The following is a 108947-nucleotide window of genomic DNA, read 5'->3' on the forward strand; positions in this document are numbered from 1 at the left end:
GTCTCCTCTTTTGCCATGGCGGCCTATACCGGCCCGCAAGAGCAGAACAAGGTTTCCGTTGCTCAACTGAAAGATCTGGCCGATGACAGCTGGGCCACCCTGGAAGGGAAACTGGTCAAGCACTTGGGCGGCGAGAACTATCTGTTCCGTGATGCCAGCGGTGAGGTGGAGGTCGAAGTGGATCAGGATGTGTGGCATGGCACCGAAGTGGGCCCGGATGATCAGATCCGTATCCGTGGTGAAGTGGACCACAGCTGGAACAAGACCGAAGTGGAAGTGAAAACACTGGAGAAAGTGGGCGCGGCCCCGCAGACCAAGGGCGGCTTTATCGCCAAATAAGGCCACTTCAACGACGAATTGGCCAGACGTTAAAAGGGCGCTTGATATCAAGCGCCCTTTTGCATGGTTAACCCAGCGTCACCGCTTAACCGGCCCGACTGGCAAAGGCTCTCTTGAACCCCTTCTCGGCCTGATTGACCTTGTAGAGGTAACGGCGCGCCTCCTCTTTGGGATGTTGCTCGGTCAACACCTGATAGACCGCCTCGGGGGAGAGCCGGTTGATCCGGCCCGGCGCCGCCTTGCGATCGCTGGAGAAGGTATTGAGCACCCCGCCTGCACCACCGTTATAGGCGGAGATCACCGCATAGCGACGGGAGCGCGGATCCTGAATATCCGCCAGATAGACGGTCTGCAACAGGTGCAGATAGGCGGTACCGACATCGATGTTGTAGGCCGGGTTGAACAGCTCCTCCCGGGTTGGCTGGCCATTCTTGCCCTTGACCCGCACATAGACGTCACGACCGGCAGTAGCCGGGATCACCTGCATCAGGCCATAAGCGTTGGCATGGCTCACAGCATAGGGGTTGAAGCTGCTCTCGGTCTTGATCACCGCATAGATCAGGCTCTCCGGCACGCCGTATTTGCGCGACGCTTCCCGGATGATCCCCGCATACTTGTAGCCCCGTCGATCTTCATGGTTGGCCACCATGGGTATATCGACGAAGAAGATGGTGCGAATCCCCAGAGTGCGCTTCTTCATCGCCGTGTTGAGCAGGTAATCGGCATAACGCTCGGCGCGCCAGGAGGCGCGGATTGGCTGGCGCTGATTGTCCAGCACCTGACCGTAGAGGAAGGGCTCGCCGCCGGTCAGAATTTCCCGGTCGGAGTAAAGATCCACTTCCGCCGGATCATCCGGCGTCAGCAGGGTCTCGATAATGGCGCGACGCAGGTGAGCGCGGGGATCTATGCCAGAGACCGTCTCCACCATGATGTGGCCGCTGGAGAAGTCGATGTGGGCCCGGCTCTTGTACTGATCCGTGTATTTTACGTAGTCAAACTTGCCCGCAAACAGCGCCTCCCGCCCCCATATCTCGTTCACGTTATGGGAGAGCGCGCTGATCATGTGTTCAAAACCGCGGATGTCCTTGCCGTTGACCAGATCGTCATCCTCACTCCCGCTGGGCTTGGGGGAGGATGAGCAGGCAGAGAGAAACAGCAGGGTGCACAGCAGCCAAAAAATTCGGCCCATAGGATCCTCAAACCGGGCAGCAGAGCTGCCCATCATTCATTTGCTGCGACTTCAGGAGCGGTCACGCTAGTGTGGCGCCATTCCCGCACCTGTTCACACGTACAACAGCCGGAGAGCTTACTGAGCAGGCGGGGTGTAACCTTCGATCTGCACTTCACCTGCATCAAACAGGTAGCTGACCATCTCTTTTTCCAGCAGTTGGCGATGCTCAAGATTCATCATGTTGAGCTTTTTCTCGTTGATCAGCATCACCTGCTTCTTCTGCCACTCGGCCCAGGCTTCCTTGCTGATGTTGTCAAAAATCCGCTTGCCGAGCTCACCGGGATAGAGTTGGAAATCCAGACCCGGGCCCTCTTTTTTCAGGCGTTGGCAAAATACAGTACGGCTCATGTTGACCTCTATGGTTGTAACTCTGGATAGGCGAGCAGGCGGGCCGTGGCGGCCGCCAGCCCCACCTCGGCAGGATAGCGTAAGTTATACCAGAGTCGGTTATCTGCTTCCATGAGCCGCAGCGGCTGCGCCTCATCAATGTCAATCAGCAGCGGCTGAATATCGAGATGGAAGTGGCTGAAGGTATGGCGAAAACCGGCCAGTTCACGATAACCGTGATGGCTCAGGCCGAGGGATGCCAGCAGACCATCCACCTCCGCCAGCGAGGCCACCTGCGGGAAGCAGTAGAGCCCGCCCCAGATCCCCTGTGGCGGCCGCTTCTCCAGCAATAACTCGTCACCATGGCGGATCAACAACATGACGCCATCGCGGGCCGGAATGCTCTTCTTGGGCTTGCTGTTGGGATAAGCGGTAGGCTTGCCTTGCGACAGCCCCTGGCAATCGGCCCGCACCGGACAGCGATCACAGGCAGGCTTGCTGCGGGTGCAGATAGTGGCCCCGATATCCATCATTGCCTGATTGTATTGCGCCACCCCCAGCTTGGGGGTGAGCCGGATGGCGATCTCCCACAGCTCGTTCTCCACCTGTTTTTGGCCGGGCCAGCCCGGCAGCGCCAGCCAGCGGGTGAGTACCCGCTTCACGTTGCCATCAAGGATGGCGTGAGGCTGACCAAGAGAGAGCGACAGTACTGCCCCGGCGGTAGAACGGCCAATGCCCGGCAGCGCCATCACCTCGTCAAAGCGCTCGGGAAAGAGACCATGGTGATGATCGCGGATCTGCTGGGCCGCCTTGTGCAGGTTGCGGGCCCGGGCGTAGTAGCCAAGCCCGGTCCAGTGGTGCAGCACCTCGTCGACAGGGGCATCGGCCAGCGCCACCACATCGGGGAAGCGCGCCATAAAACGCTGGTAATAGGGGATCACGGTAGCGACTTGGGTCTGCTGCAGCATGATCTCCGAGACCCAGACCCGGTAAGGGGTCTTCTCCTGCTGCCAGGGCAGGGTTTTGCGGCCATGAAGCTCATACCACTCCAGAACCCGGCTTGCGAAGGTTGATTGATTCACGTTGTTCTCATGTCGTTGATATATGGGGAACTCTGTGGTTCCTTCAGCTCATCTAGCCTGCGCGGGCATAAAGTCATCCCGCAGCACAGCGCCAGCTGTCTGGTGCGGCAGCGTAAGGCCTCGTCACGCCCAAGTCAAAGCCGCGCTGACTGGCGCTGCGGGCAGGTGGTGGTCAGGCAGCAAAGCGGTAACAAAGACGATATACTCGGCCCCACGATTGATGACGGGAGAGACGGTTTGCAGACTTATCTGGTTGGGGGCGCAGTGCGGGATCGCCTGCTGGGATTACCGCAGGGCGACAGGGATCATCTGGTGGTCGGCGCCACCGTGGAGCAGATGCTGGCGCTGGGTTTTACCCAGGTCGGTCGCGACTTTCCGGTGTTTCTTCACCCCAAAACCCAGCAGGAATATGCCCTCGCCCGTACCGAGCGCAAACAGGGTCAGGGCTACACCGGCTTTGTCTGCCACGCCGCCCCCGATGTGACGCTCGAGCAGGATCTGCTGCGCCGGGACCTCACCATCAACGCCATCGCCGAAGATGATCAGGGCCAGCTTCACGATCCCTACGGTGGCATCGAGGATTTGGAAAAACGGCTGCTGCGCCACGTCTCCCCCGCCTTTGCCGAAGATCCGTTGCGCATCCTGCGGGTTGCCCGCTTCGCCGCCCGCTTCCACGCTCAGGGCTTTACCATAGCGCCGGAAACTCTCGCCCTGATGAGCGAGATGACGGCCGCTGGCGAGCTAACCCACCTCACGCCGGAGCGAGTCTGGAAGGAGCTGGAAAAAGTGCTGCTGGGGCCGACCCCGCAGATCTTTATCGAGGTGCTGCGCCAGTGCGGCGCCCTGAAGGCGCTGTTCCCCGAGATTGATGCGCTGTTTGGCGTCCCCGCCCCGGCCAAGTGGCACCCGGAGATCGACACCGGCATCCACACCCTGATGGTGCTGGAGCAGGCGTGCCGGATCTCCCCCGAGCTGACCGTCCGCTTTGCTGCCCTCTGCCATGACCTTGGCAAGGGAGTGACCCCCAAGGAGTTCTGGCCAAGCCATCACGGTCATGGCCAGAAGGGGCTGCCGCTTATTCGCGCCCTATGCGAGCGGTTCCGGGTACCCAACGAGTGCCGGGATCTGGCGCTGCTGGTGAGCGATCTGCACACCCACATCCATATCGCCTTTGAGCTCAAGCCCGCCACCCTGCTCAAGGTGTTTGACAAGGCAGATGCCTGGCGCCGCCCCGAGCGCTTTGCCCAGCTGCTGGATGCCTGCCGCGCCGACTTCCACGGCCGCACCGGTTTCGAGGAGAGGGTCTACGCCGAGCCAGACTACGTGGCCGAAGCGTTGGCAGCCGCCCAGGCGGTGCCGGTGAAAGAGATAGTGGCGGCCGGTTACAAGGGAGAAGAGATCAAGGAACAGCTGGCAAGGAAACGGACTGATGCCATCAGCCGGGTCAAGGATGAGTGGACCTTTATCGAGGAGTAACCTCGGCCCCATAACAGACGGCCGCCCTGATGATGAGCTCCGCAAGGAGAGCATCGCCAGGGCGGCCGTTTTGCATCCAGGTTTATATGTGAAGGGGCGCTAACCCCTGCTGGTGCAGTTATGCCGGACCAATTCGCTCCATCAGGCTCATATGGGATGAGCCATCGTGGCGCTTGAGATTCTGGCGATATTCGAACTGGCGCTGGCTCTCCTGCTTGAGCCCCAGCATCAGCGAATAGCACATCGCCAGCATGATCACCGAGAACGGCAGCGCGGCTATGATGCTGGCCGCCTGCAAGGCCGCCAGGCCACCGGAAACCAACAGGATGGCGGCAACCAACCCCTGCCCCAGACCCCATACGGCGCGGTGCAGTACCGGCGGCTCCTGATCACCGATGGAGAGCAGGGTGGTGATGACCAGCGTGCCCGAATCACTGGAGGTGATGAAGTAGGTGCAGATGAGCAGGGTCAGCACAGCCTTGGCGATCCAGCCGAAGGTATCCCAGTGCAGCAGCTCGACCGTCTTGTAGAGCGCCAGCGTCACATCCTGATTGACCGCAGCGACCACGCCGCCACCGCCAAACAGCTCCAGATTCATCGCCGTACCGCCAAACACGGTGAGCCAGAACATGCCGAGCAGCGAGGGTACCAGCAGCACACCGAGCACAAACTCGCGAATGGTACGCCCCTTGGAGATACGGGCGATAAACATGCCGACAAACGGCGCCCAGGCAATCCACCAGCCCCAGTAAAACGCCGTCCAGCTCGACTGCCAGGCCGAGGTGCCGTTGGCCTCGGTGTTGGTCCAGAAGCTCAGTTTGACGATGTTCTGCAGGTAATCACCGATGTTCTGCACATAGGCGTTGAGGATATAGGTGGTCGGCCCCAGCACCAGAAAGAGTGCGAGCACGAACACGCTCAACCAGATATTGAGCTCGGAGAGGATCTTCACTCCGCGCCCGACCCCGGAAACCGCCGACAGAGTGGCGATCAGGCTGATACCGCCAATCAGCCAGAGCTGGTTGGACTGCGACACCGCCATACCAAACATCTGGTTGAGGCCGGTATTCATCTGGGAGACCCCCAGACCAAGGGAGGTCGCCACCCCGAACACGGTGCCGAACACCGCCAGCACATCGGCCGCATGGCCCCAGAAACCGTAAATCCGCTCGCCGAGGATGGGGTAAAGCACGGAGCGAATAGCCAGCGGCAACTTGCGACGATAACTGAAAAAGGCCAGCGATAGGCCAACGATCACATAGATGGCCCAGGGGTGGAGGCCCCAATGGAAAAAGGTGAGGCGCATGGCGATCTGGGCCGCTTCCGGGGTCATCCCTTCGGTAATGAACGGATTGCCCTGCAGATGGTTCATCGGCTCGGCGATGCTCCAGAACACCAGACCGATACCCATGCCTGCGCTAAAGAGCATGGAGAACCAGGCGAAGTAGCCGAACTCCGGTACCTGGTCGTCGTCACCCAGCCGGATGCCGCCAAAACGGCTGAACATCAGGTAGACAGCGAAGAACAGGAACAGGGCGACCACCAGAATGTAGTACCACTTGAACCCGGCAATAATCTGATCCTTGGCACCGACAAACCAGGCGGCCGCGGTATCGGGAACAAATACGCCAAACAGCAAAAACAGGGTGATCACGGTGAGGGCCGTCATGGCCATGGTGGGGTTGAGGCCTTTCAATAGCCCTTTGCTTGCTCGCATCCAGCCTCCTTAGTCGTTGTTGAAAAAGTCTTCGCCCACATGATCACCGGCACCGCCGATGGCGCGATAGACCAGTTTGCCTGCCGCCTGTTCGCGGTGATCCACCAGCGAAACCGAGGGCTGGCCATTCACGGCGTGACGCTTGCCAAGGAAGATGGCCATGGGGACGCCCAGATTGGAGACACCGCTGGTGATCCAAAGGCGGTTGAAGTCGTAAGAGCCACCGATGAACTCCAGCTGGGCTAGGCCGGTATCGAGGCCGGTCAGATAGAAGTTCATGGCACTTTCGTCAGGAAAGAGGTGCACCAGCACATAGGCGTAGCGCAATTCGTTCACCAACTCCTTTAGGTTGAAAGTACCTGTCTCACTGCAAGAGAGGGGTAACTCACCATCATAGTGGTGTACCTTGAGGTTGTTGGGGTCTTCATCATAGGCAGGCTGATAGCGCACAAAAGCCGAGGTATCCGGCAGTTCATAGCGCACTCTGACCACACGTAACTCGGCCACCAGAGACTTGATATCCAGCTCATTATTCATCATTTCGCTCCTCAAATGTCAGGGTGAATTCCGTGAAATGCCCGTCAACCTAACATAAAATTGATTAGAGCAGAAATCATTACAACAAAAACTATATTGACCTTGTGACGAATTAGGCGGAAAATTTTGCGCCTCTCCATAGCCCTTCAATGACGCACACCCCATGGAAAAACATGATGAAGTGCTGGTCGCCCTGCGCCAGATTATTCGTGCCATCGACATGCACTCCAGGCGCTTGATCAAAGAAGCCGGGCTCACTTCCCCGCAACTCTTGCTGCTCAAAGGGATCGACGAGCTGGGACAGATCTCCATGCGCCAGCTGGCCGATCACACCAACATGAGTCAGGCCACCGCCACCACCATCATGGACCGATTGGAGAGCCGCCAACTGGTGCAGCGCGTTCGCAGCAATACCGACAAGCGCAAGGTTCACGCGACACTGACTGACGCAGGCCGCGCCCTGCTGGCCCAGGCCCCGACCCCGCTGCAAGAGCGCTTCATCCAGCGTTTTCAGGCGCTGGAAGCGTGGGAACAGACCCTGCTGCTCTCCTCCCTGCAACGCATCTCCTCCATGATGAATGCAGACGAAATCGACGCGGCCCCGGTGCTGAGCGTCAGACTCCTCACCGAAGAGCAGGCATAAACAGTTGAACAATTTCAGGCATAAAAAAAGCTCCCGAACGGGAGCTTTTTTCGATCAGGGGTCGTAGAGGATTACTCTTCCAGGCTGATCCCGATATTGGAGACGCCATCCTGAGAGGCGAATGCTCTGATGGCCAGGATACGATCGCTGTCGCGCTCATGAGCAACCCGCTTGAGCAGTTCAACCTGGAACTCCAGTTCGGCTTCCATGTACTCGTGCTCGTAGAGCTCCTCTTCGGTCAGATCCCGCTCTTCCAGCAGCTCGATAAACCCGGCCACGGTACCGACTGAGGCATGGCTGGCATCGTTGGCCTCTTCGCCAACCCGGCAGATCACCGAGTTATAGGCGCAGCCCAGCGCAACACAGGCATCAAGCGCCGGATAGGCACCGTAGGATTCAAACTTGCGGGGATCCGGAATGTGAGACTCGAACTCTTCGAGAATGGCCCCCAGATTGACCCGGGATCCCTTGACGGTGAGGTAGACCCACATCTGATCCAGCGCATGCCGGAAAGCGCCAGCATTGCCAAAGCCGGAGGCCTGACAGAACAGGGCATAGTTGGGGTACATGCGCTCTGCCAGCGCCAGGGTGTAGACGGTCTGTTGCCAAGGCTGTAGCTCGGCCAGTCGCTTATAAAACTTGTCACCAAACACTGGAGTCGGATCCTTTGCAAAATGTGGGGCAGATTGTAGCCCACGAGGGGCGCGGCGAAAACGAAAAAGCGCCCTGGTCGGCTATGTTGCGATATGAAGTCAGGTAAGATGGGTCGAGAGCGGCATCTTGTTGCGCCGCAAATTCTGATAAGGAACAAGAGTATGAGCCAACGTACCCTTCTTTTGCTCAGCCAGGATAATGCTCACTACGAACGGCTGCTCAAGGCCGCCAATCTCCCCCATCTGCGCATTCTGCGAGCCGATAACCAGAGCGATGCCGAGAAGCTGATCGGCGAAGCCCATATTCTGATGGCCGAACCGGCCCGTGCCAAACCGCTGCTGCCCAAAGCCAACAAGCTGAGCTGGTTCCAGTCCACCTATGCGGGGGTCGATGTGCTGCTCGACCCTGACAGCCGCCGCGACTACCAGCTCACCAATGTGCGCGGCATCTTCGGCCCGCTGATGAGCGAGTATGTCTTTGGTCATCTGCTCAGCCTGATGCGCCAAATTCCCCTTTATCGGGAACAGCAGAAACAGCGACTGTGGCAAAGCCACCCCTATCAGGGCCTCAAGGGGCGCACCATGCTGATCCTGGGTACCGGCAGCATTGGTCAGCATATTGCCCACACCGGCAAACATTTTGGCATGAAGGTGCTGGGCATCAGCCGCAGCGGTCGGGAGCGGGCCGGGTTTGATCAGGTTTATCAACTACCTGCGCTCAACAAGATGCTGGCGCAGGCCGATGTCATCGTCAGCGTGCTGCCAGCCACCCGCGATACCCGTCATCTGTTCAATGCCGCCCGCTTCGAACACTGCAAACCGGGCGCCATCCTGTTCAACGTCGGTCGCGGCAGCGCCGTACACTCTGGCGATCTGCTCACCGCACTGCGTACCGGCAAGCTGGCGATGGCGGTGCTGGATGTGTTCGAGCAGGAGCCGCTGCCCGCCGACAGTCCGCTATGGGGCCAACCCAACCTCATCGTCACCCCCCACAACAGCGCCTACAGCTTCCCGGATGATGTGGCCCAGATCTTTGTGCGCAACTACATCCGCTTTATCGATGGCCAGCCACTGGATGGCAAAATCGACTTCGACAAGGGTTATTGACCCTCACTGCGCATGTAAAAAGGCCCCGCCAATCTGGCGGGGCCTTTCATTTCAGGCTGTGACGACAGGAATCAACCCGCGGCCAGCTCCTTGCGATAGCTCTTCACCTTGGCAAGGAACTGACGACGCTCCTTGCCGCTGAGCGGTTCAGCCATAGGCAGCTTGGCTGTCATGGCATTGACCGGGCGGTTGTTGATCCGCAGTTCGTAGTGGAGGTGAGCACCGGTCGAGCGACCTGTGTTGCCGGAGAGGCCGATCTTGTCGCCCATCTTCACTCGCTGACCGGTTTTGACCAGCAGCTTGCTCAGGTGCAGATAACGGGTAGAGAGAGTACGGCCATGCTTGATGACGATATAGGTACCCGCCAGCGGGTGGCTGGTTGCCTTCTGGACGACACCATCGCCGGTCGCCAGCACTGGCGTGCCCACCGGCACCGCAAAGTCAGTGCCCTCGTGAGGACGCACCATACCGGTTACCGGATGTTTGCGCGCCGGGTTGAAGTTGGAGCTGATCCGATAGCGGCTGTGGGTCGGGTAGCGGCGGAATCCGCGCTCCAGACTGTTGCCATGACCGTCGTAGTAGTTGCCGTCATCGGAGAGCCAGGCCGACACCGTCTTGCCCTGGCTGGTCACTTCCACACCCAGCAGCTGGCTGTTGCCAGTGCTCTTGCCTTCCACCGTCTCCTGGCGTACCAGCACTTTGAACTTGTCGCCCTTCTGCAGATCCTTGGCGAAATTCATTCGCCACTGGAACAGGTTGGCAATTTTCTGGATATGGTTGGCCGGAATCCCCGCATTGCGGGCACTGACATAGAAGCTGCCGTTGATCACGCCGTTGTAACGCTGCGGTTGCCACTCGACCTTCTCATTGATCATGGAGGCGGTATAGGCATCATCGCTGCGTGCCATCACCAGCGTCTGCTTGATGTTCAGGCGGATTTTGAGTTGCTGCAGGATGTTGTCCTGATCGATCAGCAGCTCGATATTTTGGCCCGGCTTGAGGCGCGCCAGATAATTCTTGTTATCGGCGTCCAGCACCTTGTAGAGGGTGGTGGTGGATAGACCGAGATTGTTAAAAATAGCGGTCAGGTTTTCGCCGTTGCGGACCCGGTAATCCTGCCACTGGGGGGTGGTGTCGACCGGGATGTCGTCATCCGGCGCACTCTGATCAACCAGTTCGTGATCGGGAATTTCGTTAAAGTCGGTGTTGTTTTCGTTGGTTGCCGTACCGGCGGTATCAATGGGCAACTCAAGACGCAGCGGCCGCTCAAGGATGTCACCCGGAGCTGGCAATAATGCCACTGCTGACAGGGTCATGGCCGTCAGCATCAGCATGGCGTAAAAGTGTTTGCGGGGAACCGGTGGTTCCCAATTGGCAGCCTGTACTACCAAGGGACGGAGACGTTTCATCCGCTATCCTGTATTTAGATCTAAAGAGTGTGAGTTGCGATGTCAGTTGTGACAAAACCGTATAAAACTGTTTGTTGGACACAAATAGTTACAAATAGTTCATCACAATCTGCATGAACCTCACATTTTATGCATAACCCACCCGGATGGGCAGAAATGATCGTCTTTTTTAACCATTTTTTCCTATTTTTAAGAACCGGGTCGGATTCGATACTGAATAGAAACCTGAAATGTTGCGATAACTTTTCCATGGAGTGGATATGTCGTTAGCAAAACTGTTAATCAGAATAATTGTCGTCCTGTTCCTGATCGGTGCAGCGCTGCTGTTTGCACTGGAAGTCACGACGGTCCGCCAATCCATCCTCGACCAGATGTCAGCCAATCTGGAAACCGCCATCACCGCTCTCGGGCTGGTGCTGCAAGGAACCCTGCTCAATGACGACAATGTGCTGGCCGAAACCATCGTCAATGCCATGTTCGACGGCGGCTTCGTCAGCTCGGTCACCCTGATCGATCCTGATGGCCAGTTGCTGTTTCAGAAGGTATTCCACTCTACCCAGCAAAATGTCCCCGGCTGGCTTCCCTCGGTTATCGGCATGCCCCCCGTCAAAATTGAGCAAGAATTGACCGATGGCTGGCGCATGCTGGGCACTCTGACCCTTGAGGGACATAGCGGCTACGCCTATCAGCATCTGTGGAATGCCATCAGTCGCACCGGTCTGGCGCTGCTGGCGGGCCTAGTCGTATTTACCCTGATCATCTCTCTGGTCTGCAAACGCCTGCTGCAGCCCCTGGAGCAGATCAACCTGCAGCTGATCCGTATCCGCAAACACCAGTTCAACAGCACCCTGCCCACTCCCTGGTTGCAAGACCTCAAAGAAGTGGCACTTTCCATCAACCAATTGGTTTCCGAACGCAAACGGGATCTGCTGCAACAACGACTCAAGATCACCCAGCTGGGAAAACAGCTGCCACTGACGACCCCACAGCCGCTGCAAGGAGTGAGCCCGCTGCAGGAAGGCGGGCAACTGCAAAAATTTGTCTCCACACAAGGGGAGATCGCCCTCTATCAGCGTTTCTTGCCCAGTCAGCACCTCGGTGCTGACAGCGATCTCGCAACCATCCAGAGCGCCCTGCAACAGTGGCAGCACTCTCATATAGAGGGGATCTTGCTGCCCCTCTCCCTGCTCAATCACCCGCAATGGTCCGAGATCGCCCCTCTGCTAAGCCAGGACCGCGGCAAAACACTGGATTGGCGCTGGGATGTGGCCACATTCCCCGCCAACGGCCAGTCCACATTGGCCGCGCTACAGGAACAGGGGTGTGAGCTCGCCTTCAGCGCCATTCCCCTCAATGCGGATACCTTCAATCAACTTGACCCGCTCAATCCCATCTTTATCAGCTGTCAGCTGACCGATGCGCCGCTTTACTGGAATCTGCTCTCCCAAACCATGCATGCCGCCGGTTATACCCTGCTGGCAGAATCGGGAGAGTGTCGCGACATCGACAAACTGCGGACCTGGGGTATCGATGGTTATGCCAAGGAGGCGCAATCATGAAGAAGCTCGCCATGCTGTTGCCCCTGCTGTGGCAACCCGGCCTGATGGCTGAAACCGTCACTATCACCACCGGGGGTGAGCAGGGGATTTATCACCAGATAACCAAAGAGTTTTGCCGTCTGGCTCATGAGGTCGACGAGCAACTTGCGTGCACACTGCAGAGCTCATCGGGTTCAATAGAAAACCTGACGCGGCTGAAGAGTGGCGAGTCATCCTACGCCATGGTGCAGTCAGACTGGTTGTATCAGGCAAGCCAGGGCTTGGGCCCTTTTGCCACCCAGCCGCAACCTGAGCTGCGCGCCCTGTTTGCCACCCATGCCGAGCCCTTCACCATAGTGATCCGTGCCGATGGCGATATTACTTCACTGGAACAGCTCAAGCTCGCCCCCATCGACATGGGGTTGAAGAACTCGGGAACCCGCCAGACGGCGCTGACCCTGTTCAACATCTTGGGAGCGAAAGAGCAGGATCTCGATCTGAAAAGCATGGCCAACCTGCCGGATGCGCTCTGCAGCAAGCAGATCGACGCATTTGCATTGGTGATGGGGCATCCCAACCGGATTGTGCTCGACACCGCCAAACGTTGCGCGGTCAGTTTCCTCCCCATCGATGGGGCCACCCGTGATCAGCTACTCAAGGGGGTCAAATATTACCAACGTAGTCAGGTGCCCGCCCGCATCTACCCCGGCAATCTGAAGGCAACTCCCACCTTTGCCATTGCCGCCACCCTGGTCACCAATGCCACCATGCCGGAAGAGTCTGTCTATCGCCTGACCAAGGCCATGCTGACCCAGCAAACCAAGTTCAATGAGCAAACTTATGGCTACGCCAATATGTTTCACCGGGCACGCAATAAAACCGGCCCGGTGCTGAGTATTGAGCAGCATCCGGGCGCAGCGAAATATTTCGATGAGTTGAAGGCGGCGGGCAAGCTATAACTGACGACGAGGAGAGCGCAGTTGCTCGCTGGAGAAACGGGTCTTCATCGATGTCCACTGCGCCAACCGATCGGCACTCCCCGCCAGCGTCCCTTCCCGCCGTGACTTCATGATCCAGATGCTTTTGGCATCGAAACTGTAAACGGGAATGAGGTCGGTACGCTTGCTGCCTGGCAGGATCCGGCTGTTGATGTTGTCGAGCACCAGTGGGTCAGCTTTGGGTGTCGGGAAGTAGAGTGTCACCATGTGGAACTGGTTGTAACGCACCGCCTTGACGTAGGCCAGTCGCAGCTTCTTCTCATCCACCCCCAGCTCCATCAGGGTGTAGTACTTGGAGATGCTGTAATCCTCGCAATCCCCACCCCGGGCACCGATGAACTCCAGCGGATTGGCCCAGTAATCCTCATCACCCCACAGCTTGGGATCCTCGCTATAGGTGAGATTGTTGAAGTAGTTGTTCACCAGCTCGATCTTCTGCTGGTCGGTTGTACCCGCTCTGGGGGTGAGCAAGCGAGAAAATGCCTCGGCCCGCTGGATGGCCCGGCCACCATACACTTCCTGCAGCTTGGCCCGCAGGTCCGGACTGGCAATATATTCGGAAAGACGCGAAGCCTGCACGCTGGCGCAACATAGCGCCAACGTGCAGGCCGGGATCAGCAACCATTTCATACCGGACACTCCATGTCAGATGCTGGAGGTCAGTATAGTCCCTCCGGATGAGAGGCTCAGCTGCTAATCAGCGACACTGGGCGAATGCGTCTGCCAGTTGCTGCATGAATTGGGGATAACCATCTGGGCCAAGCGGTACCTGTTCACCCACCTCATCAAGCAACAGCACCTTGGCGCCGGTATTGCGTGCCACCGATTCGATCACAGCCGGTGAGAATTGCGGCTCGGCATAAATGCAGCTCGCCTGCTTCTCTTCCAGTGCCTTGCGAATATCCATTAGCGTCTTGGCGCCCGGGCGACGCTCAGGGCTCACGGTAAAGTGACCCTTTGAACTCATGCCGTAGTGGCGCTCCCAGTAGCCATAAGCCTCGTGGAAGACAAAGTACCCCTTCTCATTCACTGCCTTCATCTGGCCAGCAATCACCTTGTCCTTGGCATCAACTTTGGCATCAAATGCCGCGAGGTTGGCGTCATAGCGAGCTTGATTGGCCGGATCCAGCTTGCCCAATTCACTTGCGATCGCCTTGGCAATCATCTTGGCCTGCGTCGGGCCAAGCCAGATATGGGGATCGACCCCTTCATGATGATGTCCTTCATGCCCTTCATCATGATCATGGTTACCGTGCTCGTGGGCGGCATGATCGTGATCATCATGGTCATGGGAGTCATGACTATCCTGAGTCGCGTAGTTGAACAGCGGCATCCCCTCAACCTGAGTCAAGGCCAGAGCATGGGAATGATTGGCCAACGGCTTGGCCATAAACCCTTCCAGCTCGGGGCCAACCCACACCACCAGCCCAGCACCGTTGATGCTGCGAATATCGGAGGGGCGCAGGGAGAAATCGTGGGGAGAGGCACCGGTGGGCAGCAATACCTTGGGCTCGCTCACGCCGTCAGTGATCGCCGCGGCGATGAAGCCAAGGGGCTTGATGGTGGTCAGTACCTCAATGGCACGAACAGGCAAACTCACCGCCAGCAAGGCAGTGAAAAGCGCAATAATTCTCATTGGTGAATCTCGTCAGGGGGTGAGTATGTGATAATATAACAGCCGCTTTTTGTTATATTATAACTCTCACTGGCTGTAAACCCCGGAGTTGTCATGAGCCAACTGGTAGAGCTGAAAGAGGTCTCTCTCTCGTTTGATGGACACTCTGTGCTCGACAAGGTCTCCTTTACCCTCAATAAAGGCAAAATCACCACGCTAGTCGGCCCCAACGGGGCTGGCAAGAGCACCCTGAGCAAGCTGGTGCTGGGTCTGCTCACCCCGGACTCGGGCAAGATCACCCGCAGCCGCGATCTGAGAGTCGGCTATGTGCCCCAGCGCCTTTATCTGGATCCCACCCTGCCGCTGACGGTGCGCCGCTTCCTGCAGCTGGGCAAAAACAGCCGTCTCTCCATCGAGGAAGCTCTGGTCCGGGTGGGCGCAGAGGGATTGCTGGAAAACCGGATGCAAAAACTCTCCGGCGGTGAGATGCAGCGGGTGCTGCTGGCTCGCGCCCTGCTGGTCAAACCCGAGCTGCTGGTACTGGACGAGCCGGTTCAAGGCGTGGACATCACTGGCCAGATCGAGCTCTACGCCCTCATCGGTCAGCTCGCCGCCGAGTTCAATTGCGCCGTGCTGATGGTCTCCCACGACCTGCATCTGGTGATGGCCAGCACCCACGAGGTGATCTGCCTCAATCGCCACGTCTGCTGTCATGGCGAGCCGGAAAGCGTGGCGCGCCACCCCGAATTTGCCCGCCTGTTCGGGCGACCGGAGCAGGAGGTGCTGGCGGTCTATACCCACCATCACCACTGCGACGGCGAACACCATCATCATGAACCGCAGGCTCCCGTCATCCGCCTGCCCTCTCGCAACAACGCTCACAGCAAATAGCGCAAGCAACAGGACATTCAAGTGGACAGCTTTCTGTTATACGCCCTCGCGGCCGGTCTCGGCATCGCCCTGCTGGCCGGTCCCCTCGGTAGCTTCGTGGTATGGCGCAAGATGGCCTATTTTGGCGACACCCTCTCCCACGCCTGCCTGTTCGGCATCGCGCTGGGCATCCTGCTGCAGGTCGATCTCACCCTGGCGGTGGTGGTCTGCTGCCTCGCCATGGCGATGCTGCTGGTGATCATGAGTCGCAACCAGCAGGTGGCCACCGATACCCTGCTCGGCATTCTGGCCCACAGTGCCCTGTCCCTCGGTCTGGTTACCTTGAGTTTTATGGATAACGTGCGGGTGGATCTGATGGCCTACCTGTTCGGCGACCTGCTCTCGGTACAACCGATGGATCTGCTCTGGATCTACGGCGGTGGCGCGCTGGTACTGCTCACCCTGTGGCGACTGTGGGATCCCCTGCTCTCCATGACCATCTCGGAAGAGCTGGCACGGGTAGAGGGGATCCGGGTCGATTTGCTGCGCTGCGTATTGATGCTGCTCATCGGGCTGGTGATTGCCGTGGCGATGAAGTTTGTCGGGGCACTGATCATCACCTCCCTGCTGATCATCCCCGCCGCCACCGCCCGCCGTTTCAGCCAGACGCCGGAGCAGATGGCGGGCTTTGCCGCGCTGATTGGCTGCCTCGCCGTGCTGGGTGGATTGACCCTCTCCTGGTATCAAGATACTCCGGCAGGGCCTTCTGTCGTCGTCTGCGCCACCAGCCTGTTTGTGCTGAGCCAGTTCAAAAAAGCCTGATAACCCGGGCAATTACAAGGGCATGCTCTGGCGTGTCTCCATCACCAGCCACTGGCGCAATCGGCTGATGGCGGGCTCATGGGCCCGCGAGCGCTTGCAGGTAAAGTAGAAGGCATCCCCCGTCTCCAGCTGGTGTACCGGCAAGGCCACCAGCTGGGGATCATCGGGCCGCAGCATGTAGTCATTCACGAACGCCACCCCCTGATCCCAGGCCGCCGCCTCCATCGCCAGCAGCACATGGCTGAAATGGTGCATCCGCGCCTCGTCCGGGATCACCAGCCCGCCCGCCTTGGCCCAGCGCTGCCAATCCTCGCCCCGCGCCTTGTAAATGGACTGAACCGACAGCAATGGCAACTGCCAAATGGCCTCAGGCCACTCCCCGCTGACCTGCTGCAACAGGCGGCGACTGCAGACCGGAAAGAGCCGTTCCTGATAGATAAGATCGTGACAGTAGCCCCGCCCGTGGGGTGAGACTGTGATAAAACAGTCGGCCACCCGATCGGAGAGCTCGGGATCCTCCGCCACCATCTCCAGACTCAGATCAAGCTCGGGATAGAGCTGGCGCAATCCGGCCAACCGCGGGATCAACCACTTCACCGCAAACGAGCTGTAGACCGCGAGGCGCAACCGCATCTCGCCGCCCCCGCGCAGCTGTTCGCTGCTCTGGGCAATCTGGCCGAGTCCGGCAGCAATCCCCTCGAAATAGCTCTCCCCCTGGGTTGTCAGCGAGAGCAACCGTCCCTGACGCAGCAGCAACCGCTCCCCCAGAAAATCCTCCAGCAGACGGATCTGGTGGCTGACCGCACTCTGGCTGACGTTCAGTTCAAGGGCGGCGCGGGAGAAGCTGAGCAGCCGGGCCACCACCTCGAAATATTGCACCGCACGCAGGGGAGGAAGCTTCATTATCTAAATATCTCATGAGTGGTCATTTTTTATCATTTTACTGGATATCAACCGGCACGCTACCCTCCGCCCATCTGAAGTGGGAGGTGGTATGAATGCAGTAGGGATCGGCATCCTTTATCTGGTGCTGGGCAATATGGTAGCGGTTTTTTCCGATGCGCTGGTCAAGGTGCTGGAGCCGGATCAGCCCATCTTCCAGTTTGTCTTTTTCCGCCAGGTTTCTGCAGCCCTCCTGCTGATGCCCTGGCTGCTCTGGTCATGGCGCCGCAACCCGCCGGTGGCCATCAAGTGGCACCTGCTGCGGGCCCATATCTGGGCGGTCGGTGTCTGCCTGATGGTGGTCGCCCTCACCCGCTTGCCGCTCGCCACTGCCAATGCCCTCTTCTATGCCGCCCCCCTGATGATGGTGCCGCTGGCGGTGTGGATGGCAGGAGAAGCGATCTCGCGCCAGAAGGTGCTGACCGCAGTCATCGGATTTATCGGGGTACTGATCGTGCTGCGCCCGACTGAAGTGAACTGGGCCGCACTGGCGGCGCTCGGGGTAGCGCTGTCGATGGCGCTCAACAATCTGCTGATCAAGCGGATCCCGCTCAAGCAGCCCATCGCCCAGACCCTGTTTTTCACCAACGTGCTGAGCATGCCCTTTATTCTGGCGCTGGCATTGTGGGAAGGGGGCGACTGGCAGTGGCAGATGTGGTGGCCCGCCTTCGGTTCTTCGGCGCTGATCATGGTCTATGCAGGATTGTGCGTGGTGGCCTATCGCAAGGCGGAGGCGAGCAAGATCGCCTCGGCGGAGTACACCGGTCTGCTGATGGCGGTGGCCATCGGGGTATGGTTGTTTGACGAGCAGCCCGGCCTGCCGCTGCTGCTGGGCTGTATCTGCATCGTCCTGCCGCTCATCGCCATGGCGCGCAGCAAGCCAAAACCGCTGGCCGAGCCGGCGGTTTAAGCACTCAGGGTCGTGCCAGCAAAGGGGCGATCCTTTGCTGCAGATGGGGGACGATCTCCTGTTCGAACCAGGGATTCTTCCTCAGCCAGAGAGTATTGCGCGGGGAGGGATGCGGCAACGGCAGCCAGCCGGGACCATAGTCGGCCCAGCTGCGCACCGTGTCGGTGAGCGATCCCTTGGCCGCCCCCCGCAGGTAATGGGCTTGTGCATACTGGCCGATCAACAGGGTCAGTTCGATGTTGGGTAACAGCATCAGTACCTTGTCATGCCAGGTGGGCGCGCACTCGGGTCTGGGCGGCAGATCGCCCGACTTGCCCTTGCCGGGATAACAGAGCCCCATCGGCATAATCGCAATGCGTGATTCGTCGTAGAAGGTGGGTTTATCGACCCCGAGCCAGTGGCGCAAGCGATCGCCGGAGGGGTCATCCCACGGGATACCGCTGGCATGCACCCGGGTGCCAGGCGCCTGACCGATGATCAGCAGGCGGGCACTCTCGGCCCCGCGGATCACCGGACGAGGCCCCAGCGGCAGATGAGCCTCGCACAGACGGCAGGCCCTGATTTGCTCAAACAACTTATCGATTCGCTGCATGACGTTGATAGTACCAGCATTTCCCTGTTTTCCCTCTTGTGGAAACAGGGCGCGCCCCCTACTATCGCCATGGATGTTTAATTTAATAAACGGATAATAATGAAAAACTGGCTAGGTACCGGCACCGCGACCCTCTCCTTCATCCTGTGGGGGATGCTGCCGCTCTATTATCAATTCATGCCCGAGGTCAACATGTGGGAGCTGATCTCCCACCGGGTGCTCTGGTCTGTGGTGCTGCTGGGTGCCCTGTTTTTGCTGCTTGGCCACAAAGTGCCCTGGGCACAACTGCGCAGCGAGCCGCGCCAGCTCGGCCTCATTCTGCTGGCGGGTCCAGTGATGTCGATCAGCTGGTGCATGTTCACCTGGTGCCTCACCACCGGACAGGTACTGACCACCAGCCTCGCCTTCTTTATGACCCCGCTGTTCAATATCGTATTCGCCGTCATCTTCCTCAAAGAGCGGCTCACCCCGCAAAAGCATCTGGCAGTCGCTCTGGCACTGGCGGGTCTCGCCTACATGCTCTTCTGCTACGGCCAGCTCCCCTGGTTCTCCCTCATCATGGGGGCCAACTTCGCCTGCTATGGCCTTATCAAGAAGAAAATCCACTACGACACCGGCACCAGCCTCTATCTGGAAGCCATGGTGCAACTGCCCGTCGCGCTGATCATCATCGGCACGCTGGCATGGCACGGGGAAGGGGCATTCGTGAACGGAGATCTGGCTGACAAGCTGCTGCTGATGGGCAGTGCGCCCGCTACTCTGCTGCCGGTGGGGCTCTTCTGCTACGCGGTGGCGAGAACCCGGATGAGCACTGTGGGACTGCTGCAATATATCGAGCCCAGCCTCGCCTTCCTGCTCGCCATCTACTGGTTTGGTGAGGCGCCGGACCCCATCAAGGCAGTCGGTTTCGCCTTTGTCTGGGCAGGTCTGCTGGTGAGCCTGTTGCCACTGCATCGGCTCAAGCGCCGCCCTCAGGGCGTACCGCGATAGGACTCCAGCACTTTGTGCCAGCGGGGATCCCTGTCCATCTGCTCGGCGATCTCGTTGAGGGTGGCATGCAGCTCTGGGCGAGATTTGGGCAGCAGGATATGGCGGGTATAGCTGGATTGGGGGAAGGGCGAGATAAACAGCTTGCCCTGATAGTGCTGTGAGTCGATGAAAAAGCCCAGCGATGAACCACTTACCAGCGTCACATCGATGCGACCGCGCACCAGCAGCTCAAGATTGGTCTTCACCTTCTTGGCATCCTGACGCACCAGCTCCCCGCGGCCAGCCGCATCATCGATCCCCTGATAGCGGTAGCCCTCCACCCCGCCAAACACCAACCCCTTGAGGGAGTCAGGCCCGCGATAGGTGACCGGGTTGTCAATGTTCGAGACCAGCTCGTTGGTGTCGCGCATCACCGGGAAAGTCCAGAGATAGCGCTCGCGATGGGGATCCCCCACCCAGGCGGGATTGACCCAGACCACCAGACCGTCAAAGTCGGGATCCGCCATCTCCAGCGCCAGCCGGGCGCGATTGACCAGCCAAAGCTCGATTCTGGGTTCACCCCTCAGCTTTTCATTGAGATACTTGACCAGCTCGCGGCTCAGCCCTTCATCCACTCCGGTGTTGAAGGGGGGATGCTGATGGTAATCGTAGAGACGGATCGTCTCCCCCAGAGCCGGGACCGACAACAGTAACCACAACCAAAACCAGACTCTCATCGCACCTCCTTGAGCTGCCTCTGAGTTTGGCACAGAGAATTTGAATGAGAGAACCCGCGACCACCACACCGACACAGCAACCATCCGCCCCTTCCCGCTGGTCTGTCTATATGGTGCGTACAGCCACCGGCCTGCTCTATACCGGGATCAGCACGGATCCGCTGCGCCGTCTGCACCAGCACCAGAGTGGCAAGGGCGCTCGCGCCCTGCGCGGCAAGGGGCCACTGACGCTGGCGTGGCAACAGGAAGTCGGCGAGAAGGGGGCGGCCCTGCGCATCGAATATCGCCTCAAGCAGCAGCCGAAATCCTTCAAGGAGCAGCTGATCCACAGCCCGGCACTCTGGCAGAGCTGGAGCCCCCAGTGGTTACCCGCAGCCACCCAGCCTTGAGGACGACAGGCAAAAAAAGGCCACTCGATGAGTGGCCGGAAAGGGGAAATCAGGGAGCATCACACAACGTCTTGCACAACCTCAGGCGGGTTAGAGGTAGGTATTGGAACGCTTGCTGCGGTTACTGATCAGCCAGCAAACCGCCAGCACCAGCAGCAACCAGGGGGCCAGCTTGATGATCAGAGCAAGCATGCCACCCAGCGCCCCAAGCAGCACAAACAGGCCGCTCACCAGCAACATGGCTACCAGGGTAAAACCGGTCAGTGCCATGACCAGCAGCACCACCAGCAATATGAAAAATTCCAGCATAACTTGCTCCTTATCAGTACCTTGTCTGCCGGCTGCTCAACCCTTCGGTCAATCCAGCCAGCGCTTCAATTCATAACGGGGCGGCATCATCAGCACCGCCAGCAGATAGGCGGCCAGTGCCAGCGGCGGCATCAGGATCAGGGCGAGCAGTGCCACCACCCGCACCGTGACTCTGGAGACCCCCAACCGCCTGGCAATACCGGCGCAGACCCCGGTCAGCTTGCGATGCACCAGATCCTTGGGCCAGGGGCTCATGATTACACCTCCGCCTTCTGGCCTTTGAGGCGAGCCAGCTCGCGCTCGATCTCGTCATTGAGCTCCAGCTCGCGGAACTGGGCCTCCAGCGAGGGATTCTGCCCCAGGGTGGCCGCCTCCAGCTGGGCTTCCAGCTGATCGACCCGGCCCTGAAAACCGTCAAAGCGCGCCATCAGCTCATGCATCCGCTGGTTGTCCACCTGGGCGCGGGCACGAATGCGGCTGTGGGCTGTCTGCTCGCGCAGGGTCAGCAGTTTCTGCTTCTCGCGGGCCTCGGTCAGCTTGGCTGCCAGCCGCTCGCTGTCGGCGGTGAGCTGGGCCAGCACCTCGGCCACACGGGCCTTGTCCTGCTCCAGCTGTTCACATTTTTTGACCTCCGCCAGCTTCTCGGTGAGGGCGGCGCGGGCCAGATCCTCACGTCCCTTCTGGATGGCGAGCTCGGCCTTGGCCGACCACTCCAGGATCTGCGCCTGCAACGCCTGCTGGTGACGCTCCAGCTGCTTCTGTTCGGCAATCACGCGGGCGGCCTGGGTACGCATCTCGACCTGCACCTGCTCCATCTCTTCGATCATCAGGCGCAGCATCTTCTCCGGCTCTTCACTCTTGTCGAGCAGGCTGTGCAGGTTGGCATTTATCACGTCGGTCAGGCGGCTGAATACGCTCATGGTCTGGCTCCTTGTTGATGGGATGGCTATCTCTTCCCATTGCATTACAAGAGCCGTGCCAAGAAAAATTATTGTTGTTTTACATATAGATGGGAGTTTACCGAGGAAATTCAAGATGCGTTTATTGGTGAGAATAGCCAACCATGTGGTGATTTTTACCAACAAAAAAGGGAGCCTCTGGCTCCCTTGTCGATTCATCGGCAATATCCGTCAGGCGGCGTGGCTGTGGCCCAGCTTGCTGTCCAGTTCGGTCAGCTTGGCCTCCATCCGGGCGCGGCAGGTGTCGGAGAGATCGCGAATGCCGCTGGCACCGTGCTCCTTGCTGCAGACCGGGGCCATCACTTCCACCAGCACTTCGCCGTTGTCCCAGCGATTGAGGTCGACCTGACCAAAGTAGCTGGAGCAGACGATGGGTACCACGGGGACTTCAGCCTGTACCGCAGTGTGGAAAGCGCCCGCCTTGAACGGCAGCAGGCCACGTCCCTGGGAGCGGGTCCCTTCCGGGAACATCCAGATGGAGGTGCCACGGTTCTTGATGCGATCCACCACCTGACCTATGGTGCCGATGGCACGGGAGCGGTTGGAGCGGTCGATCAGCACGTTGCCGGAGAGCCAGAAGATAAGGCCGAACAGCGGCAGCCAGAGCAGGCTCTTTTTGCCCACTGCCACCACGCCAGGCTGCACCGCACCGGTCACGGTGAAGATGTCAAAGTTGCTCTGGTGGTTGCAGACGTAGACCGCCGGGCCGACCGATTTGACCTCGTCGGCCACCGTCACCTTGACTCGCAGCCCGATCAGCGGGCAGACCGCGTGATACATGCGGGCGAATACATAGACGTTGTTGGGATGGCGCGGACGAACCAGACAGAGCAGCAGGCCGAACAGGAACCAGAAAATGAGCAGCAGACCAAGCAGCAGCACACGGGCAATTTTGAGCATCGAACACCTCGAGTTTTAACTCGGCGCAGTATACTGATCCCCCTTTTAGCGAACAAGCGTTCGCCAAACAGAACCGACCACCCTCCCCGCCGCGCCACCCACAGTCCTGCACATCAATACGCCGCCGACTTGCCCCACCCGCCATTGGTCGTTAGGATGGCCCCATCTTGATGGACGGGGCGAACATGATTTTGCAACAACGGGTAGCGAAACATCTCCTGCTGCTGGTCTGCCTGCTGGTGCTCAATTGTGCGGCCCAGCCGCTGGCCCGGCTTGCCCTGCTCGATCACGCCCTCAGCTGTCAGGCACTGCCCGTTCCGGGCTCGGCAACGGATCAAGAGGATGCCAAACCGGCCAGCCCGCAGCCCACCAGCTGCCAGCTCAACGGCAAGTGGCTAAGCGCCGCCACCCTGCTCTGCGTCGAACAGCTCTTCTTTGCCGTGGCCGTACTGATCGCCCTGCTGGCCCCCCTTTGGCGCTACACACCGCCACTGCCCCCTCCCAGAGTCATCTCGCCGCCCGAGCGGCGTCTGCACCTCACCCTGTGCGTCTGGCGGGAATGAGTTCGGCAGCGTTCTTTCGTTAGCTGTCACTCAATTTTTGCGAGACCAAAAAGATGTCGAATCTCTTCAAGACGGCCCTGCTACTGGGCGGTCTGCTGTGGCAATCCATGGGATTGGCCAGCGACACGGGCTGGCTCACCAGCCCACAGAATGATCACGCCCGGGTACGGCTGCAGGCCGACCGCAGCACGGCAGATCAGACCCGCATCCTGCTCGATGTCGAGCTGGAGTCAGGCTGGAAAACCTACTGGCACAGTCCGGGAGAAGGGGGCATTGCCCCCCAGATCCTGTGGGATGAGCCGGTCGGAGACTTTCAGTGGCGCTGGCCGGTGCCACGCCACTTCGAGGTAGCCGGGCTCAGCACCCAGGGTTATCAGGGGGACGTGACCTTCCCCCTCAACCTCAACTATCCCGCCGGGCAACCGCTCAAGGGAACTCTGCGCCTCTCCACCTGCAGCAATGTCTGCATCCTGACCGACTTCCCCTTCACCCTCGCGGTGGATGGGCAGGCTCCGGCCGGTTTCGACTTCGGCTGGGCCAAGGCCATCAGCAACCTGCCCCAACCGCTGCCTGCCGAGACCCGGGTCGAGCTCGGTTATCAGCACAACCAGCTGCAACTGCGCGCCGAGCGGGCAGAGGGCTGGCAATCACCAGCGCTCTTTATCGATGGGCTGGAGGGTGCCGAGTTTGGCAAACCGGCGCTTGAGGTCGAGGGCAACACCCTGATCGCCCGGGTGCCGGTGAGCGATGGCTGGCAGGGGGATGCGCCGGATCTGCGCGGCCAATCCCTCGGCCTGCTGCTCACCAGTGGCGAACAGGCATGGCAGGGCAAGGGGACGATCGGCGCGCCACTCGCACTGCCCGGCCAGAGCCATCCGCTGCTCTGGCTGCTGGGGGCGGCGCTGCTCGGCGGCCTGATCCTCAACCTGATGCCCTGCGTGCTGCCGGTGCTGGCGCTCAAGCTGGGAACTGTGTTGCAACATCAGGAGCGTGAACAGGGAACGGTGCGCAAGCAGTTCCTCGCCGCCAGCGCCGGGATCATCGCCTCCTTCTGGGTACTGGCGGCCATGAGCAGCCTGCTGCGCGCCACGCAAGGGGCCGTCGGCTGGGGCATCCAGTTCCAGAGTGCCGGTTTTATCGGCTTGATGGTGCTGGTCACCCTGCTGTTTTGCGCCAACCTGTTGGGGCTGTTCGAGATCCGCCTGCCCAGCGCCCTCAGCACCCGCCTCGCCACCAGCGGCGGTAACGGCCTCGGCGGTCACTTCCTGCAGGGGAGCTTCGCCACTCTGCTGGCGACCCCCTGCTCGGCACCGTTCCTCGGCACCGCAGTGGCCTTTGCGCTGGCGGCGCCACTCGGCCAGCTGTGGCTCATCTTCACGGCATTGGGGATTGGCATGAGCCTGCCCTGGCTACTGGTGGCGGCCCTGCCAAGACTCGCCCTTTGGTTACCGAAACCGGGGCGCTGGATGAACCATCTGCGCATCCTGCTCGGCCTGATGATGCTGGGCTCCAGCCTCTGGCTCACCAGCCTGCTCGACAATCATCTCGGCAGCTATGCCACCGGCTGGCTGATGGTTGCCATGCTGCTGGCGCTGCTGAGTGGCATCATCTGGCGTTACGGCATCCGCGGCTTCACGCTGGCGATCGCCCTCGCCGCCCTGATTGGCAGCCCCCTGCTGCTGAGTGGCGCCTTTAGCGCGCAGGGCTCGGCCAGCGTTGACAAGGTGGTCTGGCAGCCGCTCTCTGAACGCGCCATCACAGATGCACTGGCCCAGAACAAACGGGTCTTTATCGATGTCACCGCCGACTGGTGCGTTACCTGCAAGGCCAACAAATACAACGTGTTGCTGCGCGATGAGGTGCAAACCGCACTCTCGGCCCCCGATGTGGTGGCCCTGCGCGGCGACTGGAGCAAACCAAGCGACACCATCGCCGCCTTCCTGCGTCAGCGGGGCTCGGCGGCCGTCCCCTTCAACCAGATTTACGGCCCGGAGTTGCCGCAGGGGGTCACGCTGTCACCCCTGCTCGACAAGGACGATCTGCTGACCACATTGCACAAGGCTGGCCTGCTTCAGGCTGGCACCACCCGATTTTAAGGAGCAACCATGAAACCGACTCTTAGCGCCCTGACCCTGCTGGCCTCCCTTTCCGCAACCCTGCTGGCTCCGGCCCTGCACGCGGCCCCTTTCACCCCGGAGCAGGAGGCGCGCATCAAGGAGCTGATCCGCGAGACCCTGATCGCCAACCCCAAGATCCTCGACGAAGCCGCCGAATCCTGGGAGAAACAGAACGCGGCAGCCCAGGAGGCGCAGCTTGGCAACTTCATCAAGGGCAACAAGGATGTGCTGTTCAACAGCGCCACCAGCCCGCGCCTCGGCGCCAAGAACCCCAAGCTGACGCTGGTGCTGTTCACCGACTACAACTGCCCCTACTGCAAGCAGTTCGATCCCCGGCTGACCAAGCTGCTCAAGGCCTATCCGGACGATCTGGGGCTGGTGATCAAGCTGCTGCCGTTCAAGGGGCAGACCTCCGCCAAGGCGGCCCAATACAGCCTGACCCTGTGGCAGCAAGATCCCGCCCGCTTCCTCACCCTGCACGACAAGCTGATGAGCAAGCAGGGTATGCTGACCGAGGCGGACATCAACAAGGCGCTGGCCGCCACCGGCAACACCGCGCTCAAACCGGCCGCCAAGGCGACCGAAGAGCTGCGCAACAGCCTGCGCATCGGCACCATTCTGGGGGTACAGGGCACTCCGGCGACCCTGATTGGCAACCAGCTGGTGCCGGGCGCCATCCCCTATGAGGAGCTGGAGCAACTGGTGAAGGCCGAACTGGCCAAGCAGGGGTAAGCGATGATCACCAATCCTCAACCCCGCTGGCGACGCTGGAGCAAGGAGGCACTCTGGCTGCTGTTGCTGGCGCTGATCATCTCGACCCTGCTGGATCTGTGGCGCAGCCCGACCCTGCCAGAGGGGGCGATGAGCACCCCCGTCACCCTGCAGGATGGCAGCAGCACGGATCTCGCTACCTTAAGCCAGGGCAAGCCGCTGCTGGTCTACTACTGGGCCAGCTGGTGCGGTGTCTGCCGTTTCACCACCCCGGCCGTGCAGCAGCTCTGGCAGGAAGGGGAAAACGTGCTGACGGTGGCACTGCGCTCCGGCAATTCGGAGCAGTTAGCCAAGGGGATGAGCAAGAAAGGGCTCACCTTCCCGACCCACAACGACGAGTCGGGAGCGCTGGCCGCCAAGTGGCAGGTGGGGGTCACCCCGACTTTTCTGGTCATCAAGGATGGCAAGCTGGTGAGCAGCACCACCGGCTGGAGCTCGAAGTGGGGCCTGCAGCTGCGGCTCTGGTGGGCGTCGATCTAGCCACGCAACATCGTTGCCTGCAACAGGGCCATCCCACCGGATGGCCCTTTTTTATGCCGACATTTTTATCCCGACATCAGACGGGGAGCTGCATCCCGCGCACCTGCTCCAGCAGGGCGGTCACCGCCGCCGAGCGCAACGCATCGGGGGCGTAGCAGAGCCCCACCCGCCGCTTGAAGGAAGAGGCCGCCAGCTCGGCGACTGTACAACCGGGCGGACAAAGCGAACGGGGCAACCAGGCGATCCCCGCCCCGGCGGCCACCATAGTCGCCGCCAGTCGCAGCGACCCCGCCCGCCGTGGATAGAGCGGCGCCTGATTGCCGAGAATGGCGATCAGCCGCAGGTGGGAGTCGTGGCGCGGGCAGGTGACCCAGGGCTCGTTCGCCAGCACCGCCGGGGTGAGCGTCCCCTTGCCCGCCAGCGGGTGATCCGGCGGCAGCACCAGCACAAACTCCTCCTCCAGCAGGGGAATAAAGAGCTCGTCACCACAGCGCAGGGATTCGCAGCCCAGCCGCACATCGCCACAACAGCCCTCCTCCAGGGTCAGCAGGATCTCCTCGTGGGCGAGCGCCCCTTGCACCAGCGCCCCCACCACACCATCACCCAGATCCGCCTCAATCCCCACCGTCACCTCGAGGCAGGGGGAGGTTTCACGAAACTCGCGGGCGAGGGAGTCGGTGTCGGCGATCAGCCGCTTGGCGCGGGGATAGAGCCGGTGCGCCGCTTCAGTCCCCTCCACCCCGCGCGCCTGTCGCACAAACAGGGTCACCCCCAGCTCATCCTCCAGCGTCTTGATGGTGGTGGAGAGGGTGGGCTGAGTAATGAAGAGACGGGTGGCCGCCGCCGTGATGTTGCGCTCCTCGAAGACAGCCACAAACGCACGCAGGGTTCGCACATCCATAGAGTTCACCTATACCAGACAGTCATAAAAGCCATTTTTCACGGCGACACGGGGCAAATATAGTGGTTTACCTGCCACAAGGCATCTCAATTCCCTATATCAGTGTCTATCAACACCGTCAGGAGCCATCATGCGCCATCTCTCTGTCATCGGCCTCGGGGCAATGGGCTCCGCCCTCGCCACCACCTTGCTCAAGGCCGGCCATCCGGTCACCGTCTGGAATCGCAGCGCCGCCAAGGCGGCCCCGCTGCAAGCGCTGGGCGCGACTCTCGCCCCCTCGGTTGGCGCGGCCATCGCCGCAAGTGATATCACCCTTGTATGCGTCGATAACTACGCCGTCAGCCAGCAGTTGCTGAATGAGGCGAGCGATGCGGTGGCGGGCAAGCTGCTGGTGCAGCTCTCCACCGGCAGTCCGCAGGGGGCCAGAGCGCTGGAGAGCTGGAGCCACAGCCGCGGCGCCCGTTATCTGGATGGCGCCATCCTCTGCTTCCCGGATCAGATCGGCACCAGCGATGCCAGCATCATCTGCTCGGGGGCCAGCGCCGCCTTTAGCGAGGCCGAGCCGATGCTGCGCCTGCTCGCCCCAACCCTCGACCATGTGGCCGAGGCGGTGGGCGCCGCCGCGGCGCAAGATTGTGCCGTCGCCGCCTACTTTGCCGGTGGTCTACTCGGTGCCCTGCACGGCGCGCTGATCTGCGAGGCGGAAGGGTTGCCGGTGGCCAAGGTGTGCGCCCAGTTCAGTGAGCTCTCGCCCATTCTCGGTGGCGATGTGGCCCACCTTGGCAAGACGCTGGCGAGCGGTGATTTCGATCACCCCTACGCCAGCCTGAAAACCTGGAGCGCCGCCATCAGCCGCCTCGCCGGTCATGCCACCGACGCCGGGATCGACAGCCGCTTCCCGCGCTTTGCCGCCAATCTGTTTGAGGAAGGGGTGGCGCAAGGGTTTGGCCAGCAGGAGGTGTCGGCCCTCATCAAGGTGCTGCGGGCGCGCAATGGAGCGGCACAATGAACGAGCTGACCAACCACACCCCAATTGCACTGGTCACCGGCGCCGCTGGCGGGATTGGCCGCCAACTCTGCATCGGGCTGGCCGAGGCGGGGTATCGGGTGATCGCCACCGATCTGGCTCCTCACGCTTTTGACCATCCCGAGATCCACTTTCATCCGCTCGATCTGCGGGACGAGCAGGCTATCACGCGGCTCTTTGCCGAGGTGCGCGAACAGCATGGCGGCATCCATCTGCTGATCAACAACGGCGCCATCAGCAAGTTCCACACCCGCTTCGAGGAGCTGAGCGCAGCCCAGTTCGATCAGGTGATGACGGTCAATGTGCGCGGCGCCGTGCTCTGCGCCCGCGCCTTTGTGCAGGCCAACCGCGGGTTGCCCTATGGCCGCATCATCAATATCGCCTCCACCCGCTGGCAGCAGAACGAACCGGGTTGGGATGCCTACGGCGCCTCCAAGGGGGCGCTGGTCGCTCTCACCCAGTCCCTCGCCAACTCGCTGGCCGACCATCCCATCACGGTCAATGCCATCAGCCCGGGCTGGATCCAGGCGGAGGATTACCACACCCTGACCGAGGCGGATCATCGCCAGCACCCGAGCGGCCGGGTCGGGCGCCCCGACGACATCACCCGCACCTGCCTCTTTCTGGCGGATCCCCAGAACGACTTTATCAACGGCACCAATCTGGTGGTCGATGGCGGGATGAGCAAGAAGATGATCTACCACACCTCCGCCTCCTTCTGGGAGGAGTAACCCCTGCGGCGGCAGCCTCGCCCCGGCCTGCCGCCCGCTCCTTTTTTGCCCGTTTTTTCATCGCTTGTGCCCCGCCGCCCTTGCACTGGCCAGACCGACTGGCAACAATAGACGCTCAACTGACACCTCTTCATCTCGCCCGTTAATTGATCGCCCAACTCATCGCGTTGGCGGGCTGTTTCCGTTAAAATGACGGGTTTTTGCCGTGCCTGGTTTGCCAATCCCCACCATCAGGCACTCGCAGCGTGAATCCTATGATGCCAGTGATGCAGGATCTGCCATGAACAACTACTTTCGGGTGCTGGGCGTCAAGTCCAACGCCAGCGAAAACGACATCAAGAAAGCCTATCGTCGGCTGTCGAACCAGTACCACCCCGACAAGCTGCACGGGGCCAGTGAAGAAGAGAAAGAGCAGGCAGCCATCAAGCTGCACCAGGTAAAGCAGGCCTATGAAGTGCTGTCCGATCCGAAACAGCGGGCCGCCTTTATCAAGGATTTCAACAACGTCATCGTGACCGACCCCGCCTCCGCCATGCAGGAGATGTGGGATCAGTTCTACCCCTGAAACAGCAGGCAGAAAGAGCAACTATGCAAAAGAGATGGGACCAGGCGCGGCTCAAGTCGCTGCAAAGCGATGCCAGCGAAAACATCGAATCCTACCGGGATCAGGACGATCCCAAGGGGCTGGAACAGTTCACCGACCAAATGAAGAGCCTGCTGCTGGCCGATATGAGCATGCTGGAGTTTATGCCCGAGTATCTGCCGCTGGCCCTCTATGGCCGGGTGCAGTTCCCGGCCAAGGCCAAGTCGCAGTGGAACAAGTGGCTCGCCAGCGGCGAGCAGCCAAGCTGGGACGAGTTCAAGGTGAGCGTCGGCTTCAACAACGCCGCCCTGCCGCTGGTCAAGGCGGTGCGGGCCCAGAGCGAAGATCAGCTGATGGAAGCCTGCGCCGTGCTGTTCCTGCTCGACAACCCGCTGCCACGCGGCAGCCACCGCGGTGATGATGACTATGAGCTGCGCGACGAAGAAGATGAAGACGGGGAAGATGCCGACGCCGACTACCACGGCGGCAGTGACCGCTATGGTGATGACGACGGCGATCAGGATATGTACGACGAAGTCCGTTTCTAATTGGGGCAAGGCATGAGCAACAGTCTGATAGAAATTACCGCCATCGAGATCAAAGAGCTGGCCGTTATCGAGCCGAAGCAGGCCAGCGAGAAATTCGAGCTGATCGCCAAGACCATGTCTGACGACCAGCTGGCAGAAGTGATTGAAAACATTGATATCGTTACCCTGACCCAGATTAACGGCCAGCACGATATCTCCTTCCCCTCTATCATCTCCGAGCTGATGACTCCGGAGCGGATCCGCGACATCGTCTGCCAGCAGCCGCTCTACTGGGAAGAGGCGATCAAGAACAACGCCGACGAGCTGCAACAGCACACCTTCGACTTCCTCAACTACCTGATCCGCACCCAGGATAGCGAAGCCAAGCAGCGCGAGATCCTCGAGTGCGTGGCCGAAGATCCGGCCGGTCTCTTCTACCTCGCCATCCCCTTTATCGAGTTCTATCGCGGCGATCGCTATGAAGAGGAGGAAGGCTATCGGGACGTGCTGCACGCCGAAGAGGAAGATCTCGAAGAGTCCCTGCGCTACAGCGAGCGCCAGCAGAGCGAGGATGTTCACGACTACGCGCTGGATGACCCGCGCAGCCTCTTGATGCTCATTCGCGAGTTGGCCCCCGAGGTGGAGAAAGCCATCAAGGCGCTGCTGCGCAACGAGCACTCCACTTGGGACGGCATCATCAACAAGTTTGCCGCCGAGCTGGTGATGCAGGCCAAAGAGAAGAACAAGGTCGAGGAAGACGAGTACGGCGACGTCGACGACATGTTCAGCTTTCTGGATTAAGGAGCCCATTCATGCAGTTAGTCATTCGCGATGCCAACCAGGGCCCCTTTCTGACTCAGGTGCTGCGCTTTGGCCGCGACAACGAACTCTTGAGTCAGCAGCAGCTGGCCGCCATCAAGGGCAAGGCGGTGCTGATGAGCCTCAAATTCGCCGACAAGTACTACAACAAGTACAAGATGCACCTGCTGGAGCAGGCCGCCCACGACGTCATCGGCGTGGTGAGCCTCGGCCTGCAGGAGCTCTCGGCACGGGATCCGGCCAAGGCGCTAGCGCTGCTGCAGGCGCCGGAAGGCCCCATCAAGCCGTTCCAGAAGGGCTGGTCGATGCTCATCACCGTCAGCCCCAAGCAGGCTGGCAATAGCCTCTACGGTGATGTGGATGCCCGCCTGCTGGACAAGATCTCGAGCCCGCCCGATGTGGAGGAGTGGCAAGGGTGGCAGGAGTACGAGAAGGCGCTGACCGAGCACAAAAAGAGCCGCCTGATGGAGCTCATCGACCAGCACTTTTTCGCCTGCGAGAGCGACCACCCCACCATGGAGGACAAGCTGGCCGAAGCGCTGCTCTACCGCATCCTCTGCGGCAAGGGCAGTGGCGCCGCCCCGCTCAAGGTGAAGCAGGATCTCAAGCGCAAACTGGCGCGGGAGATTGAGCTCGACGAGAGCTGGTATGACACCGACTACCTCGCCGCCCAGCTCACCCTGATGCTGAACGCGCTGCCCGCCGACATGGCCGCCGCCCTGCGGCAGGAGCTGAGCCCGGGCTTTGTGCCCAACCTGCTGCACACCCTCGGCTTTGTGCGCCAGTACCAGCTGCTGCAAAAAGAGAACGCCTCACCGGAGAAGCTCGACAACATCGAGATGCGCGCCGGTCTCAAGCACCCGCTGCTCGGCTGGCCGCTCTACCACGACTTCTAAGGCCGCTTTCGCCGCCCATCAGTTGCACCACAACGCCCGGCCCTCCGGGCGTTGTTCTATCCTCCCCTCAACCTCTCGACAGCAAAGAGAGAACACACGCAAGTCACCCTGCTGCGACCCCTTCTCCTCCCGATATTTATTCACTCAATGCCCAAGGATGAATAAACAACCTGCAATACAACGGCTTGGGGCCAGCTGCGTTTCGGTACAACAAAGCGGGACGCAGATCCCGCCACAGCGCCATAATCGGCACCAAATAGCCGACTGGATCACATCAACCGTGCCGCAACCGCGTGGTAAGCCGAGCTAAAACCACGACTCAATCACGCATAAAAAGGCGGAATAGATCAATAAAAAGCAATTAATCGCGCCGGATTAAATTTCAGGTATGGCTATTTGCACCGCTTGGCCGCTAAATGACAGACCGGCCTTCAGACCAGCATGGAAGCGCACAAGGCTAACCGGCAGCAGACCGGTACGCTCTCAGGACGAGTAATGACTTTCTTCTCTCACAGGAGACAGACCGTGAGCGCTTCGAATCAACACCCCACCATTCCCCCCGGCTCCGGGGCGCTGTTCTTTATCCAGACCTTCTCGACCCTGGGGTTTGCCGTGCTCTACTCCACCCTGGTGCTCTACGCCACCAAACGGCTCGGCTTTAGTGAATCCCAGGCCAACGCCATGATGGGGGTCTTCGGGGCCTTCAACTATGGCCTGCACCTGTTTGGCGGTTATCTCGGCGGGCGCTACCTCAGCAACCGCAACCTGTTCGTGATGGGGATGGTGCTGCAGGTGATCGGCTGCTACTTCATCGCCGAGATGGGGATCACCGGCCTCTACTGGGGGCTCGCCATGTTCCTCACCGGCAGCGGCCTCAACGTCACCTGCCTCAACATGATGCTGACCCAGCGCTTCGCCCCGGATGATCACCGCCGCGAAAGTGCCTTCCTGTGGAACTACGCCGGGATGAATCTGGGCTTCTTTATCGGCTTCACGGTGGCGGGCTACTTCCAGCTCACCGAGGATTACCGCACCCTGTTCCTGTTTGCGACGCTGGGCAACATCATCGCCATCATCGCCACCTTCGCCTGCTGGCCGATTCTGGCGGATATCAGCACCCCGCTGCGCCATGTCAAAGGGAGCGGCTTCTACCGCCGCATGCTGGCCGGGATCGCCATTCTGGCTATGCTGGTGCCGGCGCTGCGCCTGCTGCTGACCCACGCCAGCTTCAGCGGCAGCTTCGTGCTGATCCTGGGGGCCGTGGTGCTGGTGCTGCTCTGCGTGATGACCGCCCGCCACCCGGACGCCGCCGAGCGCAGCCGCATGGTGGCCTACCTGATCCTCGCCCTTGGCTCCCTCATTTTCTGGTCGCTCTACCAGCTGGCGCCCATGGGGCTGATGCTCTTCTCCGAGCACAACATCAACCTCAATGTGTTCGGACTGCGGGTCGCCCCCCAGTGGATCCAGAACATCAACACCCTCGTCATCGTCATCGGTGGCCCCCTGATGGCGCTGCTGTTCAAGCGACTGCGTGAACAGGGTTGGAATATCGACATCCCTTCCCAGTTTGCAGCCTCGCTGTTTTGCATGGGGCTCGGCATGCTGGTGCTGCCGATCGGCATCCATCTGGCGGGGGCAGACGGACTGGTCGCCTTCAAGTGGATCGCCATCAGCTATGTACTGCAGAGTTTTGGCGAGCTGCTGATCTCCCCCATCGGCTACGCCATGATTGGCAAGCTGGCCCCCGCCAGCCTGCAAGGCTTGATGATGGGCTGCTGGATGATGGTGACTGGCATCGCCTCGGTGCTGGCGGGCTATGTCTCCGGCGCCATGCCGCAAAATATCGGCAGCACCCCGGTCGCCACCAACCCGGGCTACAGCTCGGTGTTCAATATGCTCGGCTGGGGCTCACTGGCGGGCGGCGTGGTGTTGCTCCTGCTGGTGCCCCGCCTGCGCCAGCTGATCGCCAGCAAGATAGCCCCGCAGGGTGCTGCCGTTACCGCGTGATCACCCCGCCGCGGCCAGGCAATAGTGCAGAGGGCCCTGCAATCATGGATTGCGGGGCCCTCTCTTTGGGCTGATTTCCTGTGGGCGGGGTGATCACCTCGGATCACGGCGGCGCCTCCTGCCTCTACAGTTTGATAAAATTTGCCGTCTTGTTGGTACGAAATTCCCGCTTGAGAACCTTGTTTACCCAGCTATAAAGGGCCTTGCGGTCGCCAAGCTGCTCTTCGTGATGATTAAAGCCATGTTCCGTCACCAAGTAACGCTGTTGCAGCGGCATATTGACGATACTGATCCAACGGTCACGTTTATAGGTGGAAAAGTCATTTTTTTAAATTCACCCTGCTCAACATAGCGCATCAAATAGGTCATGATATTATTGCTGGAAATTCGCATCTAGACTCCGTAATGGCCAAGCACTGCCTGCTGACGAGTTATGTGTCAATCAACCAGATTGGTCGCGGTCAACAATCTGACAAAGTCACGTTTAACAATGGCCTCTGAAATAAAGATCACTTTTATTTCGCCATCCTGTTGAATATATGCCGCACGAAAATTTTGCTGCTTGCAGGTAATTTTATATTCGAAAATCGTCTGCCCCTGATGCTTGGCCCCCCACGCGGCTTTAATCTTGTGGGGCCGCTGGCGGATCAGTTCCGGCAATTCATGATAAATATTCTTTTTTACCAGCTCGGCAAAGCGAATAAATCTCTTGAAAAATGAGCGAATGGCACCATTGTCATCAATGATCACCCGCATATTCTCAGCAAAGAGATCCATATATTTTTTTCCTCAAATTCTGCTGGCTAGCCATATCCACCCATTAGATATCTCTTATTATCATATCATTCAGCCAGGGGCGTGCATGTCTGATTTAAATGAACACCTTATTAAGCTGGTCTAATCACCTCGCGGGCTCAACCAGAAGGGGAAGACGGATCGGCGATAAGGGGAACAAACCATTATAGCAACCGCCATTGACAAGCCGCAGAGGATTAAATCAAGTAAGGGTGAGCAGGGTCGATTAGCGAAGCGTAATCGTCCACACCACAATCTCGGTGGCTACGGTGATAGAGAAGAGATCAGCTGGAGCACCAGTAGAATTGTGGCAACCTGTTTTCGCGATCTACGGCCCTATAAAAATAGACAACTTGCTTCATGACACTTTAATTTTAAAAAAAATAAATTTATGATAAACTCACTATGAGATTTATTTCATGCTAATTAACCAAACTGTTTTGACTAAGGTTTAAATATGCCTTTAAATAAAAAACAACAAGAGAAAGCCATAAACTACTTAAATGAGAAATGGCATGTAAAAATATGTCCAATTTGTCAAGGAACCAACTGGGACATTCACCCTGAACTGTATGAGCTTAGACAATTCAATGGGGGGAATATGGTGCTAGGTGGACCATTAATACCAATGTTAGTTGTTGAATGCACAAATTGTGGGAACACTATATCAATAAATGCAATGAGAGCTGGCATTGTTAACTTAGAGAATAGTGCGGAGTAAGAAATGAGTGGAACTAGTTTCGAATTTAAGGATACTCTATCTTACACAGCACCAGCAGCACCTGACTGCCTTATGGTTCCAGAAGTTCAGTGGGACGAGCTTCAATCTAACCTATCGAAAATAAATCCCTTTAGGGATAATTTGTTATGGGTTTTTTGTGGTATTTTTGGTGGTGGGGCGGTTAGTTGTTGGGCAACATACTTCACTATTTCTGACGTTGCTCTGACAGAGATAAAAAACAATTTTTTTAATGCTGGCATTATTTTACCAATAGCTGCATTGATATGTGTATTATTAGCTTTAAGGCTGGGATCAAATGTTACTGCGGATAACGTTAAAGGACAGATGGAAGTTCTAAAAAAAGGATTTAGAAGACTTACTACAAATAGCTAATTTATACTTACACAACAGGTTATATAGAAGGGCGCTTTCGCGCCCTTCTATATTAATTACCCTTCCTGATTTTCCCCGGCTACCGGTTCGGTTCCGGCGGCGGGTTCAATCTCGATACGATCGACGCGCTGCAAACCGCGGGGCAACTTGGCGCCACGGCGGCCGCGCTCGCCGCGGTAGTAGTCGAGATCAGAGGGTTTGAGGGTCAGCTTGCGCTTGCCGGCAAACAGGGTGACCGACTGGCCCTGCGGGATGACGGCGGCCATCACCACAAACTCCTCCCGCGCCTTGACCCGAGCAGAGGGGATGCTGATGAGCTTGTTGCCCTTGCCTTTGCCGAGTACCGGCAGGGTGTTGAGCGGGAACAGCAGCATGCGCCCCTCGTTGGAGATGGCCATGCAGAGATCGGTCTCCGGCGAGCCGATCTTCTGGGGTGCCATCACCTGCCCCCCTTCCGGCACGGTGAGCAGCGCCTTGCCGTTCTTGTTCTTGCCGATGAGATCGTCATAGGTGCAGACAAAGCCGTAACCGGCGTCGCTGGCGATCAGATATGGCTCACCCTCGTTGCCCATCACCAGATGACGCACCTCTTCACCGGCACCCAGCGCAAAGCGGCCGGTGAGCGGCTCGCCCTGACTGCGGGCGGATGGCAAGGTGTGAGATTCGAGGGCGTAGGTTCTCCCCAACGTGGAGAGGAACACCGCCTGCTGGTTGCTGCGGCCACAGGCGTGGGCCAGATAGCTGTCCCCCGCCTTGTAGGAGAGCCCCGCCACATCCACGTCGTGGCCCTTGGCGGCGCGCACCCACCCCTTGTCGGAGAGGATGACGGTGACCGGTTCGCTGGGAATAAGCTCCTTCTCGGTCAGCGCCACGGCGGTAGCACGCTCCACCAGCGGGGTGCGGCGATCGTCGCCGTACTTCTCGGCATCGGCCAGCAGCTCTTTCTTGAGCAGGGTGTTGAGGCGACGCTCGGAGCCCAAAATGAGTTCAAGCTTGTCTCGCTCTTCGGCCAGTTCGTTCTGTTCGGCGCGCAGCTTGAACTCTTCGAGCTTGGCCAGATGGCGCAGTTTCAGCTCGAGGATCGCTTCGGCCTGGGTCTCGGTAATGTTGAAGCGCTCCACCATCACCTTGCCCGGCTCATCCTCGGTACGGATGATCTCGATCACCTCGTCGATGTTGAGGTAGGCGATCAGCAGGCCTTCGAGGATGTGCAGGCGAGCCAGCACCTTGTCGAGGCGGAACTGCAGACGGCGACGCACGGTCTCGCGGCGGAACTGGATCCACTCGCTGAGGATGGTCTTGAGGCACTTCACCTGCGGCCGGTTGTCGAGGCCGAGGATGTTGAGGTTGACCCGGTAGTTCTTCTCCAAATCCGTGGTGGCGAACAGGTGGGCCATCAGCCCCTCTACATCCACCCGGTTGGAGCGCGGCACGATCACCAGACGGGTCGGGTTCTCGTGGTCAGATTCATCGCGCAGATCGGTGACCATCGGCAGCTTTTTCGCCACCATCTGGGCGGCAATCTGCTCCATGATCTTGGCGCCGGAGGCCTGATGAGGCAGTGCGGTGATGACGATATCGCCATCCTCCTCGCTCCAGACCGCCCGCTGCTTGATGGAGCCCTTGCCGGTCTCGTAGATTTTGCGGATATCGTCGCGCGGGGTGATGATCTCGGCGTTGGTCGGGTAGTCCGGCCCCTGAATGTGCTGCATCAATGCATCCAGCCCCGCATTGGGGTTGTCGAGCAGCTCGGCACAGGCGTAGGCCACTTCCCGCGCGTTGTGGGGCGGGATGTCAGTCGCCATGCCAACCGCGATACCGGTCACCCCGTTGAGCAGGATGTGCGGCAGGCGGGCGGGCAGCACCACCGGCTCCTTCATGGTGCCGTCGAAGTTCGGCGTCCACTCCACCGTGCCCTGACCAAGCTCCGAGAGCAGCAGCTCGGAGAAACGGGACAGGCGCGCCTCGGTATAACGCATGGCGGCGAAGGATTTGGGATCGTCCGGCGCACCCCAGTTACCCTGACCGTCCACCAGCGGGTAGCGGTAGGAGAAGGGCTGGGCCATCAGCACCATGGCTTCATAACAGGCGATGTCGCCGTGGGGGTGGTACTTACCCAGCACGTCACCCACGGTACGGGCGGACTTCTTGTGCTTGGAGAGGGCCGACAACCCCAACTCGCTCATGGCGTAGATGATGCGCCGCTGCACCGGTTTGAGGCCGTCGCCGATATGCGGCAAGGCCCGATCCATGATGACGTACATGGAGTAGTTCAAGTAAGCCTGTTCGGTAAAGGTGCGCATTGGCTGGCGCTCTACCCCGTCCAGACTGAGCTCGATAGCATCACTCATGTGATTTTCTCTTTCGGTTCGGGAGCCGCCACAGGGCGACTCCGGCTAAATGCTTGCCGGCCCCGACAGGGCCAGCCGACAGCTTAAATGATGGCGAGGTTGCCCTTCTCTTCCAGCCACTCGCGGCGATCACCCGCCCGCTTCTTGGCCAGCAGCATGTCCATCAGCTGCAGGGTCTCGTCAGCCGCATCCCCTTCGCTCTCCCCTGCCGGCTCCATAGTGAGCTGCACCAGACGGCGGGTGTTGGGATCCATGGTGGTTTCCCGCAGCTGTTTCGGGTTCATTTCGCCCAAGCCCTTGAATCGGGTCACCATCACCTTGCCTTTCTTCTTCTCGGCTTCGACCCGCTGCAGCACCCCGTTCTTCTCGTCCTCGTCGAGGGCGTAGTAGACCTCTTTACCGATATCGATCCGGTAGAGGGGCGGCATGGCCACATAGACGTGGCCCTTCTCCACCAGCGTGCGGAAGTGCTTCACAAACAGGGCGCAGAGCAGGGTGGCGATGTGCAGACCGTCCGAGTCCGCATCCGCGAGGATGCACACCTTGCCGTAGCGCAGGCCGCTAAGATCCTCGGAATCGGGGTCAAGCCCGATGGCGACCGAGATATCGTGAACTTCTTGCGAGGCGAGCACCTGACCGGCCTCCACCTCCCAGGTGTTCAGGATCTTGCCGCGCAGCGGCATGATGGCCTGGAACTCGCGATCCCGAGCCTGCTTGGCACTGCCGCCCGCGGAGTCACCCTCCACCAGGAACAGTTCGCCCTGCATGGGGTCGGCGCAGTTACAGTCGGTCAGCTTGCCGGGCAGCGCCGGGCCTTGGGTAATCTTCTTGCGCACCACCGTCTTGGCGGCGCGCATCCGGCGCTGGGCGCTGGAGATACAGATCTCGGCGATCTGCTCCGCCAGCTCGGTATTGCTGTTCAGATAGAGGCTGAAGGCATCCTTCACCACGCCGGAGACGAACGCCGAGCTCTGGCGGGAGGAGAGGCGCTCTTTGGTCTGACCGGCAAACTGCGGATCCTGCATCTTGATGGAGAGGATGTAGGCGCAGCGATCCCAGATATCTTCCGGAGTCAGCTTGACCCCGCGCGGCAACAGGTTGCGGAACTCGCAGAACTCGCGCATGGCGTCGAGCAGGCCCTGACGCAGGCCGTTGACGTGAGTACCGCCCTGCGCGGTGGGAATGAGGTTCACATAGGATTCGGCAAGGCATTCGCCCCCTTCCGGCAACCAGCAGAGCGCCCAGTCCACCGCCGACTGTTCGGAGCTGAACGAGCCGATAAAGGGCTGCTCCGGCAGGCAGGTGAACTGCTTGACCGCGTCGACCAGATAATCCTTGAGGCCATCTTCGTAGCACCACTCCAGCTTGATGCCGGTGTTCTTGTCGAGGAACTTGATGGTGAGGCCGGGGCAGAGCACGGCCTTGGCTTTGAGCAGGTGCTCCAGCTTGGTGACCGAGAACTTGGGCGAATCGAAGTAGCTCGCCTGCGGCCAGAAACGCACCCGGGTGCCGGTGTTGCGGCGGCCGCAGGTGCCGGTGATGGTCAGCTCCTGCACCTTGTCGCCACGTTCGAAGGCGATGTCGTAGACCTGACCGTCGCGACGCACCGTCACCTCGACCCGATCGGAGAGGGCGTTTACGACCGAAATACCCACCCCGTGCAGACCGCCGGAGAACTGGTAGTTCTTGTTGGAGAATTTGCCGCCCGCGTGCAGCTTGCAGAGGATCAGCTCCACCCCGCTGACACCCTCTTCCGGGTGGATATCGACCGGCATGCCGCGGCCGTCGTCGATCACCTCGAGGGACTGATCTTCATGCAGGATCACCTCCAGATTGCGGGCGTGACCTGCCAGCGCTTCATCGACGCTGTTGTCGATGACCTCCTGGCCGAGGTGATTGGGCCGGGTGGTGTCGGTATACATGCCGGGGCGGCGACGCACCGGCTCAAGGCCATTGAGGACCTCAATGGCATCCGCATTGTATTGAGTAGACATGGAGGGCCTTGCGAATTGACGTTTGGAGGGAATCTTAACTGCTAGGCGGGGGTAGAACAAACTCCCCGCACCGAAAGCTTGATCTGGAGAAGAACAAGCAGGGCGAGACCGCCCTTATTGACTCAAACCTGACTATAACCCGAGGAAACGGATGATCTGGGCGGGGTAGCGCTCGAACGCGACAAAGGCGTGGTCGCCGCCGCACTCCAGCGAGAGGCGGGCAAAGCGGTATTCATCCAGCGCTTTGCGATAGTCGAGCACCTCGTCCTCCTGCTGTTGCAGCACCCAGAGCCGATCGGGGGCGCTCACAGGTACCGCCAGTGCCCGCAGCTCATCCATATGTTCAGACCGCAGTTCGTACTGCTCCCCGGTATAGGGATTGGTCTGGGGGCCGAGGTAGTCACAGAGCAGTTCGTGCGGGCGCACCGCCGGATTGATCAGCGCGGCGCGGCAGCCGTACTGCTCGCTCACCCGGGTCGCCATAAAGCCGCCGAGGGAGCTGCCCACGGCGCCGAGCTTGTATTCACTGCCATAACGACGCTGCAGATCGGCGATAGTCTGCTCAATAGCCGCCCAGGCCGCCGCAGGGGTGTTGGGCTGGGCCGGGATCACCACCTCGATATCGGGTCTGTGTTCTGCCACCCAGGCAGCCATCTGCTGCGCCTTGGCAGAACTGGGTGAGGAGTTGAAACCGTGCAGATAAAGGAGAACCGACTTCATGGAATGCTCTCCTTAATAACCGGTGGCGTTGGGGTCGGGTACAAACTGCCCCACCGGCAGGCGCCACACCTCGCTGGCCACCCGCCCATCCGGATAGAGGGTCAGATAACGCCAGCCCGGGCCGGACTCGTCCAGCGCGAAGCCGTCGGATAGCGGTTTGAACTGAATGCAAGTCGATGGGCTGGCAATCAGCCGCACTCCGCGGTGCACCTCGTCAAACTCCTGATGGACGTGGCCGAACAGGATGGTCTTCTGCTGCGGATGACGAGCCAGCACGGCGAACAGGTCATCGGCATTCTTGAGATTGTGCTGGTCCAGCCAGGCGCAGCCCACCGGCACCGCCTGATGGTGCAGAGTGATAAGAGCGTGGCGATCAGGATATTGACGCAGGGCACGGTCGAGGGCGGCCAGTTGGTGATCGCCAATCATGCCGTGGGGTTTGCCGCGCACCTGGGTGTCGAGCAGGATCACCTGCCAGTGGTCACCCACCAGCTGCTTGGATTCGCTGATCCCGGCGGCATGGAGATATTCGGTCATCAGCGGGCTGTCATCGTGATTGCCGGGCAGCCAGTAGATGGGGCGGCCCAGGGGCGCCATCATGGAGGCGAAACGCTGATAGGATTCCGGGCTGTGATCCTGCGACAGATCGCCGGTCGCCAGAATCACCTCGTAGGGGTGTTCATTGGCCTGCACCTGTTCCAGCACGGCGGCCAGACTCTCTGCGGTGCGCACAGCCAACAGCCGCCCTTCGGCACTCGCGAAGAGGTGGGTGTCGGTAATTTGCAACAGGCGCACACTGCCGTCCTGCGCCTGGGGGAGCTCTGTTTCCAAAATCACGCTTCTTTTTATTTGTTCAACTGGAGATATTGATCGGGCTGGTACCATGTCTGAGACAAAATTTTAGCCATTCGGCCAGAAACAGATTTACCTGCTCCTTTTCGTCCCGCTGGTGCATCTTTTTATTGGGATAATCATAACGTGGTTGCAAACGGGAAATCTGTTGCGCTGCACACACTTCCGCCATCCGCACATCATGATACAAACGAATCTCTATCTGAGCTTGTAAATATTCGGGCAATTCGGGGTTGTGCTGGCTCAGGATCACCTGATTGGTGAAGCGACTCTCGCCAATGATGGTGAGCTGGAACTGCAGATCGTTGCCGACCCGATAGCGACGCTCGGCTCCCACCTCCCCATCTGGCGGCAGCAGTTTCATCAACGCCATGTAGTTGACCTCGCAGGTACGCTGCAAGGACATCAGATCAGGCACATAGCGCCTGCTCTGTTGCAGGGTCAGCGCCACCTCAGCGATCCGCCAGCCAGCGGGCGCGCAGCTCGCCGTGGTTGAGAGCCAGCCACTGCAGGGCAATGACCGAGGCCGCATTGTCGATGCGTCCCTCTTTGAGCCAGGCGTAGGCCTGTTCGCGGCTCACCACGTGCACCCGGATATCCTCGCCTTCATCAGCCAGACCGTGCAGGCCGCTCGCCTTGCTGGCATCCACCTCGCCCACAAAGACCTCGATCCGCTCGGTGCTGCCGCCCGGGCTCACCAGATAGCTGATGGCATGCTCGCAGCGGGCCACCTCGATCCCGGCCTCTTCCACCGCTTCGCGGCGCACCACCGCCTCGGCGGTCTCCCCTTCGTCGATAATGCCGGCCACCAGCTCCAGCAGCCAGGGGGTCGGGCTGGTCTCCATGGCGCCGATGCGGAACTGCTCCACCAGCACTATCTGGTCGCGCACCGGATCATAGGGAAGCAGCGCGGCAGCATGGCCCCGCTCGAACAGCTCGCGCACGATGGGCTGGTTCCAGCCGCCCGCAAATAACCGATGCTGCAAACGATAGACGTTCACCTTGAAGAAGCCGTTATATCCAGCTGATTTTTCAATGATTTTTACATCATCGGCGGCGTAATGCCGATCTTGCGGCAAGGGTTGCTGCGACATCTGGGGCTCCCGTCAGCTTGACTTGTATCAGTTTGACCATAAAATCCGAGGAACATGAATGAACGTTCATTCACTCGGCGTGCCATGGTAATGAGGGGTGGATTTTAGCAGCCACAGACCATTTGGCTAGGCGCGCGGGGAGAAAACTGCGTCCGGTTCTTGACGTTCCCGTCACCGGACCTGAGACTCTTAGCATTAAATTTTGCTTATAGTAGAGTGATTAAGCTGCAATCAAGCTTGGTCGGTGACAATATTTGCCTCTCCAGCAACCAGTTTGGGTTACTACATAAGGTTAAAACGATCTATGAAAAGAACACTTTTGTCAGTCATGGTGTTGCTGGGCGTCAGTGCCGGTGCCCATGCCGAAAACCTGCTCGACATCTACCAGCAAGCCCAGATCAAAGACCCGCAGTTGCTGCAGTCCAAAGCCGTTCGCGACCAGGCCTTCGAGAAGATCAACGAATCCCGTGCCCCTCTGCTGCCCCAGATCGATCTGGGTGCCGGGCTCAATTATCTGCAAAACAAGAACGATACCCAGAGCAATACCAACGCCAAGGGTGAGGTGACGCTGTCGCAATCCCTCTATCGTCGCAGTAACTGGGTCAATCTGGATATCAGCGAGAAGCAGGCCACCCAGTCAGATGTCGCCTACAACCTCGAGATCCAGAACCTGATGGTGCGCACCGCCAAAGCCTACTTTGATGTGCTCAAGGCGATGGATACCCTGGAGTTCGTCCGTGCCAACAAGGTTGCGGTAGAGCGTCAGCTGGAGCAAACCCAGCAGCGTTTCGAAGTGGGCCTGACCGCCATCACCGACGTCCATGAAGCCGAAGCCTCCCGCGACCAGGCGCTGGCTGACGAGATCAATGCAGAAAACTCGCTGGACAACAGCTACGAGACCCTGCGCGAGCTGACCGGTATCGATCACCGCAATCTGGACGTGCTGAACACAGATCGTTTCAGCCCGCAGAAGACCGCCTTCGGCTCCGACAAGTGGCTGGAGCTGGCGCTGGACAAGAACCTGCAACTGCACAGTGCCCGCATCAGCAAGGACATTGCCAAGGAGCAGATCGATCTCGCCAAGACCGGCCATGAGCCGACTCTGGATCTCGGTGCCGGACTGCAAACCAGCAATACCGATTACAAGCTGGATAGCATTCCGGGCGGCAATGACAATCAGGCCAATATCGGCCTGACCTTCAAGCTGCCCATCTACAGCGGTGGCGCCACCAGCTCCAAGGTGAAACAGGCTCAATACAACTACGTAGCGGCCAGCGAACTGCTGGAGAAGAACTTCCGCTCGGTGCAGAGCACAGTGCGCTCCTCCTACAACAACGTGAACGCCAGCATCGGCTCGGTACGTGCCTACAGCCAGTCTGTGGTTTCCGCCGACAGCGCCCTGAAGGCGACCGAAGCCGGTTACGAAGTGGGTACCCGTACCATCGTCGACGTGCTGGACTCCACTCGCAAGCTGTACGAGGCCAAGCAGAAGCTCTCCGAAGCCCGTTACAACTACATTCTCAATATCCTGAGCCTGAAACAGGCTGCCGGTATTCTGGAAGCGCAGGATCTGGTGGAAGTAAACCAGGGTCTAATGCCTGCCACGGCAAAAGCCAGAGGCTGATAGCCGCTATCGGACATGAAAAAGGCGACCGCAAGGTCGCCTTTTTGTTATCCGTATTTCTGTCGGCTTGCTACCGCCGATAGAGAGCCCCGCCAGATTGCGGGGCCAGTGGCGCGTTAGCCGCGCTCGCGGATCGTCTTGATGATGTCGGTGGTGGAGCAGCCATCCTCGAAGTTGAGAACTCGCACCTGGCCGCCATTGGCGGTCACCTCGGCGTAACCGGCGATATCTTCCGGCTTGTAGTCGCCGCCCTTGACCAACAGGTCGGGCAGGATTTCGGCGATCAGGCGCTGCGGGGTATCCTCGGAGAAGGGCACAACCCAGTCCACCGCGCCCAGCGCAGCCAGTACGGCCATGCGGCGCTCAGTCGGGTTGACCGGACGACCCGGCCCTTTCAGACGGCGAACCGACTCGTCGGTGTTGACCGCCACGATCAGGCGATCCCCAAGCTTGCCGGCATTGGCCAGATAGGAGACATGGCCGGCGTGCAGGATGTCGAAGCAGCCGTTAGTCATCACCACCTTCTCGCCACGCAGACGGGCGGCACGAACCGCTACTTTCAGCTGGGCTTCGGACATGACGCCGAAGCCGGTCTCCTGCTCGGTGTAAAGTGCATTGGCCAGCTCGACCGGACTGACGGTGGAGGTACCCAGCTTGCCGACCACGATACCGGCAGCGGTATTGGCCAGCGCGCAGGCTTCGTCCAGGCTCTTGCCTGCCGCCAGTGAGGTAGCCAGAGTGGAGATGACGGTATCACCGGCACCGGTCACATCATAAACCTCGTGGGCCTGAGCCGGCAGATGCAGCTCCGGCTGACCTTCGCGGATCAGGGTCATGCCGTTCTCGGAACGGGTAACCAGCAGGGCATCCAGCTCGAAACGCTTGACCAGATCCAGTCCCTTGGCGACCAGCTCCTCTTCGCTCTTCACCTTGCCCACCACGGCCTCGAACTCGGACATGTTGGGGGTCAGCAGGGTGGCACCGCGGTACTTCTCGAAGTCGGTACCCTTGGGGTCGACCAGCACCGGAATACCGGCGGCACGGGCGCGCTGGATCATGCCGGGCACATCGTTGAGAGCACCCTTGCCATAGTCGGAAAGGATCATCACGTCGCTGTTTGGCAGCGCCTGCTCGACCTTGCTCATCAGCAGAGTGGCATCGACGGAGTGGAAGGGCTCTTCAAAGTCCAGACGCAGCAGCTGCTGGTTGCGGGACAGCACCCGCAGCTTGGTGATAGTCGGGAAGTCGGCCAGACGAACGAAATCACAGGCCACCTTGACGCCAGCCATTTGGCCAGCCAAGGCATCGGCAGCCTCGTCCTGACCGGTCAGGCCAAGCAGCACAGCGTGGGCGCCAAGGGCAGCGGAGTTGAGGGCCACGTTGGCCGCGCCACCGGGACGCTCCTCAATGTGTTCAACCTTGACCACGGGCACCGGCGCCTCGGGGGAGATCCGACCGGTAGGGCCATGCCAGTAACGGTCCAACATGACATCGCCAACGACCAGAACGCGGGCTTTTTCAAAATCGGGCAGGGTGATCTTCATCTGTATCGACTCTCAAAACCTGAAAAATCAGCGGGCGATTTTATCACACTCTTTTATCCGGTGTAGAAAAAGCCGACCGCAGTTGCCGCCGCTGTCACGCTAACCGGACGCAGGCTACCCCTCTGACCAGCACACAGCCATTCGCCCCCGCCCCCTCTTTTCGGCTAGAATCCCCCGATTGTGTTTGCGAACAAGAGATTAGCCATGGCCCATGACAACGCTCCCCGCCTGGAGCCCCGCCTGTTTCATCCCCGTTACTGGGCCAGCTGGTTCGGCCTCGGCCTGCTCTGGCTGCTGACCCTGCTGCCGTGGCGCAGCCAGATGTGGCTGGGCCGTCAGCTCGGTCGCCTCGCCGCCAAGATTTTGAAGTCCCGGGTCAAGATTGCCCGTCGCAATCTGGAGCTGGCGATGCCCGAGCTGACCCGGGATGAGCGGGAGAAACTGCTTAAGGCAAACTTCGAGAGCGTGGGCTGCGCCGTGTTCGAGGTGGGAATCGCCTGGTTCTGGCCAGACTGGCGGATGCGCAACCTGATGAAGGTGGAAGGGGAAGAGCACGTCATCGCCGCCATGGAAAAAGGTCAGGGCATGCTGCTGCTCTCCTGCCACTTCCTGACGCTGGAACTCAACGCCCGCTGTTTCGGGCTGGTGCGCCCCGGCGTGGGGGTCTATCGCCCCAACACCAATCCGGTGCTGGAGTATGCCCAGTATCACGGTCGCTGCGCCTCCAACAAATATCTGGTAGACCGGATGGATGTGAAGGGGATGATCAAGGCGCTGCGCAACGGCGACGCCCTCTGGTACGCGCCGGATCACGACTACGGCAGCCACGCCAGCGTGTTCGTGCCTTACTTCGCGGTGGAGCAGGCCGCCACCATCACCGGCACCGCCACCCTGGCGCGGGTGAAGAACACCGTCACCCTCCCCTGCTACAACATCCGCACCAGAGAGGGTTACACCCTGCATATCGGGGCACCGCTCGCCGACTACCCCAGCGGTGACGACATGATCGATGCCGCCCGCGCCAACCGCGAGATTGAAGCCGCTGTGCGCAAGGCGCCGGAGCAGTACATGTGGCTCCATCGCCGCTTCAAGACCCGCCCCTCCCCCGAGGATGCCGGCTTCTACTGAGCCGCAGCCCCGACAGGGGCCAGATCGCAAAAACTGACAAACCGCCTGCTGGCGGTTTGTTTTTATCTGCAATCTGGCCTGCGCGGCAAACAAGCGCCCCGAACATCTGCCGCTCGATAACATCCTGCATGTTGGCGCCCATTCCCACCAGCCAGCAGCAAAAGAGCCCTCATCACCGACCGTAAAAACTGAAAGCGGGTTACAAATTTATTGATTCATTGATAAACAATGGAGTGTTTCGATAGATCCATCGTCACCACCCGCTGATGAGTAATTGAGTGATTTGTCCCATTCGAATACAAAAACTGAATTTGTGATGCAAATCACCTTTGCGCGAAGGAGCGGCAAAGTTGAATTGGTGATCTAAACCACAAAAAATGGTCATTCAAAACAGAAAAGATCGAAATGTAGCCGAATTACAGCATGCGAATGTGACGCGGGTCACTGGTTCTGGAGGGGGTATCGCTGGGTATCTGAGAGCTGGATCACAAGATACCCCGTTTTCAGCCTAATTTGATCGCAAGCTGGTAGATTGAAGTTGCTTAGACGACCGGGATGGCGGTTCGGCAAAACCGGCCATCCCGACTACCACTTTTAATCAAACAGGCTTAAAACGGGGTCCCGACATGTTATCACCGGATACCAAAGTCAAGATACAGAATTTTGGACGCTTCCTGTCCAATATGGTCATGCCCAACATAGGCGCCTTTATCGCCTGGGGCTTTATCACCGCCCTCTTCATCCCCACCGGCTGGCTGCCCAATGAAACCTTGGCCAAGCTGGTCGGCCCCATGATCACCTACCTGCTGCCGCTGCTGATTGGCTACACCGGCGGCAAACTGATGGGCGGTGAGCGTGGCGGCGTGGTCGGTGCCATCACCACCATGGGTGTCATCGTGGGAACCGATATCCCCATGTTCATGGGTGCCATGATGGTCGGCCCGCTCGGTGGCTGGGCCATCAAGCGCTTCGACAAGGCGATGGACGGTCGCGTCAAGAGCGGCTTCGAGATGCTGGTCAACAACTTCTCCGCTGGCCTTATCGGCATGCTGCTGGCCATCCTCGCCTTCTTCGTGATTGGCCCCTTCGTCAAGGTGCTCTCCGGCCTGCTGGCCGGTGGCGTCGGCTTCCTGGTGGAAAACCACATGCTGCCGCTCACCTCCATCTTCGTCGAACCGGCCAAGATCCTGTTCCTCAACAACGCCATCAACCACGGCATCTTCTCGCCGCTGGGGATTCAGCAGGCGACCGAGCACGGCAGCTCCATCTTCTTCCTGATTGAAGCGAACCCGGGCCCGGGCATGGGTGTGCTGCTGGCCTACATGGTGTTCGGTCGTGGTGCGGCCAAGCAGTCCGCGGCTGGCGCCTCCATCATTCACTTCTTCGGCGGCATCCACGAGATCTACTTCCCGTACGTGCTGATGAATCCGCGCCTCATTCTGGCGGTGATCGCCGGTGGCATGACCGGGGTCTTTACCCTGACCCTGTTCAACGCTGGTCTGGTCTCCCCCGCGTCGCCGGGCTCCATCTTCGCCGTGCTGTTGATGACGCCGAAAGCTTCCCTGATCGGGGTCGCCCTCTCCATCATCAGCGCCACTCTGGTCTCCTTCCTGGTCGCCGCCGTATTCGTTCGCGCCCAGCAGCCGGAAGCGGACGAGGCCGATGCCCTCGGTGAAGCCACTCGCAAGATGAAAGCCATGAAGGGAGGCAAACCCGAAACCGCATCGGCCAAGAAGCCGGGCGGCGAACTGATGGCGGTACGCAATATCGTGGTCGCCTGCGATGCGGGCATGGGCTCCAGCGCCATGGGCGCCGGCATGCTGCGCAAGCGGGTGCAGGCCGCAGGGCTCGATATCAGCGTCACCAACCGCGCCATCGATCAGCTCGATGATCAGGTGGACTGGGTCATCACTCACAAGGATCTAACCGAGCGGGCCCGTCGCCATGCGCCGAACGCTCACCATATCTCGCTCACCAACTTCCTCGACAACGGCCTCTATCAGGAGCTGGTACAGAGCCTGAGCAGTGCCGCCAACGATGATGTAGCCAACCCGCAACTGTTGGTGGCCGCCAACGACGACAGCTACGAACCGCAAGCGGCCGAGGTCTTTACCCTGAGCCGTCATGACGTGCATCTGGGACTGAAAGCGGACAACAAGGAGGCCGCCATCCTGACCGCAGGCCGACTGCTGGCCGAGCGCGGCTACGTGGCGCCCGACTACGTCAACGCCATGCTGGAGCGGGAACAGCTGGTCTCCACCTACCTCGGCGAGTCCATCGCCGTGCCGCACGGCACCATCGCCGCCAAGGAGTTTGTGAAGCGTACCGGCATCGTCATCTGCCAGTACCCGGCCGGGGTCGCCTTTGGCGAGGCTGCCGATGAGGTAGCACGGCTGGTGATCGGTATCGCCGCCCGCAACGACGAACACATGCAGGTGATAACCCGCCTGACCAATGCACTGGATGAACCCGGTCTCATCGACCGGCTGGCCAGCACCACGGATCCCCAGGCCTTCCTGGATCTGCTGGGTGCCGAACAGGCTGCGTAATCATCTTTCATCGTCTTTGGTTCAAGAGGTTAATATCATGAAAACATTGCATTTTGGTGCTGGTAACATCGGTCGCGGCTTTATCGGTAAAGTACTGGCGGATGCCAGCCATCAGGTCACCTTCGCCGACGTCAACGACACCCTGATCGACCAGCTCAACCACCGTCAGGAGTACAAGGTCCATGTGGTGGGAGCGGATCAGAAACTGGACGTGGTACGCAACGTGGCGGCGGTGAGCTCCGCCGGTCACGAGGTGATCGCCCGCATCATCACCGCCGATCTGGTCACCACCGCAGTCGGCCCCAACATTCTGGACAAGATTGCCAGCACCCTGGCCAAGGGGCTGCAGGCCCGCTTCGATGCCGGCAACCTGACACCGCTCAACGTCATCGCCTGCGAAAACATGGTGCGCGGCACCAGCCACCTCAAGCAGGAGGTACTCAAGTACCTGCCGGTCGCGTATCATGCCACGCTCGAATCCTGCATCGGCTTCGTCGACTCGGCGGTGGATCGCATCGTGCCGCCCGCCGCAGCTGCCAACGATGACCCGCTGGAGGTGACGGTCGAGAGCTTCAGCGAGTGGATCGTCGACCAGACCCAGTTCAAGGGAGAGCTGCCACAGGTGGCGGGCATGGAACCCACCGACAACCTGATGGCCTTCGTCGAGCGCAAGCTGTTCACCCTCAACACCGGCCACATCGTCACCGCCTATCTCGGCAAACTGCGGGGCTACCGCACAGTGCGCGAGGCGATCGAAGATCCGGTGATCCGCAGCAAGGTGCGCCGCGCCATGGAGGAGAGCGGTGCCGTACTGGTGAAACGCTACGGCTTCGACCCGCGTCTGCACGCCGCCTACATCGAGAAGATCCTGGCCCGCTTCGCCAACCCCTATCTGGTGGACGAGATTGACCGGGTCGGTCGTCAGCCGCTGCGCAAGCTGGCGGCGGGAGATCGACTGGTGAAGCCGCTGCTGGGCACCCTGGAGTACGGCCTGCCCAACGAGCAGTTGCAGGAGGGGATCGCCGCGGCGCTCCACTATCGCAATGCCGATGACCCGCAGGCGGTGGAGCTGCAAGCCCTGCTGGCGGAGCTTGGCCCGGCCAAAGCGCTGGCCCGCGTCACCGGACTGGATGAAGAGAGCGAAGTGGTTCGCGCCATCGTCGCCCGTTACGAAACCCTGTAATAACCCTGCTTGCGGCGCATTCAGCCACCACTGATAGCGCGCCAAGCGCTTGAATGGCAAGGGAATGTGCCCCATATGATAAAAACCGGGAGAGAGGCCCACTCTCTCCCTGTCAGCTGGACCCAATGCACCTATGACCACACACCAGGAAGATGAAGTACTGGAACGACTGAATGAGCAGGATGGCCCCCGCGGCTTCTTTCTCGAAGCCGTGACCATCCTGGAAGAGGCGGTCGACTCCCTGATGCGACGCGCGTTCCGTCAGGAGGAGTATGCCGTCAAATACGCCATCGAACCCCTGCTCAACCAGAGCGGCCCCCTCGGCCAGCTGGAGGTGCGCCTCAAGCTCATCTTCGCCCTCGGCCTCATCTCACTCGAGCGCTATCAGGATATCGAAGCCTATATCAAGATCCGCGACTTTCTGGTGCGCGACCCCAAGGATTACCGCTTCAGCAACAAGCCGATCCGCGATCTGCTCGACCGCCTGCACGGGGTCAATCAGGGCGGCATGATGAAGCTGGAGCCCCCCGCCAGCGAAGAGGATTGGGCCTTCTACCAGATGCAGCTCAACCGGCTCGATCAGATGGTGCGCTCCGCACTGGTACTGGCGCTGGCCGACTGTGTCGGCGAGCTCCACAAGGAGAGCCCCATCTAATCCGGCCCCGAGGCCACCCCATCACCACGGTTGGCGTCTGGCTGGCGCCCTGCACACCACAGCCAGCCACCATGACGCCGACTGTCGCACATCTCCCCATCCCGGCCATGATGCACGCTCCTTCAGGTGTCAATCTGACCAACTTAGCCACTACACTAGCTCCATACTCACTGCCTGAATCGAGGTCTGCATGATTGCCCTCTCTCTGGCCGGGATCGCCCTGGTCTCCGTGCTGGCCCAATGGCTTGCCTGGTCGCTGCGGGTACCCGCCATCCTGTTTCTGCTGCTCACCGGCCTGACTCTGGGCCCGGTCAGCGGCCTGCTCGACCCCGATGCCCTGCTCGGGGATCTGCTGTTCCCGCTGGTCTCCCTGTCGGTGGCCATCATCCTGTTCGAGGGGGCGCTGACCCTCCATCTGGCCGAGCTCAAGGGGATCGGCAAGGTGGTGCGCAATCTCTGCTCCACCGGCATGCTGGTCAGTTTCGCCGTCATCGGCAGCGCCGGTTACTTCCTGCTGGGGCTGGACTGGCGGGTCGCCACCATGCTCGGCGCGGTACTGGTGGTAACGGGCCCGACGGTGATCGCCCCCATGCTCAACGTGATCCGCCCCACCCGGGAGGTAGACCGCATCCTGCGCTGGGAGGGGATCGTCATCGACCCCATCGGCGCCCTGTTTGCGGTGCTGGTGTTCGAGGCGGTACGCCTCGGCAGTCAGGGGGATCTCATCAGCCATACCCTGCTGGCACTGGGCAAGACAGTGCTGGTCGGTTCCCTGATCGGGGTGGCGGCAGGCTGGCTCACCACCCTGCTCATTCGCAAGGACTGGCTACCGGTCAGCCTGCACAAATTCGGCGTGCTGGCGCTGGTGCTGGTCACCTTCAGCCTTTCCAACTGGCTGAGCCACGAGTCCGGCCTGCTGGCGGTGACCGTGTTCGGCATCTGGCTCGCCAATCAGGAGGGGCTGGATCTGGAAGAGGTGCTGGCGTTCAAGGAAGATCTCGCGGTCATCCTTATATCCAGCCTGTTTATCCTGCTGGCGGCCCGCCTCGATCTGGCCCAGCTCTGGCAACTCGGCCCCATGGTGCTGGCGCTGCTCTGCGTGGTGCAATTCGTGGCGCGTCCGCTCTGTATTCTGGTCTCGACCTGGGGCTCGGATCTCTCCTGGCGGGCTCGCGCCCTGCTGAGCTGGATCGCCCCGCGTGGCATAGTCGCGGCGGCGGTCAGCGCCTCGTTCGCCATCAGCCTGCATCAGGCCGAGATCCCCGATGCCGACAAGCTGGTGCCGCTGGTATTTGCGGTGATCATCTCCACCGTGGTGTTGCAGAGCCTCACCTCGGCACCGCTGGCCATCCTGCTCAAGATGCGCCAGAGCGCCCCCAACACCTGGCTCATCATAGGGGCCAACTCGGTGGCGCGGGCTATCGGCAAGGCGCTGGCGGATCAGGGGGTGCCGGTACAGCTCTGCGATCCCGCCTGGGAGTTCTGCAAACAGGCGCGGATGAGCAACCTCCCCTGCTACTTCGGCAACCCCCAGTCGGAACATGCCGATCTGCACCTGCCGCTCACCAGCATCAGTACCGTGCTGGCGCTCTCCCCCAACCGCCACAACAACGCGCTCGGGGTGCTGCACTTCGCCCACCTCTACGGCAAGGAGCAGGTCTACTCCCTGCGCTCCAGCGAGCAGCACGGCAAAGCCAACCGGGAGAGCGCCACCTTTCGCGCTCGCCAGAACCTGTTCGGCCCCGACATCAACTATGCCCGGCTGAGCGGCCTGCTGAGCCGGGGTGGCCAGATCAAGGCGACCCGCCTGAGCGAGGCGTTCGACTGGGCCCAGTATCAGACCGCCAATCCCGGCGCCATCCCGCTGTTCATCATGGATGGCAAGGGCAAGCCCCAGATCGTTACCGGCCCCGTCACCCCGCAGGCGGGTGAGCTGCTGATCGCCCTGCAGCCGCCCAGAGAGCAGGGCGCCGAATGAACGAAGCCAACCATAATCCGCTGATCGCCCCTCTGCTGGTGCTATTGCAACAGGCGGCGGGCAGCTACAAGGTGCATGAACTGATGGCGGCTCTGCGCCAGCAGGGGGCGATCCCCCGGCTGGCTGACGATGAGCAACTGCAGCTGTTTCGGGTCAACTTCCTGATCATGAACGCCCTCTACCAGTTGCAGGCCGAGCTTTATGAAGAGGGATGGTGGCTGGTGATCAGCACCCTGGATATCCGGCTCGAACCGCTGGCCGAGAACCTACAAACCAACCACGGCTTTGCCCTTGGCGAAAATCTGCGTAGCTACTATCTAGACTGGCAGGTGTTCTGGCAGACCGACCGTGCCGAAGTTGAAACCCTGCTCAACCGCTTCTGGCGCGCTTATGACGGTGAGGGGCACAAAGCCGAGGCGCTGGCCCTGTTCGAGTTGAATGAAGGGGCTAGTCAGGAGGCGATCCGCCGCCGCTGGCGGGAGCTGGCGCTGCAGCACCATCCGGATCGGGGCGGCAATGCCGAAACCTTTATCCGCATCCGCTGGGCCTGGCAGTGCCTGCGGGGATAAGCCCGTTGCCGCACCACTGTTGCCGCATATAAAGGGCAGGCATAGACTGGGAGTGGATATTCCCCAAAGGAGCGCATCATGACAGTCAGTGAACTTCGTAAGCTCTATCAGCAACAGATCCTGCAAGAAGCCGAAATTCTCCACGACGTTGCCATCCCCGGCTGGCTTATCGAATTCAGAGGCAAGGATGGTGCCCTCTACGAGCTGACCGACACCCTCGGCTGCCCGGTCAGTTTCGGCACCGTCGATCAGGCCCGCGAACATGTGCATCTGGTGGCCGACTGCCCGATGCAGGTGGAGCACCTCTACCGCTTCTTCGAACGCTAGATCAACACCCGCCACACAGCAAAAAGGCTCCCGAGGAGCCTTTTTCTTATTCCGGTTACTTGCTATTCCGGTTGCAGTGGTTCTGCCACCTTGCCCTCCAGCTTCCTGACCGGCTTTTGCAGGATCAGGTTGGCCGGATAGGTGACCAGATCACCGTTGTCATCCCGTACCCGCACGTAGAACAGGCCAATCTCGGTGATGACGCCGGTGACCGAGTCGTCCTTGTCGAGGATGCGGATCCGGTCGCCAATCTTGTAGGGAAAGGCGAAGAAGATGGTGATGCTGGCGGTGATGTTGGAGAGGATCGACCACTGCGCCACCATGGCGACCCCCAGTACCGCAAAGAAAGATGACGCGAGCACCACCAGTCGGGAGAAGTCGAGCCCCCATACCCCGGCCAGCACCAGCAAGGTGGCGCAGCCGAGCAGGAAGTGGAACACGTGGGCCACGTAGAGCACCCGGTTTTCGCTCACCTGCCGGCTCTGGCCGAGTGCCAGCAGACTCTTGTGAATAAGCCGCCGGATCAGGGTGTGCCCCAGCAACAGCAGCAGGGTCAGGCCAATGGATTGCCACATGGGTTATGCCTCCCTACCACCAGCGCCGATGCTTGAGCCAGATGGCCAGCCCGCTGGCCAGCGCCACCAGGGATCCGCAGAAGACCCAGAAGGCGGTCGGGCTCTCGGCCCCCGGAATCCCCCCCAGGTTGATGCCAAACAGACCGGTCAGGAAGCTGGCGGGCAAAAACAGCAGCGCCATCACCGACATCTGGTAGGCGCGGCGGTTGGTCGCCTCCGCCATCAGATTGTTGATCTCGTCCGCCAGCACGGCGGTGCGGGCCACCCCGGCATCGAGGTCATCGAGCCAGCGCCGCAACCGGTCGGCGATATCGAGCAGACGACGGCGGTCATCCTCATCCAGCCAGCTGATCTTCTCGTTGGCGAGGCGCGCCACCAGATCCCGCTGGGGGGAGAGGTAGCGGCGGATCATGATGAGCTGCTTGCGGATCAGCGCCAACCGGCCATTGGCGGGCAGGTCGCGCATCAGCACCATCTCCTCCAGATCGAGGATCTTGTCGTGCAGTTCCTCGACAAACTCCCCCGCCCGATCGGTCAGGGCATCGCAGATCTCCACCAGCCAGTCGGCCGGGGTATCGGCGCCGCCCCCCAGCTTGAGCTGGTTGAACACATCCTGCTCGGAGAGCAGCGGGCGACGACGGCTGCTGATGATGAGATCCGGGGTGATGAAGATGCGCAGCGCCACCATCTCTTCGGGCCTGTGGTCCTTGTTGTGGTTGATGCCACGCAGGATCAGCAGCACCGTCTCCCCCATCCGTACCAGCTTGGGACGATTGCTCTGGCCGAGCAGCGACTCCTTGGCCGCCTCACCCAGTAGCGGGGTTTGCAGCAACCAGCGCGCCGAATCGGGATGGCCGTAATCCAGATGCAGCCAGCCGGGGCGCTCCCCCGGGATCTCGCTTCCCGCCGTCAGCGGCGCCATGCCACCCTTGCCATCCAGGGTCAGGGCATAAATCACTTCACCGGGCACCCGATCCATCTCGTCTCCTTCTCGTTGCATGTGCTGGCCCCAGCTTACACGAAAGGTGAGGCAGACTCAGCCCCGCACCGGCAAGGGGAGGCTTGTGTTAAGATGCCCGCTCTCGTTTTCTCTCCGCTTTCACTACAGGAAACCATGCCATGCCCATCTGGGTTGATGCCGATGCCTGCCCCATTCCGGTCAAGGAGATCCTCTACCGCGCCGCCCACCGCGCTCAGGTCGTCACCACCCTGGTGGCCAATCAGGGATTGCGGGTGCCCCCCTCCCCCTTCATCAAAACCCAGCAGGTAGATAAGGGTTTCGATGTGGCAGATCATGTCATCGCCCAGCAGGTTCAGCCCGGCGATCTGGTGATCACCGGCGATATTCCCCTCGCCTCCTGGGTGATCGATGCCGGTGGCGAGGCGCTCAATCCCCGCGGCGAGATTTACACCCGCGAGACCATCAAGGCGCGGCTCGGCATGCGCAACTTTATGGAAGAGCTGCGCTCGGCCGGAGTGCAGACCGGCGGCCCGGCCCCCTTCAATGCCGCCGACAAACAGCGCTTCGCCAACGCCCTCGACAAGTGGCTGGTCAAAGGCAAGCTGTAAAGAGACCCTAAAGGCGCCCTGTTTGGGCGCTTTTTCGCCGTAACATCCTGATTTTTAAAATAACTGCTGACCACAACCATCAGGCTGGTAAGATGCGCCGCCATCTTGTCCACGCCGTAATCATCATGACCGCCCAAGGGCACCTGCTCTTCTCCGTTACCTGCACCCTGATCGCCCACAAACTGCAGCTCACTCCGGCGCTGGCCGATGCCAGCCTGTGGCAGACTATCCCTGCCGCGCTGGCCAGCGCCCTGTTGCCCGACCTCGACCACCCCAAATCGGTGCTGGGGCAGCGACTGCCGTGGATCTCGAAACCCCTGTCGCGGCTGTTCGGCCATCGCGGCTTCACCCACAGCCTGCTGGCGGTCGCCGCCGCTGTCTGGGGGCTCAACCAGAGCCTGCCGTCGGGCACCCTGCCCGTGGGGGTCAAGGATGCCCTGATCGTCGGCTACCTCAGCCATCTGCTGGGGGATTGGCTCACCCCGGCGGGCATTCCGCTCTTTTGGCCCATCAAGCGCCGCTTCCGGCTACCGGGCTGGCCGCTGCGCAGTGGTGGCGCCCTCGAAACCGGCTTTTGTACCCTCACCCTGCTGGTTGGAGCTGGCTGGTGGTGCGGCTGGCGGCTGTAAGCCAGAAACAAAAAAGCCCCTGACAAAGTCAGGGGCCCAAGCAGTGGCGCGAACCACTAGAGGATCAGATCATGATGCCTGCGATAACAGCAGAGAGCAGGCTGACCAGGGTAGAGCCGTAGACCAGCTTCAGACCGAAGCGGGAAACCATGTTGCCCTTCTCTTCGTTCAACGCTTTTACCGCACCGGCGATGATGCCGATAGAGCTGAAGTTGGCGAAAGAGACCATGAAGATGGAGAGGATGCCGACGGTGCGCGGAGAGAGCTCGGCAGCCACCTTGCCCAGATCCATCATCGCCACAAACTCGTTGGTCACCAGCTTGGTCGCCATGATGGAGCCCGCTTGCAGCGCTTCACCACTCGGGATCCCCAGGATCCAGGCGATCGGGTAGAAGAGGTAGCCCATGACGAACTGGAAGTTCACGCCAAATGCCATCTCGAACAGGTAGTTGACCAGGGCAATCAGGGCGATGAAGCCGACCAGCATGGCACCCACGATAACGGCAACGGTGAAACCGGCCATGATGTACTCGCCCAGCATCTCGAAGAAGTTCTCTTTCTTCGGCGTATGGTGCTCGTCACCTTCGGCAATGGCCTTGATGTCGGTCACGGAGTTATCCGGCTCGTACGGGTTGATCAGAGAGAGCACGATGAAGGTGCTGAACATGTTGAGCACCAGCGCGGCAACCACGTAGCGCGGCTCGATCAGCTGCATGTAGGCACCGACAATGGACATGGAGACGGTAGACATCGCCGTCGCCGCCAGGGTGTACATCTGCTTCTCGTTCAGGTGCGGCAGGATGTTCTTGAGGGCGATGAAGTTCTCGGATTGACCGACGATCATCGAGCTGATGGCGTTGAAAGACTCCAGCTTGCCCATGCCGTTGATCTTGGCCAGCACGGTACCGATACCGCGGATCACCAGCGGCAGCAGGCGGATGTACTGCAGAATACCGATCAGCACGGAGATGAAGACGATGGGCATCAGCACCATCAGGAAGAAGGAGAAGGCCCCTTCGTTAACCAGGCCACCGAACACGAAGTCGGTACCCTGTTTGGCAAACTCCATCAACTTGGTGAAGCCGGCAGCGAAGCCCCCCACCACCGCCAGACCCACTTCGGAGTTCAGCATGAACCAGGCCAGCGCCAGTTCGACCACCAGCAGTTGGCCGATATAACGCAGTTTTATCTGTTTCCAGTTGTGGCGGTTGGCCAGCAAAGCAAGAGCGAGGACCATCACCAGTCCGAGCACAAAGTGAACGTATTCCATACCTGTAGCACCTGAGTGAATTGTAATTTTTGACCGGCGCCATCATAGACATTTGCACATTTAAAAATCAGATAGCCATCACAATCCCGCCCAATAATATGCATGCAGGATAATACAAACGTTTTTAAATTAATTACGCAATGAACTGATATTAATCGCGCAACATTGAAAATATAAATTCCTTTAAAAACATCATATTGAGTAAGGTTGGCGCCGTTTTTATGTTCTTTGAAAATATTTCATCAGCATTTTCGCAACATTCCCTATGGCGCAATAACTACTCGTGGAATATTTTCCAGTCATTATATTAAAACACTGAAAATAGAAAACGTTTATCCGCGATAAATAATTAGATGTGTGTTTGAAAAATAGTCCTTATTGGATTGTCAGTGATTGCCCGCGATCGGTTTGGCAACAAATGAACCCGGCATGCATCCTCGTGGCCAACCGTTCAAAAATCCGCCACATCCGGTGCCACATTCTGGTATGATGCGCGGCCTTAGCGCTCGCGCATCCCCGTTTTCTCCGAAATAGAGTCCTTTTGTGAACAACAGCGAATTTAGCAGCCTCAATCTCTCCCCCGCCCTGCAAGAGAACCTCACCAGCCTGGGTTACCTGCAGATGACCCCGATCCAGGCCCAGAGCCTGCCCCTGGTACTCGAAGGCAAAGACCTGATCGCCAAGGCAAAAACCGGTAGCGGCAAGACCGCTGCTTTCGCCCTCGGCCTGCTCTCCCGCCTCAACGTCAACCGTGTCGACGTACAGGCGCTGGTACTCTGTCCGACCCGCGAACTGGCGGATCAGGTGGCCCAGGAGATCCGTCGTCTGGCGCGCGCCCTGCCCAACGTCAAGCTGGTGACCCTGTGCGGCGGCACCCCGACTGCACCGCAATCCGCCACCCTGAGCTTTGGCGCCCACATCGCCGTCGGCACCCCGGGCCGCATTCTCAAGCATCTGGAGCAGGGCACGCTGGAGCTCTCGAGCCTGGAAACGCTGGTGCTGGACGAAGCAGATCGCATGCTGGACATGGGCTTTGGCGAAGACATCAATCGCGTCATCAGCTATGCCCCCGAGCGCCGTCAGACCCTGCTCTTCTCCGCCACCTATCCGGAAGGGATCGCCCAGATGAGCCGCGGCGTGCAGCGCAATCCGGTCGAGGTGAGCGTGGAGTCCCTGCACGAGGGGAGCGCCATCGAACAGAAGCTCTATGAAGTCCCCTTTGGTCAGCGCCTCGATGCCCTCACCTGGCTGCTGAGCCACTACCAGCCCAGCTCCTGCGTGGTGTTCTGCAACACCAAGCGCGCCTGTAACGACGTGGCCGACCATCTGGCCGCCAAGGGCTTCTCGGCGCTGGCGCTGAACGGCGATCTGGAACAGCGCGAGCGGGATCAGGTGCTGGTGCGCTTTGCCAACGGCAGCGCCACCATTCTGGTGGCCACCGATGTGGCGGCCCGTGGTCTCGACATCAAGGAGCTGGGCGCCGTCATCAACTACGAGCTGACCTATGATCCGGAAGTGCACGTGCATCGCATCGGCCGTACCGGTCGTGCCGGCCAGCAGGGTCTGGCTCTGAGCCTCTATCAGCCGAACGAGGCCCAGCGCGTCAACTTTATCGAAGAGTACCAGCAGGCCCCGATGCCGCTGGGTGATCTCGACAGCATCGGCCGCGACATCAAGCCGATCGCGCCGCAGATGGTGACCCTCTCCATCGATGCAGGCCGCAAGACCAAGGTGCGGGCCGGTGACATTCTGGGTGCCCTGACCGGTGAAGGCGGCATTGCCGGCGCCGACGTCGGCAAGATCCAGATCTCCGAACAGTACTCCTACGTCGCGGTGAAGCGCAGCGTGGCGAGCGCCGCCCTCAAGCGGTTGCAGGAAGGCAAGATCAAGGGTCGCAGCTACCGCGCCCGCAAACTGGGCTAAGGTTTTTTGCAAGCCGTTAGCCAGACCACAGGCGCCTGACAGGCGCCTGTTTCATATCTCCGATGCCGCCATGCGGCAAGACAGGCACCATGACCCAAGCAATCCAAACCGATGTGAGCTGCCAGAACTGCGAAGCCTGCTGCTGCCGCCTCGAAGTGATGCTCTTTACCGATACCGGCGTGCCGGACCGTTATGTACTGGAACGGGAAGGCGAGATACCGGTCATGCGCCGGCTGGACGATGGTTGGTGCGCCGCCCTCGACCGCAACACCATGATGTGCCGTATCTACGAGGTGCGGCCGCTGATCTGCCGTGAATTCGAAATGGGTGAACCCGACTGCGTTGACGAACGGGACAAGTGGTTTATCAAGCTGGAGTGAAGCCCGCCCAAGCGGTGGGCGGGGTCGTCAAGCGCTCGCAGGTTCACAGGGAGCTGTGTTGAGCTGCTCCCCCAGCCACTGGATGGCCTCTGCCTCCTGCTCGAAGTAACGTACCGTCCGAAAGGGTAATCCCTTGAAGATGTTATCCGCCAGATAGCGCTTGAAGCCCCCTACGAAAACCACCGCCAGAAACTGACAGCCACTCTCGGCACACCAGCCAAACTGGCGACGAAAACGGGCCAGCACCTCGGGCCCGGCCGCTTCAAACTCGGTCGCGACCTCGACAATCCCCCAGGGGCCATCCATCAGACCGGCCAGTTCGTGACGAAAGCGCGCCTCATAGGCCATGGCACCTGCCAGATTGAAGGGGCCACTCGGGCGGCAGATCAGCATCTGGCCCCTGCGCTCCATGTCAAATTGCCCATGTGGCTGCATGACTGCTCCCATTCCGTTACCACCACCATCGCCTGCAAATTGTTACCACAAGGTAATAATTTATAAGGAAAAGTCCAGCAGCAAACAGGCTTTTCCCAAAGCGTGGTCATCCTATCCAGCAAACCGTCGGCACCTCATGTTACCGACATCCCGCACTGAATCGATATCAAGATGTGCGATTGCAGTTAACGAAACGTTACTGCTATTATCCGCGCCGCCACAAACATTCCACCCACCGAAAGGTTTGGCACCTCAACAAGGATGTGCAATGAAAAACAGGGACTCGAGTCATTACCAACGGATCTGGCGCTGGCACTTCTACGCCGGTCTCTTTGTCGCCCCTTTCCTGATCCTGCTGTCACTGACCGGGATCGTCTATCTGTTCAAACCCCAGCTCGACAACCTGATGTACCCAGAGCTGATGAAGGTCGCCCCCGCCAGCCAGACCCTGAGTGCCGACCAGCTGCTGGCCAAGGCGATAATGACCATGCCCGATGCCAGCCTGCGTAAGTACCTGCCGCCTGCCGCTCCCGACCTGAGCGCTCAGTTCATCGTCAATCGGGGTGAACAGGAACTGACCCTGTTTATGGATCCCGCCAGCGGCGCCCTGCTCGGCACCATGGACAACAAGTGGAATCTGCAAGCGGTGGCTCGCTCCCTGCACGCCGACCTGCTGCTCGGCACCACGGGGGATCGGCTGATCGAGCTGGCTGCAGGCTGGGGGCTGGTGTTGCTGCTAAGCGGCCTCTACCTCTGGTGGCCACGCAAGGGGCCCGGGGTGGGCGGCATCCTCTGGCCCAGAGTGAGCCAGCGCGGACGTCTCTGGTGGCGGGATCTGCACGCTGTGGTCGGCTTCTGGGGCGCAGGTTTCCTGCTGCTATTGCTGTTGAGCGGCATGACCTGGACCGGCTTCTGGGGCGATCAGTTTGCTGCGGTCTGGAACCGCTTCCCGGCCGCCATGTGGAACGAGGTGCCCAAATCGGCACCGCTGGCCCGCAGCCTGAATCAGGCCCATGAGCAGACCGTCCCCTGGGCGGTGGAGAACACCCCCATGCCCAGCTCGCAGCCGGTCGATGAGGGGCACGATCACGGCGCCATGAACCACGGCGAGCACGAGGGAGTGGTGATGGCCAGCCAGCGCATTGCGCTGCAACAGGTGATCGAGATCGCCCATGAGCGGGGAATCCAACCGGGTTACAGCATCACCCCGCCGGTCGGCGCCACCGGCGTCTACACCATCGCCCTGTTTGCCGACGATCCGCGCAACGACGCCACCCTGCATATCGATCAATACAGCGGCAAGGTGCTGGCCGATGTGCGCTGGCAGGATTACGGCCCGGTCGCCAAGACGGTAGAGAGTGGCGTCATGCTGCACATGGGCAAGCTCTACGGCTGGCCCCATCAGCTCGCCATGCTGCTTATCTGCCTGATGGTGCTGGCCAGCGCCGTGAGTGGTCTGTGGATCTGGTGGTGCCGCCGTCCGCAGGGCCGTCTCGCCGCACCGCCACTGCCCGCCAAACTCCCGCCGATGCGAGGTGCCATCACCCTGCTTATCCTGCTGGGGATCGCCTTCCCGCTGGTGGGCGCCTCCATGGTCGCCATCTGGCTGCTGGATACTCTGCTATTCTCCCGCCGTACGCTCAAAGTGGCTCGAGCCAGCTAGTCAATAACATCATTAACCAACAGAGAGGGCTCCCGCTTGGGAGCCCTCTCTGTTTCATGGCGGCCGACTATCACTCCTGCTCGACCAACAAGAGAATTTTCTTGGCCTTCTCAAAGTGATCGAGCTTGTGGGTCTGGATCCACCAGGTCGCCGCCTCCATCAACAAATCGGGATCGTCATTGCGATTGGCAAAAAAAGCATAAAAGGAGAGCCCGACCGTCTCCCCCTTCTGGGTGATTTTCTGCTGGCATACCTGAATGATTTTCTGTTTGAGTGATGCACGCATGGCAGTCTTCCTGTCTGACTGATTCAGTACCAACGCGTCGCATCGGCACACAAAAAGGGCTCCCGCCTCGGGAGCCCGTTTCACATAACAACAAGCCGGTCGCTCATCAGGAGATCGCCAACCCGATGGAGAGCAGCAGGCTGAACAGAAAGGCGCTGATGGCAGTCTTCTTGAGGGAACCGGTCAGCACCTCGCCATCGTAGCTTTCGCGAAGGGTGCGGGCCGCATCGCTGAGAGGCTTCATGGCGGGCAGGAAGATCCACGGCCAGAAACTGGCGGGCTGGATCAGGATAAAGGCAATAGTTGCCAGCAGCGCCGCCCCCAGCAACACCCAGTGATAGGCGATGGCGCGGTTGCGGCCAAGGCGAACCGCCAGAGTGATCTTACCGCTGGCGGCGTCGGTCTCGATATCGCGCACATTGTTGATATTGAGCACGGCGGTGGCCAGCAGGCCACAGGCGGTGGCGGGCAGCAGCAGATCCCACTCCAGACTCTTGGTGAAGAGGTAGTAGGAGCCGAGCACCCCCAGCAGACCGAAGAAGAGGAACACCGAGATATCGCCAAACCCGCGATAGCCGTAAGGGGTCTTGCCGACGGTGTAGGTCACCGCCGCGACAATGGCCGCGCCACCCAGCACCACAAATGCCAAAATCTGCAGCCACTGGCCACCAAAGGCACAGCCCAGCAGCAGCAGGCCACTGGCCACCGCCGCCAGCGCAGTCAGCCCCATCGCCACGCACATCTGCTTTTTGGTGATAAGACCGGAGACCACCGCCCGCTGCGGGCCGATCCGCTCACCGTTGTCGGCGCCGGAGACCGCATCGCCGTAATCGTTGGCCAGATTGGAGAGGATCTGCAGCAAGATGGCGGTCAACAGGGAGAGCGCCATGATGGTGCCATCGAAGGCACCACGACTGGCAGCCAGCCCCGAGCCCAGCAGGATGGAAGAGCAGGCGAGCGGCAGTGTTCGCAAACGCGCCGCCAGCAACCAAACAGAGAAGGTATTTGTCATTTTGTGATGGCCAAACAATCGGATATTGATCGTGTTAAGGGTTATCGAACCGGATTTGGGTATACTTGGCCCCGGAGAGTGAAGCTCCCGCGGGCGATTTACATGGACGAATGGGCAGATAATATATAGGAAATCATCGCCCTTTGGCATAAACCTACGGCATCCAGCTACCGGATCGCTCGTTACTACCCGGCTCAGAAAAGAATCCATGTTGGCTCAGACCCATATCAAGCAACAACTGGACGCCCTGCGTCACAGCAACGTCAGCGGCTTCGTACGGTTGCGAGTGGCGATCGAAATCCGCTCCTTTCTGGGCTGGCTCGCGGCGCAAACCCTCTATCCCCGCATCTACTGGCAGGCCCGTGGAGAGGCTCGTCCCGAGTATGTCGCGCTGGGCGCCATCCATGAACTGACCGAACCGCACGCCATCAAGCAGGTGTGCACTAACACAGCCAACCAGCATCATGACGACAGCCCTCGCTACTATGGCGGGCTGGCGTTCGATCCGGCCCAGTCCGGCTGGCAAGGGTTTGGCCCCTGCCGTTTCGTGCTGCCCCGCATCGAGCTGGTGCGCCGTGGCGAGTGCGTCAGTCTCTGCCTCAACCTCTGGCTGGATGAAAACAATCTCGAGGCCGAACTGCAGGCGGCAGAAGCCGCCCTCGATGCCCTGCGCCCGGAGTCCCCGCTACCTGCCCTGCAAAAGCAGCCCTGGCAGCGACAGGATTGCCCCGGCCCCGCCCAGTGGCAGACGCTGGTGGAGCGCGTCACAGCCCCCGATTTTCAGGCCCACACCCCCAAGGTGGTGCTATCGCGGGAGAGCGTGCTGACCAGTCCGAACCATGATGCGGATATCAATCCCTGGGCCATGCTCGACCAGTGGGCCCGCCACGCTCAGGACTGCTTCCACTTCGGTTTTCAATTCTCCCCCGAGCAGGCCTTTATCGCCTGCTCCCCCGAGCGGCTCTACCGCCGGGAAGATCGCCACCTCTTTACCGAGGCACTGGCGGGCACCATCCGCCGCTCCGGCGATGAAGAGGTGGATGCCCAACTGGCCGCCGAACTGCTGGCCGACAGCAAGAACCGGCTGGAAAACCGACTGGTACACGCCGACATCCTGAGCCGTCTGGCACCACTGACCCACGATGCCACCCTGACCGAGCCGCGCATTCTCAAACTGCGGCTGCTGCAACACCTCAAGTGCGATATCGAAGCCGAGCTCAAGCCCGGGGTCTGCGACTGGCAGTTGCTCAACGCCCTCCACCCGACGCCGGCGGTGGGCGGCGCTCCGCGCGAGGCAGCGCTCGCCTTTATCCGCGAGTTCGAACCCTACGATCGGGGCTGGTACGCCGGAGCCTGCGGCATGCTGAGTCGGGAGACGTCCGAGTTCTCGGTCGCCATTCGCAGCGCCCGCATTCAGCCGGGCAGCGTCACCCTGTTTGCCGGTGCCGGCATTGTCGCCGGTTCCGAGCCTGTCGCCGAGTGGGCCGAGCTCGACAACAAGATCGCCAATGTGCTCTCCCTGCTGGGATAGTCATTCACCCTTTTCACGCTACGAGAGCCCCTATGCCCACCCGTAAAGAGCCTGCCAGCGAAGAGTTTGCCTGCCCCCCGTTTTCGAACCAGCACGCCACCTTCAACCACGTCTGGTCCTCCCTCTTGCTGGAGGAGCTCTTTCGCCTCGGGGTGCGCGACATCGCGCTGGCCCCCGGCTCCCGCTCTGCGCCGCTGACCATGGCGGCCGCGGCCCATCAAGGCTTTCGTCGTCACCTGCACTTTGACGAGCGCGGCCTCGGCTTTATGGCGCTCGGGCTGGCCAAGGGGAGCAACCGGCCGGTGGCGGTGATCATGACCTCGGGCACCGCGGTAGCCAACCTCTGGCCCGCCGTGGCAGAGGCCCAGCTCACCGGCGTGCCGCTGATTATTCTCTCCGCCGATCGCCCTCACGAGCTTATCGACAACGGCGCCAATCAGGCGATCGACCAGCAGGGGATCTTCGGCCGCTACCCCGTCTATCAGCAGAACCTGCCGAGCCCCACCCCGAACATTCCGGCGGCGTTTGTGCTGAGTTCGGTGGACCAAGCCTTGGCCAAGCAGGTGCTCACCCCCGGGGTGGTGCACTTCAACTGCATGTACCCCGAGCCCCTCTACCCGGGCGAGCACTATCAGGATTTCTCCGACTATCTGGCCCCCCTCGGTGACTGGCTCAACTCGCAGACACCCTGGAGTCCGTGGCAACAGAGCGAACCGACTTGCCCTCCTCAGGCGGAGTGGGAAACCTTTCGACAACAGCGCGGCATCGTTGTGGCTGGTCGCATTACCGACCCGAAGCAGGCACAGACCGCCGCTGCGCTGGCGGAGCAACTCGGCTGGCCGCTGCTGGCGGACCTGCAGAGCCAGATCCGCTTCGATAGTCGCAACCTCATCCACATGGATCTGGCGCTCAACGACCCTGAATTCGTCGCCGAGCTGGGCCGCGCCGAGGTGCTGCTGCAATTTGGCGCGCGGCTTGTCTCCAAGCGGCTTGGCCAGTTCATCAAACACCATTCATGGCAGGATTACTGGCTGGTGGATCCGCAACCGGCGCGGCTCGATCCCGACTACCGGCTGCGCAACCGGCTGCTCTGCAGCGCCAGCGCCTTTGCGGCGAGCCATCCGGTCACCACACAAGCCTCGTGGCACACATTGGCCGAGCTGCAACATAACGTCAGCCAGCAGATCGCCGCTGCCTGCGAGCACTTCTCCGAGCTCGGGGTCTGCCATCGCCTCAATTCCCTTATCGAAGGACAGCTGTTTGTCGGCAACAGCATGCCAGCCCGACTGATGGATATGCTCGGCGAAACGGGCAAGGGGCCGAGCCGGGTGATGACCAACCGTGGCGCCTCCGGCATCGATGGCCTCATCGCCACCGCCTACGGGTTTGCCCAATCGATAGAGCCGGGCAGTGATGAGCCCACCACCCTGCTGCTTGGGGATCTCAGCGCCCTGCACGATCTCAACAGCCTCGCCCTGCTCAGCAAGGCGAGCCGACCGCTGGTGGTGATCCTGCTCAACAACGATGGCGGCAGCATCTTTCGTATGTTGCCGGTGCCCACCGAAGGGGAGCTGCTGGAGAGCTACTACCGGCTGCCCCACGGCCTCAGCTTTGAACATGCTGCCGCCATGTTTGGCCTCGCCTATCGGGCGCCGACCACCCTGCCCGAGTTCGAACGCGATTACCGCGCCGCCCTCCAACATGGCGTTACCTTGATCGAGATCCGGGTACCGAGCGAGCAGGTAGCCGATGATCTCAAGGCGCTGGGGGCTGCTATCCGTGGCAAATAAAGATGCCAATGTGCCGCTGGTGTTGCTGCACGGCCTGCTGGGGGATCGCGGCGACTGGCAACCGGTGATCGACCGGCTGCCCGCCATCCGCTGCATCGCCCTCGATCTGCCGGGTCACGGCCAGTATCGCGATCTCAACGTCAGCGACTTTGAGCAGAACCACCAGTGGCTGGTAGCCGAGCTGGCAAGCCGCAACATTGAACGCTACCTGCTGGTCGGTTACTCGCTGGGCGGACGACTGGCCCTCTATCACGCCAGCCGCGAGCCCGCCGGGCTGCGGGGGCTGTTGCTGGAGAACTGCCACCCGGGGTTACCGGCCAGTGAACGGGCCGCCCGCATCCAGCACGATGAACAGTGGGCGCGGCGCTTCGAGCAGGAGCCCCTGGCTGACGTGCTGGCAGACTGGTACCGGCAAGGGGTGTTTGCCGATCTTGACGATGCGGCCCGGGCCCGCCAGATCGCCCGCCGCCTTGGCAACGACGGTCAGGGCATCGCCACCATGCTGCGCGCCACCTCGCTAGGCAAGCAGCCGGATCTCGCCCCCTGGCTCATGGCGAGCCAGCTGCCGGTTACTTATGTGAGTGGCAAGCGGGATCACAAATTCCATCAGCTGGCTTGCCAGCTGGCGAACCAGGATCGCAGAATCAACCACTTGGTGCTGGATGGCGGCCATAATCTGCACGCCCATCAGCCTGATAACTTTGCCCGACTCCTCGCGGAGTGGGTCAACCAACAAGAAGAGACGAGTCATGATTGAAGCAATGACGGAAGCTGAACTGTATGCACCTGTTGAATGGCAAGATTGCTCCGCCGGTTACGAGGACATCCTCTATCACAAGTCCAACGATGGCATTGCCAAGATCACCATCAACCGTCCCCAGGTGCGCAACGCCTTCCGCCCCCGCACCGTCAAAGAGATGCTGCAAGCGCTGGCCGATGCCCGTTATGACGATCAGATCGGCACCATCATCCTGACCGGTTTTGGCGAGAAAGCCTTCTGCGCCGGTGGCGACCAGAAGATCCGTGGCGACTACGGTGGATACCGTGATGACGAGGGGACTCACCACCTCAACGTGCTCGACTTCCAGCGCGACATCCGCACCTGCCCGAAACCTGTGGTTGCCATGGTGGCCGGTTACGCAGTCGGTGGCGGCCACGTGCTGCACATGATGTGTGACCTGACCATCGCCGCCGACAACGCCCAGTTTGGCCAGACCGGCCCGAAAGTCGGCTCCTTCGATGGCGGTTGGGGTGCTTCCTACATGGCTCGCATCGTCGGCCAGAAGAAAGCCCGCGAAATCTGGTTCCTCTGCCGCATGTACGATGCCCGGCAAGCCCTCGACATGGGTCTGGTCAACACCGTCGTGCCGCTGGCGGAACTGGAGCGTGAAACCGTGCGTTGGTGCCGCGAAATGCTGCAAAACAGCCCGATGGCGCTGCGCTGCCTGAAAGCCGCCCTCAACGCTGACTGTGATGGTCAGGCGGGCTTGCAGGAGCTGGCGGGCAATGCCACCATGCTGTTCTACATGACCGAAGAGGGTCAGGAAGGCCGCAACGCCTTCAACGAAAAGCGTCGCCCCGACTTCTCCAAATACAAGCGGAACCCCTGATGACACTAGCCCTGTATCGCTATCAACTGCCTTTTACCCAGCCACTGACCTTTCACGGCAAGGTGGAGGTGGCGCGAGAGGGGCTGTTGGTGCGCATCAACGACGGCTGGGGGGAAATCGCCCCCCTGCCCGGCTTCTCGAAAGAGAGCCTGCAACAGGCAGAGGCAGAAGCCCTTGCCACGCTGGCGGCCCTGGCCGCCGGTGACACCCCGAACCCCGTGCTGCCGTCGGTGCAATTTGGCCTCGACTGCGCGCGCCGGACTTGGCCCGAACAGCGCAACCCGCTGCCGGAGCCCTATCCCCTCATTCAAGGCTCCCCCCAGGAGCTGCTGCGCAACTGGAAAGAGTGGCTGCACCGCACGCCCGGCAAGGCCAAGCTGAAGGTGGCGCGCTACCCGATGCGTGACGAGTTGGCGCTGATCCGCCTGCTGTGCGACCGCCTCCCCTCCCTCAAGCTGGTGCTGGATGCAAACCAGGGCTGGACTCGCGAGGAGGCATGGACCTTCTGCGGCCATCTCGACCCGAATCGCATCGAGTATCTGGAAGACCCCTGCGCCGACTTTGCCGACATCGCCTTTGTCGCCAACCGCACCGGCATGCCGGTGGCGCTGGACGAGCTGCTGGCACAAGGCAAGCCGTGGGAGCCGATCCCGCAACTGCGCGCGCTGGTGCTCAAGCCTACCCTGCTCGGTTCACTCGCCAACTGCGAAGCGCTGATCGCCCGCGCCCGCGAACTGCGGCTCAAGGTGATCATCTCCTCCTGCTTCGAATCGGATCTGGGCCTGAACCAGCTCTTTCATCTGGCGAGCGAATGGGCTCCCGAACAGGCGCCGGGTCTGGATACCCGCCGCTGGATGGCGGGCAATCTGCTGGGGGAGGATGGCAAACCGGATCTTAGCCGACTGGAGCAACTGTATTACCGTGATTGAACCCTCCCGTTCACCCGAACAGACGCCTTGCCCGGTACGCCACCGGGCAATCACAGCCCCGAACCGCATTGCCATCCACGCAGTCTCCCCCCTCAGTTACCGCCAACTCGATGCCCGCCTCAACAGCCTGTGCCAACAGCTGGAACAAGCCGGAGTGCGTCGTGGCGATCATCTGGTAGCGGTGGTGCGCGGTGCGCTGGAAGATGTGCTGCTGGCATGGGCCTGCGTGCGCAGCGGCGTGGTGTTCTGCCCGCTCAACCCCGCCTTTCCTCTCGAAAAGCAGCGCGAGCTGGCGGTACAACTCGATGCCGACGCCTTCTGGTCGGCAGGGGAGATCCCGGCAGGCAACTGGCAGCCCTTGCAGCTCGACTTCACGCGCGAACTGCCGGCAAGAGAGGAAGCGTGGCCGCTGGAATCGACCCAGCTCAACAACATGATCCTCACCTCCGGCTCCAGCGGCACGCCGAAAGCGGTGGTGCACCGGCTCTGCAACCACCTGGCCTCGGCACGCGGCTCTGCCAGCCTCATTCCCCTCGATGAGGACTGCGGCTGGCTGCTCTCCCTGCCACTGTTCCATGTGGGCGGCTACGCCATCCAGTTTCGGGTCTTTCTGGCGGGCGCCACGCTGGTGCTGGATCAACGTGAACGGCCCCTCAAGGAGCGGCTGGAGTGCCAGCCCATCACTCACCTCTCGCTGGTGCCAACCCAGCTCTGGCGTCTGCTGGCAGAGGGTTTTGCTCCCGCCCGTACCCGCCTGCGCGAGTTGCTGCTCGGTGGCGCCGCCATCCCGCAACCGCTGGTGAAGCGCCTCTGCGCCATGGGGCTCGAACCCAAGGTGAGTTATGGTCTCTCCGAGATGGGCAGTCAGGTCTGTACCGCTATCCCCGGCGATGCAGGCGTAGTTGGCAAACCGCTACCGGGTCGGGAAGTGTGCATCAGGGAGCAGGAGATCTGCTTGCGCGGCGCCACCCTGTTTGCCGGTTACTACCGGGCTGGCGAGCTGGATCGCCCCCTCGATGACGAGGGCTGGTTTCATACTCGCGACAAGGGGAGATTCACTGCGGAAGGGGAACTGCTGGTAGAGGGGCGGCTCGATAACCTCTTTATCTCGGGCGGGGAGAATATCCAGCCAGAAACCATAGAGCAGCGACTGGTAGATCATCCCGCTGTCGCTCAGGCGCTGGTGGTGCCGGTACCGAGCGACGAGTGGGGGCAACGCCCCGCCGCCTTTATCGACTGGCACGGCGAGCCGGTTCCCGACTCCGAACTGGCTGCCTGGATCCGTGCCACCCTGCCCGGCTTTATGGTGCCCGACCACTGGCTCCCCTGGCCCGATCTTGGCGGCAATCTCAAGCCCTCTCGCCAACTGCTGGGCAAGGTAGCCCGACAACAAACCACTCGGGCACAACAAGCTGAATGAGATCGGACTCACAATTTCCCGATCTGCTCTGAAAACAGAAAAAGAAACATGTGAGTCCTCACTGCGGCGCCAACCCACGATAATTCGATCAGACTCAAAAAGCCACCATCTTATTGATTTATCTGATTTTTAATTGGCAATTGATATCCCTTTGGAACTGGTTAAATTGCCTTGCGATTACTCGCAAGACAATACACAAACAAGAACAAAGGGATAAAAATGAACCGTTCAGGTACCGGGTGGCTGCTGCTGGCAGGCCCCCTGCTTTTGGCGACATCCTCGGCGCAAGCCAACTACTCCCCCAATGACTGGCGACAGTATCAGCTGACTGGCGAATCGAGCCGGCAACTGGCCGCTCGCATCACCGAGATCACCTACGAGCTCAAGGCGCGCAGCAGTAATGCTCCTTACCAACAGCTTAGGGTCTACCGCCGCTTCGACTGGCAGAGCAGCGATCTCGCCGCACTGGCCGAGCAACAGTGTGGCGAGCCGCAGCTCAAGGTAGATGCGGGCTGGCAGATCCGCTTCATGCGCTGTGAAGATCGGATTCCGGCGGGCAAGCTCATTCCCGCCAGCAGTTATGACTTTGGTTATGGCCTCAAGCAGGGTCGCTGGGAGCAGCTGGCGGGCACGCCGACCGCCCAGCGCCAAGATCGTCTGCCGCTGCCGCAAGCCATCATCCTGGGTCAGAGCGAAAGGGAGCTGGATCGCTGCGAACTCAACGCGCAGGGCCGCTGCACCGAGTCGGAGTGGCACTATCAGCCGCAGGATTGGCAGCAGTTGCAGGTACTTGAAGAGACCCCGAGTGAGCGGGATGGCCGATTGGAGCAGATCTTCTTCCGTCTACAACCGGTGGCAGGCAGTCAGGCTGCCGCTCAGGTCAGCGAGATCCATGTCTGGCGCCGCTATCAGTGGCAGCTGGATCAGCTCACGCCTCAGCAGGATTGTGATGAGCCGCAGGAGCGCAAGGAGGGGAGCAACACCATCCGCTATCGCATCTGCCGTCAGGTGATCCCCGCTGGCAGCGAGGTTCAGGTAACGTTGCAAGATAGCGGCTACCAATACCCGGTCGCTGGCGGCGAGTGGCAACCCCTGCCAGAGAGCAAAGAGTGGCAGGAGAGCCGGGTGCTCAATCGCCCCATCGTGCTGGCCAGCAAGGAGGAGCAGCTGGAGTGCCGCCGCGCCAACGGTCGTCTCTGCTCCGAGCCCGAGCAGCCCGATGTGGATCTGCTCGACAGCGATGCCGCCAAACTGGTAGCCGACGTGAGCGGCCAGAACAGCCCTGCTTGGCAGGCGGATTACGGCCACGATGACGCCAAGCTGATGGCGGTGGTGCGCGGCATGCGTGCTCTGCTGGCGGCCAACCAGCCGACCCATCCGGCAATGGACAAGCTGCTCTACTATGTGCGCGCCCACAACTACCACGGCGGCGTTGGCAAGGAGAGTGATCAGGTCGCCCGGGCACTGGCCGGGGTGATGATTGATCTGCTTAACCATCCCCTGCTGCTGGGAGCTGAACCGCAGGATCAGGCTGGCACAGTGCTGGAAGCCTGGAGCGTAGCGGCGCAGGGACAACTTGGCCAAGCCGCCTTCCGCCAGAGTGCCGCCCCCATGCTGGCCCAGCTCAACCAGGCGCTCAGCTATGCGGTGCAACATGCGGCGCAGCTCAATGGCCACAAACCCTGGGCCGATGGCCTGTTCGAGCTGCTCAATCTGGTCGATCAGAGCGCCTCTTACGGTCAGCAGGCTGACTTCAGCGCAGCTGTGCTGCAACAGGAGGCGGCATTGCGCCAGAGCCTGCTGCAACTGGGCCTGAGCGAGCTGGCCCTCTGGAAACAGCGCGACGGCTCACGGGATCTGTTTATCTTCAACAACATCCTCGATGCCCATAGCCGTCTCTACCAGATGATGCGCTATCTCCATCACACCAGCCCGGATGAGGCGATCGCCTATCGCCAACAGCTGGATCGCGATGTCATCGCCATCATGCGCCAGCAGGGGCTGATCCCGGGTGGCCAACATCCGGCTGCCATGTTGGAAGAGGTATCCCTGACCCTCTCCAGCTACTACCTCACCTACACGGATCGCACCAGCGAAGCCTGTATCAGCGGCGAGTTCGCCGGGCTCTGCACACCGATCCGCATGGAAGATATTCTGCCGTTCGAGCACACCTGCTCACCCACCCTGCGTCTGCGCGCTCAGGATCTGACCCAGGCTCAGGCCGAAGGGATCTGCCGCGAGCTGGGTGATGAAGAGCAGCGCTTCCACCAGCAGATGGAGACAAGCTGGCAACCGGTGGCCGATGATCACAACGAAGCGCTGGAGCTGGTGATCTTCAACTCCTCCGCCGACTGGGGCCGCTACGGCAGCGCGCTGTTTGGTGTCTCCACCGACAATGGCGGCATCTATATCGAGGGGGATCCGGCTCGCCCCGGCAATCAGGCCCGCTTCTTCGCCTATGAGGCTGAGTGGAAACGCCCTGCCTTCCAGGTGTGGAACCTGCGCCACGAGTACGTTCACTATCTGGATGGCCGCTTCAACCAGTACGGCAGCTTCGGCCACTATCCGCTCAACCGCACCACCTGGTGGGCCGAGGGGATTGCAGAGTACATCGCCCACGGCCAGTGCTTTGCCCGGGGTCTGGATAACGTGGCAAACCGCCCTGCCAACCAGCGCCCGACACTGGCGGCGATCCTCCACCTTGACTACGAGCAGGGTGGCGAGATGGTCTACTCCTGGTCCTATACCGTGCACCGCTTCCTCAACGATACCGGTCGCGGCGCCAGCTGGCTGGCGCTGGCACAAGCGCTGCGCAATCCGGATCGGCAGCAGGCGATGAGCGACTTCGAAGGGGAGCTGGACCGGCTGATCGCCAACGACAGCGACGCCTATCAGGCGTGGCTCGCCCGGGATCTGCTGCCCTGGTGGCAAGCCAACAAGGAGTCAGACGCCTGCAAGGGTAACGACTCCGCCCACTGATAAACCTTCACCGACCAGAGGGGCTGCCACCGCAGCCCCTCTCTTCATCCTCCCGCTCTCCCGGCCTCTGCTGCGACAACCTCTGCCCGAATGAGGTGCCCGCCCGTTATCAAGCCTGACGCCAGCGGCCGAGTTGTAATAGAATGCCGATAGCCACTCCCAACTTCAGACCCTGACCGCACCGCGCATGAAGAAGTTTGCCAAGATCCTCCTCGCCTGCCTCGTTTTGCTGCTGGCCCTAATTGCCATGCTGCTGGGCTACAGCGAGTGGATCGTCTCGGATGCCCGTCACTACACCTACGATCAGGTAGACAAGGTGCCCTACAACCGGGTTGCGGTGGTGCTGGGTACCTCCAAATATCTCTCCGGTGGCGGCCCCAACCACTACTTCAAATACCGTATCAAGGCGGCGGCCGAGCTCTATAACAATGCCAAGGTGGACTTCATCATCGTCTCCGGTGACAACGCTACCGTGCAGTACAACGAGCCACGCCAGATGCGCCGCGCCCTGATCAAGGCGGGCATCCCCGCCTCCGCCATCTATATGGATTTCGCCGGATTCCGCACCCTCGACTCAGTGGTTCGCGCCAAGGAGGTGTTCGGCCAGGAGCGCTTTACCGTGGTCTCCCAGGGCTTTCATAACGAGCGGGCCATTTTCATCGCCCGCCATTTCGGTATCGATGCGGTCGGCTTCAATGCCGAGGACCCCAGCGCCTATCAGGGGATCCGCACCCGGGTGCGGGAAGTCTTTGCCCGCCTGATGGGGCTGCTCGACCTCTATGTACTGGACAAGGGGCCCAAGTTCCTCGGGGCACCGGTCCCCATCGGTCTGCCTGTGCCTTGCCAGTCACTGAGCACCATCGGCAGCCTGCAACCCTGCCTCAAACAGCCCAAACCGGCTGTGGATGAGGCCAAGCCAGCGGCAGTCTCTGCCGCGGTTGCCACCGAGTCGGCTACTCCATCTGCCTCGGCCGCGACTGAACCAGTCACTCCTGCTTTATCCGCAGCGGCAACGACTGAGCCAGTCACTCCTGCCAAACCCGCGGCACAAACCACCGCCGAGATGCCCAGCGCGGCCTTGCCCACATTGCCGATGACCCCTTCAGCCGCCAGCGTCAGCACTGCCACACCATAAACAGACGACCCGCCAACTGGCGGGTCTTGTTATTACAGCGCGGGTTGTGGCGGTGAGCCTGTACACCCATTCCCAGCGACCGGGTCAGCCTCGCGCCGCCTGATAGCGGCGGGCCACTTCGGCCCAATCCACCACCTGATAGAAGGCAGCGATATAGTCAGGACGCTTGTTCTGGTACTTGAGATAGTAGGCGTGCTCCCACACATCCAGCCCCAGGATCGGGGTATGGCCATGCATCAGGGGACTATCCTGATTGGCACTGCTCTCCACCTGCAATCTGCCCGCCTTGTCCACCACCAGCCAGGCCCAGCCGCTGCCAAAGCGGCTCAGGGCAGCCTGAGTGAAAGCCTGCTTGAAGGCATCAAATCCCCCCAATTCCCGCTCGATGGCCAGAGCCAGCTCACCACCCGGCTCACCGCCCCCCTGCGGGCTCATCACCAGCCAGAACAGGGTGTGGTTGGCATGGCCGCCGCCATGGTTGCGTACCGCCCCCTGCAAGGTGGCAGGCAGAGTATTGAAGCGGCGCAGCAGAGCCTCTACCGGTATTGCGGCCAGCTCTGGCGCCCCTTCCAGTGCGGCGTTGAGGTTGTTGATATAGGTCTGGTGATGACGGCTGTGGTGGATCTCCATGGTCAGGGCATCGAGATGGGGTTCCAGTGCGTCGTAGGCATAGTTCAGGGCAGGCAGGGTATGGCTCATGATGACCTCTGTTCGGATTAATGGAGCCGGGATGAGGGCTCGCTCTGGCACAAGCAGTGACCGAGCGAACGCATGATCCCGGCGTGACTGCCGTGGCGCTGTACGAACGTCAGCAACTCGGCACGGGTTGTGCGGGTATGGCGCAACGCGGCCTCTCGCAGCCGAGAGGAGCAAGCGGGGGAGTGACAGGTCGCCAGCAGGCAGTCGTGCACATAGCAGAGCAGGTCGGCGGCGCGATCGGGCAAAGTCATGGCCACCAGCAGATCCGCCAGATTGTGGTGAGCCACGACCAGCGCCGCCACCGCCTCATCCGCGTCGTGCCATTGCACCAACTGCTGACGAGCCAGCCAGAGCGCCTGCTGATAATGAGCCAGCGCATGATGATACTCGCCGCAATCAAACAGCCGGTTGCCCTCTCGGGTCTGCTGTTTCCAGTGACTCATGCTGCTGCCACCTTCGGTCGACTCGACCCACCCCTTCACCCAGGTTGCTGTCATATGCTTTACACCAACAAATGATAATAATTATCATTACATGAATCATATCCGGGAGACAAGGGGCGTCGGGATCGCAGCAAACAGCCAAAACAGCGCGGCCACTCCTTGGCAAGGAGTGGCCGCTTGAGGCACCGGTCAGTGAATTCGACCGGCCAATGGCAAGTTAATGGCAAGTCAGATGTTGTTGGCGGGCGAAGGCGGGGCAATTCCCAGCAGCATGTGATCCATCATCCCCACCATGCGCCCTATCTCGGGCTTGGTAATGGTATCGTTGGCCCCCAGTTGCAGCGCTTTCTGACGGTTGTCATCGCTCATCAGGGAGGAGAACATCACGATGGGCATCTCCTTGTAGGAGGGGGTATCCCGCAGTCGCTTGAGCAGGTGCATGCCATCCATGCGCGGCATCTCCACATCGGTGATCACCGCATTGACAAAGCCGGTCACAGGCATCCTCTCCTCCTGGGCCAGACGATCGAAATCCGTCATCATCTCCAGCCCCTCTCCCCCATCCTTGGCCGTGATCACGTTGTAGCCAGCGGTGCGCAGGGTGGTCTCGATCATCTTGCGGATAAAGGCCGAGTCGTCCACCACCAGAATGGTCTTGCCCTGGCGTAGCGCCATCATGCGATCGTCGATGAGCACCTTGCGGTCCTGAGTGACGTCGTACTTCTCCATGCTGAGCTCGGGGTTGATATCGGCGATGATCTTCTCGAAGTCGAGGATCATGATGAGGTTGCCATCACGCCTGACCACGGCCACCACGCAGTCATTCTCTCCCGCCTCCAGAAACTGGCTGGGTGACTCCACATCCTCCCAGGAGACCCGGTGAATCCGGCTCACGCTGTCGATGAGAAACCCGTTGGCCATCTTGTTGAAGTCGGTGACGATCACCACCTTGTGGCTGGGGTCGGGGTTGGTCTTGATGCCGAGCCAGCCCGCCAGATCCACCAGCGGGATGAGGCGATCCCGCAGGGAGAAGACCCCCACCATATGGCGCTGGGCGTTGGGGTAATCTGTGGTCTCCGGCACACGGATCACCTCGCGCACCTTGGCGACGTTAATCCCGTAGTAGGCGATCTTCTCGCGCCCGTCCGGCAGCTGCTTCTTGAGGTGAAATTCGATGATCTCGAGCTCGTTGGTGCCGCTCTCGGTCAGAATGGATTTACGCTCTTCCCCGTCTTTGGCCATCATGGTGACTCTCATGCTCTGGTTGCGCAGGCAGCACTCCGCTGCGGTTTTCCCTCAGTATAGGAATGGAATTCGCCCAGCGGCTCGGATCTCGGCAAGATTGCAGCGTTAACCGCTTGATCCCGCAGGCTGGCACGATCGTATCTGCCAATCAGGACAACATTGGCAGATGGTGAACCCCACCATGCCCTCATAAGGAGCCAGAGATGAGTGAAGGCATAGTCGTGATTGGCGCTTCTGGCGGTATCGGGGCGGCGCTGGTCGCACACTGGTTGGCCACTGGTATCGGGCCAGTGATTGCCATCAGCCGTCAGCCCGCACCAGCAGGAGCCTCTTCGCCAGCCCTGCACTGGCTATGTTGTGATTACAGCGATGAGCAAATCACAGAAGTGGTGGCCCGCATCGCGGAGTTGGCGCCGCGACCCCATCGGGTGGTGATCTGTAACGGCATCCTGCATCAGGGAGAGATCCAGCCAGAGAAGCGGCTCGAAGCACTCAATCTCGATGCCATGACCCGCCTCTACCAGACCAACGCCTTGCTGCCACTGCGCTGGATCAGCCAGCTGTTACCGCTGTTTGGCCGCGAGCCTTGCACTCTGGCCGTTCTCAGCGCCCGGGTCGGCAGCATTGGCGACAACCGGGCTGGCGGCTGGTATGGCTATCGTGCATCCAAGGCCGCCCTCAATATGCTGCTCAAGTGTGCCGCCATCGAGCTGGCCCGGCGGGCCCCAGGCGTCAAATTGCTGGCCTTCCATCCCGGCACCGTGGATACCCCACTCTCTCGCCCGTTTCACGCCAATACACCGGCGGGAAACGTGCAGAGTCCCGAGCTGGTAGCCGACCATCTGATTAACCTGATGAACCGGCTGCAACCGGATGGCGAGCTGAGCTTTCTCGACTGGCAGGGCAAACCTATCGAGTGGTAGGGGAACCCAAGAGACGTGCCAGCAGTGCCCGCAAGCTCTTGATCACGGCGGGCTTGCCCGCCAGTTGCAACCTCACAGCCAGTCTTCCCCAGTCGGCATATTGCCAGATGGCTGCGATCAGCAGATAACGCTCATCCGGGGTGATCTCGGCCAACCGGACCAGATTGCCCGCCAGCCACAACTGCAAGCTCGACTGGCTCAGTTCGAACGGCTTGTGATGCAGGGCAAAGCACTCAACCTCATCGCGCTCGAACTCGCCAAGCTCCGCTGCGGTGATGGTACTGCCTTGCAGGCATTGCCATACCAACTCGGGATCCAACGCGCTCAACTCACCCGCCAGCAGGGTCGGCAACTGGCGAATGAAACGCTGCTGCCACTGATCCAGCTCGGGCTCATGTTCGGGTTTCAGCGCCTTTAGCAGCAGGGCTGCGTGGCAGCCGCTGGCGGCATCCCGCTGCAGGCCGATGCGCAGCACCTCCAGCCCGGCCTTGCGCCAGAAAGGGAGCAGGTCGGCGCTAGCCGAAAAGGCAGAACCGAGGTAATCGATCCCCGCCTGACGATAATGTTCTTCAAGTCTGCCAAGCAGTAGCGACCCCAACCTGTGGCGGTGCAGCTCGGGATGGATGGCGATGCGCATCACCCGGGCGTAGCTGCGCGCCCCCGCGGTTTTGAAACCGGCGTGGGCCAGCAGCGACTGGGGCAGCAGATGGCCGCGCGGACGGCGACGCCCGGCCCAGATCGCCTCGGCCAGCTCGGGCTCTATCTCCCCTTCCCGCGCAACCAAGGCCACACCCAGCAGGCTCGCATCCTGCTCCAGCAGATGGATGTCGAGATCCGGGCTCTCCAGCAGGGACCTGAGATCGCTCGGCGTGGTCTGGTAGTGAGCCAGTACCAGCAAGCCGAACAGCTGGTTGAGCAACGTCTCATCGCTCGCCAGCGCCTCTTGACTGACCAGACGCCAGCTCGGGCTGGTCGGCGACATAGGCGCCGCCACTTCTGCATCAAGCCCCAGCAGGCGGAAAATCAGCGGCTCCAGCGGATCACGCTCACTCCAGCGAATGGGCTCAGAGAGGCGGATCTCCTGCCACTCCGGGGTCTGGCTATCGAGCACCCGCTTGAAGCGCAGGTGAAAACCGCGCCCTGTTCCTTCGTAACCGTGCTCGGTGGTGGCAAACACGATGCGGCTGTGGCGGGCCAGCATGGCCTCAAGCAGCGGGGTCGGAATGGCAGCCGCTTCATCCACCAGCAGCAGATCGGGATTCATCGCCTCGTGCACCAGCCGATCCGGCGAGCAGTAGCTCAGTCCGGTCAGCTGTTCAGGCGTGGTATCTAGCCCGCGAGCTGCGTGGGCAAACAGGGTCGCTACCGTTGCCTGCGAGGGGGCCGTCACCACTATGTTCAGCGCGGGTTGCTGGCGCAGCAGCTCGGCGGCAGCCAGCCCCAGCAGCGCACTCTTGCCACGACCGCGGTCGGCACTTAGCACCAGCGGCCGACGACGATGGCCGTGCAACACCTTGTGTATAGCGGGCAGTGCCCGTGTCTGATCGCTGCTCAGCCTGCGCTCCGGCCCAATCGGTTGCCACGGCTGCGAGCAAACCGGCGGATCCAGAGAGAGGGCAGGATCACCTTCCAGCAACCGTACCAGCCGGGCGATAAAGCCGTGGCCGGCCCGGCCCGCCTCCTCCGGCTGGGCCACCAGCCGGATCCGGTCAGGATCCGGCCATGAAGGCCACTGTGTTCTGGGCGGGGTCAGCAGCAACAGCAAGCCACCAGCGCATAGAGTGCCAGCCAGCGCCCCGAAGGCATCGGGATGAAAGCCGCTAAGGGCGTTGAACACCAGCGTGTCGCACTCCTGACCGAGCCGCTGCAGCGCCTTGGCAGCGGGTTGAGGGGCATAACACTCGGGCCCGGCACCCAGCCAGAAGACGGTCTCACCGAGCAGGGATTGGGCGCGGGCAATGCAGTCGGCCTCCTCCCCCTCCAGCCAGATCAGGCGTCGTTCACCGGCGCGGGCCAGCACCTCGCGCAGCAGGGTGACCTCTTGCAGTGTCATGAAGCTTGGCTGTCAGCCGGTTTACGGGGCTCGAACATGCGATCTCCCATCTGATCGATAAAGGTGTGGGCCTTCTGCACCATGAAATGCTCGGCATCGGCCGGATTGGCAAACAGATCGGAGCGGATAAAGCGGTGAGTCTGCAGCACGCCATCCAGCTCTTTGGTGATGCGGCCAGCCAATCGGTACTGACCCCCTTCCGCCATGGGCTCCGGATAGATGAGATAGCCGGCATATTCGGTGGGGGTGACTTCCGGTGCCTTGGTCGGCTCGCCCCCGAACAGGGCGCTGAACAGTTTCTTGAGCATGGTGATCTCCTCTGGTTGCCAGCATTGTCCCCAAGGGGTTGCACAGTGGCAAGCAGGGGATCTTATTACCAATGGTTATTTGCACTACGAACCATTCTCATTTAGATTTCATCTCATTCCACAAGAGGTGACCATCATGTACGTCTGTTTGTGCCGCGGCATCACAGATACCCAGATCCGCAAAGCGGTGCAGTCAGGTAAAAGCGAATTCCGCCAGCTCAAGCAGTCGCTCGAGGTGGGCGCACAATGTGGCAAATGCGTGCGCATGACCATGGAGATCATTGCCGCCGAACTCGACAAGATGGAGCAGGAGCAACCCGTGCTCTACTACGAAGTGGCCTGATCCGGACACCTCTTTTCTGATGCGACCCGCCAACAGGGTCACCCCTTTTCTCAGGCGAGCTGGCTCGCCAGACCTCTTGTTGTCACTTTTCTGGACTAAGCTCTAACGATCGAAGCCTCAGGCACGAACCAAGGAGCACTGTCGATGAAAGGAGATCCCAAGATCATTGCCCACCTCAACAAGGTGCTGGCCAATGAGCTGATTGCCATCAACCAATACTTCCTGCACGCCCGCATCTACGATGACTGGGGCCTCAAGGCGCTCGGGCACAAGGAGTATCACGAGTCCATCGATGAGATGAAACACGCAGACGAGCTGGTCAAGCGGGTGCTGTTTCTCGAAGGGCTGCCCAATTTGCAGGATCTCGGCAAGCTGCGCATCGGTGAAACGGTGGAAGAGATGCTGCGCTGCGACCTCTCGCTGGAGATGGATGCCATTCCCGACCTGAAAGTGGCCATCGCCTACGCCGAATCGGTGCAGGACTACATCAGCCGCGACCTGTTTCAGGAGATCCTGGAAGATGAGGAGGAGCATGTGGACTGGCTGGAGACCCAGCTCGATCTCATCGATCGCATCGGGCTGGAGAACTACCAGCAGTCGCAACTGCACCACGGCTCCTGAGCCAACAGGCCAGCAAGCAAAGAGACCCGCCAGCGCGGGTCTCTTTATTTGGACCGCCATATTTGAGTCGCATGACCCGAAAACTTTTCGACAGGATCACAGTTAATACGCCCAACACAGCATCTGGCATGGCTTTCGATTAGGATACGGCTCTCTGCCAATAACAATGCTACGGACAATTTCCATGGAACAGATTGCACGCGAGATGGCGCCCCACAAACGGGTGGCACTGGTGGCTCACGACAACATGAAGACCCCTCTGCTGAACTGGGTAATGCGCCGCAAGGAGGAGCTCAAGCTCCACCATCTCTATGCGACCGGCACCACCGGCACCATGCTCGGCAAGAAGGCGCAGCTGCCCATCACCTGCCTCTTCTCCGGCCCCATGGGGGGCGACCAGCAGCTCGGCGCCCTGATCGCCGAAGGGAAGATCGACGTGCTGATCTTCTTCTGGGATCCCCTCAATGCGGTGCCGCACGATCCTGACGTGAAGGCGCTGCTGCGCCTCGCGGCGGTCTGGAACATCCCGGTCGCCACCAACGAGGCGACCGCCGATTTCATCATGGACAGCCCCCATATGCGGCAGGCGTTCAGCGTACAGATCCCGGATTACGCCGGTTATCTCAAGGCGCGCACCGAGTGATCGGCTAACCCGTGATGCAAGAGGGCCGCAACAAGCGGCCCTCTTTAATTGGGAAAATGAATCAGCCAGGGAAACAAACCGACGCCGGCTTATAGCGCCCGGGCGAGAATGCGTGCCACCCGATCCGGATCGATATCCTGCTGCTCACCGAGCGCGGTGCGCCCCACCCGCTTGAGGTTGGAGCAGACCGCCGGAATGCAGCTTTCGCTGAGGCCATAGTCGGCCAGCCGGGTACCCAGTCCCATCTTCTGGAAGAACTGCTCGGTACGGATGATCGCCTCTTCGATGCGCAGGGCCTTGTCCTCGCGGGTCGAATGCCACACCCGCTCGGCAAACTGGGCCAGCTTGTCCTGCTTCTGGCTCGCCCGCTCACGCATCAGCGAAGGGAGCACCACGGCCAGACTCTGGCCGTGGTCGAGCCCGTAAAGCGCCGTAAGCTGATGACCGATGGCGTGAGAGGCCCAATCCTGCGGCACCCCGCAACCGATAAGGCCGTTGAGTGCCAGACTGGCGGCCCACATCAGATTGGCCCGTACCTGATAGTTGGTCGGCTCCGCCAGCGCCTTGGGGCCGTTCTCCACCAGCACCTGCAGCAGCCCCTCCGCCAGTCTGTCCTGTACCTCGCCTCCCACCGGAAAGGTGAGGTACTGCTCGGCAATATGGACGAAGGCATCCACCACTCCGTTACCGATCTGGCGCGGCGGCAGGCTGTAGGTGGTGGTCGGGTCGAGCACCGCAAACTGCGGCTGCACCAGCGAGCTTCTGAAGGAGATCTTCACATCCCCCCGGCTCACCACCGAGGTGGGATTGCTCTCGGAGCCGGTGGCTGGCAGGGTCAGCACACAGCCCATCGGCAGCGCCTTGTGCACACTCGCCTGTTTACCGCAGATATCCCAGGGATCATCCCCCTCGTAGCAGGCGGCCGCCGCAACAAACTTGGTGCCATCCACTACCGAGCCGCCGCCGACGGCTAGCAAGAAGTCGATGCGCTCGCGTTTCACCTGCGCCACCGCCTCCATCAACAGCTCGAATCTGGGGTTGGCGCCGATGCCGGAAAACTCCTGCCACGTCACCCCTTCCAGCGCCCGGGTCAGCTGCTCATACACCCCGTTCTGCTTGATGCTGCCTCCACCGTAGAGCACCAGCAGCCGGCTGCCGGGCGGGATCAGTTCGGGCAGGCTGGCGATCTGCCCCTCGCCGAAACAGATACGGGTCAGATTGGCATATTGGAAGTTGTACACGGCGGACTCCTCGACTGGCTCAATGCGCGGACATTGTGCGCCTGTGGGGAGGTGAGGTCAAAAGAGGTGGCAGGAGCTTGCCCATCGGCGGTCGACACTGGCCCATCGGTGCCGACCGGGTAGATCTCAGAACAGCGGCAGGATCAGGCAGTTTTGGCCTCATCTTTGGATGAGCTCTTCTTGCCGGTCAGGCGATCCATCGCCTCCTTGAGCATCGCCTCTCGCTGCTCGTTGAGCGGCTTGCTCTGCTCCGCCCGCTCTTCCGGCGTCAGCTTCTTGTTATCGGCGATGGTCTTGAGCTTCTCTTCGATCTCGTTGAACTTCTTGCGATCGAAACCGAGCGCCTTGTCCACCAGCTGCTGCACTACGCCCCCCTTGTCGGAGCTCATATCCAGCGCCGGTGGCAACTTGTTGTTCTTGGCCAGATGTTCGTAGGTCAGCACCTGCTGGGCCTGACCGGTCATGCGCTGGGTGGAGAGGCTGACCATCTCCTCCCAGCCACCGCCCTGACCGCCGCTACTGGCACTATTGAGGGTAGCGAGGGCGCGGTTGTTGGATGCGCTCTGGGCAAGCTGCTGGCTGTAGGGTTTGATATCCATGGGGGCTCCAATTCGGTGCGCATCTGCGGCAATGGGCACAGGCTGATCCGGTCACATGGGGCGTCAAGCCCCACCATTATCAATTAAACCAGCAAGTTACAGGCCAACTTGTCAGATTGTGCGAGATCCAGAGATATGGCGGATCTCGCCACGCCCCCCACGCAAGACTGGCGTCAGAATCATGACTCATCTGCTGCCGGTTCACGCTGTTTTGGCACATTTTGCCGTCCGCGCACCACGACGCCAGAGAAAAGTCAGGAACCGCAGTTCGATCACAAAATAAACAACCACTCAGGAATACAATTTTGGCGCACATCACAACCAGCCAGCCGTGTCATGGATGATCTGTTCGAAAAACCAATAACAGGCAGACCAATCTGCCGTGCTCACTCCGCTGCCAGTTCGGAGTTGCAGCCTCCCCACACCTCATCCCCTCGTCTGACTCTCACTCACCGCAACCCTTCGGGTACACCTATGAAAAAACACACCTTGAGTCTTCTCTCAGCCACCCTGCTCACCCTGCTTGGCACCAGTGCCGACGCCTGTACCGGCCTTATCGTCGGCAAGGGCGCCAGTGCCGATGGCAGCGTGATGATCGCCAGAAACGAGGATTTTGGCGTCAACAACTGGAACAAGTACCTCGCCTTCCGGCCCGCGCAGCAGAACGAGGGCAAACTCTGGAAGTTGGGCAACGGGCTGGAAGTGCCGATGCCCAAGGCATTTTTCGCCTACTCCGCCATCCACGACTGGGATGCCACAACCAACGACCCGGCAGGCAAATATTATGAGGAGCGCGGCATCAACGAGTTCAACGTCGCCATCTCGGCCACCACCAGTGCCGAGGTCAACGACAAGGCCCAAAAAGCCGATCCGCTGATCGAGAAGGGAGTGATTGAAGCCATCATCCCGACCCTGATCCTGCCGCAGGCCAAGACGGCCAAAGAGGGGGTCGAGCTGCTTGGACGCTATGTGGAGCAATATGGCGCCGGTGAGGGCAACAGCCTCTATCTGGCAGATGTGAACGAAGCCTGGCTGATGGAGATCGGCTCCGGCCACCACTGGATCGCGGTGCGGGTGCCGGACGACAGCTACGCCATGGTGGCCAACGGCCTGCGCATCCACGGCGTCAATCTCGACAGCGCCGATGTGCTGCACTCGCCTAAGCTGCTGGAATTTGTACGCGAACACAAACTGCTGGATAACGCCGACCCGAAAGATTTCAACTTCGCCAAGGCGTTCGGGGTGATTGCCGACCCCTACAACGTGGATCGGGAGTGGCTCGGCCAAAAAATGCTGACTGCCTCCCACAAACAGGCGACCCGGCAGGCGCAATATCCACTGTTTATGAAGCCGGATGCCCCCATCGCCGTGCCGGACGTGGCCAGGGTGCTGAGCGCCACCTATGACGGCACGCCGCTCGCGGGCAAGGCGGAGCGGCCAATCCGCGTCGATCGCCAGCTGGAATCCCACGTCATCCAGCTGCGCAAGGAGATGCCCAAAGAGCTGCAGGGGCTCATCTGGCAGAGCTATGGCGTGCTGGCCGAATCTGTGATGGTGCCGCTCTACAACACCCTGGAAAACTATCCCCTGCCCTATCGCACCGGCAGCGACAGCTACTCCGATGATTCCGCCTACTGGCAGTTCCGCAGCCTGACCGCGCTGGCCAACACCGATCCGGACAAATACCAGCCGCTGCTGCGAAACGTCTGGAGTAAGGAGAGCAGCAAGCTCTACAAGGAGGTGGCGCTGCTCGACAAGAGCCTCAAGCAGGCCTACGCCAGCGACAAGGCCACCGCCATCGGGCTGGCCGCCGACTACTCCTATGGCCAATTGGAGAAGACCTATCAGATGGCCAAAGACCTGCGCTACAAGCTGATGACGGATCTGACCAAGAGCAGCGAGAAGGAGTATTCGCCGGAGGAGTTCAAGAAGATCATGAGCCTATGAACGGCTCGCCAATGCAAAGAGGCTCCCACGGGAGCCTCTTTGTTTCAACCAATGCAGCGATCAGCGACGGCTGATATTGAGCGGGCCGAAGGTCTGGGCCACCGGCATGATCTCGATGCTGTTGATGTTGACGTGAGCCGGCTGCTGGCTCACCCAGAGCACGGTATTGGCGATGTCTTCCGGCTGGATAGCCTCCACCCCCTGATAGACGGAAGCCGCCTTGGCATCGTCACCGTGGAAGCGCACGTTGGAGAACTCGGTGCCGCCGCACAGGCCCGGTTCCACGTTGGTGACGCGGATGGCGGTGCCAGCCAGATCGGCGCGCAGGTTGAGGCTGAACTGCTTCACGAATGCCTTGGTGGCGCCGTAGACGTTGCCGCCCGGATAGGGGTAAGTGCCCGCGATGGAGCCGATATTGATGACGTGGCCGCGATTGCGCGCCACCATGCCCGGCAGCAGCAATCGGGTGAGCAGGGTCAGACCGCTGATGTTGGTGGCGATCATCTGCTCCCAATCTTCCAGATCCGCCTTGTGGGCCGGCTCCAGCCCCAGCGCCAGGCCGGCGTTGTTGACCAGCAGATCCACTTCACTCCACTCGGCTGGCAGAGCGGCGATGGCGGCGCGGGTAGCCGCCTTTTCCTGCACGTCGAATGCCAGCGGCAGAAACTGCTCGCCCAGCTCGTCGGCCAGCGCAGCCAGCCGTTCGGCACGGCGACCGGTACCGATCACCTTGTAGCCCGCCTGCACCAGCTGGCGGCTGATGGCTTTACCAAAACCGGACGAGGCGCCCGTTACCATTGCAATCATCTGAACCTCCATTATCTCAACCGATATTGTTATTTATGTTGTTGAAACCAATCTGATTTATTCATCGCTCAATTCACGTCCGGTCGCCTTGCGCCAGACAAATACCACCAGATGGAGCAGCAACAAGCCCGAGCCACCCAGCGCAAACAGCAGGCCGGTGAGGGCGTTAACCGAGGTATCGGCGCCGCACCACCACCAGACCAGCCAGCCACTCAGACCGATGACAAAGGTCTGGATGGCACAGACCGGGCAGCGCCCCAGCTTGGCCCTGATGGCGGTGGCAAGGCAGTTGTCGCAGCTCATCCTGCTCCTCGATTCTGCTCGTTCAACATGATCAGTTGGCCCGTGAAGACGGCTTGCGAGCCTGAGTGCGAGCCACTCTGCGCCGCTCACGCTCCTCGTCGCTCACCAGCGGCAGCACCAGCCGGTGCGCATGCTGGTCGCGGCCATAGTAGTCCGCCAGCCGCTGCTGGGGACGAAATCCCAATCCCTGATAGAGCGCCAGCGCCTCTTCGTTGGCATCCCCTACTTCGAGGCGAATCGCCCCCCAGCCAGCCTCCTGTCCTTCGCGGATCACCTGCTCCAGCAGGCGGCGGGCCCAGCCCAGACGGCGCACCGTCCAGCGGATGGCCAGCGCCTGAATGACCAGCCGATCCCAGCCTCTGTGCTCCAGCAGGCAGAGATAGCCCATCAGCTGATGTTTCTCGTCCAGCAGCAACAGAGTGCGCCCCTTGGCGTGGGCCAGCAGATAGTGCCAGCGGCTGCGGCCAAAGGCGACTTCGGGAGGAAAACAGTAGCGTTCAAGATTAACGATGGCGCCCAGATCATCGGTTCGGGCCGCACGTACGGTCAACACGGGGAGTCCTTGTTCGGTTATTTATCCTCAGCACCAAAAATGCGACTTGTATCACAAGTTACCAAGGAGTCATATTAGGCACTGTAACCTCTTGTTTCCCCTCGCGCCATTGTCGTGCTTGTCGGTGCATCGAAGCCCACTGGGGATCCTGCCTGTTCAGGCAGTCTGATCTGTGGAGCCGAAAATATGAGTACCTATGTCATCGTCGAAGAGCTGGGCGACTGGCCTTGCCATGCCGATTATCTGCTGACCGCCCGCACCTATCTGCAACATGGCGTGCCGACCACCGGCGGCCGACCCCGCATCATCAACCTCTGCCGCAATCTGGAGCACCTGAGCGCAGGCTACTACTGCTCGCTGCTGGCCCAGGCCCGCGGCCACCACTGCCTGCCTGGTCTGCAAGCCATCAGCCGACTGCAACCCCAGCAGCCACCGGCCAAGCTGTGGCGCAAGGCGCAAGGATGGTTGGCCCAGCAGAGCGAGGATCGAATTAGAGTGCGCGCCATCTTCGGCCAGTGTGAACAGAGCGAGCTGGCGGGGCTGGCCCGCTACTACTATGGCCTGAGCCAGCTGCCGCTGCAGGAGCTGACCCTCAAGCGCGGTCGCCACGGCTGGTCGGTGCGCCAGCAGCAGAGCCTGTCACCACTGGCGCTGAGCCCAAGCGAGAAAGAGTTAATGCTGCACCACGCTCAGGCGCTGGTGGGGACCGGTGATGAGGAGCAGGCGGCGCCGCTCTACCAGCTCGCTATTCTGGTCGACCCCGATGATGGCCGTGCCAGCAGTGACGGGCTGGCGCTGGAGCGCTTTATCCGTGCTGCTGCAGCCCAGGGGATCCGGGCCGAGATCCTGCCACCGTCAGCCATCGAACGGCTGCCGGAGTTCGACACCCTCTGGCTGCGTGCCGAAACCGCGGTCGGCCACTACACCTTCGAATTTGCCCATCGCGCCGAACAGCTCAAGATGCCGGTGATCGACAGCTCCCGCGCCATCCTCGCCTGCAGCAACAAACTCTATCTCTACGAGCTGATGGTGCGCAGCGGCGTGCCCATGCCGCCCACCATGGTGGTCACCCGCCGCGGCCGCCACCATGTGGACGAGCTGGTACAGCGGCTCGGCCTGCCGCTGATGGTGAAGGTGCCCGACGGGGCACAGGGGCGCGATCTCGCCATGGCCAGCGACGAGCAGCAGCTGGCCCGGCTGCTGGACGAGGGGCTGGGCCGCTCCGCCCTGCTGCTGGTGCAGAGCCGGATCCCCGCCGAGTTCGACTGGCGCATCGGCTTTCTCGACGGCTCGCCGCTGTTTGCCTGCCGCCGCTACCGGCCCGAACCGGGCAACCGCATTCGCCGCCGCAAGCACCCCCTCGACATGAGCCGCATCGAGGCGCTGCCACTCAACGAGGTGCCGGAGCGGGTACTGCAGACCGCTCGCCGCGCAGTGCATCAGCTCGGCAATGGCCTCTACGGGCTCGACTTGCGCCAGCAGGGGCGTGACTGCGTGCTGCTGGAGATCGTCGACAACCCCTGGATCCGCGGTGATATCGAAGACAAGGAGGCGCAGGATCTCTACGAGCGACTGGCCCGCGCCTTCCGCCAGCGGCTGGAAAACCGGGGCCAGAGCACCGCATAACCCCGCCATGCCTTTGTCGCCAGCAATGACAGAGAGGGCCCCGCGATGGGGCCCTCTCTCATATCAAAGCGGGCTGTGGCTGACTTATTGCAGACGCAGGAAACGCCCGCTCAAGGGCGGTATCTCCACCGTTACGCTGCTGCCGCCGATAGCCAGACTCTCGCCACTTTGCAGATCCACCAGCGCGCTGCCGCTGCGCAGTTTGCCCGTCGGCAGGTTGTAGCTGAGCGCCGTGGTGGAGAGGTTGAGCAGGTAGACTATCTGCTCTCCCGCCGTCTGCTTGATGTCACCATAGAGACTACCCTCGGCCACCAGTTTGACTCGCTCTCCCTGATAGAGAGCGGGGTGGGCGGCACGCATCGCCAGCAGCTGGGCGAGCCACTCTTTCAGCTCGGCTTGTTCGCTACCCGGCACAAAGCCGGTGACAGCGGGCACCTTGCCGTCGCTGCGGGCCACATGATCGTCGCACAAGCCCTGCGCCGCACAGTCACCACCCACCTTGACAGCAAAGCCCGGCACCTCATCGCCAAACTCCTCGCCATAGTAGAAGGTAATCGGGCCGGAGCGGGCCGCCATAAAGCTGAAGGCTGCCTTGTGGCGCTGCCAGTGCTCGGTCGACTTGAAGTTGCCACGCTCCAGCAGATCACCAAAACGCACCAGATCGTGGTTGCCCAGCATCAGGTTTGGCATGGCGTGATTCGGGTAGTTCTCCACCTTGTTCCAGCTGGCATCGAGCACGCTGGCCCCCTGCCCGCCCTTGCCGGACTCCTCGACCGCCAGCGCCTGCACGATGCCGTAGCGCAACGGGAAGTCAAAGGCCGAGGAGAGCGCCGGATTGTCGCTACTGCCGTAAGCCTGGGCGCGAATGTCATCAGCCCCCTTCCACACCTCGCCCACCATGTAGCCGAGGGTGCCCCACTGCTGCCCTGCCGCCTTGCGCGCTGCGCTGGCCTGCTCCACCTCGCTGCGAATGGCGCGCCAATCATCCAGCCCAAGCTGATAGGCCTGATCGAGGCGCCAGCCGTCGATACCGTACTGCTCGACCCAATAGCGGGCCACCTCCTTGAAGTAGGCGAGGCTCTCAGGCTTGCTGTAATCCACCAGCTGGCCGGGATAACCCGCACCGCCGCTGGTGAGGGCTGGCAGACGCCCCTCTGGCGAGGGCTTGCTCACCCCTACCTTGTTGACGTGGCCAAACACCCCGTCGAGGAAGACATAGAGGCCGCGCTGGTGCGCCCCATCCACCAGCTGTTTGAGCTTGGCATTGCTGCCAAAGTTGGGATCCACGGTAAAAAAGTCGCAGGCGAAGTAGCCGGTGGCATCGAGCTTGTTATCGCCGCCTTGCCCCGCGCAGGAGTCGAACACCGGGGTGAGCCAGATGGCGTTGACGTTGAGACTCTTGATGTGGTCGAGACTGTCGATGATCCCCTGCAGATCGCCGTTGTGCTGGGAGGGGCCATAGCCGACGCCGTAGTTGGCACTGCCGTCACCATCGGCAAACGACTCCACCATTACCTGATAGATGCGCAGGTTGCAGGCGGGTTGATCGTCGCCATAGCAGGCACGACTGGCCGTGGCGACCGGAGGGTGGGTGACCGGCGGATTGACGACGGGGGGAGAACTCTCCCCACCTGAACTACCGCTGCCGCCGCAAGCCGCAAGTAACAGGGCGGCCCCGAGCAGGCCGCCATAGCGTAACGTTCCCTGTTTCATTGTTATGTTCCCGCTGTGAGAGCAGGCGTCTGATACGCCTGTTTTTCACCATGATAGCGATGCTCACACAGCGGTGTCTGTGACTGAAAACGTTATCTGACTCAACTGGTTAGAGCACACCGGCCGAGGCAAAACGGTAGTTGAGCGAGAGCCAGTAGGAACGGCCCGGCTCGGGGATGCGGCCGCTCTGCTCATAGCCCAACCCCGCCTGACTGGCGTGCACCGACTTGGAGAGGTGCTCGTAGTAGAAGGTGTCGAACAGGTTGTCCACCCCGGCCGAAAGCTGCCACCCTTTGGCAAACTGCCAGGCGCCGCTCAGGTTCATGGTGAAGAAGCCCGGAGTCTCCCCCTGATCCTGACCCGCCACGGTGCCGGAACCGACGTCCACCCGATCCTGCGCCGCCACCGCGCGCCCCAGCAGGGTAAAGCTCAGCGCCTCGTCCGGCTGCCAGCCCAACGCCAGCTTGCCATCAAGCGGCGGCATCTGGGCCAGCGGCTTGTTGTCGCTCTGGTTTTCGCCGTAGACCACCGCCAGACCACCATCGAGACGCCACTGCTCGGCAAACTGCCAGCGCCCTTCCAACTCGCCACCCCGGGTCTGGGCATCGATATTGCGCACCTTGTTCGACTTGCTGTTGTAGAGCAGGTAGTCCTTGATGTCGGCGCTAAAGAGGGAGAGGGTCAGGTCCAGCTCGCGGCTGCGCAGAGCCAACCCAGCATCCCACTGGCGACTGCGCTCCGGGTTGAGGGTGAACGGGGTGCTGTCCTTGCTGCGCTCCCAGTAGTCCGGCGCCCGCTCCGCCTGCCCCCAGGCCAGATAGCTGGACCAGCGGGGCGACCACTGGTACTCGTAGCGACCAAACCCGCTGTTCAGACTCAGGGTATCGCTGTAGAGGGTCTGTTCACCGGCGCCATAGCGGGTGGTCTCGACCCTATCCTGACGATAACCGCCCTTGTAGCTGTGGGCTCCCTGCTGACGACCCAGTTCGGCGAAGCCGCCCTGCTGCTCGAAACGCAGGGTGCGCTGACGATCCTTGGTGGCATAGTCGACCCCACTCCGACTGCGATGCTGATCCCGGTTGCTGTCGAGCCCGGCGGTCAGCAGCCAGTCTGCTGGCAAGACGATGTCGTTGGCCCAGCGACCGCCGGTGTTGCGGCGATCCGGGTTGGAGAGCATCTTCATGCCGCTGTTTTGCCGCAGGCTGAAGTTGTCCATGATGTGGTCTATGTAGTTGTCCCACAGGGTCAGCTCGCTGCGCTGCCAGTGAGTGGTGATCTGCTCCTGCTTGAGCTTCAGCCCGAAGGATTCGCGATCAAACATGGGGCCATCCATGGTGCGGTCCGCATAGGCGGCGCGGGCATTGCTGCGCTCGGCGGTCAGTTCCAGCCAGGTGTGCTCCCCCGGCGTCCAGCCCAGCTGGGCGGTGCCGTTCTCGCGGCGATAGAAGGATCGCACCTTGTCACCGTGGCCATCGCGGTAATCATCGCTGTCGGAGTGGGTGAACTGACCGCGCAGATAACCATCGGTCGAGCCTGCCGTCATGTCGACCATCTGATCATCGCGGCCGAAGCTGCCAAAGAGGGCCGAGGCATCGGCCTTGAGACCCGGTGCGGTGAACTCGGGTCTGTCCCGCTCGAACAGCACAGTTCCCGCTAGAGTGGCCCCCTGCTCGAGGGATTGCGGCCCCTTCAACACCCGGATCCGGTCAAAGGATTGGGGGAACACATAGGCCGTGGGCGGGTCCATCCGGCCGCCACAGCCACCTGCCAGCATGCCGCCATCCATCTGCACGTTGAGGCGGGACATCCCCATCCCCCGCAGCACGGGATCGCCACCGAGCCCCCCTTTGCGCACCATGCTCATGCCGGTGACATTCTTCAGATAACCGGCGCCGTCGGCAGCGGGCATGGGGGAACCGGGCTTCTTGGGATCCAGCGTCACCTCCAGGGTGCTGGCGGGGCGGGTTGCCACCACCACCATGGGATCCAGCTGTTGCACCGGTTCCTGACCGGCAGCGCCGTGACAGGCGAGCCCGCCCACCAGCAGGGCAAGAGGTGTGCGCATATGACAAGCCATACATTTTCCTTATGTATTTGTTTATTTTGTTGTTTTCATTCAACCAACCAAACCTTTCAGCAAGGGAAAGGTTTGCCGTCAGGCCGCAAAAAAGGCCTGCGGCGCGAAAGCGGCAAGCCTCTGTCAGGTGAAGCGAAGGCAAGTTGGCAAAATGTTGCGCAGGTTTTACCCAAGTTGGCTCAGAAAGGCAAACGGGCAAACATTCCAGTAACAGGAATCTGGCGTTGGCTCACAAAAAATGAGGATTAGCTGAAGGCTTCCCGCTCATCGATGGGAGAGATGAGGTGATAGACCTCATGGGCGGATAGCGTGCAGCCAACAGGCCACTCCAGCTGGTGGTGACGGTTGATGAAGACCCGGGCGCAGTGACGCTCGCTCTCCAGCTTTGCAAACAGCGGCTGGGTTCGCCAGGGGGTCAGATCCAGCACCCCCGTGGTGCCATCCGATAACACCAGAAACAGGCGCCATCCCCGCACATACTCGACATCGATAAAGACCGGCATCCCTTCGGCTCCGATTGAGATAATTCGCGGCAATTATAAACACCAGCTCCCCATCCATACGCGCTGTGGCTCACATTTTATCCAGCAGGTTATGCTGTGCTCATTAAGCGCGCGACATCACATTTTTAGATGATAAATGTGTTAATTCCTGCTTTTAACAAAATTGAATGCAACCTTAACCAGTTCGATCTGTCATAACCTCACAACAAGTAAAAAACGTCTGTGGACAGGCGCTTACAGTCTCATTCAGGAACAAACATGACAAATCTAAAACAGCGACTCGGCCCGTTCTGGCCCTTCGCCGTCTTCTGCGCGCTCGCGCTTTTCTCTCTCTCTTTCAGCCGAATCGCCCTCGGTCTCTGGCAACTGGAACGGGTGGATGCCGTGGCCGGTTGGCAGGAGATGCTGCTGCAAGGGATCCGGGTCGACTTTGCAACCCTCTGCTGGGTCTGGGGTGTCCCCGCCATGCTCACTCTGCTGCTGGCAGGCCCCCATGCCATCGGCCGGGGCTGGCTGCAACTGATACGCGTCTGGCTGACCGTCGGACTCTGGCTGATGCTGTTCCTCGAGATCTCCACCCCCTCGTTTGTCACCGAGTATGGCGTGCGCCCCAACCGCCTCTATGTGGAGTACCTCATCTATCCAAAAGAGGTATTCGCCATGCTGTGGGCGGGCCGCAAAGCCGAGCTGCTGCTGGCGGTACTCTTCAGTGGCGCCGTGCTGGCTGGTGGCTGGTGGCTGAGCGGCCGTCTGGTGCGTGGCCTCAGCTTCCCCCGCAGGTATCTGCGTCCGGCCTTCGCCCTGCTCATTCTGGCCATAGGTTTTCTCGGTGCCCGCTCCAGTCTCGGCCACCGCGCCCTGAACCCGGCCATGGTCGCCTTTGCCGAGGATCCGCTGGTCAACTCGCTCACCGTCAACTCCGCCTACTCCCTCTTCTTTGCCATCAAACAGATGGGCGCCGAGGAAGATGCCGGCCAGTTTTACGGCGAGATGACGGAGCAGAAGGTGCTCGAGGTCATGCGCAAGGAGAGTGGCCGTCCGGCCAGTGATTTCAACTCCGATCTGCTGCCCAGCCAGACCTTCAACGAGGCGAGCTTCCGGGGTAAACCGAAGAATCTGGTGATCCTGCTGCAGGAGAGCCTGGGCGCCCAGTTTGTCGGCTCCCTCGGCGGCCTGCCGCTCACCCCCAACATCGATGCCCTGTCGCAGCAGGGTTGGGCCTTCGAGCAGCTCTACGCCACCGGCACCCGCTCGGTGCGCGGTATCGAGGCGGTACTGACTGGCTTCACGCCGACCCCGGCACAGGCGGTGGTCAAACTCGGCAAGAGCCAGACCAACTTCTTCACCATCGCTGATCTGCTTAAGCAGCGGGGTTACGACACCAGCTTTATTTATGGCGGCGAAAGCCACTTCGACAACATGCGCAGTTTCTTCCTCGGCAACGGCTTCACCACCATCGTCGAACAGAAGGATTTCGACAATCCGGTGTTCAAGGGCTCCTGGGGAGCTTCCGACGAGGATCTGATGGCCAAGGCCGACGAGACCTTCAAAGCGCTGCACAAGGAGGGTAAACCCTTCTTCAGTCTGGTGTTCAGCTCCAGCAACCACGATCCGTTCGAATTCCCGGACAACCGCATCGAACTCTTCGAGCAACCCAAACAGACCCGCAACAACGCGGCCAAGTATGCGGATTACGCCATCGGCGAGTTCTTCAAGAGGGCGAAACAGTCCGAATACTGGCAGGACACCCTGTTCCTGGTCATCGCCGACCACGACAGCCGAGTCGGTGGCGCCAGTCTGGTGCCCATCCCCCGCTTCCATATTCCGGGGGTTATCGTGGGCGACGGCATTGCGCCGAGAAAGGATCCGCGCATCGTCAGCCAGATCGACATGGCGCCGACTCTGCTCTCCCTGATGGGGATCAGTGCCGACTACCCCATGCTCGGCAAGGATCTGACCCGTATGCCCGCCGACTGGCCAGGGCGCGCCATCATGCAGTACGACAAGAACTTCGCCCTGATGCGCGGCAAGGATGTGGTGATCCTGCAACCGGAGCGCGCGGCAGAGGGCTATGTCTACGATGATGCCAGCGAGAAGCTGACCCTGGCGGCGCAGCCGGACGCCTTGAAGGAGGATGCCCTCGGTCTTGCCCTGTGGGGCAGCATGGCCTATCAGAAGAGCCTCTATCAGACGGCCAAGGATGAACGCACCGCCGCCAATTGAGCACCCCGTGCAGATTCAACCCATTGCAGAATGAAAAAACCGCCAGCTGGCGGTTTTTTCTATCTATTCATATTGTCGGCCCGCAGGCCGTTATGGCTGGGGAAAGCAGGGAAGGGAGCGGCTGAACTTGTGCTCGAATACCAGCGAGGTTTCGAGGTGCACCACCTCTTCGCGGGAGGTGAAGTGATCAAAGACGAAGTTGCGCAGGTGCTCAGTATCAGAGACACAGAGGTGCACCAGAAAATCATCCTTGCCGCCCATGTGGAACAGACTGATCACTTCGGGCAGCGCCAGAATGGCATCGCGGAAGGCATCGATGATCTGACGGCTGTGGCGGGCCAGCTGCAGGGAGACCATGGCCTGAATGTGACCACCGAGGGCCTGATAATCCACTTCGCAGTGTGCCCCCTTGAGCACGCCATCCTGCTGCAGCTTGCGCACCCGCTCCAGACAGGTGGAGGGGGCAACGCCCACCAGCGCGGCCAGATCCTTGTTGGTCATGCCCGCATCCCGAAACAGATGGGCCAGGATATCCAAATCCAGTTGATCCAGGTTTCTCATCTTAACTCCTTGAACCGCTCAATTTTTTAGACTCTGCCCGTAAACCGGGGCAAACACAACGGCCATTGACATCCCCCCTGCCCCGCCTATCCTTGGCGCCATTCACCGGCCGCAACCCTGCGGCCACCACGCGAGGATCCGCCATGCACCCGTATCACCCCTTCTGGAGCCTTGAGGTTCCCCGTGTCGACGGTCAGCTGCTGCTGACCCCCTGCCCCGGCACCCAGCAGGTGCCGCTGACCCTGGCGCTCGATCAACTGCGGTTGGCCGGTGCCCACGGAGTGGTGACCCTGATGACAAGCGCCGAGTTGATCCGACTCGAACTGGCGCAGCTCGGCCAGCAGGTCGAGCACGAAGGGATGCGCTGGTTCCATCTGCCCATCGAGGATGATCTGGCACCCGATGCCGACTTCGAGGCTGCTTGGCAACAGGCGCTGCCACAGCTGCGCGAGCTGCTGGGAGATGGCAAACATCTGGTCATCCACTGCAAAGGGGGCAGCGGTCGCACCGGTCTGGTCGCCGCCGCGCTGCTGATGACCCTCGGCCAGCCACAGCAAGAGGCGATGGCTGCCATCAAGGCCCACAGACCCAAGGCGTTTACCCTGGCCTGCCACCGCCAATGGCTCGACCAGCTGGCCGAGCGGCTGGCGCAGGGCGACTGACTACTTGCCTCCCTGGTCGTAGGTAAAGACCTTGCCGATATCTTCCACCCGATAGCTGGTGAGCTGATAGACGTAGTAGTTGAGCCAGTTGGCAAACAACAGATGACCGTGGCTGCGCCAGCTGGCGCGCGGCGTCTTGCTCGGATCGTTATTCGGGTAGTAGTTGACCGGAATGGCCGGGTCGAGCCCCGCCGCCAGATCCCGCTGATACTCCCCGTCCAGCGTCAGGGCATCGTACTCCGGGTGCCCGGTGACAAACACCTGACGACAATCCTTGGTCGCCGCCAGATAGACCCCCGCCTCTTCTGACTCGGCAAAAATCTGCAAGTCGGTCTGGGCACGGATCAGATCGCCATCAAACGCCGCGTAACGGGAGTGGGGAGCGACAAACTCGTCATCGAAACCGCGCAGCAGCGGCTCGTGCTCATCGAGGCGATGGTGGCGATAAACCCCGGAGAGCTTCTCGCCGTGGGTCTGCTTCTCCATGCCATACAAAGCTTTCAGCGCCGCCTGCACCGCCCAGCAGAGGAACAGGGTGGAGGTAACATGCTGATGGGACCACTCGATGATCTCGACGATGCGCGGCCAGTAGACCACCTCCTCGAACTCCACCAGCCCGAGCGGCGCCCCGGTAATGATCATGCCGTCGTAGTTATTGCCACGCACCTGCTCGAAGTCGTGATAGAAGTTCTCCAGATGGGCCTGCGGCGTGTTCTTTGACTCCCTGTCATCGATGCGCAGCAGATCCACATCCACCTGCAGCGGCGAGTTGGAGAGCATCCGCATCAGCTGGATCTCGGTCTCAATCTTCTTTGGCATCAGGTTGAGGATGAGCACCCGCAGCGGGCGGATGTTCTGGGTGACGGCCCGGGATTCCGTCATCACGAAGATGTTCTCCTGCCCCAGCACTTCGGCGGCGGGTAACTGATCCGGGATCTTGATCGGCATGCTTACTCCCTGTACTGCATCGGTAAATATGTCTGGACATCCAGAAGCCTATAATAAAGCTCCAGCCCTGTCATCAGATACCTTTTGTATTCACCCCCGCCTTTGACTAGCATACGGCTCAGTGTGTCTCCTGCTTCCAAGATAATGACCGGTATCAAGATTTCCGTAGATCGACTGCAAGTCGGCAACTATGTATCCCTGCCACTGGGGTGGCGCGAACACCCGTTCCTGTTTTCCAGCTTCAAAATCAAAAGTGAAGAAGAGATCGAGCTGATCCGCCGTCTCGGCCTGAAACTGGTCACCATCATTCCCGACAAGAGCGACGTTCCGCCCAAGCCCCTCAATCAGGTACAGCCTCAGCAACAAGAGAGCGCAGACGCCGCCCAGCGCCAGGCCCAGATGCAGCAGGAGAAGGATCGCCGCATCGAGCAGTTGCAACTCTATCGCCGCAATCTGCAGCAGTGCGAGAAGCAGTTCCAGCAGTCGCTGGCGCAGGTGCGCAGCGTAATGAGCAAGATCCAGTCCCGCCCCCTCAATGCCATCGGCGAGGCGCAGGAGCTGGTCAACGCCATGACCGAGCAGCTGCTATCGGTGGACGAAATGGTGCTCCATCTGGTCTCCGACAGCGAGGATGGCAACAACCTCTACTTCCACTCCCTCAATGTGAGCGTGCTCAGCATGCTGCTGGCCAAGGAGTGCTGCATGACGGCCGACGAGATCCGTCAAGTCGGCATGGGGGCGCTGTTCCACGATATCGGCAAGCTGAAGATCCCGAGCCAGATCCTGCGCAAGACCGAGCCGCTGACCAAGCCGGAGCAGAACCTGATGGCCCAGCACCCGCGCTACGGGCTGGATCTGCTCAATCTGGCCAAGGATTTCCCGGCCGAGGCGAAGGGGATCGTGCTCCATCACCACGAATATCTGGATGGCAGCGGGCCGGAAGGGCTCAAGGGTGGCCAGCTCGATCCGCTGACCCAGATGGTGTCGCTGATCAACGAGTACGATAACCTCTGCCACATGCAGGCCAAGGTGCCCTACTCGGCCCTGAGCGGCCTCTACAAGCAGCGCAAGGCGCAGTTCAATCCGGAGTACCTCAGCATGCTGATCCGGTTGATGGGGATTTATCCCCCCGGCAGCGTGGTGCAACTCTCCAACGGTCAGGTGGGGCTGGTGATGTCGGTCAACGCTTCCCGCCTGCTCTACCCCTCGGTGCTGGTCTACGATCCGCGCATTCCCCGTCAGGAAGCCGCCATCATCGACCTGCAGCAAGCCGAACTGTCGATCGCCAAAGTGATCCACCCCAAACGGCTGCCGCCCGCCGTGTTCGAGTACCTCAATCCGCGTACCCGGATCAGCTACTACTTCGAGCACAACAAAGCCTGATTGTGTTGGTCCAAGACCAACCGTTGCCACCCGTTTAATCCAAGGAGCCTGCCATGCGTATCGAGATCATCAGTACCGGAGACGAAATAGTGACGGGTCTGGTGGTGGATACCAACGCAGCCTGGCTCAGCGCTCTGCTGCTGGAGCAGGGGTGGCAGGTGCGCCGTCGCCTGACGGTGGGTGACAACCTCGCCGACCTGAAAACGGTGCTGCAAGAGAGTGCCAGCCGCGCCGAAGTGGTGCTGGTGTGTGGCGGGCTCGGGCCCACTGCCGACGACCTCACTGCTCAGGCGGCAGCTGAAGCCTTTGAACAGCCGCTCACCCTTTTCCCCGACTGGCTTGCTACCATCACGGCCCGCTACGCCAGCCGTGGTCGCCCCATGGCACAAAGCAATGCCAAACAGGCCTGGCTGCCACAGGGGTGCGAGACCCTCGACAACCCGGTCGGCACCGCCTGCGGCTTTGTGGTGCGAAGTGGCCAGAGTCAGCTCTTCTTCACCCCGGGCGTGCCGTTCGAATTCAAGCAGATGGTACGCGAGCAAATTCTGCCGCGCCTCAAACAGCTGGCCGGGGCACAAGTCGATACCGAGCTGCGTCGCTTTTACACCTTCGGCATCTCGGAATCAGCCCTCAGCGATATGCTGGATGAAGAACCCTGGCCAGCTGGCATCGAGCTGGGTTACCGCTCCTCCATGCCCCTTATCGAGCTGAAACTGATCGGCCACGGCGCCAGTACCGCTGACATGGAGAGTGCAGAGCGCCGACTGCTGGATACGGTCCGCCCCTGGCTGGTTGGCAGCGGAGATAAGGAACCGGCGCAGCAGATCCTGGCGCTGCTGCAAGGCAAACCGCTCGCTCTGCTGGAGGGGGAGAGTGGCGGCGCCCTGCTGGCACTTTGTCACGGCCATCCCAGGCTGGAGGCCAACTTCAGTACGCAACTGGCCGATGAGCTGGCGCAACTGCCAACCGCCGATGCGGGCCTGCAACTGACCATAGGGCAAGAGGGCACAGAGGGGGTGCCACTGCTGCTCAGCGCCGATGGCATGCACATCGGTCAGACGGTCAAGGTCAGCCACCCCGACCCGGAGAGCCGCCGCAAGATCCTCGCCTTTGCCGCCCTCGACATGTTGCGCCGCCATATGCTGGGTGAGCCGGTGCTCGGCGATTACCTCACCCTGGCCAGAACAGCCCAGCGCAGCTGATAACCACCTCCCCCCTGCCAGCGACCCTATGTTGCTGGCGCTGCGATCTGTCTTTTCACACCATTGCCAAACAGCCCCCATATTTATCCGGCCGCCATCACCGATTTGACTTCAATTCATTGACCATTCAGAGGAAATATCTGAATACTGCCCACTCTCAGGGTTGGTGACTCGCTTTATTAATCATTGAGAGATTAAATGACAGTAGAGGAGCGAGCCGATCGTTCCGTTCTCATCCAGCAAGGAGATGCGGTGTTAAGCAAAGAGTGGTTGCTGCTATCAAGCGATATGGAACTGGTCTGCCTGCGGATTGCCGCCGGTCTCACCAAACCTGTCACGGAACAGGATGTGCAGGCTCTGCTGCTCGCTTCCAACTGTCGCCGCTATCAGCCGCTGCCCGAGGGGATCAAACAGGCCATCAGCCTGCTCAATACCCTGCTCACCAACCCTGCCACCCCCGTCCCCGCCAACCCCATCCCTGTCGGCAAGCGTCAGGATGCCCGACTCGCCGTAATAGTGGAGAAGGATCGCATGAGCGCCATCGCCCAGATCACTGCCGACTGGGGTGGCAAATATGTGACGCTGGAACAGCTGCAAGAGGCGATCGCCATCAGCGAAATCAAGCAGGGGGTGAGTGAGCAACTGCTCACCGCTGCCATCCAGTCGGCCAAGGAGGCCGCCCCCGGCAGTCAACTCAAGCTGGTGATTGCCAACGGCCAGCCTGCTGTCAATGGTCAGGACACTCGCTATGAGCGGCTGGTGGAGACCCCGGCCGAACGGATCCTCAAACCGCAGGAGCTGGGTCATGGCAAGGTCGACCTGCGGGATCTCGGCTCCATCGTCACCGTCAAGGCCGGCGCTCCGCTGATGCGCCGTCATCCGGCCACCGTCGGGGTACCCGGTTTTACCGTGACCGGTCAGGACCTGCCCGCCAAGGATGGCAAAGACAGCCCGATGAGCGCTGGCGAGGGCACCTTTATCTCCCCCGACGATCCCGACCTGCTGATTGCCGGTCGGGCTGGCCTGCCCTGTCAGGAGAAAGCGGGCATGAAGGTGGACGAGGTGCTCAGCGTCAAACAGGTGGATGCCCGCCACGGCCACATTGATTTTGAAGGGGGCTTAATCGTCAGCGGCGACGTCAACCCGGGCATGAAGATCAAGGTCAGCGGTGACATCGTCATCGGCGGCTTTATCGAAGGGGGCTGGATCGAGGCGGGGGGCAGCATCACGGTACGCCACGGCATCATTGGCCGCCGCAACGAGCAGGGGGAGTACCTTTGCCAACTCAATGCGCAGGGGGAGATCCACGCCAGCTATGCCCAGTATGCCCAGCTGGAAGCGGGGGGCGATATCCAGATCCAGAGCCAGCTCAGCCACTGCTACTCCCGCAGCGGACAAGACATCAAGGTGGGCGATAGCAACATGCGCAAAGGCACTCTGCTGGGGGGCACCAGCATTGCCAATCGCCTGATCATGGCCCCCAGCCTGGGGGCCGAGGCCGCCAACCATACCCGGCTGCAGATCCTTGGCGGCTACTTCACCCACAAGGAGCAGGAACACCAGCTCAAGCTGCGCCAGCAGGCGTGCCAGGCCCAGCTGGAGAAAATCAAGGAGCTGGTCATGAAGTTGCTGCAACTACCCGGCGACAAGCGCAATCCGGATACCCTGCGCAAGCTCAAACCGATCCGGGACCATCAGCTGGCCGAGCTGGCCCAGCTCGATGAGCAGCTCACCGCCAACCAGGAGGAGCTGCGAAACTTGATGGTTCAGATGGAGGTCATTGCCACCCAACACCTCTACTCCGGCATCGAGGTCGAGATGGCCAGCTTCAAACGCAAGGTTACCATCACCCGAGGCCCTACCCGCCTGACCATCCATGATGAAACCCTGGAGATGACCCCTTACGAGGGGCACAAATAGCTCAAGCGGCACGGCCCCATCGCTGAACCGGCCGTGATCCCGCCGCCGATTTTCGCTACACTCGCCACTTCCTTGGCCCCACCGGGCGGGCCACCCAGACTCAGGTAGTGAGAGATGTACAAGCTGATCGCATTGGATATGGATGGCACCCTGCTCAACCCGCAGGGCCAGATTACTCCCCGCACCCACGCCGCCATCAGTGCCGCGCGCGCCAAAGGGGTAACCGTTGTGCTGGCCTCCGGCCGCCCGCTGGAAGGGATGAGCCGCTATCTGGAAGAGCTCGGCCTCACCACAGAGCATGACTACGTCATCTGCTACAACGGCGCTCTGGTGCAACAGGTGGCTGATCAGCGCATCATCCGCAGCCAGCTGTTGACCGGCAGTGACGCCAGCGCCGTCGCCAAACTGGCTGATGAGCTGGAAGTAAACGTCCATGGTTTCTCGGTCACCCAGGGCCTCATCAGTCCCCGTGTCAGCACCTACACCGAGCACGAATCCCGCCTGATCGGCATGCCGATCAATCTGATCGACTTCGCCACCCTGCCTGCCGACGAGCAGATCATGAAGGTGATGATGATCGACGAGCCGCCCCAGCTCTCCCGCGCCATCGAGCGACTGCCTGCAGAGCTCTATGAGCGCTATACCGTGGTACAGAGCGCCCCCTTCTTCCTCGAGTTCATGAACAAGCAGAGCAACAAGGGAACCGGCGTGGCCGCATTGGCCGAGCACCTTGGCCTGACCGCCGCTCAGGTGATCTGCATCGGGGATGCGGGCAACGATCGCCACATGATCGAATACGCAGGCCTCGGGGTTGCGATGGGCAATGCCACCGACGAGATCAAGGCTCTCGCCCAGCACACCACTGCCCGCAATGATGAAGATGGCGTGGCTCAGGTGATCGAGCAGTTCGTACTGAACGCCTGATCGCAATCGAGCGCTGCTGCGTCCGATGAGGAAATAAAAACGGGGAGGCTGTCAGCCTCCCCGTTTTTTCTGGTCAGTTATCTGCGTGATGAGCGGTAATTCGCTCGCATCACTGGTTCGCCAGACACTGGGTATGGGAGCCAGGTTGAAGGTAAGGCGTCAGCAGGGGAGCCATCCCCTTGAGCACCTGCACCGGCAACGCCGAGGTGAAACGGAACTTGTCAGACTGGCTACCCGGTACATAGGCGGTCAGGGTACCGAAGTGATCCTCACCCAGATAGAAAACGAAGGTCGCGGTGCGGTTGCGCGCCAGTGAGCTGGTCACGTTGCCATAACGACCCACGGTTTCAATCCGGTTATCCCCGGTTCCGGTCTTGCCCCCCATCTGCAGCACAGTGCCATCCGGCAGGGTAAAGGCACCGGCGATACGTCTTGCCGTGCCCCCTTCAACCACCTTGGAAAGCGCACTGCGCAGGGCGGCCGCCACCTCTGCTGGCATCACCCGGGTACCCTCGGTGTGCTGCGGCTCAAACTCGGTCTCGAAAGGAGTCCCCTTGGCAAACGAGAGGTGCTCGATACGCAAGGTTGGCGAACGGACACCGCCATTCTGGATAATCCCCATCAGCTCGGCCAGTGCAGCCGGACGATCGCCGGAGCTACCCAAGGCGGTCGCCAGCGAAGGCACCAGATGGTCGAACGGGTAACCGAGCTTGGCCCAGCGCTGATGGATATCGAGGAAGGCTTCAACCTCCAGCATGGTGCGGATCCGGCTGTCACGGGCACTGCGATGACGGGTCTTGAACAGCCAGCTGTAGACCTCCTGCCGTTCGTCACGACTGGCCGCCACAGCGTCGGCAAAGGTCGCCTTGTCGAACTCCTTGAGATAGGCCAGCAACCACAGCTCCAGCGGGTGAACCCGGGCGATGTAGCCCTGATCCGGCAGGGAATACTTGCCCGGACCATAGCTGACGTAGAGCTGATTAACCCGCTTGGCACTCAGCTTCTCCCTCGGCAACCGCTCCGCCAGGAAGGCAGCAAAAGCCGCTTCGCTGGCTTCCGGCATCAGGTAGCGGTGAACCGCCGCCAGACGTACCGCACTCGGTTTGAGGCCGTCGAGGAAGGTATCGAGCTGCTCCTCGGGAGTCTTGCCGCGATATTTGCGCCAGAAGCGCAGCAGATAGGTCTGCCCCTCTTTGTCGGCAAATTTGGCCAGATACTCCTGACGACGGGGATCCTTGTCATCCTTCAGCAACTGGGCACGGTTGCCCTCCTTGTAGAGGCTGTAGCGCACGATATCGCGCATCAGCCGTACAAAGGGCAAGTTAATCGACTCACGCAGAGAGTCACGCAACGTCGGAATGCGATTGTTATCCTCGCGGCGGAAGTTGTTGAAGGTGTGCATGCCGCCACCGGTAAAGAACCCTTCGTTGGGGCTGGCGGAGTATTTGCGATCCAGCGCAGCTTCCAGCATTACAGGCAGGCTCTTGTCCTGAGCCGTCATCAGATAGGAGATGGCCCAGCGGCTGAGGTTGTCCTGAGAGACGGCAGCCAGCTTGCGCAGATTCTCGACCGGCATCCCGGCATAGTTGTCGTGCAGCTCGGCCACGATCTCCAGATAGGTAGTCAGTACCCGCAACTTGGCGGTTGAGCCCAACTCCAGCTTGGAGCCTTCGTTGATATCGAACGGCTGATCGGTGTTGTCGGTCTGTACCCGCACCTTGAACCCTTCCGGCGATTTCTCGAACAGGGTGAAGCTGTAGCGCACATCGCCGGTCTTCTCCGGCGAGAGCAGGCGCTCACCAAACAGTCCCACCTGAGCGGCAAACGTCGGGTCGGCCAGCTGTTGCAGATAACGGGAGATTTCGTTCTGCAGCGGCATGTTGAGGCTGGTATCGGCGGTCAGATCCATCCGGTCGAGGTCATAGAGCTGCACCCCGAGCTGGCGGCTCAGGCGAGTACGGGCAACCTGCAACCCCTTGTTATTGTTCACCCGAGTGATAGCAGGGGACTGCAGGAAATCACGAAACGTAATCTTGGCCTTGAGCGCCGCCTCCATCAGTGGCGGCGTGATCATTCCCTCCTGCACAAACAGGCGCAGGTAGCTGTCGGTCAGGGTAGCCAATGCCTCTCGCCCCTGAGCCAGATAGTAAGAGGGACGGCGGTGCGCAATCATCAGCGAGACCACCTGACGCAGGGCAAGCCCCTGTTCGGCCAGCGGTGCGTTCTGGTTTCGGGTGGGGTCCAGCAGACGGTTCACGTCATCGACATTGGCACCAAACCAGACCCAGAGACCATCTCCCAGACCATGCACTTCACCATATCCCGGCGCAGCCGAGAGCGGTACCGAGTTGAGGTAGGCCCAGGCGACCAGTTTGCGCGCTTCGAGGGTTTCCGGCCCGAGACGATAAGCCCGCACGCTGGCAGAGGCCATCTGACGGATCTTCTCGGTCGGCGACAGGGTCAGGCCATCCGGCGAGTGGCGGTACTTCTCCACCTGGGTCGCCAGGGTACTGCCACCGGCAGATTGATCCTGCATATCGAGCGCCTTGCCCACTTGAGAGAGCGCGGCCTTGGCAAAACGGGGCCAGTCGACCGCCGGGTTGGCCAACGGCTCTTCGTTGCTCAGCAAGTCGCGGTTCTCGATAAACAGCAGCGACTGGATGACAAGAGGCGGAATGGAGTCAAAATCCGGATAGTGATGGGTCGGATACTTGAATTGATAGAAGGGCTCGGCGCGGCAATCGTGCAACGTCAGGCCAGCCTGCACCTTCTCGGTATAGGGCACGAAGAAGCCTCGACTGGCGTAGTCATAGAGCGCGTCGGAGAAATGCACCTGCTTGCTGACTTCATAGCCCCGCTGAAGCAAACGCTCCTGCATCATCGGCAGTTGCACATAGCCGAGCCGCTTGTCGAACGGGCCATCCTCAGGGAAGGCGATCTGTTTGCTCTGGCCAGGCTCGACCTGATAGGTGAGCTTGGCAGCATAGCGGGAGATCTCCTGAGATTGCAGCTTCGAGGTTTTCATCTCATAGCCAACCAGAGCGATCACCGCCCCCAGGCACAATAAAAAGAGAAAACAGAACAGCCAACGCCACCAGGGACGACGCTTGCGCTTTGGGTTCCCGTCCGAGGTCTGGACAGATGAATCTTGAGATGCCACTTGTGTCAAATCCGTCTGTTCTGATGCGCCCATATCAGCCCCACCATGGTTGCGCAATTTATTGTGTTTCACTCAAGCTTAGTCTTTTCAAGTCAATGGCTTGAAACTATTGACCGCTTTGTAGTGATGGTAACAGGGCAATTCTAAAAAGGGGAGCCGATTGTTGCAGGAGTGGCAGAGATCCGAGCTGATAACAAAACACCGGCCAGTGGCCGGTGTTTCTTAAGCGAAAGCGCAACGCTTATTTGTGAGAGCTCATGCCCTTCAGCTTGGTGCTCAGCTCTTTACGCTCTTTGGAGAGCTCGGCGTTCTTGATGATGTGGTCATCCACGCGCTCTTCATAGTCGGCACGCATGTTGGCGATGATCGCCTGTACATCATCAATGCTCATGCCCGGCTTGATGTAGTCGCTCAGGTTGTCGAGCAGCAGCACGCGCTTCTGGTTGTCACGGATCTTCTTCTCGTTATCCGCAATTTCACGCTTGAGTTTGTTCTGGCGACGGGACATACGCACATATTCCAGTACATCGCTGAAGGTGGACTTGTTTACTTGTTCCATATCGATACCACTGACTTAAGGTTGATAAAAACTGGCCAAGTTACACCTGGAGCCCGACACACTCGGCCCGGGACAGGCAAACTCAAGATGCCCTTACTCTACCGAGTTATAAGCGAGATACAACCCTAATCGCGCGTCATGAACAGAGTTTGGCCAAAAGTAAACCAGTTAAAATGGCTAGTAATCCATCAGATAAGAGCTTGATATGGATACAAAATGGAGGAGATGACAGGGTTTTAGTTCTCTTCCTGCAGATAAATGCTAACACTGGCTGTTTAACACGCTAAAAATACAAAAACCCGGTCATGAGACTGGGCTTTGTGTTGGTTCCGGTGTGCAACCATCGGGGTCAGTAGGTAAAAACGCCCATAGCAAAAAGGCCTTCCCATTCGGGAAGGCCTTCAAATTAGTGGCGGAGCGGACGGGACTCGAACCCGCGACCCCCGGCGTGACAGGCCGGTATTCTAACCGACTGAACTACCGCTCCGCATTCGGTTAGCTTGCGCTAAATCTTCTGCTGCTTCTTGTGAGGTGTCATCCTCGCAGCCGGCTATGTGTTTTCACATCACCGTTTAATTGGGTGCCTGGCAGTGTCCTACTCTCGCATGGCGAATGCCACACTACCATCGGCGCTACCGCGTTTCACTTCTGA

At 60.6% G+C, this 108947-nt stretch carries 106 protein-coding genes and 1 tRNA gene (1 of these 107 running past the window's edge); 57 read left to right on the forward strand and 50 right to left on the reverse strand.

The features are described 5' to 3' along the window. Positions 1-339, forward strand: the 3' portion of a protein-coding gene (locus OKC31_RS06730; protein ID WP_247823490.1) for a YgiW/YdeI family stress tolerance OB fold protein. Its footprint begins 48 nt before the window's first position; the window shows 339 of its 387 coding nt (coding positions 49-387); its start codon lies off the left edge, out of view; it ends in the stop codon at positions 337-339. Between the two features lie 85 nt (positions 340-424). Here the strand turns inward: OKC31_RS06730 and mltC are convergent, their stop codons facing one another. From mltC to mutY, 3 genes are all read right to left on the reverse strand, one after another. Next, complete coding sequence (mltC, locus tag OKC31_RS06735; RefSeq protein ID WP_005354839.1) at positions 425-1528, reverse strand: membrane-bound lytic murein transglycosylase MltC; 1104 nt, start codon at positions 1526-1528, stop codon at positions 425-427. Positions 1529-1645: 117 nt separating this feature from the next. Beyond that, positions 1646-1918, reverse strand: coding sequence for an oxidative damage protection protein (locus tag OKC31_RS06740; RefSeq protein ID WP_005335828.1), 273 nt, complete (start codon positions 1916-1918; stop codon positions 1646-1648). 8 nt (positions 1919-1926) lie between these two features. After that, positions 1927-2979 carry an A/G-specific adenine glycosylase gene (gene mutY / locus OKC31_RS06745; protein ID WP_247823491.1) on the reverse strand — a complete coding sequence of 351 codons (1053 nt, stop codon included), beginning with the start codon at positions 2977-2979 and terminating at the stop codon, positions 1927-1929. A 237-nt stretch (positions 2980-3216) separates the two neighbouring features. Here mutY and OKC31_RS06750 point away from each other — a divergent pair, with 237 nt between their 5' ends. After that, positions 3217-4455 (forward strand): multifunctional CCA addition/repair protein, encoded by a 1239-nt coding sequence (locus OKC31_RS06750; RefSeq protein WP_247823492.1) that lies wholly within the window; start codon positions 3217-3219, stop codon positions 4453-4455. Between the two features lie 118 nt (positions 4456-4573). On the opposite strand, the gene OKC31_RS06755 is transcribed toward OKC31_RS06750, so the two are convergent. Both OKC31_RS06755 and OKC31_RS06760 read right to left on the reverse strand, forming a co-directional pair. Next, positions 4574-6172 (reverse strand): BCCT family transporter, encoded by a 1599-nt coding sequence (locus OKC31_RS06755; protein ID WP_247823493.1) that lies wholly within the window; start codon positions 6170-6172, stop codon positions 4574-4576. A 9-nt stretch (positions 6173-6181) separates the two neighbouring features. Next, positions 6182-6709: a hypothetical protein gene (locus tag OKC31_RS06760; protein ID WP_202005799.1), complete on the reverse strand. Its 528-nt coding sequence runs from the start codon at positions 6707-6709 to the stop codon at positions 6182-6184. A gap of 163 nt (positions 6710-6872) precedes the next feature. On the opposite strand from OKC31_RS06760, the gene OKC31_RS06765 reads away from it, so the two are divergent. After that, positions 6873-7352, forward strand: a complete 480-nt coding sequence (locus OKC31_RS06765) for a MarR family winged helix-turn-helix transcriptional regulator (protein ID WP_247823494.1) — start codon at positions 6873-6875, stop codon at positions 7350-7352. A gap of 71 nt (positions 7353-7423) precedes the next feature. Here the strand turns inward: OKC31_RS06765 and OKC31_RS06770 are convergent, their stop codons facing one another. Beyond that, on the reverse strand, positions 7424-8005 hold the full coding sequence (locus tag OKC31_RS06770; protein ID WP_021231718.1) for a YjaG family protein: 582 nt from the start codon (positions 8003-8005) through the stop codon (positions 7424-7426). Between the two features lie 162 nt (positions 8006-8167). On the opposite strand from OKC31_RS06770, the gene OKC31_RS06775 reads away from it, so the two are divergent. Beyond that, the gene (locus OKC31_RS06775; RefSeq protein ID WP_005363043.1) at positions 8168-9112 is read left to right on the forward strand and encodes a D-2-hydroxyacid dehydrogenase; all 945 of its coding nucleotides are present in this window, start codon (positions 8168-8170) and stop codon (positions 9110-9112) included. Between the two features lie 71 nt (positions 9113-9183). Here the strand turns inward: OKC31_RS06775 and mepM are convergent, their stop codons facing one another. After that, a complete protein-coding gene (mepM, locus tag OKC31_RS06780; RefSeq protein ID WP_247823495.1) occupies positions 9184-10521 on the reverse strand; it encodes a murein DD-endopeptidase MepM in 1338 nt (445 codons plus the stop codon). Positions 10522-10781: 260 nt separating this feature from the next. Here mepM and OKC31_RS06785 point away from each other — a divergent pair, with 260 nt between their 5' ends. Then, a complete protein-coding gene (locus tag OKC31_RS06785; protein ID WP_247823496.1) occupies positions 10782-12080 on the forward strand; it encodes a LapD/MoxY N-terminal periplasmic domain-containing protein in 1299 nt (432 codons plus the stop codon). Beyond that, positions 12077-13018, forward strand: a complete 942-nt coding sequence (locus OKC31_RS06790; protein WP_247823497.1) for a TAXI family TRAP transporter solute-binding subunit — start codon at positions 12077-12079, stop codon at positions 13016-13018. Before OKC31_RS06785 ends, OKC31_RS06790 begins: the two co-directional genes overlap by 4 nt. Here the strand turns inward: OKC31_RS06790 and OKC31_RS06795 are convergent. Together OKC31_RS06795 and znuA are read right to left on the reverse strand one after the other, a co-directional pair. Then, a complete protein-coding gene (locus OKC31_RS06795) occupies positions 13013-13687 on the reverse strand; it encodes a transglutaminase-like cysteine peptidase (RefSeq protein ID WP_042052461.1) in 675 nt (224 codons plus the stop codon). The genes OKC31_RS06790 and OKC31_RS06795 overlap by 6 nt on opposite strands. A 67-nt stretch (positions 13688-13754) precedes the next feature. Then, positions 13755-14693, reverse strand: coding sequence for a zinc ABC transporter substrate-binding protein ZnuA (znuA, locus tag OKC31_RS06800; protein WP_247823498.1), 939 nt, complete (start codon positions 14691-14693; stop codon positions 13755-13757). A gap of 93 nt (positions 14694-14786) precedes the next feature. On the opposite strand from znuA, the gene znuC reads away from it, so the two are divergent. Together znuC and znuB are read left to right on the forward strand one after the other, a co-directional pair. Further along, entirely contained in the window at positions 14787-15563 is a 777-nt protein-coding gene (znuC, locus tag OKC31_RS06805; RefSeq protein ID WP_139440942.1) for a zinc ABC transporter ATP-binding protein ZnuC, read from the forward strand. A gap of 21 nt (positions 15564-15584) precedes the next feature. Further along, positions 15585-16364 (forward strand): zinc ABC transporter permease subunit ZnuB, encoded by a 780-nt coding sequence (znuB, locus tag OKC31_RS06810; RefSeq protein ID WP_270656555.1) that lies wholly within the window; start codon positions 15585-15587, stop codon positions 16362-16364. 12 nt (positions 16365-16376) lie between these two features. On the opposite strand, the gene OKC31_RS06815 is transcribed toward znuB, so the two are convergent. Next, the gene (locus OKC31_RS06815) at positions 16377-17267 is read right to left on the reverse strand and encodes a LysR substrate-binding domain-containing protein (RefSeq protein WP_270656556.1); all 891 of its coding nucleotides are present in this window, start codon (positions 17265-17267) and stop codon (positions 16377-16379) included. Positions 17268-17358: 91 nt separating this feature from the next. Between OKC31_RS06815 and OKC31_RS06820 the strand changes: the two genes are divergently transcribed. Continuing rightward, positions 17359-18216 carry a DMT family transporter gene (locus tag OKC31_RS06820; protein WP_181269339.1) on the forward strand — a complete coding sequence of 286 codons (858 nt, stop codon included), beginning with the start codon at positions 17359-17361 and terminating at the stop codon, positions 18214-18216. A gap of 4 nt (positions 18217-18220) precedes the next feature. On the opposite strand, the gene OKC31_RS06825 is transcribed toward OKC31_RS06820, so the two are convergent. Beyond that, positions 18221-18808, reverse strand: coding sequence for a uracil-DNA glycosylase family protein (locus tag OKC31_RS06825; RefSeq protein WP_270656557.1), 588 nt, complete (start codon positions 18806-18808; stop codon positions 18221-18223). 99 nt (positions 18809-18907) lie between these two features. Between OKC31_RS06825 and rarD the strand changes: the two genes are divergently transcribed. Beyond that, the gene (gene rarD / locus OKC31_RS06830; protein ID WP_042052465.1) at positions 18908-19798 is read left to right on the forward strand and encodes an EamA family transporter RarD; all 891 of its coding nucleotides are present in this window, start codon (positions 18908-18910) and stop codon (positions 19796-19798) included. Here the strand turns inward: rarD and OKC31_RS06835 are convergent. Beyond that, positions 19780-20514, reverse strand: coding sequence for a substrate-binding periplasmic protein (locus OKC31_RS06835; protein ID WP_247823503.1), 735 nt, complete (start codon positions 20512-20514; stop codon positions 19780-19782). The two genes, rarD and OKC31_RS06835, sit on opposite strands and share 19 nt — an antisense overlap. Positions 20515-20558: 44 nt before the next feature. On the opposite strand from OKC31_RS06835, the gene OKC31_RS06840 reads away from it, so the two are divergent. After that, on the forward strand, positions 20559-20903 hold the full coding sequence (locus OKC31_RS06840) for a GIY-YIG nuclease family protein (protein ID WP_247823504.1): 345 nt from the start codon (positions 20559-20561) through the stop codon (positions 20901-20903). Between the two features lie 90 nt (positions 20904-20993). On the opposite strand, the gene pspG is transcribed toward OKC31_RS06840, so the two are convergent. From pspG to OKC31_RS06860, 4 genes are all read right to left on the reverse strand, one after another. Further along, positions 20994-21212: an envelope stress response protein PspG gene (pspG, locus tag OKC31_RS06845; protein WP_005335871.1), complete on the reverse strand. Its 219-nt coding sequence runs from the start codon at positions 21210-21212 to the stop codon at positions 20994-20996. 48 nt (positions 21213-21260) lie between these two features. Continuing rightward, on the reverse strand, positions 21261-21467 hold the full coding sequence (locus OKC31_RS06850) for a PspC domain-containing protein (protein ID WP_043826074.1): 207 nt from the start codon (positions 21465-21467) through the stop codon (positions 21261-21263). Between the two features lie 2 nt (positions 21468-21469). Then, a complete protein-coding gene (gene pspA, locus OKC31_RS06855) occupies positions 21470-22132 on the reverse strand; it encodes a phage shock protein PspA (RefSeq protein ID WP_019446683.1) in 663 nt (220 codons plus the stop codon). Positions 22133-22342: 210 nt separating this feature from the next. Next, positions 22343-23071 (reverse strand): 1-acylglycerol-3-phosphate O-acyltransferase, encoded by a 729-nt coding sequence (locus OKC31_RS06860; protein WP_005335875.1) that lies wholly within the window; start codon positions 23069-23071, stop codon positions 22343-22345. Positions 23072-23256: 185 nt separating this feature from the next. On the opposite strand from OKC31_RS06860, the gene OKC31_RS06865 reads away from it, so the two are divergent. From OKC31_RS06865 to OKC31_RS06880, 4 genes are read left to right on the forward strand one after another with little or no spacing between them, the layout of a single operon-like run. Continuing rightward, positions 23257-23634, forward strand: a complete 378-nt coding sequence (locus OKC31_RS06865; protein ID WP_005335876.1) for a hypothetical protein — start codon at positions 23257-23259, stop codon at positions 23632-23634. A 53-nt stretch (positions 23635-23687) separates the two neighbouring features. Beyond that, complete coding sequence (locus tag OKC31_RS06870; RefSeq protein ID WP_247823505.1) at positions 23688-25730, forward strand: protein-disulfide reductase DsbD family protein; 2043 nt, start codon at positions 23688-23690, stop codon at positions 25728-25730. 9 nt (positions 25731-25739) lie between these two features. After that, positions 25740-26483, forward strand: coding sequence for a DsbA family protein (locus OKC31_RS06875; RefSeq protein WP_139408716.1), 744 nt, complete (start codon positions 25740-25742; stop codon positions 26481-26483). Positions 26484-26486: 3 nt separating this feature from the next. Further along, entirely contained in the window at positions 26487-27002 is a 516-nt protein-coding gene (locus tag OKC31_RS06880; RefSeq protein ID WP_247823506.1) for a protein disulfide oxidoreductase, read from the forward strand. 76 nt (positions 27003-27078) lie between these two features. On the opposite strand, the gene OKC31_RS06885 is transcribed toward OKC31_RS06880, so the two are convergent. Beyond that, positions 27079-27903 (reverse strand): LysR family transcriptional regulator, encoded by an 825-nt coding sequence (locus tag OKC31_RS06885; RefSeq protein WP_247823507.1) that lies wholly within the window; start codon positions 27901-27903, stop codon positions 27079-27081. 130 nt (positions 27904-28033) lie between these two features. Here OKC31_RS06885 and OKC31_RS06890 point away from each other — a divergent pair, with 130 nt between their 5' ends. The 7 genes from OKC31_RS06890 to OKC31_RS06920 all read left to right on the forward strand — a co-directional run bounded on the left by OKC31_RS06890 (position 28034) and on the right by OKC31_RS06920 (position 34493). Next, a complete protein-coding gene (locus OKC31_RS06890) occupies positions 28034-28912 on the forward strand; it encodes an NAD(P)-dependent oxidoreductase (protein WP_247823508.1) in 879 nt (292 codons plus the stop codon). Continuing rightward, positions 28909-29661, forward strand: coding sequence for an SDR family NAD(P)-dependent oxidoreductase (locus OKC31_RS06895; protein ID WP_247823509.1), 753 nt, complete (start codon positions 28909-28911; stop codon positions 29659-29661). The genes OKC31_RS06890 and OKC31_RS06895 overlap by 4 nt, the downstream gene beginning before the upstream one ends. 280 nt (positions 29662-29941) lie before the next feature. Then, the gene (gene atcJ / locus OKC31_RS06900) at positions 29942-30226 is read left to right on the forward strand and encodes a cold adaptation protein ActJcold adaptation protein ActJ (protein ID WP_005343121.1); all 285 of its coding nucleotides are present in this window, start codon (positions 29942-29944) and stop codon (positions 30224-30226) included. A 23-nt stretch (positions 30227-30249) separates the two neighbouring features. Further along, on the forward strand, positions 30250-30792 hold the full coding sequence (atcA, locus tag OKC31_RS06905; protein ID WP_042032639.1) for a cold adaptation protein AtcA: 543 nt from the start codon (positions 30250-30252) through the stop codon (positions 30790-30792). Positions 30793-30804: 12 nt separating this feature from the next. Beyond that, positions 30805-31572 carry a cold adaptation protein AtcB gene (gene atcB, locus OKC31_RS06910; RefSeq protein ID WP_247823510.1) on the forward strand — a complete coding sequence of 256 codons (768 nt, stop codon included), beginning with the start codon at positions 30805-30807 and terminating at the stop codon, positions 31570-31572. 11 nt (positions 31573-31583) lie between these two features. Beyond that, complete coding sequence (atcC, locus tag OKC31_RS06915; protein ID WP_247823511.1) at positions 31584-32486, forward strand: cold adaptation protein AtcC; 903 nt, start codon at positions 31584-31586, stop codon at positions 32484-32486. Positions 32487-33011: 525 nt separating this feature from the next. Then, positions 33012-34493, forward strand: coding sequence for a peptide MFS transporter (locus tag OKC31_RS06920; protein WP_270656558.1), 1482 nt, complete (start codon positions 33012-33014; stop codon positions 34491-34493). Between the two features lie 124 nt (positions 34494-34617). Here the strand turns inward: OKC31_RS06920 and OKC31_RS06925 are convergent, their stop codons facing one another. Further along, on the reverse strand, positions 34618-34770 hold the full coding sequence (locus OKC31_RS06925; protein ID WP_270656559.1) for a hypothetical protein: 153 nt from the start codon (positions 34768-34770) through the stop codon (positions 34618-34620). A 161-nt stretch (positions 34771-34931) separates the two neighbouring features. Further along, positions 34932-35270, reverse strand: coding sequence for a hypothetical protein (locus OKC31_RS06930; protein ID WP_270656561.1), 339 nt, complete (start codon positions 35268-35270; stop codon positions 34932-34934). A 742-nt stretch (positions 35271-36012) separates the two neighbouring features. On the opposite strand from OKC31_RS06930, the gene OKC31_RS06935 reads away from it, so the two are divergent. Continuing rightward, the gene (locus tag OKC31_RS06935) at positions 36013-36402 is read left to right on the forward strand and encodes a hypothetical protein (protein ID WP_270656563.1); all 390 of its coding nucleotides are present in this window, start codon (positions 36013-36015) and stop codon (positions 36400-36402) included. A 56-nt stretch (positions 36403-36458) separates the two neighbouring features. Here OKC31_RS06935 and parC read toward each other — a convergent pair whose 3' ends face one another. The 6 genes from parC to nudF form a co-directional block, all read right to left on the reverse strand. Further along, positions 36459-38753 carry a DNA topoisomerase IV subunit A gene (gene parC, locus OKC31_RS06940; RefSeq protein WP_270656564.1) on the reverse strand — a complete coding sequence of 765 codons (2295 nt, stop codon included), beginning with the start codon at positions 38751-38753 and terminating at the stop codon, positions 36459-36461. Positions 38754-38836: 83 nt separating this feature from the next. Next, positions 38837-40747, reverse strand: a complete 1911-nt coding sequence (parE, locus tag OKC31_RS06945) for a DNA topoisomerase IV subunit B (protein ID WP_270656565.1) — start codon at positions 40745-40747, stop codon at positions 38837-38839. Positions 40748-40879: 132 nt separating this feature from the next. Next, positions 40880-41467: a YqiA/YcfP family alpha/beta fold hydrolase gene (locus OKC31_RS06950; protein WP_270656566.1), complete on the reverse strand. Its 588-nt coding sequence runs from the start codon at positions 41465-41467 to the stop codon at positions 40880-40882. Positions 41468-41479: 12 nt separating this feature from the next. Continuing rightward, complete coding sequence (cpdA, locus tag OKC31_RS06955) at positions 41480-42298, reverse strand: 3',5'-cyclic-AMP phosphodiesterase (protein ID WP_041202814.1); 819 nt, start codon at positions 42296-42298, stop codon at positions 41480-41482. A gap of 22 nt (positions 42299-42320) precedes the next feature. Continuing rightward, a complete protein-coding gene (locus tag OKC31_RS06960; RefSeq protein WP_202411252.1) occupies positions 42321-42725 on the reverse strand; it encodes a DUF1249 domain-containing protein in 405 nt (134 codons plus the stop codon). 46 nt (positions 42726-42771) lie between these two features. Further along, positions 42772-43413 (reverse strand): ADP-ribose diphosphatase, encoded by a 642-nt coding sequence (gene nudF / locus OKC31_RS06965; RefSeq protein ID WP_064335385.1) that lies wholly within the window; start codon positions 43411-43413, stop codon positions 42772-42774. Positions 43414-43717: 304 nt separating this feature from the next. Between nudF and tolC the strand changes: the two genes are divergently transcribed. Next, positions 43718-45037, forward strand: a complete 1320-nt coding sequence (tolC, locus tag OKC31_RS06970) for an outer membrane channel protein TolC (protein ID WP_139440922.1) — start codon at positions 43718-43720, stop codon at positions 45035-45037. 116 nt (positions 45038-45153) lie between these two features. On the opposite strand, the gene hldE is transcribed toward tolC, so the two are convergent. Next, positions 45154-46581: a bifunctional D-glycero-beta-D-manno-heptose-7-phosphate kinase/D-glycero-beta-D-manno-heptose 1-phosphate adenylyltransferase HldE gene (hldE, locus tag OKC31_RS06975; RefSeq protein ID WP_139440921.1), complete on the reverse strand. Its 1428-nt coding sequence runs from the start codon at positions 46579-46581 to the stop codon at positions 45154-45156. A 204-nt stretch (positions 46582-46785) separates the two neighbouring features. Here hldE and lpxL point away from each other — a divergent pair, with 204 nt between their 5' ends. From lpxL to OKC31_RS07010, 7 genes are all read left to right on the forward strand, one after another. Next, entirely contained in the window at positions 46786-47709 is a 924-nt protein-coding gene (lpxL, locus tag OKC31_RS06980; RefSeq protein WP_139440920.1) for an LpxL/LpxP family Kdo(2)-lipid IV(A) lauroyl/palmitoleoyl acyltransferase, read from the forward strand. Between the two features lie 626 nt (positions 47710-48335). After that, on the forward strand, positions 48336-50258 hold the full coding sequence (locus tag OKC31_RS06985; RefSeq protein ID WP_270656567.1) for a PTS mannitol transporter subunit IICBA: 1923 nt from the start codon (positions 48336-48338) through the stop codon (positions 50256-50258). Between the two features lie 37 nt (positions 50259-50295). Next, entirely contained in the window at positions 50296-51441 is a 1146-nt protein-coding gene (locus OKC31_RS06990) for a mannitol-1-phosphate 5-dehydrogenase (RefSeq protein ID WP_201988015.1), read from the forward strand. 133 nt (positions 51442-51574) lie between these two features. After that, positions 51575-52096, forward strand: a complete 522-nt coding sequence (locus OKC31_RS06995) for an MltR family transcriptional regulator (protein ID WP_270656568.1) — start codon at positions 51575-51577, stop codon at positions 52094-52096. Positions 52097-52286: 190 nt separating this feature from the next. Next, entirely contained in the window at positions 52287-54074 is a 1788-nt protein-coding gene (locus tag OKC31_RS07000; RefSeq protein ID WP_270656569.1) for a cation:proton antiporter, read from the forward strand. After that, on the forward strand, positions 54071-54643 hold the full coding sequence (locus tag OKC31_RS07005; RefSeq protein ID WP_270656570.1) for a DNA-J related domain-containing protein: 573 nt from the start codon (positions 54071-54073) through the stop codon (positions 54641-54643). The genes OKC31_RS07000 and OKC31_RS07005 overlap by 4 nt, the downstream gene beginning before the upstream one ends. 78 nt (positions 54644-54721) lie before the next feature. Further along, positions 54722-54970, forward strand: coding sequence for a hypothetical protein (locus tag OKC31_RS07010; RefSeq protein WP_042057543.1), 249 nt, complete (start codon positions 54722-54724; stop codon positions 54968-54970). 62 nt (positions 54971-55032) lie between these two features. On the opposite strand, the gene OKC31_RS07015 is transcribed toward OKC31_RS07010, so the two are convergent. Beyond that, positions 55033-55545 carry a mechanosensitive ion channel domain-containing protein gene (locus tag OKC31_RS07015; RefSeq protein WP_005354921.1) on the reverse strand — a complete coding sequence of 171 codons (513 nt, stop codon included), beginning with the start codon at positions 55543-55545 and terminating at the stop codon, positions 55033-55035. A 13-nt stretch (positions 55546-55558) separates the two neighbouring features. Continuing rightward, the gene (gene zntB / locus OKC31_RS07020) at positions 55559-56524 is read right to left on the reverse strand and encodes a zinc transporter ZntB (protein WP_182939794.1); all 966 of its coding nucleotides are present in this window, start codon (positions 56522-56524) and stop codon (positions 55559-55561) included. Between the two features lie 140 nt (positions 56525-56664). Here zntB and OKC31_RS07025 point away from each other — a divergent pair, with 140 nt between their 5' ends. Together OKC31_RS07025 and OKC31_RS07030 are read left to right on the forward strand one after the other, a co-directional pair. Further along, positions 56665-57114 carry a YaiI/YqxD family protein gene (locus OKC31_RS07025; protein WP_042656600.1) on the forward strand — a complete coding sequence of 150 codons (450 nt, stop codon included), beginning with the start codon at positions 56665-56667 and terminating at the stop codon, positions 57112-57114. 125 nt (positions 57115-57239) lie between these two features. After that, complete coding sequence (locus OKC31_RS07030) at positions 57240-57743, forward strand: metal-dependent hydrolase (RefSeq protein WP_270656587.1); 504 nt, start codon at positions 57240-57242, stop codon at positions 57741-57743. A gap of 64 nt (positions 57744-57807) precedes the next feature. On the opposite strand, the gene OKC31_RS07035 is transcribed toward OKC31_RS07030, so the two are convergent. Further along, positions 57808-59013, reverse strand: a complete 1206-nt coding sequence (locus OKC31_RS07035) for a NupC/NupG family nucleoside CNT transporter (protein WP_058053158.1) — start codon at positions 59011-59013, stop codon at positions 57808-57810. Positions 59014-59556: 543 nt separating this feature from the next. Here OKC31_RS07035 and dbpA point away from each other — a divergent pair. Next, positions 59557-60936, forward strand: a complete 1380-nt coding sequence (gene dbpA, locus OKC31_RS07040) for an ATP-dependent RNA helicase DbpA (RefSeq protein ID WP_042057548.1) — start codon at positions 59557-59559, stop codon at positions 60934-60936. An 89-nt stretch (positions 60937-61025) separates the two neighbouring features. Next, complete coding sequence (locus OKC31_RS07045) at positions 61026-61316, forward strand: YkgJ family cysteine cluster protein (protein ID WP_058059358.1); 291 nt, start codon at positions 61026-61028, stop codon at positions 61314-61316. A 27-nt stretch (positions 61317-61343) separates the two neighbouring features. Here the strand turns inward: OKC31_RS07045 and OKC31_RS07050 are convergent, their stop codons facing one another. After that, entirely contained in the window at positions 61344-61751 is a 408-nt protein-coding gene (locus OKC31_RS07050; protein ID WP_270656571.1) for a hypothetical protein, read from the reverse strand. Positions 61752-62019: 268 nt separating this feature from the next. Between OKC31_RS07050 and OKC31_RS07055 the strand changes: the two genes are divergently transcribed. After that, positions 62020-63414 (forward strand): PepSY-associated TM helix domain-containing protein, encoded by a 1395-nt coding sequence (locus tag OKC31_RS07055; protein WP_270656572.1) that lies wholly within the window; start codon positions 62020-62022, stop codon positions 63412-63414. A 70-nt stretch (positions 63415-63484) separates the two neighbouring features. Here the strand turns inward: OKC31_RS07055 and OKC31_RS07060 are convergent, their stop codons facing one another. Together OKC31_RS07060 and OKC31_RS07065 are read right to left on the reverse strand one after the other, a co-directional pair. Next, positions 63485-63700: a DUF6500 family protein gene (locus OKC31_RS07060; RefSeq protein ID WP_110303617.1), complete on the reverse strand. Its 216-nt coding sequence runs from the start codon at positions 63698-63700 to the stop codon at positions 63485-63487. Positions 63701-63806: 106 nt separating this feature from the next. After that, positions 63807-64712: a 1,4-dihydroxy-2-naphthoate polyprenyltransferase gene (locus OKC31_RS07065; protein WP_270656573.1), complete on the reverse strand. Its 906-nt coding sequence runs from the start codon at positions 64710-64712 to the stop codon at positions 63807-63809. 208 nt (positions 64713-64920) lie between these two features. On the opposite strand from OKC31_RS07065, the gene OKC31_RS07070 reads away from it, so the two are divergent. From OKC31_RS07070 to OKC31_RS07105, 8 genes are all read left to right on the forward strand, one after another. Further along, positions 64921-66243, forward strand: coding sequence for an isochorismate synthase (locus tag OKC31_RS07070; RefSeq protein ID WP_247823526.1), 1323 nt, complete (start codon positions 64921-64923; stop codon positions 66241-66243). A 32-nt stretch (positions 66244-66275) separates the two neighbouring features. Further along, positions 66276-68033 carry a 2-succinyl-5-enolpyruvyl-6-hydroxy-3-cyclohexene-1-carboxylic-acid synthase gene (gene menD, locus OKC31_RS07075; protein ID WP_247823527.1) on the forward strand — a complete coding sequence of 586 codons (1758 nt, stop codon included), beginning with the start codon at positions 66276-66278 and terminating at the stop codon, positions 68031-68033. Continuing rightward, a complete protein-coding gene (gene menH / locus OKC31_RS07080) occupies positions 67993-68790 on the forward strand; it encodes a 2-succinyl-6-hydroxy-2,4-cyclohexadiene-1-carboxylate synthase (RefSeq protein ID WP_270656574.1) in 798 nt (265 codons plus the stop codon). Before menD ends, menH begins: the two co-directional genes overlap by 41 nt. Further along, the gene (gene menB, locus OKC31_RS07085) at positions 68783-69643 is read left to right on the forward strand and encodes a 1,4-dihydroxy-2-naphthoyl-CoA synthase (RefSeq protein ID WP_005363149.1); all 861 of its coding nucleotides are present in this window, start codon (positions 68783-68785) and stop codon (positions 69641-69643) included. Before menH ends, menB begins: the two co-directional genes overlap by 8 nt. Further along, positions 69643-70572, forward strand: a complete 930-nt coding sequence (gene menC, locus OKC31_RS07090) for an o-succinylbenzoate synthase (RefSeq protein WP_075116016.1) — start codon at positions 69643-69645, stop codon at positions 70570-70572. The genes menB and menC overlap by 1 nt, the downstream gene beginning before the upstream one ends. Then, positions 70565-71992 (forward strand): o-succinylbenzoate--CoA ligase, encoded by a 1428-nt coding sequence (gene menE / locus OKC31_RS07095; protein WP_270656589.1) that lies wholly within the window; start codon positions 70565-70567, stop codon positions 71990-71992. The genes menC and menE overlap by 8 nt, the downstream gene beginning before the upstream one ends. A 219-nt stretch (positions 71993-72211) precedes the next feature. Continuing rightward, positions 72212-74971, forward strand: coding sequence for a collagenase (locus OKC31_RS07100; protein WP_270656575.1), 2760 nt, complete (start codon positions 72212-72214; stop codon positions 74969-74971). Between the two features lie 187 nt (positions 74972-75158). Continuing rightward, positions 75159-76106, forward strand: a complete 948-nt coding sequence (locus tag OKC31_RS07105) for a SanA/YdcF family protein (RefSeq protein ID WP_247823531.1) — start codon at positions 75159-75161, stop codon at positions 76104-76106. An 84-nt stretch (positions 76107-76190) separates the two neighbouring features. Here the strand turns inward: OKC31_RS07105 and OKC31_RS07110 are convergent, their stop codons facing one another. The 3 genes from OKC31_RS07110 to OKC31_RS07120 form a co-directional block, all read right to left on the reverse strand. Then, the gene (locus tag OKC31_RS07110) at positions 76191-76805 is read right to left on the reverse strand and encodes a superoxide dismutase (RefSeq protein WP_247823532.1); all 615 of its coding nucleotides are present in this window, start codon (positions 76803-76805) and stop codon (positions 76191-76193) included. Between the two features lie 17 nt (positions 76806-76822). Then, the gene (locus OKC31_RS07115; RefSeq protein ID WP_139461408.1) at positions 76823-77302 is read right to left on the reverse strand and encodes a hypothetical protein; all 480 of its coding nucleotides are present in this window, start codon (positions 77300-77302) and stop codon (positions 76823-76825) included. Between the two features lie 174 nt (positions 77303-77476). After that, entirely contained in the window at positions 77477-78493 is a 1017-nt protein-coding gene (locus OKC31_RS07120; RefSeq protein WP_100644989.1) for a chemotaxis protein, read from the reverse strand. 203 nt (positions 78494-78696) lie between these two features. On the opposite strand from OKC31_RS07120, the gene OKC31_RS07125 reads away from it, so the two are divergent. Continuing rightward, positions 78697-79416, forward strand: a complete 720-nt coding sequence (locus OKC31_RS07125; protein WP_247823533.1) for an SDR family NAD(P)-dependent oxidoreductase — start codon at positions 78697-78699, stop codon at positions 79414-79416. On the opposite strand, the gene OKC31_RS07130 is transcribed toward OKC31_RS07125, so the two are convergent. Together OKC31_RS07130 and OKC31_RS07135 are read right to left on the reverse strand one after the other, a co-directional pair. Then, complete coding sequence (locus tag OKC31_RS07130) at positions 79403-81469, reverse strand: tRNA(Met) cytidine acetyltransferase TmcA (protein ID WP_270656576.1); 2067 nt, start codon at positions 81467-81469, stop codon at positions 79403-79405. The genes OKC31_RS07125 and OKC31_RS07130 overlap by 14 nt on opposite strands. Continuing rightward, complete coding sequence (locus OKC31_RS07135; protein ID WP_270656577.1) at positions 81466-81777, reverse strand: HlyU family transcriptional regulator; 312 nt, start codon at positions 81775-81777, stop codon at positions 81466-81468. The genes OKC31_RS07130 and OKC31_RS07135 overlap by 4 nt, the downstream gene beginning before the upstream one ends. Positions 81778-81913: 136 nt before the next feature. Between OKC31_RS07135 and OKC31_RS07140 the strand changes: the two genes are divergently transcribed. The 3 genes from OKC31_RS07140 (at position 81914) to OKC31_RS07150 (ending at position 83384) form a co-directional block, all read left to right on the forward strand. Continuing rightward, positions 81914-82120 carry a bacterioferritin-associated ferredoxin gene (locus OKC31_RS07140; RefSeq protein ID WP_005335965.1) on the forward strand — a complete coding sequence of 69 codons (207 nt, stop codon included), beginning with the start codon at positions 81914-81916 and terminating at the stop codon, positions 82118-82120. A gap of 144 nt (positions 82121-82264) precedes the next feature. Further along, positions 82265-82741: a bacterioferritin gene (bfr, locus tag OKC31_RS07145; protein WP_005354959.1), complete on the forward strand. Its 477-nt coding sequence runs from the start codon at positions 82265-82267 to the stop codon at positions 82739-82741. Positions 82742-82925: 184 nt separating this feature from the next. Then, on the forward strand, positions 82926-83384 hold the full coding sequence (locus OKC31_RS07150) for a methylglyoxal synthase (RefSeq protein ID WP_005363178.1): 459 nt from the start codon (positions 82926-82928) through the stop codon (positions 83382-83384). Positions 83385-83473: 89 nt separating this feature from the next. Here OKC31_RS07150 and OKC31_RS07155 read toward each other — a convergent pair whose 3' ends face one another. Together OKC31_RS07155 and OKC31_RS07160 are read right to left on the reverse strand one after the other, a co-directional pair. After that, the gene (locus OKC31_RS07155; RefSeq protein ID WP_270656578.1) at positions 83474-84625 is read right to left on the reverse strand and encodes an iron-containing alcohol dehydrogenase; all 1152 of its coding nucleotides are present in this window, start codon (positions 84623-84625) and stop codon (positions 83474-83476) included. Between the two features lie 143 nt (positions 84626-84768). After that, positions 84769-85224, reverse strand: a complete 456-nt coding sequence (locus OKC31_RS07160) for a hypothetical protein (protein WP_019446593.1) — start codon at positions 85222-85224, stop codon at positions 84769-84771. Between the two features lie 474 nt (positions 85225-85698). On the opposite strand from OKC31_RS07160, the gene OKC31_RS07165 reads away from it, so the two are divergent. Continuing rightward, complete coding sequence (locus tag OKC31_RS07165; RefSeq protein ID WP_270656579.1) at positions 85699-87171, forward strand: C69 family dipeptidase; 1473 nt, start codon at positions 85699-85701, stop codon at positions 87169-87171. 60 nt (positions 87172-87231) lie between these two features. On the opposite strand, the gene OKC31_RS07170 is transcribed toward OKC31_RS07165, so the two are convergent. Genes OKC31_RS07170 through OKC31_RS07180 form a run of 3 tightly spaced genes read right to left on the reverse strand, consistent with a single transcriptional unit; the run spans position 87232 to position 88834 of the window. Continuing rightward, positions 87232-87978, reverse strand: a complete 747-nt coding sequence (locus tag OKC31_RS07170; protein WP_159144414.1) for an SDR family oxidoreductase — start codon at positions 87976-87978, stop codon at positions 87232-87234. Between the two features lie 57 nt (positions 87979-88035). Further along, complete coding sequence (locus OKC31_RS07175; protein ID WP_040067114.1) at positions 88036-88281, reverse strand: DUF3624 family protein; 246 nt, start codon at positions 88279-88281, stop codon at positions 88036-88038. Between the two features lie 31 nt (positions 88282-88312). Next, on the reverse strand, positions 88313-88834 hold the full coding sequence (locus OKC31_RS07180) for a GNAT family N-acetyltransferase (protein WP_216952811.1): 522 nt from the start codon (positions 88832-88834) through the stop codon (positions 88313-88315). A 186-nt stretch (positions 88835-89020) separates the two neighbouring features. Between OKC31_RS07180 and OKC31_RS07185 the strand changes: the two genes are divergently transcribed. After that, positions 89021-90460, forward strand: coding sequence for a RimK family protein (locus OKC31_RS07185; protein WP_069554693.1), 1440 nt, complete (start codon positions 89021-89023; stop codon positions 90458-90460). An 84-nt stretch (positions 90461-90544) separates the two neighbouring features. Here the strand turns inward: OKC31_RS07185 and OKC31_RS07190 are convergent, their stop codons facing one another. Continuing rightward, positions 90545-92173: an alpha-amylase family protein gene (locus tag OKC31_RS07190; protein WP_270656581.1), complete on the reverse strand. Its 1629-nt coding sequence runs from the start codon at positions 92171-92173 to the stop codon at positions 90545-90547. Between the two features lie 109 nt (positions 92174-92282). Further along, positions 92283-94250 (reverse strand): TonB-dependent copper receptor, encoded by a 1968-nt coding sequence (locus OKC31_RS07195; protein WP_270656582.1) that lies wholly within the window; start codon positions 94248-94250, stop codon positions 92283-92285. Between OKC31_RS07195 and OKC31_RS07200 the strand changes: the two genes are divergently transcribed. Next, a complete protein-coding gene (locus OKC31_RS07200; RefSeq protein ID WP_247823546.1) occupies positions 94239-94499 on the forward strand; it encodes a hypothetical protein in 261 nt (86 codons plus the stop codon). The genes OKC31_RS07195 and OKC31_RS07200 overlap by 12 nt on opposite strands. Here OKC31_RS07200 and OKC31_RS07205 read toward each other — a convergent pair. Beyond that, a complete protein-coding gene (locus OKC31_RS07205) occupies positions 94496-94753 on the reverse strand; it encodes a DUF2442 domain-containing protein (protein ID WP_005335997.1) in 258 nt (85 codons plus the stop codon). The genes OKC31_RS07200 and OKC31_RS07205 overlap by 4 nt on opposite strands. Positions 94754-95011: 258 nt before the next feature. Between OKC31_RS07205 and OKC31_RS07210 the strand changes: the two genes are divergently transcribed. Next, complete coding sequence (locus OKC31_RS07210; RefSeq protein ID WP_247823547.1) at positions 95012-96976, forward strand: LTA synthase family protein; 1965 nt, start codon at positions 95012-95014, stop codon at positions 96974-96976. Positions 96977-97066: 90 nt separating this feature from the next. Here OKC31_RS07210 and OKC31_RS07215 read toward each other — a convergent pair whose 3' ends face one another. Then, complete coding sequence (locus OKC31_RS07215; protein WP_005336001.1) at positions 97067-97537, reverse strand: Lrp/AsnC family transcriptional regulator; 471 nt, start codon at positions 97535-97537, stop codon at positions 97067-97069. 143 nt (positions 97538-97680) lie between these two features. On the opposite strand from OKC31_RS07215, the gene OKC31_RS07220 reads away from it, so the two are divergent. Then, a complete protein-coding gene (locus OKC31_RS07220) occupies positions 97681-98199 on the forward strand; it encodes a cyclin-dependent kinase inhibitor 3 family protein (RefSeq protein WP_043825993.1) in 519 nt (172 codons plus the stop codon). Here OKC31_RS07220 and metA read toward each other — a convergent pair whose 3' ends face one another. Continuing rightward, a complete protein-coding gene (metA, locus tag OKC31_RS07225; protein WP_204380282.1) occupies positions 98200-99147 on the reverse strand; it encodes a homoserine O-acetyltransferase MetA in 948 nt (315 codons plus the stop codon). Positions 99148-99291: 144 nt separating this feature from the next. Between metA and OKC31_RS07230 the strand changes: the two genes are divergently transcribed. The 4 genes from OKC31_RS07230 (at position 99292) to yidA (ending at position 104576) form a co-directional block, all read left to right on the forward strand. Beyond that, the gene (locus tag OKC31_RS07230; protein ID WP_005336014.1) at positions 99292-100530 is read left to right on the forward strand and encodes an HD-GYP domain-containing protein; all 1239 of its coding nucleotides are present in this window, start codon (positions 99292-99294) and stop codon (positions 100528-100530) included. 53 nt (positions 100531-100583) lie between these two features. Further along, the gene (locus OKC31_RS07235) at positions 100584-101732 is read left to right on the forward strand and encodes a CinA family nicotinamide mononucleotide deamidase-related protein (RefSeq protein ID WP_247823548.1); all 1149 of its coding nucleotides are present in this window, start codon (positions 100584-100586) and stop codon (positions 101730-101732) included. 252 nt (positions 101733-101984) lie between these two features. After that, positions 101985-103652, forward strand: coding sequence for a DUF342 domain-containing protein (locus OKC31_RS07240; protein ID WP_247823549.1), 1668 nt, complete (start codon positions 101985-101987; stop codon positions 103650-103652). Positions 103653-103766: 114 nt separating this feature from the next. Further along, positions 103767-104576 (forward strand): sugar-phosphatase, encoded by an 810-nt coding sequence (yidA, locus tag OKC31_RS07245; protein ID WP_247823550.1) that lies wholly within the window; start codon positions 103767-103769, stop codon positions 104574-104576. Between the two features lie 109 nt (positions 104577-104685). Here the strand turns inward: yidA and OKC31_RS07250 are convergent, their stop codons facing one another. The 3 genes from OKC31_RS07250 to OKC31_RS07260 form a co-directional block, all read right to left on the reverse strand. After that, positions 104686-107769: a transglycosylase domain-containing protein gene (locus OKC31_RS07250; protein WP_227272304.1), complete on the reverse strand. Its 3084-nt coding sequence runs from the start codon at positions 107767-107769 to the stop codon at positions 104686-104688. Positions 107770-107977: 208 nt separating this feature from the next. Next, complete coding sequence (tmaR, locus tag OKC31_RS07255; RefSeq protein WP_005336024.1) at positions 107978-108295, reverse strand: PTS system regulator TmaR; 318 nt, start codon at positions 108293-108295, stop codon at positions 107978-107980. A gap of 410 nt (positions 108296-108705) precedes the next feature. After that, a tRNA-Asp gene (locus OKC31_RS07260) sits at positions 108706-108782 on the reverse strand. Positions 108783-108947 lie beyond the last annotated feature (165 nt).

The organism is Aeromonas sp. Y293-4 (assembly GCF_027705905.1).
Lineage (GTDB): Bacteria > Pseudomonadota > Gammaproteobacteria > Enterobacterales > Aeromonadaceae > Aeromonas > Aeromonas veronii.

Bases quoted from the DNA above. Each gene is read 5' to 3' on its own strand.
- OKC31_RS07250 (WP_227272304.1), bottom strand. From the start codon at position 107,769: ATGGGCGCATCAGAACAGACGGATTTGACACAAGTGGCATCTCAAGAT.
- OKC31_RS07000 (WP_270656569.1), top strand. From the start codon at position 52,287: ATGATTGCCCTCTCTCTGGCCGGGATCGCCCTGGTCTCCGTGCTGGCC.
- OKC31_RS07035 (WP_058053158.1), bottom strand. From the start codon at position 59,013: ATGGAATACGTTCACTTTGTGCTCGGACTGGTGATGGTCCTCGCTCTT.
- OKC31_RS06925 (WP_270656559.1), bottom strand. From the start codon at position 34,770: ATGCCGCTGCAACAGCGTTACTTGGTGACGGAACATGGCTTTAATCAT.
- OKC31_RS06890 (WP_247823508.1), top strand. From the start codon at position 28,034: ATGCGCCATCTCTCTGTCATCGGCCTCGGGGCAATGGGCTCCGCCCTC.
- OKC31_RS07210 (WP_247823547.1), top strand. From the start codon at position 95,012: ATGACAAATCTAAAACAGCGACTCGGCCCGTTCTGGCCCTTCGCCGTC.
- hldE (WP_139440921.1), bottom strand. From the start codon at position 46,581: ATGAAGATCACCCTGCCCGATTTTGAAAAAGCCCGCGTTCTGGTCGTT.
- mepM (WP_247823495.1), bottom strand. From the start codon at position 10,521: ATGAAACGTCTCCGTCCCTTGGTAGTACAGGCTGCCAATTGGGAACCA.
- atcB (WP_247823510.1), top strand. From the start codon at position 30,805: ATGAGCAACAGTCTGATAGAAATTACCGCCATCGAGATCAAAGAGCTG.
- OKC31_RS06740 (WP_005335828.1), bottom strand. From the start codon at position 1,918: ATGAGCCGTACTGTATTTTGCCAACGCCTGAAAAAAGAGGGCCCGGGT.
- OKC31_RS07130 (WP_270656576.1), bottom strand. From the start codon at position 81,469: ATGACACTGCAAGAGGTCACCCTGCTGCGCGAGGTGCTGGCCCGCGCC.
- bfr (WP_005354959.1), top strand. From the start codon at position 82,265: ATGAAAGGAGATCCCAAGATCATTGCCCACCTCAACAAGGTGCTGGCC.
- OKC31_RS06825 (WP_270656557.1), bottom strand. From the start codon at position 18,808: ATGCAGCGAATCGATAAGTTGTTTGAGCAAATCAGGGCCTGCCGTCTG.
- mltC (WP_005354839.1), bottom strand. From the start codon at position 1,528: ATGGGCCGAATTTTTTGGCTGCTGTGCACCCTGCTGTTTCTCTCTGCC.
- OKC31_RS06995 (WP_270656568.1), top strand. From the start codon at position 51,575: ATGACCACACACCAGGAAGATGAAGTACTGGAACGACTGAATGAGCAG.
- OKC31_RS06860 (WP_005335875.1), bottom strand. From the start codon at position 23,071: ATGCTCAAAATTGCCCGTGTGCTGCTGCTTGGTCTGCTGCTCATTTTC.
- OKC31_RS07160 (WP_019446593.1), bottom strand. From the start codon at position 85,224: ATGGATATCAAACCCTACAGCCAGCAGCTTGCCCAGAGCGCATCCAAC.
- zntB (WP_182939794.1), bottom strand. From the start codon at position 56,524: ATGGATCGGGTGCCCGGTGAAGTGATTTATGCCCTGACCCTGGATGGC.
- OKC31_RS07060 (WP_110303617.1), bottom strand. From the start codon at position 63,700: ATGCGTGCATCACTCAAACAGAAAATCATTCAGGTATGCCAGCAGAAA.
- OKC31_RS07135 (WP_270656577.1), bottom strand. From the start codon at position 81,777: ATGCTCAAGAAACTGTTCAGCGCCCTGTTCGGGGGCGAGCCGACCAAG.
- tmaR (WP_005336024.1), bottom strand. From the start codon at position 108,295: ATGGAACAAGTAAACAAGTCCACCTTCAGCGATGTACTGGAATATGTG.
- OKC31_RS06790 (WP_247823497.1), top strand. From the start codon at position 12,077: ATGAAGAAGCTCGCCATGCTGTTGCCCCTGCTGTGGCAACCCGGCCTG.
- OKC31_RS07185 (WP_069554693.1), top strand. From the start codon at position 89,021: ATGAGTACCTATGTCATCGTCGAAGAGCTGGGCGACTGGCCTTGCCAT.
- znuC (WP_139440942.1), top strand. From the start codon at position 14,787: ATGAGCCAACTGGTAGAGCTGAAAGAGGTCTCTCTCTCGTTTGATGGA.
- OKC31_RS06835 (WP_247823503.1), bottom strand. From the start codon at position 20,514: ATGAGAGTCTGGTTTTGGTTGTGGTTACTGTTGTCGGTCCCGGCTCTG.
- menD (WP_247823527.1), top strand. From the start codon at position 66,276: ATGCCCACCCGTAAAGAGCCTGCCAGCGAAGAGTTTGCCTGCCCCCCG.
- metA (WP_204380282.1), bottom strand. From the start codon at position 99,147: ATGCCGATCAAGATCCCGGATCAGTTACCCGCCGCCGAAGTGCTGGGG.
- OKC31_RS06935 (WP_270656563.1), top strand. From the start codon at position 36,013: ATGAGTGGAACTAGTTTCGAATTTAAGGATACTCTATCTTACACAGCA.
- OKC31_RS07215 (WP_005336001.1), bottom strand. From the start codon at position 97,537: ATGAGAAACCTGGATCAACTGGATTTGGATATCCTGGCCCATCTGTTT.
- tolC (WP_139440922.1), top strand. From the start codon at position 43,718: ATGAAAAGAACACTTTTGTCAGTCATGGTGTTGCTGGGCGTCAGTGCC.
- OKC31_RS07125 (WP_247823533.1), top strand. From the start codon at position 78,697: ATGAGTGAAGGCATAGTCGTGATTGGCGCTTCTGGCGGTATCGGGGCG.
- parC (WP_270656564.1), bottom strand. From the start codon at position 38,753: ATGAGTGATGCTATCGAGCTCAGTCTGGACGGGGTAGAGCGCCAGCCA.
- OKC31_RS06885 (WP_247823507.1), bottom strand. From the start codon at position 27,903: ATGGATGTGCGAACCCTGCGTGCGTTTGTGGCTGTCTTCGAGGAGCGC.
- OKC31_RS06930 (WP_270656561.1), bottom strand. From the start codon at position 35,270: ATGGATCTCTTTGCTGAGAATATGCGGGTGATCATTGATGACAATGGT.
- OKC31_RS07230 (WP_005336014.1), top strand. From the start codon at position 99,292: ATGACCGGTATCAAGATTTCCGTAGATCGACTGCAAGTCGGCAACTAT.
- OKC31_RS07100 (WP_270656575.1), top strand. From the start codon at position 72,212: ATGAACCGTTCAGGTACCGGGTGGCTGCTGCTGGCAGGCCCCCTGCTT.
- menH (WP_270656574.1), top strand. From the start codon at position 67,993: ATGATCTCAAGGCGCTGGGGGCTGCTATCCGTGGCAAATAAAGATGCC.
- OKC31_RS06990 (WP_201988015.1), top strand. From the start codon at position 50,296: ATGAAAACATTGCATTTTGGTGCTGGTAACATCGGTCGCGGCTTTATC.
- OKC31_RS07070 (WP_247823526.1), top strand. From the start codon at position 64,921: ATGTTGGCTCAGACCCATATCAAGCAACAACTGGACGCCCTGCGTCAC.
- atcA (WP_042032639.1), top strand. From the start codon at position 30,250: ATGCAAAAGAGATGGGACCAGGCGCGGCTCAAGTCGCTGCAAAGCGAT.
- rarD (WP_042052465.1), top strand. From the start codon at position 18,908: ATGAAAAACTGGCTAGGTACCGGCACCGCGACCCTCTCCTTCATCCTG.
- OKC31_RS06870 (WP_247823505.1), top strand. From the start codon at position 23,688: ATGTCGAATCTCTTCAAGACGGCCCTGCTACTGGGCGGTCTGCTGTGG.
- OKC31_RS06960 (WP_202411252.1), bottom strand. From the start codon at position 42,725: ATGTCCTTGCAGCGTACCTGCGAGGTCAACTACATGGCGTTGATGAAA.
- atcC (WP_247823511.1), top strand. From the start codon at position 31,584: ATGCAGTTAGTCATTCGCGATGCCAACCAGGGCCCCTTTCTGACTCAG.
- yidA (WP_247823550.1), top strand. From the start codon at position 103,767: ATGTACAAGCTGATCGCATTGGATATGGATGGCACCCTGCTCAACCCG.
- OKC31_RS07200 (WP_247823546.1), top strand. From the start codon at position 94,239: ATGACAAGCCATACATTTTCCTTATGTATTTGTTTATTTTGTTGTTTT.
- OKC31_RS07055 (WP_270656572.1), top strand. From the start codon at position 62,020: ATGAAAAACAGGGACTCGAGTCATTACCAACGGATCTGGCGCTGGCAC.
- OKC31_RS07110 (WP_247823532.1), bottom strand. From the start codon at position 76,805: ATGAGCCATACCCTGCCTGCCCTGAACTATGCCTACGACGCACTGGAA.
- OKC31_RS06775 (WP_005363043.1), top strand. From the start codon at position 8,168: ATGAGCCAACGTACCCTTCTTTTGCTCAGCCAGGATAATGCTCACTAC.
- pspA (WP_019446683.1), bottom strand. From the start codon at position 22,132: ATGAGCGTATTCAGCCGCCTGACCGACGTGATAAATGCCAACCTGCAC.
- OKC31_RS06895 (WP_247823509.1), top strand. From the start codon at position 28,909: ATGAACGAGCTGACCAACCACACCCCAATTGCACTGGTCACCGGCGCC.
- menB (WP_005363149.1), top strand. From the start codon at position 68,783: ATGATTGAAGCAATGACGGAAGCTGAACTGTATGCACCTGTTGAATGG.
- OKC31_RS07105 (WP_247823531.1), top strand. From the start codon at position 75,159: ATGAAGAAGTTTGCCAAGATCCTCCTCGCCTGCCTCGTTTTGCTGCTG.
- OKC31_RS06820 (WP_181269339.1), top strand. From the start codon at position 17,359: ATGAATGCAGTAGGGATCGGCATCCTTTATCTGGTGCTGGGCAATATG.
- OKC31_RS07050 (WP_270656571.1), bottom strand. From the start codon at position 61,751: ATGCAGCCACATGGGCAATTTGACATGGAGCGCAGGGGCCAGATGCTG.
- OKC31_RS06840 (WP_247823504.1), top strand. From the start codon at position 20,559: ATGAGAGAACCCGCGACCACCACACCGACACAGCAACCATCCGCCCCT.
- OKC31_RS06850 (WP_043826074.1), bottom strand. From the start codon at position 21,467: ATGAGCCCCTGGCCCAAGGATCTGGTGCATCGCAAGCTGACCGGGGTC.
- OKC31_RS06760 (WP_202005799.1), bottom strand. From the start codon at position 6,709: ATGAATAATGAGCTGGATATCAAGTCTCTGGTGGCCGAGTTACGTGTG.
- OKC31_RS07140 (WP_005335965.1), top strand. From the start codon at position 81,914: ATGTACGTCTGTTTGTGCCGCGGCATCACAGATACCCAGATCCGCAAA.
- nudF (WP_064335385.1), bottom strand. From the start codon at position 43,413: ATGTCGCAGCAACCCTTGCCGCAAGATCGGCATTACGCCGCCGATGAT.
- OKC31_RS07015 (WP_005354921.1), bottom strand. From the start codon at position 55,545: ATGTGGCAATCCATTGGCCTGACCCTGCTGCTGTTGCTGGGGCACACC.
- OKC31_RS07010 (WP_042057543.1), top strand. From the start codon at position 54,722: ATGACAGTCAGTGAACTTCGTAAGCTCTATCAGCAACAGATCCTGCAA.
- lpxL (WP_139440920.1), top strand. From the start codon at position 46,786: ATGGCCCATGACAACGCTCCCCGCCTGGAGCCCCGCCTGTTTCATCCC.
- atcJ (WP_005343121.1), top strand. From the start codon at position 29,942: ATGAACAACTACTTTCGGGTGCTGGGCGTCAAGTCCAACGCCAGCGAA.
- OKC31_RS07120 (WP_100644989.1), bottom strand. From the start codon at position 78,493: ATGATGGCCAAAGACGGGGAAGAGCGTAAATCCATTCTGACCGAGAGC.
- OKC31_RS07205 (WP_005335997.1), bottom strand. From the start codon at position 94,753: ATGCCGGTCTTTATCGATGTCGAGTATGTGCGGGGATGGCGCCTGTTT.
- parE (WP_270656565.1), bottom strand. From the start codon at position 40,747: ATGTCTACTCAATACAATGCGGATGCCATTGAGGTCCTCAATGGCCTT.
- OKC31_RS06765 (WP_247823494.1), top strand. From the start codon at position 6,873: ATGGAAAAACATGATGAAGTGCTGGTCGCCCTGCGCCAGATTATTCGT.
- OKC31_RS06795 (WP_042052461.1), bottom strand. From the start codon at position 13,687: ATGAAATGGTTGCTGATCCCGGCCTGCACGTTGGCGCTATGTTGCGCC.
- znuA (WP_247823498.1), bottom strand. From the start codon at position 14,693: ATGAGAATTATTGCGCTTTTCACTGCCTTGCTGGCGGTGAGTTTGCCT.
- OKC31_RS07005 (WP_270656570.1), top strand. From the start codon at position 54,071: ATGAACGAAGCCAACCATAATCCGCTGATCGCCCCTCTGCTGGTGCTA.
- pspG (WP_005335871.1), bottom strand. From the start codon at position 21,212: ATGCTGGAATTTTTCATATTGCTGGTGGTGCTGCTGGTCATGGCACTG.
- OKC31_RS07025 (WP_042656600.1), top strand. From the start codon at position 56,665: ATGCCCATCTGGGTTGATGCCGATGCCTGCCCCATTCCGGTCAAGGAG.
- OKC31_RS06880 (WP_247823506.1), top strand. From the start codon at position 26,487: ATGATCACCAATCCTCAACCCCGCTGGCGACGCTGGAGCAAGGAGGCA.
- OKC31_RS06875 (WP_139408716.1), top strand. From the start codon at position 25,740: ATGAAACCGACTCTTAGCGCCCTGACCCTGCTGGCCTCCCTTTCCGCA.
- OKC31_RS06865 (WP_005335876.1), top strand. From the start codon at position 23,257: ATGATTTTGCAACAACGGGTAGCGAAACATCTCCTGCTGCTGGTCTGC.
- OKC31_RS07030 (WP_270656587.1), top strand. From the start codon at position 57,240: ATGACCGCCCAAGGGCACCTGCTCTTCTCCGTTACCTGCACCCTGATC.
- OKC31_RS06985 (WP_270656567.1), top strand. From the start codon at position 48,336: ATGTTATCACCGGATACCAAAGTCAAGATACAGAATTTTGGACGCTTC.
- OKC31_RS07190 (WP_270656581.1), bottom strand. From the start codon at position 92,173: ATGAAACAGGGAACGTTACGCTATGGCGGCCTGCTCGGGGCCGCCCTG.
- OKC31_RS07235 (WP_247823548.1), top strand. From the start codon at position 100,584: ATGCGTATCGAGATCATCAGTACCGGAGACGAAATAGTGACGGGTCTG.
- OKC31_RS07065 (WP_270656573.1), bottom strand. From the start codon at position 64,712: ATGACAAATACCTTCTCTGTTTGGTTGCTGGCGGCGCGTTTGCGAACA.
- menC (WP_075116016.1), top strand. From the start codon at position 69,643: ATGACACTAGCCCTGTATCGCTATCAACTGCCTTTTACCCAGCCACTG.
- OKC31_RS06785 (WP_247823496.1), top strand. From the start codon at position 10,782: ATGTCGTTAGCAAAACTGTTAATCAGAATAATTGTCGTCCTGTTCCTG.
- OKC31_RS07115 (WP_139461408.1), bottom strand. From the start codon at position 77,302: ATGACAGCAACCTGGGTGAAGGGGTGGGTCGAGTCGACCGAAGGTGGC.
- OKC31_RS07175 (WP_040067114.1), bottom strand. From the start codon at position 88,281: ATGAGCTGCGACAACTGCCTTGCCACCGCCATCAGGGCCAAGCTGGGG.
- OKC31_RS07045 (WP_058059358.1), top strand. From the start codon at position 61,026: ATGACCCAAGCAATCCAAACCGATGTGAGCTGCCAGAACTGCGAAGCC.
- OKC31_RS07220 (WP_043825993.1), top strand. From the start codon at position 97,681: ATGCACCCGTATCACCCCTTCTGGAGCCTTGAGGTTCCCCGTGTCGAC.
- OKC31_RS07165 (WP_270656579.1), top strand. From the start codon at position 85,699: ATGAAAAAACACACCTTGAGTCTTCTCTCAGCCACCCTGCTCACCCTG.
- OKC31_RS07195 (WP_270656582.1), bottom strand. From the start codon at position 94,250: ATGGCTTGTCATATGCGCACACCTCTTGCCCTGCTGGTGGGCGGGCTC.
- OKC31_RS07150 (WP_005363178.1), top strand. From the start codon at position 82,926: ATGGAACAGATTGCACGCGAGATGGCGCCCCACAAACGGGTGGCACTG.
- OKC31_RS06755 (WP_247823493.1), bottom strand. From the start codon at position 6,172: ATGCGAGCAAGCAAAGGGCTATTGAAAGGCCTCAACCCCACCATGGCC.
- OKC31_RS07170 (WP_159144414.1), bottom strand. From the start codon at position 87,978: ATGATTGCAATGGTAACGGGCGCCTCGTCCGGTTTTGGTAAAGCCATC.
- OKC31_RS06815 (WP_270656556.1), bottom strand. From the start codon at position 17,267: ATGAAGCTTCCTCCCCTGCGTGCGGTGCAATATTTCGAGGTGGTGGCC.
- OKC31_RS06950 (WP_270656566.1), bottom strand. From the start codon at position 41,467: ATGAAGTCGGTTCTCCTTTATCTGCACGGTTTCAACTCCTCACCCAGT.